Genomic DNA, 112,466 nt, shown 5'->3' with positions numbered 1-112,466 from the left:
CAAGCAGAGCATAGAACTGCATCGACACAAGGGCACGCCCTGGGCGCTGCGCGAAGTGTTCCGCATCCTCGGCGTGACGGTGGAACTGGAGGAGTGGTGGCAGCGCCAGCCGCCGGCCGCGCCCCATACCTTCGAATTGACCGCCTGGGCCAACGACAATCTGTTGCCCGGCCAGGCCTTGTTGAATCCCGAGCTTTACCGCCGGCTACGGCGCATGGTGGAGCTCGCCAAGCCGGCGCGCAGCACTTATCGCTTCAAGCTGGGCGCGCGCTTCAACGGCCGCTTGGGCCTGGCTTCGGCCGCTCAGGCGCGCGCGTTGATCCGCCGCAGCGCCGAGACGGCGCCGATGCGGCTGGCGCCGCAGCAGCCGCTGACCCTTTCATCCGCCGCGCAGATCTATGGCGTGGTCCACGTCACCATGGAGGCATCGTTGTGAGCACCCCCTTAGCACCTCTTATCACCGCCGCCGGCCTGGCCGCGATCTGGCGCGCCAGCAATGACGGCGTGTCCGCGCAGATCACTCACATCGCCTTGGGCGACGGCGCTTACGCGCCTGCGCAGAGCCAGACCAAATTGCGCGGCGAACAGGCGCGCTACCCTATCGCCGGCGGCGAACGGCTGGGCAATACCCAGATCCATCTGACCGCCATCGCCGACGACGACAAGGCGTTTTGGGTGCGCGAGATCGGCTTCATCCTGGCGGACGGCACTTTGCTGGCAGTCTGGTCGGACCCGAAGGCGGCGCTGGCCTATAAGGCCGCCGATGTGCAATTGCTGCTGGCCTATGACCTGGCCTTGAACGCGCTGCCGCCGAACAGCGTCACCATCCAGTCCAGCGGTGCCGGCCTCAACCTGAGTTTGGCCAGCGAGTTGGCGGCTTTGGCCGCCGCCCAGATCAGCGAGGCCACCCGCGGTTTGGAGCGCGACGATCGCATCCGCGCGCAGGCGGACAAGCAGCAGGTGCTGGAACCGCAGGTGGCCGCCCTGCAAAGCCAAAGCCGAGCATTGGAGCAGGAGCATGCCGCCGATAAACGCGCTGGCCTGGAACTGGCCACTGCCAACGCGGCGGCCATCGTCAGTCTCCAGCATTTGTTCGTGAAACAACATCTGGGCATTTGAGCCAACGGATCGTGGGGGGAGGCGGGCAGCCAAGCGTTGAGGATGAAACTATTTTGAGCCGTCTAGGCGAGCTGTGCTGATGTTGCTGGCACATCGCATGCGGTAAAGAGACAGCATCCAGCACTTGTCGCAGGGCTTCCCCGCCTATCTCATGAATACGCTGATCCGCTGTTTAGTTCGACATTTATTGAATTTATTAATTTAAATATTCATTAATTGCTGGACTTGTCATGAAAGAGTGTTGGTAAAGGCGGTTTTGATGTCAGCCGAAATGGCTGTGTGTTGTTGTTTGACTTTAAGGAGAAAGAGATGAGCTTGGAAAGCAATGTTGCAGATCTGGTCAAGTCAGCAAATGCATTGACTGGAGTTGTCAATGGCAAGATCGGCGCTATTGATAAAAGGGTGGATGTTCAAGTCGCTAAAATGGACAGCACGATGGCCAATTGGGGAACCACGGCCAGCCAGATTCTGGAAGTGGGACCGGGCAAGCCCTTCAAGACGATTTATGAGGCGTGGACATCCTTGAGTGGCAAGGTATTGCGACATGATGTGAAAATTAAAGTGAGTGACGGGGTGCACACCAGTACTTCAATTCATTTGAGAGGGCAGCCCTATGCGCATCGGATCAGGATTGAAGGCAATATCAAAAACCCGGAGGCATGTGTGCTTAAGTTTGTGCCGGATAACGCCAAGCTTTCTCATGGGGTGATTTTTAATGGGGTGCGGGGGGTCAATTTTAGTGGGTTTAAAATTATCGGAGAGAACGATGCCGATAAAAATTTCACTTGGCGTGGCGTGAATTTGCAAAGAGGAGCTTATGTGGTGTCCGACCCTAACTCTATACAAATAGAAGGTGTGCATAATGGTGTTGAATTGATTTATGGCAGTCTTTATTTTTGCCCTGGTTTAAAGGTAACAGATTTTGGCGGTCATGGAATGTTGGTGCATGATTTTTCTCGAGCGACTGTTGATGACGTGAAGTTAAAAGGAAGGGGGAAGCAGTTTGTAAGTGTCAGGCCTGATGGTGTCAAAGTCATAACCATTGGAATCAAGGCTGACTATCAATCTTTTGTAACAGCGCATCGTGCTGTGATTAGCCAGTGCAGTGATACGGGGTGCCTTGCCGGCAAGAATAGTGTTGTTTTTGCCTATGGAGTACAAATCCGAGATTGTGCCAATTATGGTATTTACAGCAGTTCCGGTTCTAAAGTGGAGGTTCACCCAAATGATGGGGAGCCTTCTGCAATCAAGGATTGTAAGGTAGGTGTTGGCGCACGGTATCAAGGCGCTGTATTTGGTAGTGATCTGGCTATTCAAAATGTTGAGAAGGGTTTCTATGTTGATCTGGCGGGTCTGGCTAGCGTGGTTGGTAGCTCAGCCAGTCATTGTTCGGTCATCGCTTATGAGGCAACCAACGGAGGATTCATCAATGCGACAGGTAGCTCTGCCAAATCAATAGAAAACAAAGTCAAGTACTCCCCGGTGAGTAGCGGTGTGGCAGGTAATGCCAACGCGACCATCGTTTTTAGTTAAGGAGAAACATCATGGACTATATTGAAAATATTAATGAATTTGATGAAGGAGCGGCCGGCCTGAATTTGGATGGCGGCTGGTTTGATTATACAGAAGGCACCGAGGTGCCGGAGGTGGGTGCTGATCATTATCTGCGGGCAGCGGCGGAGGGGAAAATCCTTAGCGCCTATAGCATCCAACAACAGTTGAACATCGTGCGTAGAGGAAAAAAGGAGGAGGTCGAAGCAATGGGTACATTCATCGATGCGGTTCTGGCTTGGAGAGGTGGTGCCAACCCAGACTTCGACGAGCTTGAGAAAATTCAACCCTGATTGGAAGGGATGAATAAGAAGCCACTTGGGGAGGTGGCTTCCTTTGCTTTTTTAAAATGTTTTAAGATACAGCGCATTTTGCCAGTGCCAGAATGCTTCCTTGTCAGTCTCGAGTTCGTTCATACCTTTCTTGCTGTGGACGAAAAGCATGGTCGGACCCTGGGTTCCGGCCGAACTCTGTGATGAACTATTGGAGAGCATGATGAGCTTGGAAAGCAATATCGCGGAATTGGTACAGGCGTCGAATGCGCTGACCGGCACGGTAAACGGCAAGATTGCCGATATCGATCGGCGCGTGGATGTCAAGATTCAGCAAATGGAGGATTGGCGCAAGGAGAATACGCCGGAACGCCGCATCGTCATTGATTTCACCATCGGTGGCAGCAAGGATTTCTTCTATCCGGTGTGGTGGCGTTTTCGCGCCGCGGGTGAGAGTGGTGCGCATCAAGTGTCTATCGTCCGTAATTTTGCATGGAATGGTGCCGAGACGGAGCGGCCATTGAATGCCAGCAGCGTGCACCAGGCCGGGTTGTTGCTGGAAATGGAGGGAAGCGACGTGGCTTGGGGCGGGGACGCCAAGTTTCTCGAAATTAAGCGCTTCAGCGAAACCTATAACCCGACGGTATCGCATGTTTCTCATGCGATGTATTGCAAGCAATATCGGATAGACATGAATAAGCCGGTGTACAACAGTATTCCGGAGGGGACGCTTGCTGCATGCAATATGGTGCTGAGTGGCGCATATCTGCGTGGGGGCGGTTTGAATTATCGCGTGATTTCCAATCTGCCGCTGGATTTTGGTTTTCATGATGGCAAGGGTGGCGCGCGCGAAATTGCGAATGGACCGCATGTGAATGTGCGCTGGGAGGTCGAGCCGATTGCATTGGCCAGCCGCGTTGCGCCGCCGCAAACCCTGAACGCTTTTGTCGACGCGCCGACCGCTTAACTCCAGGAGATTCCGATGCTGATGATTGCCAAACTGCCTAACGGCATGATCAATGTGCCCGCCGACCAACTGGCCGAACTAGACGTCGACGCGGCCACTGCGAGCCAGCTGATTCGCGCAGCCAAGTTGGAGCTGCTGCGTATTGAGCGTGACCGCCTGCTAGCCGCGTCCGACAAAACCCAGTTGCCGGACGCGCCGTACAGCGCCGAGCAGCGGACCGCCTGGCAGGCCTACCGCAAGCAACTGCGGGATATGCCCGAGTCCGTGCCGGACCTTGACCATGTAGTGTGGCCGGCTCTCCCGGCCTGATGCCGCGGTTAGCCAATAAAAAACCCCGCCAAGGCGGGGTTTGTCTTTGCACATAGCGGATCAGGACTTGGCCGGGGCTTCCCAGCCGCCGCCCAGCGCCTTGTACAGGCCCACCACGGCATTCAGTTGGTCCAGCTTGGCGCTGACCAGGCCCAGCTCCGCCTGGAAGCTGTTGCGTTGCGCGTCCAGCACGTCCAGATAGCTGGCGTAGCCGTTGTCGTAACGCAGATTGGCCAGGCGCAGCGATTTGTTCAAGGCCTGGAACTGCGTGGTCTGCGCTGCCTGGATCTCCCGCGCCGCGCCGTAGCCGGACAGCGCGTCCAGCGCGTCCTTGAACGCGCTTTGCACCGTCTTCTGATACTGCGCCAGCGCCTGCTTCTGCCGCGCGCTGGCCGCGTCCACCGAGTAGCCGGTCTGGCCGAAGTTGAACACCGGCGCCGCCAGATTGCCGACAAAGCTCCAGGTCCGCGTCGGGCCGGTGAACAGGGTGTCCAGCGACAGGCTTTGCGAACCCAGCGCCCCGCTCAGGCTGATGCTGGGGAAGTAGGCCGCGCGCGCCACGCCGATGCGGGCGTTGGCGGCAACCAGTTGCTGCTCGCTGGCGGCGATGTCCGGCCGACGCTCCAGCAGGCTGGAGGACAGCCCGGCCGGCACTTCCGGCGGGGCGGACAGCGCGTCCAGGCTTTGACCGCGCTGAATGCCGCCGGCCACCAGCTGCTTGGGCGAGTGGCCGAGCAGCACGCCCAGCGCGCTTTCGGTCTGCTCCAGCGCGCTGGCGATCTGCGGCACCTTGGCGCGGGCGGAGGCCGCCTCGGCCTCGGCCTGCTGCTGGTCCAGCTCCGAGATCAAGCCGCCCTTGAAGCGCTTGGTCTGCAGCTTCAGCGATTCCTCGCGGCTTTGCAGCGTGCGCTTGGCGATGTCCAACTGGGCGTCGTAGGCGCGCAGCTGGAAATAGGTCTGCGCGGTTTGCGCGGCGATCGCCAGCTTCGAGCTGTCGCGGGCGAAACGGCTGGCGGCGAAGTCGGCGCGGGCCGCTTCATTGCCGCGGCGCAGCTTGCCCCACAGGTCCAGTTCCCAAGACGCGGTGAGGTTGGCGTTGCGCACGTCGCTGACCAGCGGCGCGCCCGGCGTGCTTGTCGTGCTGGAAGCGCGGCCGCGCTGATAACCGGCGTTGGCGTTCAGCGCCGGCAGCAGCTGGGCGCGGGCGATGCCGGCCTGGGCCGCGGCTTCGTCGACGCGGGCGGAGGCGGCGGCCAGGTCCTGGTTGTGTTCCAGGGCTTGGGCGATCAACTGATCCAGCACCGGATCGTTGAACTGCTTCCACCAGTCCAGGGCGATGGCCGGGTTCTGGGCCTGGGCGCTGTCCGGCAGCTCCAGTTTGGGGCGGCTGTAGTCGGGGCCGACCGCGCAAGCGGTCAGCGCCAGCGCCACCAATGAGGGAATCAGGGCGCGTTTAAGCATCGGCCTTGTCTCCTGCCTCGGCCGCGGGCTGAGGCTGTTTCGGTTTGCTGAACTTCATGATGAGCATGAAGAACATCGGGATGAAGAAGGTGGCGATGAAGGTGGCGGCCAACATGCCGCCCACCACGCCGGTGCCGATCGAGTGGCGGCTGGCGGAGCCGGCGCCGCTGGAGATGGCCAAGGGCATGCAACCCAGCACGAAGGCCAGCGAAGTCATCACGATGGGGCGGAAGCGCAGTTTGGCGGCCTCGATGGCGGCTTCGACCACGCTTAGGCCTTCTTCTTCCATTTGTTGGACGGCGAACTCCACGATCAGGATCGCGTTCTTGGCCGATAGGCCGATCAGCGTCACCAAGGCCACCTGGAAGTAGACGTCGTTGGCGAGTCCGCGCAGCCAGTTGGCCATCAGCGCGCCGAACATGGCGAAAGGCACCGCCATCAGCACGCTGATAGGCAGGCTCCAGCGTTCGTACTGCGCCGCCAGGATCAGGAACACCATGATCATGCCGAAGCCGAAGACCACGGCGGAAGAACCGCTGGTGGATTTCTCCTGGAAGGCGGAACCGGTCCACGCCAGGGTGTAGCCGTCGGGCAAGGTGTCCTTGGCCACGGCTTCCAGCACGTTCAACGCCTCGCCGGAGCTGAAGCCGGGCGCGGGACCGCCCACCAGCTTGGCCGCCGGGAAGATGTTGAAGCGCTCCAGGCTTTCCGGACCGGTGGTGTGCTTGATGGTCACCAGCGCCGTCAGCGGGATCATATTGCCGTCCTGCGAACGCACATAGATGTTGCGCAGGTCTTCAACCCGGGTGCGGAAATCCGCCTCCGATTGCAGCTGCACGCGGAAGGTGCGGCCGAACTTGTTGAAGTCGTTGACGTACAGCGCGCCGAAGGTGCTCTGCATGGTGTCGAACACGGTGTTGACCGGCACGCCCAGGGACTTGGCCTTGGCCCGATCCAGCTTGACGTAGATCTGCGGCACGCTGGCGGAGAAGGTGGTTTGCACCCCTTTCAGTTCCGGGCGTTTGGCGGCCGCGGCCACCAGTTTCTTGGTGACTTCGCCCAGTTCCACGGAGCTGGCGCCGCCGCGGCTTTGCACATAGGCCTCGAAACCGCCGGTGTTGGACATGCCGGAGATCGGCGGCGGGTTGAAGGCCAGCACGATGCCGTCGGTGATGCCCATCATGCCCTTGGCGAAGGTGTCGCCCACCACGGCCTGAGACGACAGGTTGGGCGTTTTGCGCTCATCCCACGGTTTCAGGGTGATGAAGGACACGCCGGCGTTGGTCTTGTTGCCGCCGGTCAGGATGTCGAAGCCGGCGAAGCTCATCACGTCCTGGACCGCCGGGTTCTTGCTGGTCATCGCGTCCAGCTTGGTCATGGTGGCCGAGGTGCGCTGCATCGACGCGCCGTCCGGTAGGAAGGCGGCGGCGATGATGTAGCCCTGGTCCTCGTCCGGCGCCAGGCTGGACGGGATGATGCGGAACAGGCCAACGCAGATGGCGATCAGGCCGGCGAACAGCAGGATGCCCACCGCGCTGCGCTTGATCAGGAACACCACGCCGCGGGAATAACCCTGGGTCAGGCGATCGAACCAGTTGTTGAACCAGACGAAGAAGCGGGCCGGATGCTGATGGCCTTCCTTCAACAGCAGCGCGCACAGCGCCGGGGTCAGGGTCAGGGCCACCAGGCCGGAAATCGACACCGACACCGCGATGGTGATGGCGAACTGCTTGTACATCTGGCCGGCGATGCCGCCGAGGAAGGCCACCGGGATGAACACCGAGCACAGTACCAGCACGATGGCCACCAGCGCGCCGGACACTTCATCCATCGCCTTGAAGCTGGCTTGCAGCGGCGACAGCTTTTCCTGGGTCATCAGGCGTTCGACGTTTTCCAGCACCACGATGGCGTCGTCCACCACGATGCCGATGGCCAGCACCAGGCCGAACAGCGTCAGGGTGTTGATGGTGAAGCCGAAGGCGTACATGCCGGCGAAGGTGCCGATGATGGAGACGGGCACCGCCAGGCAGGGAATCAGGGTTGCGCGCCAGTTCTGCAGGAACAGGAACACCACCAGGAATACCAGCACCATGGCTTCGGCCAGCGTGGAGTACACCTCTTTGATCGACACTTCCACGAACTTGGTGGTGTCGTAAGGGATGGCGTAGTTCAGGCCTTTGGGGAAGCTCACCGCCAGTTTCTGCATCGTCTGTTCCACGGCTTGCGCGGTGGCCAGCTGGTTGGCGCCGGGCGCCAGGAAGATGCCGATCGGGATGGTGGGTCGGCCGTTGTGCGTGCCGGTGAAGTCATAGGACAAGGCGCCCAGTTCCACGCGCGCCACGTCCTTCAGCCGCACGGCGGAGCCGTCCGGGTTGGAGCGCACGATGATGTTCTCGAACTCTTCCGGTTCGGACAGGCGGCCCTGGGTGGTCACGGTGTAGGTGAAGTCCTGCTTGCCTTTGACCGGCTCCGCGCCCACCTTGCCGGCGGCGAACTGAGCGTTCTGCTCGCGGATGGCGGCGGCCACGTCGCTGGGCGTCAGCTTGAGCTGGGCCAGGCGATCGGGCTTCAGCCAGACGCGCATCGAGTAGTCCTGGCCGGCGAAGTTGATCACGTCGCCCACGCCCGGCACCCGCTTGAGCTCGTCCACCACGTTCAACAGCGCGTAGTTGCTGATGAACAGGGTGTCGTAGGTCTTGTCCGGCGAGAACAGCGAAATCACCTGCAGGAAGGCCGAGGATTTCTTGGTCACGTTGACGCCTTGCCGGCGGACTTCTTCCGGCAGCTGCGACAACACCGACTGCACGCGGTTGTTGACGTTGATGGTGGCCTGGTCGGCGTCGGTGCCGATCTTGAAGGTCACGCTCAACGACAGCTTGCCGCTGGAGGAGCTGGTGGACTGCACATAGAGCATGTCGTCCACGCCGTTGATCGCCTGTTCCAGTGGCGAAGCGACGGTGTTGGCGATCACCTCGGCGGAGGCGCCCGGGTAGCTCGCGCTCACCGAGATCATCGGCGGCACGATTTCCGGGTACTGCTCAATGGGCAATGCCTTGAGGGCGGCCAAGCCGGCCAGCGTGATCACGATGGAGATCACGCTGGCGAAGATGGGCCGCCTGATGAAAAAGGCGGAAAACATGAATGGTTACCCCTTTGCCTTATTGTTTGGGCGCGGCGGCGGGCGCGCTGGCGTCGGCCTTGAACGGATGCGGCTTCACATCGGCGCCCGGGCGCAGCTTGATGATGTTGTCCACCACCACTTTGTCGCCGGCTTTCAGGCCGCTTTCCACCAATACGTTCAGACCCACGTCCTGGGACACGGTGATGGGACGCGGCTGCACCTTGTTGTCGGCGCCGACGACCCAGACCATCTTGCCCTGCTGCGAGGTCAGCACCGCGCGCTGCGGCACGGCGATGGCGTTGCTGCGTTGGGCGCCTTGCAGGATCACGCGCACGAACTGGCCGGGCAGAATGCTGCCGTCCGGGTTGGCGAAGGTGGCCCGCGAACGGATGGTGCCGGTGCTGGCGTCCACCAGGCTGTCGGTGAAGTTCAAGCGGCCGCTCTTGCCGTAGGTGGAGCCGTCGGTCAGCTTCAGCTGCACGTTGAAGTGGCCGTTGGAGGCCAGCTTCAGTTGGCCGGAGTCCTGCATCTTGCGCAGATTCATCATGTCGCTGTCGGACATGCTGAAATTGACGTAGACCGGGTCCAGCTGGGACACCTTGGTCAGCAGGCTGCCGTCGGCGCTGGTGGACACCAGGCTGCCTTCGGAACGGGTTTCCTGGCTGGTCATGCCGGAAATCGGCGCGGTGACGCGGGCGTAGCCAAGATTGATCTTGGCCTGCTGCACCTGGGCCTGGGCGGCGGCGACGGAAGCCTTGGCGGCTTCATAAGCACTGACCGCGTCGTCGCGGTCTTTCTGGCTGACCGCGTTCTCTTTGAACAGCGGGCTGATGCGGTCGAAGTCCTGCTTGGTGCGCACCAGCTGAGCCTGTTGCACTTGCAGATTGCCCTGGGCCTGGTCCAGCGTCGCCTTCAACGGCTCCGGATCGATCTGGAACAACAAGTCGCCCTGTTTGACCGGCTTGCCTTCGGTATAAGCGCGCTTGAGCAGAATGCCGCCCACACGGGCGCGTACTTCCACTTCTCGCGAGCCTGCCGCCTGGCCGACGAATTCGAAGGAGACCGGCACATCGCTAGGGGTGATTTCAATCACGCCTACCGGCACCGGCGGCATGGCGCCGGCGTGCTGGTCGTTTTTTTGACCGCAGGCCATCAGGCTGGCGGCCAGAGCGGTGAGCAACAGCCAGTGCCCGCCTTTCTGGGCGAAGGTGTTTCCTTGCATCTTCATGGGATGTCCTCAGGAATGTGGGGGTATGAGTGTTATAAGTAAAAGGTACTGCAATTTTTCTTTGATAGTGGGAATTGATCGATCTTGAGTCGCGACATTTTACATACATGCGTGTACGTATGTAAAATGCTTCCAGCGACGCATTGTGTTATGGTGCGGGCTTCCGACAGACCCCTTTGATCAGCGATACGTTCAACATGGCACGCAAAACCCGGGAAGAAGCCGAACAAACGCGGCATCTGCTGCTGGATACGGCGGAGCAGCTTTTTAGCGAGAAGGGTGTCTCTAAAACGACACTGGCAGACATCGCCAGCGCGGCGGGATTGACGCGCGGCGCGGTGTATTGGCATTTCCAGAACAAGCTGGACTTGTACCGGGCGATGCTGGACAGGATGGGCGGGCAGTTTGATGACATCTGCGAGCAATTGTTGAGAACGGCACACTCGAGTCCGGCTCTGGCCTTGTGGAACCATAGCCACCGGCTGCTGACCATGATTGGGGAGAACCAACAGGTTCGTCGTATATTACTCATTCTGTTTATGCGTAGCGAGCATGTCGGCGAACTGGCTCCCATTCACGACGAGTGTGTTGCGCATATGCAAGAAACCCGCGAGCAATTGACCCTGGTGGTGCAGATGGCGGTGGATGCCGGCCAGACCTTGCCCTATGTGACACCGGAGACGGTGGCCGAGGTGTTGCAGTCCATGCATCACGGCCTGATCAACCGCTGGCTGGCGGACGGCAGCCAGACCAATCTGGGCGAGAATGCCACGCAACTGTTGCAATATGTCTACCGTGGAATATTCCTGCCGGAAGTGATGGAAGAACTCTCCCCCTCAAGCGTAGCCCAGCGCTATAATTGACCTTTTTTGTCAAACCATTAGCGCCGTTGGCGGCTTCAGCCGCGCGGCGTTGTCGGTGTTACCTCTCTCATGCCCCAGGCTATTGAAATTCAGGCGGTGAGCAAGCGCTATGGCCAGCTGCAGGCGCTGGACCAGGTCGGCTTTACCGTCGCACCGGGCGAATTCTTCGCCCTGCTCGGCCCCAACGGGGCCGGCAAGACCACGCTGATTTCCGCGATGGCAGGTTTGTCGCGGCCGGACAGCGGCAGCATCCGCATCATGGGCCACGACGTGGTCGGCGATTTCCGCGCCGCGCGCAAGGCGCTGGGCGTGGTGCCGCAGGAACTGGTGTTCGATCCCTTTCTGTCGGTGCGGGAAACGCTGCGCTTCCAGTCCGGCTACTTCGGCCTGGGCCGCAACGACGACTGGATCGACGAGTTGCTGTTCAAGCTGGGTTTGGCGGACAAGGCGCACAGCAATATGCGCGCCCTGTCCGGCGGCATGAAGCGCCGGGTGATGGTGGCCCAGGCGCTGGTGCACCGCCCGCCGGTCATCGTGTTGGACGAGCCCACCGCCGGCGTGGACGTGGAGCTGCGCCAGAGTCTGTGGGTGTTCGTGCAGGAACTGAACCGCGCCGGCCACACCATTGTGCTGACCACTCATTATCTGGAGGAGGCCGAGGCCTTGTGCTCGCGCATCGCCATGCTGAAGAAGGGCCGGCTGGTGGCGCTGGAGAACAAGGACAAGCTGCTGGCGCACAGCGCGCGCCGCGAAGTGGCCTTGCTGCTGTCCGGCGATTTGCCGGCGGCCTTGCTGCCTTTGAAGCTGCGCGACGAGGACCGCCGCGTGGTGTTGCAGCTGGAGCACCTGGGCCAGCTGGAAGCGGTGCTGACCGCGCTGCGCGAAGCGGCGGTGGAAGTGCGTGAACTGAACGTGGTGGAGACGGATCTGGAAAGCGTGTTCGTCAAGATGATGAATGGAGGGCCGCAGCCATGACCGGCTTCATGACCCTGTTCAAGAAAGAGCTGGTGCGCTTCTGGAAGGTGGCGTTCCAGACCGTGGCCGCGCCGGTGTTGACCGCGTTGATGTATCAACTGATCTTCGCCCATGTGTTGTCGCGCCATGTCGAGGCCTATCCGGGCATCAGCTACACCGCCTTCCTGATTCCGGGCCTGGCGATGATGTCGATGGCGCAGAACGCTTTTGCCAACAGCTCCAGCAGCCTGATCCAGTCCAAGATCACCGGCAACATCGTGTTCCTGCTGCTGCCGCCGCTGACCGCGCTGGAATTCTTCGGCGCCTATCTGCTGGCCTCCGTCGTGCGCGGCTTGGCCGTCGGCGCCGGGGTTTTGCTGATCACCGGCTGGTTCGGCCTGCCGCTGCCGGCTCAGCCGCTGTGGGCGTTGACCTTTGCCGTGCTGGGCTGCGGCGTGCTGGGCGCGCTGGGCATCCTGGCCGGCATCTGGGCGGAAAAGTTCGATCAACTGGCCGCCTTCCAGAACTTTCTGATCATGCCGCTGACTTTCCTGTCAGGCGTGTTCTATTCGATCAACAGCCTGCCGCCGTTCTGGTACGCCGCGTCTCATCTCAACCCGGTGTTCTACATGATAGACGGCTTCCGCTACGGCTTCTTCGGCCAGGCCGACGTCAGCCCCTGGCTGTCGGCCGGGGTGGTGGGCGGCAGCTTCGCCGTCTTGTCGGGCCTGACGCTCTGGCTGATCAAATCTGGCTATAAACTGCGCCATTGAGCGCATCCACGGGATTTCTCATGATTACTCCGCAACAAGTCAAACAGTACATCGAGGCCGGCCTGGCCTGTACCCATCTGGAAGTGGAAGGCGACGGCCACCACTTCTACGCCACCATCGTGTCGGCGGCTTTCGAGGGCAAGCGCCTGATCGACCGCCACCGCCTGGTCAAGGAGGTGATCGCCACCCGCCTGGCCAGCAATGAAATTCACGCTCTGTCCATCGTCAAGGCCGCTACGCCGGACGAATGGCAAAAACTGCAAGGCTGATCCGTCATGGATAAATTGAAAATCATCGGCAACGGTCCGATCAACGGCGAGATCCGCGTTTCCGGCGCCAAGAACGCCGCCCTGCCCATTCTGTGCGCCAGTCTGTTGACCGGCGACACCATGCGCTTCACCAATGTGCCGATGTTGCGCGACATCGCCACCACCCAGAAGCTGCTGCAAGGCATGGGGGTGCGGGTGATGACGGACAATGTGCACGAGATGGAAATCACCGCCGGCCATCTGGACAGCCTGGTGGCGCCGTACGATCTGGTGAAGACCATGCGCGCGTCCATCCTGGTGCTGGGCCCGACGCTGGCGCGCTTCGGCGAGGCCACGGTGTCCCTGCCGGGCGGCTGCGCCATCGGCAGCCGGCCGGTGGATCAGCACATCAAGGGCCTGGTGGCGATGGGCGCCGAGGTCAGCATCGAGCACGGCTACGTCAAGGCCAAGGCCCGCCGCCTGCGCGGCGCGCGCATCATCATGGACATGGTGACCGTGGGCGGCACCGAGAACCTGTTGATGGCGGCGACGCTGGCCGAGGGCACCACCGTGCTGGAAAACGCCGCGCGCGAACCGGAAGTGACCGATCTGGCCAACTGTCTGGTGGCCATGGGCGCCAAGATCAGCGGCATCGGCACGGACCGGCTGGTGATCGAGGGCGTGGAGCGTCTGCACGGCGCGGATTACGCGGTGATGCCGGACCGCATCGAGGCGGGCACCTTCCTGGTGGCCGGCGCGATGACGCGCGGCCACATCGTGCTGCGCAACGCCGCGCCCAAGAGCATGGAAGCGGTGCTGGACAAGCTGGCCGAAACCGGCGCGGTGGTGGAGTGCGGGGACGACTGGATCTCGCTGGACATGAAGCGCCGTCCGCAGGCGGTGAACTTCCGCACCTTGCCTTACCCGGCTTTCCCCACCGACATGCAGGCCCAGCTGATGACGCTGAACTGCGTGGCCGAGGGCGCCGGCGTGGTGACTGAAACCATTTTCGAAAACCGCTTCATGCACGTGCCCGAGCTGAACCGCATGGGCGCCAATATCGAAGTGGAAGGCAACACCGCCATCATCAAGGGCGTGGAGAAGCTGTCCGGCGCCACGGTGATGGCCACCGATCTGCGCGCGTCGGCCAGCCTGGTGATCGCCGGCCTGGTGGCCGAGGGCGAGACCATCGTCGATCGCATCTACCACCTGGACCGCGGCTACGAGCATATCGAGAAGAAGCTGGGCGCGGTAGGCGCGCTGATCGAACGGATCAGCTAAGAGTCTGTTTACGATCTGCTGCGCGTCGGCGATACGGCGTTGAAACCGTCTTCGAAATGCTCATGTACCGAATGTACATTCCGCTTTCTCAGCCGCTTTCGCCTTGTCTCGCTCTAGCTCGCGAGATCGTAAACAGGCTCTAAGCGATAAGCTTGCTTTTGCAATGAAAAACGCCACGGCTCAGGCCGTGGCGTTTTGTTTTGGTGCGCGGGATTTACGCTTTCTTGACGAATTCGGACTTCAGGCTCATCGAGCCGATGCCGTCGATCTTGCAATCGATGTCGTGGTCGCCGTCGACCAGGCGGATGTTCTTCACCTTGGTGCCCACTTTCACCACCAGGGAGGAGCCTTTGACTTTCAGATCCTTGATCACGGTGACGCTGTCGCCGTCCTGCAGCACATTGCCGTTGGCGTCCTTGATCACGCGGGCCTCTTCGGACGGCGCGGCCTGCTCGTTCCATTCGTGCGCGCACTCTGGGCAGACATACATCGCGCCATCCTGATAGGTGTATTCGGATTTGCATTGCGGACAGGCTGGCAGATTGCTCATGGCGTTTCCTGTTGATAAGTAAAAAGGAAGGCCGCCGGCCAGTGGCCGGCGGCGGAGAGAGTGGGTTTACTGCGCGGCGGAGGCCGCTGTCTTGTCGCCGGGCGCCGTCGCGGCGGGCGAGTCGACCAGTTCGTCCAGGCTGAAGGTGTCCGCCGGCTGGGTGGGGTTGGGCAGGCCCAGCTGCTGCGCGCGCAGCTGCATATAGGCGTCGCGGGTGTAGCTGTATGGATCCAGCGCCGCGGTGCTGAGCATGGCTTCCACGCCCAGGTAGCGGGCGCGGGTGTTCACGCCGTACAGGCCGTAGAAGCCCACCGCCTGCCAGGTGGTGTCGTAGAACATTTTTTCCGGGCCCGGGCCGGCCAGCGAGGCGGTCAGGCCGGCGCCGTCGCGCACGGTGGAGGGGCCGAAGAAGGGCAGCACCAGATAGTTGCTGTCGTGCCAGCCCCAGGCGGCGAAGGTGTCGCCCAGCGTGGTCTTGTTGTTCTTCAGGCCGGCCTGGCTGGCGATGTCGATCAGGCCGAACAGGCCGAAGCCGGTGTTCATCGCCACTCGCATCACGTCGTTCAGCGCTTTTTCCGGCTCGGCGCGCAAGGCGTTGGACAGCGCGCTGTAGACGTCTTTGAGATTGTCGAAGAAATTGCTGACGCCGGTGCGCACCGGCGACGGCGTGACGGCCTTGTAGCCCTCGGCCACCGGCTTGATCACGTAGCGGTCGGCGGTGTCGTTGACCTGGTACATGGCGCGATTATAGGGCTCGAAGCGGTCGTAAGGCACCGTCGGGTTGCTGGCGCAGCCGGCCAGCAGCAGCGAGAGCGCCAGGCCGGTCAGCGCGGGTTTCAGGGACGACATAAATCCTCTCCGCATATCAATCCGCCGCCGGGGCGGACAGCAGCTCCGCCAGCGAGTAAAGGTCCAGCAAGGCACTGAGCCCGCTCGGCCAGTTTTCCAGCGACAGGGCGTGGCCGGCGGCGTCGGCGGCGCGGCGCGCGCCAAGCAGCAGGGCCAGCGCGGCCGAGTCGGCGCCGGTCACGCCGGACAGATCCAGGCGCAAGGGCGCTTCGCCGGCGAGCTTGGCCAGCGGCGCGGCGAAGGGGCCGCAGCTGTCCATGTTCAGTTGGCCGCTGAGCCGGGCCTGGCCGGGGGCGGTGCGTTTCAGCATCAGGCGTTGCCCTTGGCGGGCGCAGCGGCGGCCGGCGCCGCGTTCTTGTTCTGCAGCAGCTTGATCAGGCCGTCCACGCCGCTTTTGCGCACTTCTTCGTTGAAGGAGTTGCGATAGACGGTGACCAGGCTGGCGCCTTCCACGCTGACGTTATAGATCTTCCAGCCTTGCGCGCCCTTGTTCAGCGAATAATCCACCGCCACCGGGTTGGCGTTGCCCGGCAGGGTCACCGTGGTTTTCACGGTGGCGTCGCGGTCGCCGTTGCTCATCAGCGGGTTGGGCTTGACGTCGACCTGGGCGGTCTTGAAGCGGGTCATGGTGGCGGAGTAAGTACGCACCAGCAGGGTTTGGAACTGCTGGGTCAGCTGGGTGCGCTGCTCGGCGCTGGCCTGGCGCCAGCCCAGGCCCACGGCCAGCGCGGTCATGCGTTGGAAGTCGAACATCGGCACCGCCACCGCTTCCGCCTGCAGGCGGATTTGCTTGGTGTTCTTGCCGTTGTCCTGTTTCAGCACTTCCAGCACCTGGCGGGAAGCGTCCTTGATCACGTCGGTGGGGGTGTCGCCGGCGGCTTGGGCCGCGGCAGACAGGCCGAACAACAGACAGCAGAATGCGAGCAGTTTTTTCATCTTTTTTCCAATCGATTGCGAGTGAGCCGGCGGCGCGGGCAGCGCGCCGGCCGGCAGTGTGTTGCGGGGTGCCCCGTCTTTGTGCCGCGCTATTTGTCAGCGCTCTTGTTGCTATCGGTAAAGCCCGTTATGAACTTGCCGATCAATTGTTCCAGCACCATGGCCGAGGAGGTGATGGTGATGGTGCCGCCCGGGGCCAGATTGGTTTCCGAGCCGCCTTGCAGCATGCCGATATATTGTTCGCCCAGCAGACCGGCGGTCAGGATGGACGCGCTGGCGTCGTCGCTGATCTGATAGGTCTTGTCAATATTCAGAGTCACGCGGGCGCGATAAGTTTTCGGGTTGAGCCGGATGTCGGCCACGCGTCCGATCACCACGCCGGCTTCCTTGACCGGCGCTTTGACCTTCAGTCCGCCGACGTTGTCGAAGTCGGCGTAGAGCACATAGGTCTGGTTGGCGCTTTGCGGGACCAGATTGGCCACTTTCAGCGACAGAAAGGTGACGGCGGCAATGCCCAGCGCCACGAAAATGCCTACCCACAAGTCAATAGTAGAGCGTTTCATTCGGGTTTTTCCTAGAACATGAAGGCGGTCAGGATGAAATCCAGCGCCAGGATGACCAATGCGGAGGTGACCACGGTCCGGGTGGTGGCGGCGGACACGCCGCTGGCCGTCGGAGTGGCGTCATAGCCTTCGAACACGGCGATCAGGGTGACGGCGACGCCGAAGCACAGGCTCTTGATCAGTCCGTTGACCACATCGAAATGCAGATCGACGTTGGCCTGCATCTGCGACCAGAAGGTGCCGACGTCCAGGCCTATCATCACCACGCCCACCAGGTAGCCGCCGAAGATGCCGACCACGTTGAACAGCGCGGCCAGGATGGGCATGGAGATCACGCCGGCCCAGAAGCGCGGCGCCACGACGCGGGCGATCGGATCGACCGCCATCACGCTCATCGCGTCCAGTTGCTCCGTGGTTTTCATCAGGCCGATTTCGGCCGTCATCGCGCTGCCGGCGCGGCTGGCGAACAAGAGCGCGGCCAGCACCGGGCCCAATTCGCGCAGCAGGGCCAGTGCCACCACCGCGCCCAGCGCGTCGGAGGAGCCGAATTTGGCGAGGGTGCTGTAGCCCTGCAGGCCCAGCACCATGCCGACGAAGAGGCCGGACACCAGGATGATGATCAAGGACATGACGCCGGCGAAGTAGACCTCGCGTATGGTCAGTTGCGGCCGCAGCAGGCTTTGGCCGCTGCCCCGCAGGATGGCCACCAGAAAGCGGCAGGCGAAGCCCAGCCGCCAGACGGCGTTGATGGCGAGATGGCCTAGTCTGCGCAAGGGCGCGGCGATCAGGTCAAGCATGGCGGCCTCCGTTGAGTCCCAGGTCGTCGGCGAGCGAGCGCTCCGCCGGATAGGCGTAATGCACCGGGCCGTCGGCCTCGCCCCAGATGAATTGGTGCACCCATGGCGAATCCGAATTGCGCACCTGGTCCGGCGTGCCCTGGGCGACGATTTCGCCGCCTGCGACGAAGAGCACGTGGTCCACGATCTCCAGCGATTTGTGCACGTCGTGGGTGACCATCACCGCGGTGGTGCCCAGCGCGTGGTTGAGCTTCTTGATCAGGTGGGCGATCACGCCCAGCGAGATCGGGTCCAGGCCGGTGAAGGGTTCGTCGTACAGCATTAGCTGTGGGTCCAGCGCGATGGCGCGCGCCAGCGCCACCCGGCGCGCCATGCCGCCGGACAGTTCGGCCGGCATCAGCTGCTGGGTGCCGCGCAGGCCGACCGCTTCCAGCTTCATGGTCACCAGGTCGCGGATCATGCTGTCCGGCAACTTGGTGTGCTCGCGAATGGGGAAGGCGACGTTGTCGAACACCGACAGATCGGTGAACAGCGCGCCGAACTGGAACAACATGCCCATGCGGCGGCGGTGTTGATAAAGTTCGGCGGCGCTCATTTTGGCGACGCTCTTGCCGTCCACCAGCACCTCGCCGCTTTGCGGCCGGTTCTGGCCCGAGATCAGCCGCAGCAGCGTGGTCTTGCCGCTGCCGCTGCCGCCCATGACGGCCACCAGCTTGCCGCGCGGAATCGCGAGGTTGAGGTTTTTCAGAATGGGCCGTTCGCCATAGGCGAAGCTGACGTTTCTGAACTCGATGAAATTGTCAGAAGACACAAGTTTTCCAGATAGCATGCGTGAAGCCGCGGACGGCTTCGGTTGAAACGGCGGACCCGGAGCGGTGCGATGGCGGGCCGTTCAGGCAAAGCGGCTCTTGAAGCCCGTCGCCCAAGCTTTGGCGTTGCGCTGCGCCTTGGCTGGCGGCGCTTCGCGGCCTGGGCTGAGCGGTGCTTGGAGAGCGGCCGCTTTTTTGCCGATTCTTTTCGAACTGGAGATTTTATAGACTTGTCGTGGACTAGCCAAATTTCAACAGCATTCGCGATGCAAATATGCTGCATTGCAATGCGGCCGGAGACGCCGAGAGGCGACGACGGAGGGGAGAAAAGGCGAACGGCGGGCGAGCCGACCGTCCGCCCGAGCCGGCGGACGGCGGGGCCTTACACGCCGCGCAGCAGCTCGTTGATGCTGGTCTTGCTGCGAGTCTGAGCGTCCACTTTCTTGACGATCACCGCGCAGTACAGGCTGTGGCTGCCGTCCTTGCTGGGCAGGTTGCCGGACACCACCACCGAGCCCGGCGGCACGCGACCGTAGCTGACTTCGCCGGTTTCGCGGTCGTAGATCTTGGTGGATTGGCCGATGTAGACGCCCATGGAGATCACCGAGCCTTCGCCTACGATCACGCCTTCGACGATTTCCGAACGTGCGCCGATGAAGCAGTTGTCTTCGATGATGGTGGGGTTGGCCTGCAGCGGTTCCAGCACGCCGCCGATGCCGACGCCGCCGGACAGGTGAACGTTCTTGCCGATCTGGGCGCAGGAGCCGACGGTGGCCCAGGTGTCCACCATCGCGCCTTCGTCGACGTAGGCGCCGATATTGACGTAGGACGGCATCAGCACGGTGTTCTTGGCGATGAAGCTGCCCTTGCGCGCCACCGCGCCCGGCACCACGCGGAAACCGGCTTCCTGGAAGCGGGCCGGGTTCCAGTCGGCGAACTTGGTGTCGACCTTGTCGAAGTAGCGGTTGACGCCGTCATCGGAGATTTCATTGTCGCGGATGCGGAAAGACAGCAGCACCGCCTTCTTCACCCACTGGTTCACCACCCAGTCGGCGCCCTGTTTTTCCGCCACGCGCAGGCGGCCGGCGTCCAGCTCGGCGATCACCTGGCCGATGGCGGCCTTCAGTTCGGCGGAGACGGTGGCGGGCGTGATCTCGGCGCGCTTCTCAAACGCTTCTTCGATCAGGGTCTGGATCGGATGCATGGTGTTCAGTCCTTTGGCAATGTGGATGGAAGTCGTCATTCAATTCGCTTTCAAGCGGCCGCGCCGGAGGCGGGCCGCGTGGATTCAGGGGGTCTGGCGCTGCCGGCGCTCGGCGAAGGCGACGATGCGCTCGACGCCGGCCACGCATTCCTCCAGCGTGGCCACCAGCGCGACGCGGACATAGCCGGCGCCGGGATTGACGCCGTGGGCCTCGCGCGCCAGGTAGCTGCCGGGCAGCACGGTGACGTGTTCTTCGGCGAACAGCGCCTTGGCGAAGTCTACATCATTCCCGTCCGGCACCTTGGCCCACAGGTAGAAACCGGCGTCCGGGCGGCGCACTTCCAGCCCCATCGCCAGCCGCGGGGTGACCGCGTCGAACTTGGCGATGTATTGCGCCCGGTTGGACTCGACGTGATCCTCGTCGTTCCAGGCCGCCACGCTGGCCGCCTGTATCGTCAGGCTCATCGCGCTGCCGTGGTAGGTGCGGTAGAGCAGGAATTTCGCCAGGAGCGCCGCGTCGCCGGCGACGAAGCCCGAGCGCATGCCGGGCACGTTGGAGCGCTTGGACAGGCTGGTGAACATCAGCAGCCGCTCAAAGCCGCGTCCCAGCTTGCTCGCCGCCTCCAGCCCGCCCAGAGGCGGCCGGCCGAAGTGGATTTCGGAATAGCACTCGTCGCTGGCGATGACGAAGCCGTAGCGGTCGGACAGCTGAAACAGGGTTTCCCAATCGGCCAGCGACATCACCGCGCCGGTGGGGTTGCCGGGGCTGCACACGATCACCAACTGGGTGCGTGCCCACACCGACTCCGGCACCTGGCTCCAGTCCGGCTGGAAGCGCTGTTCGGCCAGGCAGTTGACATAGTGGGGCTCGGCGCCGGCCAACAGTGCCGCGCCTTCGTAAATCTGGTAAAAAGGATTCGGGGATATCACTACCGGCGCCGGCTCCGCGCTTGCGTCGATCACCGTCTGCACAAAAGCAAACAAGGCTTCACGGCTGCCGTTGACCGGCAGTATCTCGCTTTGCGCATCCAGGTTCAGGTCATAACGCCGCCGCATCCAGGCGGCGCAGGCCTGGCGCAGCGCTTCGCTGCCCAGCGTGGCCGGGTATTGCGACAAGCCGCCCAGATTGGCTATCAGCGCCTGTTCCACCAGCGCCGGCGTCGGGTGCTTGGGTTCGCCTATCGACAGGTTGATGTGCGCCTTGTCCGCGGGTGGCGTCGTGCCGGCGAGCAGGGCGCGCAGGCGTTGAAACGGATAGGGCTGCAATTGGGCCAGGCGAGGGTTCACGGGTATCTCCAGGAAAGCGGGCGCAAGCAAACGAACAGCGAACATCTTAAGAACAGCAATGACACCTGTAAAACAAAAGTTTCTGGCCACCACCGGCATTCTGACCACCGCGCTGGTGTGGGGGCTGATGTGGTATCCCTTCCGCAGCCTCAATCAAAGCGGAGTCAGCGTGGCGATGACCTCGCTGGTGGTCTATCTGGTGGCCATCACCCTGGGCGTGATCACCTTTTTCGACGTCTACCGCCGCCAATTCCGGCTGCAGCCGGTGTTGCTGGTGCTGACCGCGGTGTTCGGCTGGTGCAACTACAGCTATACCTGGGCCGTGTCCGAGGGACAAGTGATGCGGGTCTTGCTGCTGTTCTACCTGTCGCCGCTGTGGACGGTGTTCCTGTCGCGGCTGATCCTGAAGGAGCGCCTGACCCGCAGCGGCTGGCTGGTGGTGGCCCTGTCGCTGCTCGGCTGCTTCATCTTCATCTATCGTCCCGGCCTGTTCGCCGGGGAGCTGCCGCTCAGCCATCGCTACGAATGGCTGGCCTTGTCCGGCGGCATGGCCTTCGCGCTGGGCAATGTGATCAGCCGCGGCGCCCAGTCCATTCCGGTGCCGGTCAAATCGGCGTCGATCTGGTTCGGCGTGGCGTCCATCGGCGCGATCAAGCTGGCGCTGGCCGGGCAGTTGGGCGGCATTTTGCAGATACCGCCGCAAAGCTGGCTGGTGCTGGGCATCCTGGGCGTCACCTTGCTGTGCACCAGCGTGATATCGCAGCACGGGGTTTCCATTCTGCCGGCGACGCAGACGATGACGTTGATGCTGATGGAGTTGTTGTTCGCGGCGGCGTCGGCCTATTTGCTGGCCGGCGAGGCGATGACGCCGCGCGAATGGGCGGGCGGCGCCTTGATCGCCAGCGCCAGCCTGTTGTCCGGACGCATGACCAGAAAGCCGGGGACGGCGCAATTGAAACAGGAGGCAGCATGATTACGATCAGACCGATGAACGACGACGATTTCGAGCGTTTCTGGCCGGTGTTCCACGCGGTGGTGGCGGCCAGGGAAACCTACGCCTTCGATCCGGAGATGACGCGGGAGCAGGCGCGCGAGCTGTGGTTGCGGCTGCCTTTGCACACGCTGGTGGCGGAGGAGGATGGCGCGCTGCTGGGCTCGTATTTTCTCAAGCCCAACGCCGCCGGCCCGGGCGGCCATGTCTGCAACTGCGGCTATATGGTGGCCGAGGCGGCGCGCGGCAAGGGCGTGGCGCGGCTGATGTGCGAGCATTCGCAGCAATTGGCGCGCGACAGCGGTTTCCTGGCGATGCAGTTCAATTCCGTGGTGGCCAGCAACGAGGTGGCGGTGGCCTTGTGGCGCAAGCTGGGCTACGAGCAGGTGGGGCGTTTGCCGCGCGCCTATCGTCACGCGGGGCTGGGTCTGGTGGACTGTCTGGTGATGTACAAATGGCTGGGCGACACCGCGCCGGACATGCCGGAACCGGCGCCGCTGATCGGCCGCAAGAATATCGAGGCGACGGTGTCGCGTCGCAAGGGCCACCGCTAGCGCCTGTTCCAAGCCTGCTGCGCATCGGCGGGATAATGAGATACAGGGTGTTGAAACCGCTTCGAAATACTTATGCGCCACGTGCGCATTCCGCTTTCTCAGCGGTTTTCGCCTGGTCTCGCCTTAGCTCGCGAGACGTTGAACCGCTTCTAAGCCGCCGCCAGCTCAATAATGCGGCGGAACCTCGTCGCGCAGGCTGAGGCCGGACGCGGCGTCGTCCGGCTGGGCCTGACGGAATTGCTGGTAGAGCAGACGCATCTGCTGTTGCAGCAACTCCATGTCTTTTTGCTGGCGCGCCACGGTGGCGTTCAGCGCGTCCAATAGTTCGTCCTGGAAGGCGAGCTTCACTTCCATTTCGGCCAGGCGGGCATCGATTTGATCATCCATGCCGGCCATTCTACAACACCATGGCCGCGATCCAGCCGGCCGCCAGCACAGGCAGGTTGTAGTGCAGGAAGGTGGGCAGCACGGTGTCGCGGATATGGTCGTGCTGGCCGTCCACGTTCAGGCCCGAAGTCGGGCCCAGCGTGGAGTCAGAAGCCGGCGAGCCGGCGTCGCCCAGCGCGCCGGCGGTGCCGATGATGGCCACGGTGGCCAGCGGCGAGAAGCCGAGGTGCATGCACAGGGGCACGTAGATGGCGGTGAGAATGGGCACGGTGGAGAAGGACGAGCCTATGCCCAGAGTCACCACCAGGCCCACCAGCAGCATGGCGAAGGCGGCCACGCCCTGATTGCCGGCGAACAGGCCGGCGCTGGCGGTCACCAGCGCGCCCACCTGGCCGGTGGCCTTCAGCACTTCCGCGAAGCCCTGGGCGGTGATCATGGTGAAGCCTATCATCGCCATCATCTTCATGCCTTCGTTGAACAGACCGTCCGCGTCCTTCCATTTCACCACGCCGGTGGCGAGGAAGAGCAGAAAGCCCGCCAGCGCGCCCATGATCATCGAATCGGTATACAGCTGCACCGCGAAGGCCAGCGTGATCGCCAGCAGCGCGGTGGCCAGCGATTTGCGGCTGACCTTGGCGCGGGTGCGTTCGGCGTTTTCTATCTTGCCCAGCGCGTACTGGCGCGGTTTGCGGTAGCTGACCAGCACCGCCCACAGCAGGCCGGCCAGCATGCCCAGCGCCGGTATCGCCATCGCGTGCATCACATTGACGCCGCGCACGTCCATGCCGGATTTGGCGATGTTGCCGAGCAGGATCTGCTTCAGAAAGATATCGCCGAAGCCCACCGGGAACACCATATAGGGCGTGACCAGGCCGAAGGTGATCACGCAGGCGACCAGGCGGCGGTCCAGGTGCAGCCGCGCCATCACATAGAGCAGCGGCGGCACCAGCAGCGGGATGAAGGCGATGTGGATGGGAACCAGGTTCTGACTGGCGACGCTGACCAGGGCCAGCAACAGGATCAAGGCCCATTTCAGTTTGCCTTGCGCGCCGCCTCGTTCCAGCCGCTTGATCGCCAGATCCGCCATCGCGTGGGGCAGGCCGGATTTGGCGATGGCAAGAGCGAAGGCGCCCAGCAGGGCGTAGGACAAGGCCACCGCGGCGCCGCCGGTGATGCCGTTGTTGAAGGCTTCCAGCGTGCGGGACAGAGACAGGCCGCCGCTAAGACCGCCGATCAAGGCGCCGAGCAGCAGGCTGATGACGACATGGGTGCGCAAGAGCGCCAGCCCGAGCATGACGATGACGGCCAGAAGAACTGCGTTCATTTGTATATACAGATCAATAGGTTGGGCGGATAGGCCGAGGGCGCGCAGCGTAGCGGGTTTCGGTTTTTCTGTCGATAGTTTTGCTGGCAAGGACGGGGGGAGGGGCGCGAGATGAGGCCAGCCGCGGCGGCGGAGGCGGCGTCTTGTTTTACCTAGGGATTTCAAAGGTTTGCCGATTCATCGTCGCGGAGGATGACGCGATGGGACCGCTGCGGCATTCATATATTTATTGGAAATAAAAAACTAATTTTATATATCTTTACTGCGCCATTACATCGGCTTAGAGTGAGGACATGTCAAGGCGGCGTGCCGCGCCGCGCGAGAAGGAGGTGGCTGATGAACGCTCTGCTGATAGGCGCGGACAGCTTGGGGAATATTCCGGCGGTTCTGCAAAGCTACGATATCCGGATTTCCCGCCACATCTGCGGGCGCAACGTCGCGCATCAGCGCAAGGCGCCGCTGCCGGGCAAGCCGGATCTGTTGATCCTGCTCACCGATTTCCTGGGACACAATGTGATGCGCAATTACCGGGACAGCGCCCACGCGCTGGGCATTCCGGTGGTGGCCTGCCGCCGATCCGCCACCGCGGTGGAGCGGCGTTTGCAATATGAGGGCTGGAGGAAGCTGCCATGATTTTTTCAGGCAATGAAAATTGGTTGGACAGCCTGGCGCGCGCCGAGGGCTCGGCGCTGCCGCTGCGCGAGGATTCCGTCACGGTGGAATGGGCCGGATTGGCGCCGCCGCCCTTGCCGCCGCCCTTGGCGGCCCAGGCCTCGCCGCCGGCTTGATCCGCCAGCGTCCGTCTATTCGCGATGGTAGGGGTGGTTGTTGAGAATGGAATAGGCGCGGTAGATCTGCTCGGCCAGCATCACCCGGACCATGCCGTGCGGCAGCGTCATCGCGGACAGTTGCAGCAGCACGTCGGCGCGTTGTTTCAATTCCGCGGCCAAGCCGTCGGCGCCGCCGATGATGAAGGCCACATCGTCGCCGCCGGCCATCCATTCCTTCAGGCCTTCGGCCAGCCGCACCGAGGTCCAGTTCTTGCCGCGCTCGTCCATCACCACCAGCCGTGCGCGCGGCGGAAGGGCGGCGAGCAGCCGCTCGTGTTCGGCGGCAATGCCTTTTTCGGCGGTGACGCCGCCGCCGCGTTTCTCCGGCTTGATTTCCTTCAGTTCCAGCGTGATGTCGCGGCCAAAGCGCTTGGCGTAATCGCCGTAGGCTTCGTCGACCCAGCGCGGCATCTTGGTGCCGACGGCGAGAATAGTGATTTTCATCGTGTGTGAGCCAGGGAGTAAAACGCAAACGGGGACTTGCGTCCCCGTTCTTGATGGCGGCTTAGCGCAGCCGGATCAGGTCGCCGACCACGGACGGCCGCCGGCCGGCAGGAAGCTGGGCTTCTGACCGCCCCACAGCGCTTCGATGTCGTAGTAGTCGCGCACCGCGGGCAGCATCACGTGCACCACCACGTCGCCGGCGTCCACCAGCACCCATTCTCCGCTTTCGTGGCCTTCGCTGCCGACGATGTCCACGCCGGCTTCCTTCAGCTTCACGTGCACGCTGTTGGCCAGCGCCTTGACCTGGCGGTTGGAGTCGCCGGTGGCCACGATCATGCACTGGAACAGCGAGGTCAGCTTGCTGGTGTCCAGTTCGATGATGTCCTTGCCCTTGACGTCTTCCAGGGCTTCGATCGCCAGCTTGGCAATGTCTTGCACTTCCATAATGTCCTTTTCCTATGCGGGGTCCGCGTCGGCCAGAGCCGGCGCAAAGCGGCCGCAAAATGGCGGGCGGGCCGGCGCGCGCAAGCGGCCGGCAGACCCGCCGTATTGCTTTTAAAGTGAATCGCTGCCGGCCGTCTGCTGACGGCCTGGCGGAAAGTGGCCGGACACGGCGGCTACACTGTCTGGTATAGCCGGTGTTGGCGGATATAGGCCAGCACCGCGGGCGGTAGCACATCGTCCACCGCGTCGCCGCGCGCCAGGCGCTGGCGGATGTCGGTGGCCGCGATGTCCACCGGCGGCAAGGCCAAGGGGCGGATTGTACCGGATGCGGTTCGATTTGAAAAATCAGAGACTTGCCGGGCGCGCCACAAGGGCTGCACCGGCGCGGGCAGCGAGGCGGGATCGAAGCCGGGGCGCAAGGCTACGGCCAGGTTGGCGAAACGCAACAGTTCGTCCCAGCGCTTCCAGGTGTGCAGCGTGGCCAGCGAGTCGCCGCCGATCAAAAACCACAATTCGGCGGCGGGGCCCAGCTCGGCGCGCAGTTCTTCCAGGGTGTCTATGGTGTAGGCCGCGCCGGGGCGGCGCACTTCGCGCTCGTCCACCGTCAGCCGCGGATGATCCGCCGCCGCCAGCTCCGCCATGGCGAGGCGCTGGGCCGGCGCGGCGTACGGGCCGTGGCTGCGATGATAGGGCCGGCCGGCCGGAATCAGCCTGACCTCGTCCAGCGCCAGCTCCGCGGCGAAGGCGTCGGCCATGCGCAGGTGGGCGTTGTGGATGGGGTCGAAGGTGCCGCCGAACAGGCCCAGACGCACCGGCTTACTCCGGAGCGTCGTCGTTATGGTAGCCGTCGACGATGACTTCCAGCCGGCCGGTGGACGGATGGATCACCATGCCGTGCACCGGAACGTCCTTGGGCATCAGCGGATGGTTGCGGATGGTGTGCACGGTGTGGCGCACGCTGTCGGACACGTTGTCGAAGCCCTTCAGCCAGCCGTCCAGATCGATGCCGGCCGCGCGCAGCGTGGCGATGGTGTCTTCCGACACGCCGCGTTCCATCGCATGGTCCAGCACGCGCTGCGGATCGACCGCGCGCATGCCGCAGTCGCGGTGAGCGACCACGCAGATCTCGTCGGCGCGCAGTTCGTACACGGCCATGATCAGGCTGCGCATCACCGAACCCCACGGGTGGGTGATCAGCGCGCCGGCGTTCTTGATCAGCTTGGCGTCGCCGTTCTTCAGGCCCATGGCCTTGGGCAGCAGTTCCACCAGCCGGGCGTCCATACAGGCCAGGACGGCCAGGCCTTTGCCGGGGAATTTGTCGGTCTTGAACTGCTCGTATTCGCGGTTTTCCACGAAGTGGCGGTTGTGTTCGAGCAGAGCGCTTAATCTATCCATGATGGCAATCTCCTACTGAGAGTCTGTTCATGAGCGTTCTGGCGCGGAGACGCAAAAGGATCATGGACAGGCTCTGACGCTGCATTGGGTCGTTTAGAGAAAATACTCGGTTGCGGGCGCATCCTACCACTGTTGTTCCGGCCGGTCTTGTGTTTTCGCAAACCAGGGATTTCCCTGACTACAGCAGGGAATTTCGATGAACTCCAGACAATGGCGGCGAATGGGCGCTGGCGCGCCGCATCGAGCGGGCTACGCTCACCAACGCGACAGATGGTCCTCGGTCACGCCGAGCAAGTCGTCGACCACATGGACGGCGCCGTTGTCCGGATCGCGGATCTGGCCGTTGAAGCGGCCGATAGGCTGCACATAGCGGCTGGCGGCGATCAGCAGATTCTTGTCTTCGCGGCGCGCCCCCTCCGGGGCGAAGCTCAGGTCCAGCAAGCCGTTGTCGCTCTGCATGCGCCAGCCCAGCAGCGGATCCTCCGGCTGGTAGTCGAAGCGCACCGGCCCCAGCCGGATCAGTTTGCCGCGCAGCCAGGCGGCGTTCTCGGTGTCGCCCATATAGCCTTGCTGCAGATTGAAGCCCAGTTCCAGCGAATGCGCGCTGGCCCAGCGCCAGCGGGTTTCCCGCGCCAGCAGGCCGTTGGAATAGTCGAGCGCCGCCACCGCGCCGTCCAGCGAGTAGCGCCGGTCCTGGCAGTCGGCGAAGCCGCTGATCTTGAGGCCGCCGCTTTTGTGGGTGGAGTGGGCCAGCCAGTTGGCCGGCGCGATCACCGCCAGTACCGGCGGCATGTCCGTCAATTGAATGTGCGCGGCCAGCTTCAACTGCGGCGAGTCCACCGCCAGTTCCAGCCGCTCGCCGTCGCGGCGGAAGCTCAGCCGGCAGCGGCCGGCCTGGAAGGCGGCGTCGCCGAAGGCGCGGTCTTCGATTCGCGTGGACAGGCCGGGCAGGCCGTTGGCGCTGGCGGCGGCGATGACTTCGCCGCTCTTGCGGTCGAACAGATAGGCGAAGGCGGTGCCGGTCCAGCCGACGTCGACGATGGCGACGCCGATGAAAAAGGCCGGGTGGGCGATGGCCGCGTACTGCCAGCGCTTGTGATGCAGCCGGCGCGTCAGCCTTTGGTAAGGCGTGGTTTTCAGCGCGCGCCAGTCCAGCCGCTCGATGATGCCCTGGTACACGCCGAAGGCGGGAATGCCGCGCTCGTGCACCAGTTGCCTGGGGGCGGGCGGGAGGAGGGTGGAGGCCATGGCGGTGCTGGGCCGGGCCGGCGCCGCGGCTGGAAATAGGTTCATGGCCTTGAGTCTACAACAGTTTTTCCCGGCGCGATGGTGACTGATAGGCCATGTGGCGACGGGCGGACAGTGTGGCGCGGCGGTAACAGTTAGTTGATTTACATTATATTATAAAACATAATGTTTGCGACGCCGGATCGCGGCGGCGGGAGAACAAATATGGATTTGAACATGCTGCGCGCCAATGCCGGCCGCGCCGCCTTATTGTTGAAGGGCCTGGCCAACGAGGACAGGCTGCTGCTGCTGTGCCAGCTGGTGGACGGCGAGAAATCGGTGTCGGAGCTGGAGCGTCTGACCGGCATCCGTCAGCCCTCCTTGTCGCAGCAGTTGGGCGTATTGCGCAATGAGGGCCTGGTGGCGACGCGGCGCGAAGGCAAATGGGTGTATTACAGCGTGGCCAGCGCCGACGCCCTGGCCTTGCTGAACGCCTTGCACGCGCTGTTCTGCGCCGACCAGCCGGCAGGGGCGGCGTGATGGCCGTGGATTGGGCGGCGTTCACGCCGTGGTCCGCCCTGTCGGGCGGGGTGCTGATAGGCGCGGCGGCGGGCTGGCTGGCTCTGTCGCACGGCCGCGTCGCCGGCATCAGCGGCATGGTGGCCGGCCTGCTGGGACGGCGGGCGGACTGGCGCGCGCGCTTGGCCTTTCTTCTGGGCCTGACGGCCGCGCCGGCGCTGTGGTGGCTGGCGGCGGGCGAATTGCCCATCGTCAAGATCGAGGCCGGCGGCATGCGCTTGCTGGCCGCCGGCTTGCTGGTGGGCCTCGGCGCGGGCCTGGGCTCCGGCTGCACCAGCGGCCACGGCGTTTGCGGGCTGGCGCGCATGTCGCCGCGCTCCTTGGCGGCGACGGCGGCCTTTATGTTCGCCGGCTTCGTGGTGGTGGCCGTGTTTAGACATTGGGGGTCGTGAAGATGGCGGCGGAGTGGAAGCGCTTATTGTCGATGGCGGGCGCGGGTCTGCTGTTCGGCCTGGGGCTGTTGTTGTCCGGCATGGCCAATCCGGCCAAGGTGCTGGCCTTTCTGGATCTGGGCGGCGCTTGGGACCCCAGCCTGGCGTTGGTGATGGCCGGCGCCGTCGTCGCGGCCTGGCCGGCCTTCCGTCTGGCCGAGCGCCGCCCGCGCGCGTTCTTGGGCGAGCCGGCGTCTTGGCCGGCCAAGACGCCGCTGACGCGCCGGCTGATAGGCGGCAGCCTGTTGTTCGGCATTGGCTGGGGCCTGGCCGGCATCTGTCCGGGGCCTGCCTTGTTGCTGGGCGGCATGTTGTCGCCGCAGAGCGCGTCCTTCCTGCCGGCGATGGCGGCCGGCCTGTGGCTGGCGGGACGACTGGAGCGGCGCGGGTGAGGCTCTGGCTGCCTGCCTGGCTGCGCGGCTACCGGCGCGCCTACTTGCCGGGCGATCTGGGCGCGGGCCTGGTGGTGACCCTGCTGTTGGCGCCGCAAGGGCTGGCTTACGCGCTGGTGGCCGGCTTGCCGGCGCAGGCGGGTTTGTACGCCAGCATCGCGCCCTTGCTGATTTACGCGCTGGCCGGCCGCAGCCACGCGCAGTCGGTGGGGCCGATGGCGATGACTTCCTTATTGGTGGCGGCCACGCTGTCGCGGCTGGCCGAGCCGGGTTCAGGAGATTATCTGGCGCTGGCCATCGGCCTGGCGCTGTTGTCCGGCGCGATGCTGGCGGCGCTGGGCCTGCTGAGGCTGGGCTTCGTCGCCGACCTCTTGTCGGAGCCGGTGCTGGCGGCCTTCACTTCGGCGTCGGCCTTGCTGATCGTGTTGTCGCAGCTGGGGCCCTTGCTGGGCGTGCAGGCCGGCGGCGCGTCCTTGCCGCAGCTGCTGGCCGGGCTGTGGCGAGCGGCCGAAGGGTTCAATTCCGCCGCGCTCTTGCTCGGCGCTCCGGCCTTGGCCTTGCTGCTGCTGGCGCGTTGGCTGGGCGAACCGCTGCTGCGCCGCTGCGGCCTGAGCGCGCCGGCGCGGCAATTATGGCTGCGGCTGGCGCCGCTATTGGCGGTGCTGCTGGGCATGGGGCTGGTGGCCGGCCTGGATTTGCGCTCCGCCTTGCCGGTGGTGGGCGAGATCCCGCCGGGCCTGCCGGCGCCGACCTGGCCGGGGCTGAGCCTGGAGCAGTGGTCGCAGCTGGCGCTGCCGGCTTTTTTCATCGCGCTGATCAATTACGTGCAGAGCCTGGCGGTGGCTCAGGCGCTGGCGCAGCGCCGCGGCGACGAGGTGGATCCGGACCGGGAGCTGTTGGCGCTGGGCCTGTGCAATATCGGCGCCGGCCTGTCCGGCGGCTTCCCGGTCACCGGCGGGCTGACCCGCTCCATGGTCAACGCCGAGGCCGGGGCCCAGACTCAACTGGCCTCGGTGATCGCCGCCCTGGGCCTCATGCTGCTGGCCGGCTTCGCCGCCGCGGCGCTGGCCTTGCTGCCGCTATCGGTATTGGCGGCGATGATCATCGCCTCGGTCAGCGCCATGATACGTTTCGACAGCCTGCGCCTGGCCTGGCGCGTCGATCGCGCCGATGCGGCGGCGTTCGGGCTGACCTTTGTTCTGGTGCTGTGGCTGGGGGTGGACTCCGGCATCGTCGCCGGCGTGCTGATGTCGTTGGCGGCCATGTTGTGGCGCAGCAGCCGGCCGCATATCGCCGAACTGGGCCGGCTGCCGGGCAGTCATCATTTCCGCAATCGGCTGCGTTTCGCGGTGGAGCGCCTGCCCGGCGCGCTGTTTCTGCGCGTGGACGAAAGCCTGTTCTTCGGCAACGCCCGCCAGGTGCGCGGCGAGACGCTGCGCCGGCTGGCCGCCCAGGCCGGAAGCATGCGATTGGTGCTGATCATGAGCGCGGTCAATCGCGTGGATACCAGCGCCTTGCTGATGCTGGCGCGGCTGGACGCGGAGCTGGCGGCGCGCGGCGTGACGCTGCACCTGGCCGAGATCAAGGGGCCGGTGGCGCAGCGGATGGAGGGCGGCGGCCTGCTGGCCGGTTTCAACGGTCGCGTGCACTTGAGCGCGCAAGCGGCGTGGGAGGCGCTGACCGCGCCGCGGCGGGACGGCGGGGAAGCTCATACTCTTTGACAGTTGATGTTGCGCCGCCTCATGCAACTTGTGGGCGAACCTGGCTATCATAGCCGGATGACCAAACAGACCCTGCTGGCCGGCGTGCTGGCGCTGAGCTTGTTGCACCCGTCCGTCAGCTATGCCGATTTGCCCGATCTGGGCGAGGTGTCGGACGCCTCGCTGACGCTGGCGGATGAAAACCGCATCGGCCGCCAGGCCTGGCGCGCCATGCTGGAGGCGGGAGACATCGTCGACGATCAGGAGGTCAACGATTACCTCAACGATATCGGCGGCCGGCTCTCCAGCGGCGTCAAGCTGCCCGGCGTCGGTTTCACCTATTTCTGCGTCAACGACAGCGGCATCAACGCCTTCGCCATGCCCGGCGGCTATATCGGCATCAATATCGGACTGCTGCTGGCAACCCAGAGCGAAGGCGAGCTCGCCTCGGTGCTGGGGCATGAAACCGCCCACGTCGCCCAGCGCCACATCGCGCGGATGAAGGCGGCCAGCAGCGCCACTAGCCCCTTGCTGTTGTTGGGCACCATCATCGCCGCCGCGCTGGCGGCCAAGGCCGGCAGCGGCCAAGGCGCGATGGGCGTGGTGTCCGCCGGCATGGGGCTGTCGATTTCCAACCAACTGGCGTTTTCGCGCGATTTTGAACGCGAAGCCGACCGCGTCGGCATGCAATACATGAGCCAGGCCGGCTTCGACGTGCGCAGCATGCCGGCTTTCTTTCAGCGGCTGCAGCTGAACGAGCGTTACAGCGACAACGCGGCGCTGGCCTTCCTGCGCACCCACCCGGTGACGCTGGAGCGCATCAGCGAAGCGGAAAACCGCGCGCTGGACTACCCGGTGAAGATGCGCGCCGACAGCGTCGATTACCTGCTGGTGCGCGAGAAACTGCGCGCCGCGACGCTGACGCCGGACGAAGGGGAGCGCTATTACGAGGCGGCGCTGGACCGCGGCCTGTACCTGAACGAGGGCGCGCAGTGGTATGGTCTGGCCCAGGTCAAGCTGCGTCAGCGCGATATCGCCGGCGCGCGCCAGGCGCTGGCCAAGGCGCGGACCAAGCTGCCGGATCACCCGATGCTGCGGGGCCTGGACGTGGCGATAGAGCGCGAACGCAAGGACTGGCCGGCCGCCCGCAACGCGGCGCGCGCCGGGCTGGCCCGTTTTCCGCAGAGCCTGTCGCTGCAGTTGCTGGACATCGACGTCGCCATCGCCAGCGGCGACAGCCAGGGCGCGCTGGTCCTAATCAAGACCCAGCTGAGCCGCCATCCGGACAATCCGGGGCTGTATCGGCGCCAGGCCAGCTTGTACGCCGACCGCGACCCGCTGCGTTACCACGCGGCCTTGGGCAACGCCTTCTATCATGAACAGCGCTACCAGCCGGCGATGGAGCAGTTTCAACTGGCCGGCAAGGCCAAGGGCGACGATTTCTACCTGCGCTCCTCAATCGAAGCGCGCATCCGCGAACTGGACCGGCTCGTCCGGGACGAGAGAAAGAAGTAAGCGCGCAACTGAAACGAATGTTTCAATTTGCGACAGTAAATCGCAAAAAAACAACATGGTGCGGCGCAATAACCGCTGTTTTCCGCCCCGAAACAAGCGTTAGTACGCTTGACCTATTCCTTTGTGAAAGCCGGAAGACGTACACTTGCTCAAGATACGGCGCTCTTTTCGCAAATGAACATTTTTATTTGCGATTGCGTTCGTTTATAATCTGAAGCTAATAAATAGGTTCGAATTCGAGCCGATTGCAATAACGCGGGGCCGCGCAGTGCTACATACGGCCCCCGATCCACCTTGCTGTGAGGACCAGAGATGGCTGCAACTTTCCCTGACGATATCGATCCGTTGGAAACCCAGGAATGGACTGAAGCGCTGGAGTCGGTGCTGGATGCCGAAGGCCCGGAACGCGCGCATTACCTGTTGGAGAAACTGGTCGAGCGCACCCGCCGCCGCGGCGCCCATCTGCCGTTTGACGCCACCACCGCATACCAGAACAGCATTCCGCTCGGCAAAGAAATGAAGTCGCCGGGCAACCACGAGATGGAGCATCGCATCCGCTCGATCAACCGCTGGAACGCCGCCGCTTTGGTGCTGCGCGCCGGCAAGAAGGATCTGGAGCTGGGCGGCCACATCGCCTCCTTCCAATCCTCCGCCACCCTGTACGACGTGGGCTTCAACCACTTCTGGCGCGCCCAGAACGATGAGCAAGACGGCGATCTGATCTACTTCCAAGGCCACATTTCCCCGGGCGTGTACGCACGCGCCTTCATGGAAGGCCGCCTGTCCGCCGAGCAGCTGGACAGCTTCCGCCAGGAAGTGGACGGCAACGGCCTGTCCTCCTACCCGCACCCGTGGCTGATGAAGGACTTCTGGCAGTTCCCGACCGTGTCGATGGGCCTGGGCCCCTTGATGGCCATCTACCAAGCCCGCTTCCTCAAGTACCTGGAAAGCCGCGGTCTGGCCAAGACCCACGGCCGCAAAGTCTGGTGTTTCTGCGGCGACGGCGAGATGGACGAGCCGGAATCCCTGGGCGCCATCTCCATGGCCGCCCGCGAAGGCCTGGACAACCTGATCTTCGTGGTCAACTGCAACCTGCAGCGTCTGGACGGCCCGGTGCGCGGCAACGGCAAGATCATTCAGGAACTGGAAGGCGACTTCCGCGGTTCCGGCTGGAACGTGCTGAAAGTGATCTGGGGCTCGCGTTGGGACCCGCTGCTGGCGATGGACAGCAAGGGCCTGCTGAAGAAGCGCATGGACGAGTGCGTGGACGGCGACTATCAGACCTTCAAATCCAAGGACGGTGCTTACGTTCGCGAACACTTCTTCGGCAAGTACCCGGAGCTGCGCGAAATGGTCGCCAATATGTCCGACGACGAGATCTGGGCGCTGAACCGCGGCGGCCATGACCCGCACAAGGTGTACGCCGCCTACCACGAGGCGTCCAACAGCGCCAACGGCCGTCCGACCGTGATCCTGGCCAAGACCATCAAGGGTTACGGCATGGGCGCGTCCGGCGAAGCCAAGAACATCGCGCACCAGGCCAAGAAAATGGATCTGGATTCGCTGCGCAAATTCCGCGACCGCTTCGGCATTCCGGTGTCCGACGAGGACCTGGCGAACGTGCCGTACTACCTGCCGGCCGAAGACAGCCCGGAAATGAAGTACATGCGCGAACGCCGCGCCGCGCTGGGCGGCTATCTGCCGGCCCGCAAGCCGGTGACCACCGCGCTGCAAACGCCGGAACTGTCCGTGTTCGACGCGCAGCTGCAAGCGTCCGGCGACCGCGAGTTCTCCACCACCATGGCCTTCGTCCGCATGCTGGGCACCATCATGAAGGACAAGAACATCGGTCAGCGCGTAGTGCCCATCGTGCCGGACGAGTCCCGCACCTTCGGCATGGAAGGCATGTTCCGCCAGTACGGCATCTGGTCCACCCAGGGTCAGAACTACGTGCCGCAGGATCATGACCAGCTGATGTTCTACAAGGAATCCAAGGACGGCCAGATCCTGCAGGAAGGCATCAACGAGCCGGGCGCGATGGCCGACTGGATCGCCGCGGCGACCAGCTACGCCAACAGCAGCCAGCAGATGATTCCGTTCTACATCTACTACTCGATGTTCGGCTTCCAGCGCATCGGCGACCTGGCCTGGGCCGCCGGCGACATGCGCGCCCGCGGCTTCCTGCTGGGCGGCACCGCCGGCCGCACCACGCTGAACGGCGAAGGCCTGCAGCACGAAGACGGCCACAGCCACATCCAGGCCGGCCTGATCCCGAACTGCATCAGCTACGACCCGACCTTCGCTTACGAACTGGCGGTGATCGTGCAGGACGGTCTGCGCCGCATGTACGCGGAGCAGGAAGACGTCTTCTACTACCTGACCCTGATGAACGAAAACTACGTTCACCCGGCCATGCCGGCGGGCGCGGAAGAGGGCATCCTGAAAGGCATGTATCTGCTGCAGGACGGCGGCGACGCCCAGGTGAAAGTGCAGCTGATGGGCTCCGGCACCATTCTGCGCGAAGTGATGGCCGCGGCCGATCTGCTGAAGGCCGACTTCGGCATCGGCGCCGATATCTGGAGCGTGACCTCCTTCAACCAGCTGCGCCGCGACGGCATGGAAGCCGAGCGTCACAACCTGCTGAACCCGACCGCCGAAGCGCGGGCCTCCTACGTGGCCCAGCAGTTGTCCGGCCGTCAGGGTCCGGTGGTGGCCGCGACCGACTACATCCGCAACTACGCCGACCAGATCCGCGAATACGTTCCGGGCCGTTACGTGGTGCTGGGCACCGACGGCTTCGGCCGTTCCGACAGCCGCGCCAACCTGCGTTCCTTCTTCGAGGTGGATCGCTACCACGTGGCGCTGGCGGCCTTGTCCGCACTGGCGCGCGACGGCAAGATCGAAGCGTCCAAGGTGGCCGAGGCGATCGCCAAGTACGGCATCAAGACCGACAAGCTGCCTAGCTGGAAGGTGTAATCGCAGAGCGGAAGCCCCGGTTCAGGCCGGGGTCTTCCGCCTTTGCATGGCAAGCGAATCTGTAGCGGATATCCGGCGGCAAGCCCCGACAGGGGCTTCCGCCTTACGAATGGAAAGCTCATGAGCAATCTGATCGAATTGAAAGTGCCCGACATCGGCGGTCACAGCAATGTAGACATCATCGAAGTATTCATCGTCCCGGGCCAGACCGTGTCCGTGGACGATTCCCTGATCACGCTGGAAACCGACAAGGCCACCATGGAAGTGCCGGCGGAAACCGCGGGCGTGATCAAGGAAGTCAAAGCCGTCGTCGGCGGCAAGATCTCCGAAGGCGACGTGATCGCCATCCTGGAAGTGGGCGCCGCAGCGTCCGCGCCGGCCCCGGCAGCCGCCGCACCGGCTCCCGCAGCTGCTCCGGCCGCGGCTCCGGCTCCGGTTGCAGCCGCTCCCGCCGCCGCGCCTGCCGCGCCGGCGGCTTCCGGCCGCAGCGAAATCCGCGTGCCGGACATCGGCGGCCACAACGGCGTCGACGTGATCGAAGTGACCGTCAAGGTCGGCGATGAGATCGCCGTCGACGACAGCCTGATCACGCTGGAAACCGACAAGGCCACCATGGAAGTGCCGGCCTCCGCCGCCGGCCGCGTGGTGGAAGTCAAAGTGAAAGTGGGCGACAAGGTCAGCGAAGGCGATCTGATCGTGGTGGTCGAAGGCGCCGTTGCCGCCGCCGCCGCTCCGGCAGCCGCAGCTGTCGCCGCCCCGGCTCCTGCCGCCGCCTCGGCTGCCCCGGCCCCGGTGGCCGCCGCGCCCGCCGCCGCTCCTGCCAAGGCCGCCGCCGCCATCGACGAAGCCTCCTTCTCCAAAGCCCACGCCGGTCCGTCCGTGCGCCGTCTGGCGCGCGAACTGGGCGTGGACCTGGGCAAGGTCAAGGGCAAGGGCCGCAAGGGCCGCATTACCGAAGAAGACGTCAAAGCCTTCGTCAAGGGCGTGATGCAGAACCCGGCGGCGCTGGCCCCGGCCGCCGCGGCCTCCTCCGGCGGCGGTCTGGATCTGCTGCCGTGGCCGAAAGTCGATTTCGCCAAGTTCGGCCCGATCGAAACCAAGCCGCTGTCCCGCATCCAGAAGATTTCCGGCGCCAATCTGTCGCGCAACTGGGTGATGATCCCGCACGTAACCTTCAACGACGAGTGCGACATCACCGAGCTGGAAGACTTCCGCAAGACCGTGGGCAAGGAATGGGAAAAGTCCGGCCTGAAGATCAGCCCGCTGGCCTTCATCATCAAGGCCGCCGCCGAGGCGCTGAAAGCTTTCCCGAACTTCAACAGCTCGCTGGACGGCGACAATCTGGTGCTGAAGCAGTACTACCACATCGGCTTCGCCGCCGACACGCCTAACGGCCTGGTGGTGCCGGTGATCAAGGACGCGGACAAGAAGGGCCTGCGCCAGATCGCCCAGGAACTGACCGATCTGTCCAAGCTGGCGCGCGAAGGCAAGCTCAAGCCCACTGACATGCAGGGAGCCACCTTCACCATCTCCAGCCTGGGCGGCATTGGCGGCACCAGCTTCACGCCCATCGTCAACGCGCCGGAAGTGGCCATCCTCGGCGTCTGCAAATCGCAGATCAAGCCGGTGTGGAACGGCAAGGAATTCGCGCCGCGCCTGATGTGCCCGCTGTCGCTGTCCTTCGATCACCGCGTGATCGACGGCGCCGCCGCCGCGCGCTTCACCGTGCATCTGGGCAAACTGCTGTCCGATGTGCGCCGCCTGATTCTGTAATCGCCAGCCGGGCGGACGCCCCGGCCTGGCCGGAGCGCGCCGCCCAAGCGAACGACTCTGCTGAATAGCGGCGGGGGCCCCCGGGCTTCCGCCTTACGTTGCGGATGGAAAACCATGAGCAATCTGATTGAACTGAAAGTCCCGGACATCGGCGGCCACAACAACGTGGACGTGATCGAAGTCTTCGTCAAGCCGGGCGACGTGATCGAGAAAGAAGCCAGCCTGATCACGCTGGAAACCGACAAGGCCACGATGGAAGTGCCGGCGGAAACCGCCGGCGTGGTAAAAGAAGTCAAGATCGCAGTCGGCGGCAAAGTGTCCGAAGGCGATGTGATCGTGATCGTTGAAGCCGCCGGCGCCGCCGCGGCTCCGGCCGCGCCCAGGCCGGTGGAAACTACCGGCGTCGCTTCCGCCACCACCCAGGCCGGTTTCGCGCCGCAAGCCGCTCCGGTGGCCGCCAGCCATAGCGGCGGCGCCGACATCGAGTGCGACGTGATGGTGTTGGGCGGCGGTCCCGGCGGTTATTCCGCCGCCTTCCGCGCGGCCGACCTGGGCCTGAAAGTGGTCATCGTCGAGCGCTACGCCACCCTGGGCGGCGTCTGCCTGAACGTGGGCTGCATCCCGTCCAAGGCGCTGCTGCACAATGCGGCGGTGATCGACGAAGTCAGCCATCTGGCCGCCAACGGCATCAAGTTCGGCAAGCCGGAAGTGGACATCGACATGCTGCGCGGTTACAAGGAAAAAGTAATCGCCAAGCTGACCGGCGGCCTCGCCGGCATGGCCAAGGCGCGCAAGGTGGAAGTCGTGCGCGGCAACGGCCATTTCATCGATCCGCATCATATCGAAGTGTCCGCCACCACCGGCAAGGGACGCGAAGAGAGCGGCGAGAAGAAGATCGTCAAATTCAAGAACGCCATCATCGCCGCCGGTTCCCGCGTGGTGAAGCTGCCCTTCATCCCGGACGATCCGCGCGTGGTGGATTCCACCGGCGCGCTGGAGCTGAAGGGCGTGGCCAACCGCATGCTGATCATCGGCGGCGGCATCATCGGCCTGGAAATGGGCACCGTCTACTCCACGCTGGGCGCGCGCCTGGACGTGGTGGAAATGATGGACGGCCTGATGCAGGGCGCGGACCGCGACCTGGTCAAAGTGTGGCAGAAGTGGAACGCCCACCGTTTCGACAACATCATGCTCAACACCAAGACCGTGGCCGTGGAGCCCAAGGACGACGGCGTGTGGGTGACTTTCGAGGGCGATCAAGCGCCGAAAGAGCCGCAGCGCTACGACTTGGTGCTGTACGCCACCGGCCGCGCGCCCAACGGCAAGCTGCTGGGCGCCGAGAACGCCGGCATCGCGGTGACCGACCGCGGCTTCATCCCGGTGGACAAGCAGCAGCGCACCAATGTGCCGCACATCTTCGCCATCGGCGACATCGTCGGCCAGCCGATGCTGGCGCACAAGGGCGTGCATGAAGGCCATGTGGCGGCGGAAAACTGCGCCGGCCAGAAGTCCTACTTCGACGCGCGCGTGATTCCGGGCGTGGCTTACACCGATCCGGAAGTGGCTTGGGTTGGCGTCACCGAGGACGAGGCCAAGAAGCAGGGCCTGAAGATCGAGAAGGGCGTGTTCCCGTGGGCCGCCTCCGGCCGCGCCATCGCCAACGGCCGCGACGAAGGCTTCACCAAGCTGATCTTCGACGCCGAAAGCCACCAGATCATCGGCGGCGGCATTGTCGGCCCGCACGCGGGCGACATGATAGGCGAAGTCTGCCTGGCCATCGAAATGGGCTGCGACGCCACCGACATCGGCAAGACCATCCACCCGCACCCGACCATGGGCGAGTCCATCGGCATGGCGGCGGAAGTGGCGCACGGCACTTGCACCGATTTGCCGCCGCAGCGCAAGAAGTAAGCGCGGCGCGGCAAGGATGAGGGGCGGACTTTCGGGTCCGCCCTTTTTTATGCGCATCGTCTTAAATGACGGGGCGGCAAAACTATTGCCGATTTCGCCTGTCACACCGCCCTGCGCCCGTAATCGGCGCGCGTGCGCGGCCGCCATGAGAAAAATGTATGGCTGTTGCGTGTGAATCTGAATTACGGTTGAATATAAATTAAGCTTTTGGTTTAAGAAAACGCCGGTCTGTTCCCGCGATTTTGAAGCCGCCCCGCCGCTTCTCGCCAGCCGCCGCAAGTTTCGTTACCATGGCCTCGACACCAAACGAATCGGACCATGCCAAGCTCCCGCCTGCTTATTTCATTGATCTTATTGCTGTCGGCGACGCCCGTCTGGGCCAAGCTCGATTACAGCGTGCGCGTCGACGCGCCTTCCGGCCTGGCCGGCTTGCTGCAAGACAATCTGGAATTGGTCACCAGCCGTCTGGAAGAAGAAATGGACGAGACGCTGTTGACCGAGTTGGTGCGAAGCACCCCGGAGGACGCGCGCAAGCTGTTGGAGACCGAGGGTTATTTTGACGCGCGCGTCAATGTGCGCGAAGAAAGCGCCCGGCAGTACGTGGTCGAGGTCAAGCCCGGCGAGCCCACGCTGATAGACGACGTGGTCATCCGCCTCAACGGGCCGATACGCGACGAAGGCGACTTCCAGCAACGCTTCGCCGCGGTGCTGGAGGCCTGGTCGCTGCCCATGGGCGCGCCTTACCGGCAGTCCGATTGGGACGGCAGCAAGCGCGCGGTGATGCGGCTCATCACCGCCGATCGCTTCCCCAAGGCGCAGATCAGCAAGAGCGCGGCGGAAATCGATCCGGCCACCCGGCGCGCGCAATTGCTGGTGGATATCGACAGCGGGCCGGTGATCCTGTTCGGCGAGATCACCGTCAAAGGCATGAAGCGTTATCCGGAGAAGATCGCCACCGGTCTGGCCGATTTCTCCCCCGGCACCGCCTACCGGCTGCAGAAGATCTTCGATTACCAGTCGGCGCTGGAGCAGGCGCCGCATTTCTCCAATGTGGTGGTCAGCCCCGACATGGCCCATATCGACCCGGACACCCATCGGGTGCCGGTGGAGGTGGACGTCACCGAGATGCCGCGCCAGAAGCTGGAGCTGGGTTTGATCTACGACTCCGGCGACGGCCCCGGCCTGCGCGTCGGCTACGACCATTACAATATTTTCCGCCGCGGCTACACCGGTTCGCTAGTGACCAACTGGAAGAAAAACCAGCAATCGCTGTCGCTGGGCCTGGGCTTTCCGCGCCAGTCCGACGGCTATTCCCATTCCATCACCAGCGCTTTCAAGACCGACGACGTGCAGGGCCTGAAAACCCGCAGTAGCGACGTGGGCGGCTGGCGCACCCGCACCCGCGGCAATATCGAGGCCCGTCTCGGCCTGCAATACCTGCTGGAAAGCGAAGAGGCCGGCGGCGTGTCCAATAAGGACACCCGCGCCTTGCAGCTGGTCTACGGCTGGACCCAGCGCGCGGTGGACGATTTGATGCGGCCGCGCTCCGGCGTTTTGCTGGACTTCCAGCTTTCCGGCACCGTCGGCAGCGCCCTGTCCTCCACCTCCTATGTGCGCGGCTACGCCCGCACCGTCGGATACTGGTCGCCGTTTCCCAAGTACGGCACCTTCGTCGGCCGGCTGGAACTGGGCCAGGTGTGGGCCAACGACAAGGACGCGGTGCCGTCCTCCATCCTGTTCCGCGCCGGCGGCGCCAACAGCGTGCGCGGCTACGATTACCAGAGCCTGGGCCTGCCGGGCCCCAACGGCTCGGTGCTGGGCGGCCGCGTGGTGGCCACCGGCAGCCTGGAGTACCAAATCCCGATCAAGCCGGACTGGTATCTGGCGCTGTTCACCGACGCCGGCAACGCCAGCCAGAGCTGGAAAGGCTTCCAAGTGGAGCGCGCCAACGGCGTCGGCGTGCGCTGGATGAGCCCGGTGGCTCCGCTGGCCTTCGACTTCGCCAAAGCGGAGCGCGACGGCAAGATCCGCTGGAACCTCAGCCTGGGCCTGGCTTTCTGACCCGAATGCATTCATGAGCGAAACCGACACTCCCCAAACTCCCGACACCGCGCCGCCGCCGCCGGCCAAGCCCAAGCGCCGCCGCTGGCGCTGGCTGCTGTGGCTGCCTTTGCTGCTGATCGCGCTCTTGCTGGCCGCCAGCGCCTGGCTGACCGGCAGCCGCGCCGGCTTCGCCTGGCTGATGCAGTCGCTGGGCGGCCTCAGCGGCAACGCCGTCAGCGTCAAGCAAGCCGAAGGCACGCTGTGGGACGGCTTCAAACTGAGCGAGGTGCGCGTGCGCAGCGCCGGCAGCGACGTGGACATCGAGTCCGTGCAGCTGGACTGGCGGCCGAGCGCCTTGTGGCAGCGCCAATTGTGGGTGAGGCAATTGGCGGTGGGCCACGTCAAGGTGGCGGTCAAGCCGACGCCGGCCGCCCCATCCAGCGGCGCGCCGGAATCGCTGGCCTTGCCCCTGGGCGTCCGCCTGGACCGGCTGAGCGTGGCCAGCGTGACGCTGGAACCGGCCAAGCTGCGGCTCTACGGCCTGGAAGCCGGTTACGTCTACGACGGCCGGCGCCACGATCTCAAGCTCAAGCGCCTGGGCTCGCCCTGGGGCGAGGCCGCGGCGGCGCTGCAATTGGCCGACGCCAAGCCCTTCGCGCTGCAGGGCAAGCTCAGCGCCGACGGCGAGCTGGATAAGATTCCCTATCAGGCGCGGCTGGCGCTGGGCGGCGATCTGCTGCACCTGAGCTTTGACGGCGAGCTGTCCGGCAAAGACCTGGTGGCCGACGTCAAGGGCGGCCTGCTGCCCTTCGCCAGCAATCCCTTCAACAGTTTCACCCGGCTGGACGCGCGCATGGCCGGCATCAATCCGCAGGCCATCCTGCCGGAATGGCCGCGCGCCAAGCTCAGCCTGGCGGTGTTCGCCGAGCCGGACGCCGGCCAGCGCGTCAAGGGCGGCCTGACTCTGCTCAATGAGCTGGCCGGCCCCTTGTCCGAGCAGCGGCTGCCGCTGTCCTTGCTGGCCGGCGAGTTCCGCGCCGACGACAAGGCGCTGGAGCTGTTCAATACCCGCGCCCGGATCGCCGGCGGCGAAATCGGCCTGGCCGGCCAGCTGCGGCCGGATAGGCTCAAGCTGGCGCTGGATGTCTCCAAGCTGGGCCTGAGGCAATTGCACGCGGACGCGCCGGACGACAGCCTGGACGGCCGGGTGACGCTGGACGGCCCCTTGAGCGGGCCGAACATCCTCGCCCAACTCAAGGGCAAAACCCTGCAAGCCAAGGCCGATGTCGGTTTCGCGCCGGCGCCGCATCCGGCGCTGCTGATCCGGCAGGCGGAGTTGACCGCCGGCGTCGGCACCCTGGCGCTGGCCGGTCAACTGGGCCTGGACGGCAAGCAGCTGTTTGATTTCAACGGCAAGCTCAATCGCGCCGACCCGTCCAAACTCAAGCCCGGCCTGCCCAGCGGCGACCTCAACGCCAGCTTGCAGGCCAAGGGTCAGCTGGCCAGCCCGCTGAGCGTGGCGGCCAAGCTGCAATTCGCGCCCAGCAAGCTGTCCGGCGCGCCGCTCAGCGGCGGAGCCGATCTGCAGCTGCAGGGCGAACGCTTGAAGTCGCTCAGCGCCGATCTGAAGCTGGCGCAGAACCGGCTGCAGGCCAACGGTGCTTACGGCGCCGCCGGCGACAAGCTCAAACTCTTGATCGACGCGCCCAATCTCGGCCTGATCGGCCCCGGTTTCTCCGGCGTGGTCAAGGGCCAGGGCGAGTTGGCGGGCACGCCCAAGGCGCCGTTGATCAGCGCCAATCTGCAAGCCGACCGTCTGAAGTTGCCGGGCAATATCGCCGTGCAGAGCATGCAATTCAGCGGCAACGTCAAGGCCGACCAGAACAGCCCGTTCCAACTCAAGCTGGACGTGGCCGCGCTGCAAGCCGGCGGTTTCCGCGCCGAGCAGCTGCGCGCCAGCGCCAACGGCACGCGCGCGCGCCACGGCCTGCAACTGGACGGCCGTTTCCGCCTGGCCGACCACCCTTACGCGCTGCAATTGGCGGCCAGCGGCGGTCTGCGCGGCGAGGCCGGGCCCTGGGCCGGCACCCTGAGCAAGCTGGAGTTGAGCGGCCGTCCCGGCCTTAGCCTGCTGGCGCCGGTGGCGCTGGAACTGGGCGAGCAGATCAAGGTGGGCAACGCCCGGCTGTCGGCCTTGGGCGGCAGCATCACCCTGGCCGAACTCAACCGCGGCGCCAACGGCGCGCTCAGCACCCGCGGCTCCGCGCGCGGCCTGCGGCTGGCGGAGCTGGGGCCCTTGCTCAGCCTGCCGGTGAAGCAGGATCTGAGCTTCGATTCCGACTGGAACCTGAATCTGGCGGCCAACGCCAAGGGCCAGTTCACGCTGCGCCGCGCCGGCGGCGACGTGCAGCTGCCGGGCGACAAGGGCAAGGACGTGGCCTTGGGTCTGAAGACCGCCGCCGTCACCCTGACGCTGGACGGCGGGCGCGCGCTGTTCGACCTGAATCTGGACAGCCGCTACGCCCAAGCGCAAGGCAAGGGCTCGGTGCCGTGGAACGGCGGCGCCATCGACGCCAAGACCCCGCTCAACGCCACGGTCAGCGCCAGCGTGCCTTCGCTGGCGACGCTGGCCAGCTTCGCCGGTCCTTCGCTGGAGCTGGGCGGCCAGATCAGCGCCAATCTGGCTTTGACCGGCGCCTTGAGCCAGCCTATGGCCCAAGGGACGATACGCGGCGACAAATTATTGCTGGCGGACCGCCGCACCGGCATCCGCCTGGGCGACGGCAGCCTGCTGGCGCGGCTGGACGGCCGCAAGCTGGTGCTGGACCGTTTGCGCTTCGCCGGCGGCGAAGGCGAGGTGGCGGCCAGCGGCGCGCTGGATCTCAGCGGCGACACCCCGGACGCGCGGGTGGCGGTGGAATTGCGCAAGTTCGGCGTGTTCGACCGGCCCAACCGCCGCCTGGTGGTGTCCGGCCGCACGGAGCTGGCGATGGTGGCCGGCAAATTGTCGCTGACCGGCCATATCCGCGCAGACCAGGGCCGCATCGGCCTGCCCAAGTTCGGCGCGCCCAGCCTGGGCGACGATGTGATGGTCAAGGGCCGGCCGGGGCCGGAGCCGTCGGCCTTCGCCAGCATGCCGCTGACGGTGGCGCTGGATCTGGACCTGGGCGACCACTTCCGCTTCTCCGGCCAGGGCCTGAACGTGGATCTGACCGGCTCGGTGCGCGTCAGCGCCAATCCGGGCGAAGCGCCGGGCGCCAAGGGCCAGGTGCGGGTGGTCAAGGGGCGTTACAAGGCCTATGGCCAGGATCTGGACATCGAGTACGGCGCCATCACCTTCAACGGTCCCTTGGACAACCCCCTGCTCAATGTGCGCGCCAAGCGCCGGCTGTCGCCGGTGGGCGCCGGGGTGGAAGTCAGCGGTTCGGTGTCGGTGCCCAAGGTGCGGTTGATCGCCGACGAGCCGATGTCGGAAAAGGACAAGCTGGCCTGGCTGGTCTTGGGCCGGGCGGCCAGCGGCGAGCGCGACGACAACGATCTGGCGGCCTCCGCCGGCATGATGCTGGCCGGCTCGCTCAACGATCAGATCGGCCTGTTCGACGATCTGGGCGTGTCCAGCCGCAAGGAAAAGACCTTGGCCAACGGCACGGTGAGCCCGGCGGAGCAGGTGGTGACGGTGGGCCGCCAGCTGACCCGCGAACTGTATCTGGGCTACGAGTACGGCGTGACCAGCGCGAACCAGGCGGTGAAGCTGGCGTATCAGCTGAGCAGGGGCTGGTCGGTGGTGTTGCGGGCCGGCACCGACGCCTCGGTGGAGTCGCGCTACACCTTGCGCTTCGATTGAGCGCGATGCGGCGTCGCCGAAGCGCGCAGGCTTTGAACGGCCTCTAAAACCGCAGCGTCAGCATCCGCGCCAAGGCCCGGTCCTCCGGCCGGGCCGAGCGCATGCGCTGGCGCAGCGTCTGCCGCAGGCAGTCGATGAAGCAGCGGGCGGCGTAGCCGTGGGCCTGCCCCTGCAGGCTGATCACGCCGATGACGATATCCTCCATGTCTTCCCGCAGCGACAAGGCCTGGGCCTTGCCGGCGAATTCCGGGCACAGCAGCAAGGGCTCCGGCCCGTAGCTGAGCATGCCGGCCTGGACCAGGCCGGCCAGCAGCGCCATCGACTGCGCGCAGATCAGCCGTTCCGGCGCGATAAGCAGGCCGTGGCGGGTGAACAGCCGGTCCAGCACGTGGCGATAGCTGGAGGGGCTGTAATTGACCACCCAATCCTGTTCCAGCAGCTCGGACAAGGACTGCGCGCGCAGCGCTGGATGGCCGTTGCGGGCGAACACCCGGCCGCCGTGGCTGAACAGCGGCTGGCAATGGAATTCCTGAGCCAGCGGGTCGAACAGCGGGCTGATGGCGAAATCCATCTGGCCGTCGCGCAGCCGCGGCAGCGCCACCGCCAGCAGGCCTTCGAACAATTCCAGCCGGATCGCCGGCAGCCGTTGGCGAAAGCGCAACACCACCTCGGGCAATAGCGTGGGCACCAGCCAAGGCGTGACGCCTATGCACAGCCTGGCGTCGCGCTGGCCGCGCAGCGCCTCTAATTCGTCATGAGCGCGCTCCAGCTGCATCGCCACCTGGCGCGCGTGGATCAGCAAGGCCCGGCCCGCCTCGGTCAGCCGCGCGCCGCTGGCGTGCCTTTGCAGCAGGGGCAGCCGCTGTTCTTCCTCCAGTTCGCGCAGTGTTTTGCTGACCGCCGCCTGCGACAGCTCCAACATGCGGGCGGCGGCGCGAATGCCGCCGCCGTCGGCCAGCGCGATCAGCGCTTGCAGTTGCTGCAGTTTCATCTCGTCTCCAAACCGACAACCAGAAGTGTTCTCGATCACCGTTCTGCGGCTATTCACCTATTAACTATTGCCGCTAGTCTGGGATCGCAGTCGCGGCGCCGCGTCCGTCGTCGCCACGACAGTGTGCGACAAGAGCGTGATAGATACCAAGGAGACGACGCCATGAACGCCCCCATTCTGCCCGGCATCCGCGATATCGCCCCGGCGATGATCGCGCTGCGCCACGATATCCACGCCCACCCCGAACTGGGCTTCGAAGAGGTGGAGACCCGCCGCCATGTGATCCGCTGCCTGCGCGACTGGGGCTACGAGATCCACGAAGGACTGGGAGAGACCGGCGTGGTCGGCACCCTGCGCCGCGGCGCGGGGCCGAGCATAGGCCTGCGCGCCGATATGGACGCGCTGCCCATCCAGGAAACCACCGGCCTGCCCTGGGCCAGCCGCGTGGAGGGAAAAATGCACGCCTGCGGCCACGACGGCCATACCGCGATGCTGTTGGCGGCGGCTTGCGAGCTGGCGCGGCGCGACAGCTTCAGCGGCACCGTGCATCTGATTTTCCAGCCGGCGGAAGAGGGCAAGGGCGGTGCCAAGCGCATGCTGGACGACGGCCTGTTCCGGCTCTTCCCCTGCGACGCCATCTTCGCCATGCACAATATGCCGGGTTTCCCGGTGGGCCAGTTGGGCTTCCGGCCCGGCCCCTTCATGGCTTCCGCCGACACCGCGGTGATCCGCATCCGCGCCACCGGCGGCCACGGCGCGGTACCGGACAAGGCGGTGGACCCGGTGGTGGTGGCCGCGTCCCTGGTGATGGCGCTGCAAAGCGTGGTGGCGCGCAATGTGTCGCCGCTGGACATGGCGGTGGTGACGGTGGGGGCCATCCTGGCCGGGGAGGCCCCCAATGTGATTCCGGAGAGCGCGGAAATGCGGCTGAGCATACGCGCCTTGCGGCCGCAGGTGCGCGCCTTGCTGCGCCAACGCATCGAGACGCTGGCCGCGGCCCAGGCCGCCGGCTTCGGCGCGCGTGCCGAAGTGGATTACCAGGACGGCTATCCGGTGCTGGTCAACGACGCGGCGGCCACCGCGCTGGCGCGGCAGGTGGCCGTGGACTGGCTGGGCGAGGGCGGGGTGGTGGCGGAGATGCCGCCGCTGACCGGCAGCGAGGATTTCGCCTTCTGGCTGGAGCGGGTGCCGGGCTGTTATCTGATCATAGGCAATGGCGACGGCGAGGGCGGCTGCATGGTGCACAACCCCGGCTACGACTTCAACGACCAGGCCTTGCCGGTGGGCGCCAGCTACTGGGTCAAGCTGGTGGAGCGCTATCTGGGCGGCGCGGCCGGGGGCGGGCAATGACGGCCGCCCAGTTGTCGGCGGCGCGGCCGGCCGCGCCCAGCCGGCGCGCGATCACCGCCATCACCGTGGGCAATGCGCTGGAGTTCTACGACTTCATCGTCTACAGCGCGCTGGCCACCTTGATGGGGCGTTTGTTCTTTCCGTTCAGCGACGAGCCGCTGCTGCAGCTGATGCTGTCCTTCGCGGTGTTCGGCACCGGCTTCATCAGCCGGCCGATAGGCGGCATCGTCATCGGCCTGTACGCGGACCGCAAGGGACGCAAGCCGGCGCTGCGGCTGAGCCTGTGGCTGATGGCGATAGGCTCCATGCTGTTCGTGGTGGCGCCCACCTACGCCCAGGCCGGCCTGCTCGGTCCGGCGCTGGTGGTGCTGGGACGGCTGGTGCAGGGCTTCGCCGTCGGCGGCCAGGTGGGGGCGGCCACCTCGATGTTGATGGAGTACGCCGACGACAAGTCGCGCGGCTACTACTGCAGCTGGCAGCTGTTCAGCCAGGGCCTGGGGGTGTTGGCCGGCACGCTGACGGTGAGTTTGCTGAGCGCGCTGTTGCCGGCGGCGGCGATGGAGGCCTGGGGCTGGCGGCTGGTGTTCGCCATCGGGGTGCTGGCGATTCCGGTGGGCGAGTATATCCGCAGCCAGCTGGACGAGACCGCGGCCTCGGCGGTGGCGCCGCAGGCGACGACGGAACCGGCCGGGCCCTTGCTGCGCCGGCACGGGCGGCAGATATTGGCCGGGGTATTGCTGACCATAGGCGGCACCGGGCCCAACTTCATCATCGCCCACTATCTGGCCAATCACGCGGTGACGGTGCTGGGCATGCCGCTGGCGGTGGCGATCTGGGCGGCGTCGACCGCGGCTCTGTTGCAAGTGCTGCTGTCGGTGGCGGCCGGACGCTGGAGCGACCGCGTCGGCCGTCGCCGTTCCATTCTGTGGCCGCGCTTGGTCTTGCTGCTCTTGCTGTATCCGGGCTTCATGCTGTTGAACGCCGCGCCCGGTCTGCCGACGCTGCTCTTGGTCGTGGTGCTGCTGACGGTGCCGCTGGTGTTGACCGCGGTGCCCAGCATCGCGGTGCTGCCGGAGTTGTTTCCGCGCCGCATCCGTGCCAGCGGCATGTCCATCGTCTACTGCGTGGGCGTGATGATTTTCGGCGGCTTCGCCCAGTTCTTCGCCGCCGGCCTGATCCGGCTGACCGGCGATCCCAACGCGCCGGCGCTGTACGCGGTGTTGTGCATCCTGGTGTCGATGATAGGGCTGGCGATGGTGCCTGAGACGGCGAACCGGCCGCTGGACTGAGCTTGCCGGCCCGGCATCGCCGGGCCGGATTCAGACGGACAGCCGTTGCCGCAGCGCGTCCATTCTTTGCTCCATCGCCTCCGCGGACAGCGGCGCGCCCAGCAGATAACCCTGCATCGCCGAGCAGCCGAGCTTGCCCAGATAGTCCTGCTGCTGCGGATGCTCGACGCCCTCGGCCAGAGTGTCCATGCCCAGCGCGTTGGCCAGGTGGACGATGGCGGAGACGATGGCGGCGTTTTCCTCGTCCTGCGGCAGGTCGATGATGAAGGAGCGGTCTATCTTGATGGTGTCCGGCGCGAAGCGCTTCAGATAGGCCAGGCTGGAATAACCGGTGCCGAAGTCGTCGATGGACAGCCGCACCCCCATTGCCTTGATCACCGCCAACTGGCGAGCGGCGAAGTCCGCGTCCTCCATCAGCGTGCTTTCGGTGACTTCGATCTCCAGGCAGTAGCCTGGCAGGCCGCTGCTTTGCAGCGCGTCGCGCACATCGTCGACGAAGTCCGGCCGCGTCAGCTGCCGCGCCGAGACATTGACCGCCATGCGCACCGGGCGCAGGCCGCTGTCGTACCATTGCGCCGCCTGGCGGCAGGCTTCGCCCAGCACCCAGCGCCCCAGCGGCACCACCAGGCCGGTGTCCTCGGCGATGGGGATGAAGCGCGAAGGCATGATCAGGCCGTGTTCCGGATCGCGCCAGCGCACCAGCGCCTCGCAGCCCAGCAGGCGTTCGCCGCTCATATTGAATTGCGGCTGATAAACCAGGTAGAGCTCGCCGTGTTCGATGGCGCGGCGCAGCCGGGTTTCCAGATGCAGCCTTTCGGCTACTTCCACGTTCATTTCCCGGGTGTAGAAGCGGAAGGTGCTGCGGCCGTGCGCCTTGGCGTGGTACATGGCGAGATCGGCGTTCATCAGCAGGTTCTGCAGATCGCGGCCGTCGTCCGGCATCAGGCTGATGCCTATGCTGCAACTGACGTTGAGCTGATGGGCGCCGATGTCGAAGGGCCGCTGCATCGCGGCCAGCACGCGTTCGGCCACTTGCGCGGCCTCGCCGGGCTGGTCGATGGACGGCAGGATCAGCACGAACTCGTCGCCGCCGGTGCGGCCGACGGTGTCCAGCGCGCCCACGGCGGCGCTTAGGCGGCCGGCCGCCTGTTTCAGCAATTCGTCGCCCAGGCCGTGTCCCAGGGTGTCGTTGATGTTCTTGAAGTGGTCCAGATCGACGAAGAGCACCGCCAGCTGGCCCTGGCGCAACTCGGCCTGACGGATGGCCTGCTGCAGCCGGTCGTTGATCAGCACGCGGTTGGGCAGATCGGTCAGCGCGTCGTATTCGGCCAGGTGCTGCACCCGCGCTTCCTGCTCCTTGCGTTCGGAGATGTCGGTAAACAGCGCCACATAGTGGCTGATCTCGCCCTGTTCGTTCTGCAGCACGCTGATGTTCAGCCATTCCGGGAAGATGTCGCCGTTCTTGCGACGGTTCCAGATCTCGCCGGACCACTGGCCGCGCTGGGTCAGCTGCTGCCACATGTTTTCGAAGAAGGCCGGTTCGTGACGGCCGGAGGCGAGCAGGGCGGGAGTCTGGCCCAGCGCCTCGGCCTCCTCGTAGCCGGTGATCGCGCAGAAGGCGCGGTTGACCGCCAGGATGCGGTTGTCCGGGTCGGTGACCAGGATGGCCTCGTTGCTGGATTCGAACACCTTGGCGGCCAGGCGCAGCTGGCGGTCGGTCTGGCGGCGCGCGGTGATGTCCCGGCCGGTGGCGCACAGATAGTCTTCGCCCTGGTAGTTGAGCGGACTGACGGTGACTTCCAGCCATTGCTCCTCGCCGCAGCACTGCAGCCGGGCGTCGAAGGTGTGGGGCAGGGCGTCCGCGGCCGGGCGGAACAGCGCGCGGGTCAGCGTCGCGGCGTCGCAACCGCAATCCAGCCGTTGGCGCGCCGCCTGGTTGCAGTAGACGATGTCGCCGGCGGCGTTGCGCAGCGCGATCAGATCGGTGGCGTTGTCCACCATGAAATGGCTGAGGCGCAGATCGCGCGAGCGCTGTTCCAGCGAGAGGTGGCTTTGCTGCAAGTCCTGGCGGTAGCGCTGCACCAGCGCGTTGAGCCAGCGCAGGAAGAACCAGCAGAAAGCGGCGGCGACCAAGAGGGCGGCCAGGGTCAGCAGCAGGGTGGCGACGATGCGTTCGCGCAGGCTGCGCTCCAGTTCCTGGCGCGCGCGCTGGCTGCTGTCCTCTATCGATTGCACGCGCAGGCTGGTGACCAGGGTCCAGTCCCAGCCGGGCAGCTGGCGCGCGTAGGACAGATAGCGTTCGCCTTGCGGCGCGTCCAGGCTGCTGATCAGGTATTCCATGAAGCCGCCTTGCTTGCCGCGGCGGATCAGTTCGGCGATGCGGCCGCGGTCGGCGCCGGGCAGGGCGGAGTAGTGCTTGCCGTTCATCGCCGGATTGGACGGGTCCAGCAGGATCACGCCGTGGCGGTCTATGATCATGAAGTCGCCGCTGTCGTGGCCGAAGCGCATGCGCGCCAGCATCTCCAGGCCTTGCTTCTGCATGTCGGTTTCGACATTGTTCAGGTATTCGCCGCTGCCTATCAGCCAGTTGTAGGGGCCGAAGCGGCGGGCGTAGGCGACTTTCTCGCTCATCTCGCCGCGGCCCGGCTGGTACCAGCGGTAGGAGCTGAAGCCGCGCTGTTGCGGGTTGTCCACCGACTCGATCAGCGCGCGCATGATGTAGCGGCCCTGATCGTCGCGGTTGGCCAGCAGCGAGCCGCCCTCCAGCTGCGGCGCGGTGGGCAGCAGCACGCAGCGTCCGTCCAGGCCGTCGATGAAGAAATAGCCGCGGCCGTCGAAGTAGCGCAGCGGCCGCAGCGCCTCCGCGATCAGCCGCTGCACCTGATGCGGCGGGCGGCGCAGGCGTTCCTGGCGCCAGATGGCGTCGGCCAGGTTCCAGGCCTGGTCCACCTGTTCGCGCAGCCTTTGCTTCAGGGTGTCGTTGGTGCGTTCGCGCAGCGCGGACAGGGTTTGCGCGGCGTGGTCGGCGTAGGAGCGCAGGTAGTCGCGCGCGCGCGCGTAAGCGTCCTGGCGTATGGTGTGCTGGCGGGCCTGGAAATCGTTCCAGCTGCTCAGCAGGAAGTAGCTGGACAAGGTCAGCGCCAGCATGAACACAATGGCGAGCGTGCCAAACAATTGCAGACGGGACAGCTTGGCCTGATTCAACTCCATGTTTTTGTCGTTATCGCTCGATGGACCCGCCAGTATAAGGGATTATCGCGTTTGTCATGGCAAAATGTCGGGCCGGCCGGGGCGGAATCGGGTAGAATGGCGGCCGGAAGTTGGCCAGGCAGTCGCTGCGTTCGTTCGCAAGAACGGACGGGGAGGAAAGTCCGGGCTCCGCAGAGCAGGATGCCGGTTAATGGCCGGACGTCGTGAGGCGATGGAAAGTGGCGCAGAGAGCTGAACCGCCGATGGCCGGAGGAAGCGTCCGCAAGGACGTGGACTCTTGATTTCGCCGCGCAAGCGGCGAGACGGATCAGGCAAGGGTGAAAAGGTGTACTGGCCGGGCGAGAGCCCGGTCGGACAGATAGGGTGTGGTGCCCTATTCTGCGGTAAGAGCGCACCGCGGACGTGGTAACACGGACGGCAGGCAAAACCCCATCCGGAGCAAGACCAAATAGGGGGAATTGACGTTGCTCGCGTATATCCCCGGGTAGGTCGCTTGAGCCTGTCGGTAACGGCAGGCCTAGAGGAATGACTGTCCAACGACAAGACCCGGCTTATCGGCCAACTTCCACCTCATCCCCGCGACCCCATGGCTTGACGCTATGGGGTTTGCTCAAAAAATAAGCAAAAAAAATCCACGTTCCTGGGAAAAAGCTTTACAATACCGGCCCTTCAGTCAGCTATCCCAGAGTTTCGCAAGCATGCGCATTGGTTCGTACACATTGAAAAACCGGCTGATCGTGGCGCCCATGGCCGGGGTGACGGATAGACCGTTCCGCATGCTGTGCAAGCAATTGGGCGCCGGCATGGCGGTATCGGAAATGATCACCTCCAACAAGGCGCTGTGGACCACGGCCAAGACCTTGCGCCGCGCCGACCACGCCGGCGAGGTGGAGCCGATCTCGGTGCAGATCGCCGGCTCCGATCCGGCGCAGATGGCCGAGGCGGCGCGGCTCAACGTGGAGCGCGGCGCGCAGATCATCGACATCAATATGGGCTGTCCGGCCAAGAAGGTGTGCAATGTGGCCGCCGGCTCGGCCTTGCTGCGCGACGAGGCGCTGGTGGGACGCATCCTGGAAGCGGTGGTCAAGGCGGTGGACGTGCCGGTGACGCTGAAGACGCGCACCGGCTGGAGCCCGGAACACCGCAACGCGCTGCGGGTGGCCAAGCTGGCCGAGGATTGCGGCATCGCCGCGCTGGCCTTGCACGGCCGCACCCGCGAGGATATGTATCGCGGCGCGGCCGAGTACGACACGATACGCGAGGTGAAGCGGCAGATCCGGATTCCGCTGATCGCCAACGGCGACATCGATACCCCGCAGAAAGCACAGTGGGTGCTGGAACATACCGGCGCCGATGCCATCATGATAGGACGGGCGGCCCAGGGCAGGCCGTGGATTTTCCGCGAAATCCAGCATTTTCTGGAGAGCGGCGAATGCCTGCCGCCGCCGGAAGTGAGCGAGATCCGCCAGCTCTTGCTGGGGCATCTGGATGAGCTATACCAGTTTTACGGCGAATATTCGGGCTGCCGCATCGCCCGCAAGCACATCGCCTGGTACACCAAGGGACTGCAGGGCGGCAACGCGTTCCGCCAGCAGATGTACCAACTCGAGTCCACGGCGGAGCAGCGCTTGGCCGTGGCGGCCTATTTCGACCGTTTGGCCGGGGACTCTGAACGGCTGGTGTATTTGGATGGCGCTGGGGAAGCGTTGGACCACGACTCGGAGACGGTGGTGGATGGCTAATTCCAATCAGACTTGGACAGAATAATAACCATGCAGAACAATGACCATATCTCGCAGTCGGTGCGGCTGGCGATGGAACAGTATTTCAGGGACCTGGATGGCGAGAACCCCTCCGCCATCTACGACATGGTGTTGGCTTGCGTGGAAAAGCCATTGCTCGAGGTGGTGCTGATACACACCCAGGGCAATCAGACCCGGGCGGCGGAGTTGCTGGGATTGAACCGCAACACCCTGCGTAAAAAGATGAAGTCTTATGATTTGATATGAAGACAAACCGGCCATACCGAATAGGGTGGCCGGTTTTTTTTGTGTTCCTTTTTAGTTAACGCGGTAGAGAACCATGAGCAAAATCGAACGCGCGCTGATCAGCGTCTCCGACAAGAGCGGCATTCTGGAATTCGCCCAGGCCCTGGCTTCCCAAGGGGTGCACATCCTGTCCACAGGCGGCACCGCCAAGCTGCTGGCCGACGCCGGCGTGCCGGTGACCGAGGTGTCCGACTACACCGGCTTCCCGGAAATGCTGGACGGCCGGGTCAAGACCCTGCATCCGAAAGTGCACGGCGGCATCCTGGGCCGCCGCGATCTGCCGGAGCATGTGGCCAAGATGGCCGAGCATGAGATCGGCAACATCGATCTGGTTTGCGTCAACCTCTACCCGTTCGAAGCCACCATCGCCAATCCGGACTGCGAACTGGAAGACGCGATCGAGAACATCGACATCGGCGGTCCGACCATGGTGCGTTCCGCCGCCAAGAACTGGGCGCACGTGGCCATCGTCACCGACGCGGCCGATTACGCGGCGCTGGCGGAGGAGATGCGCGCCAACGGCGGCGCGCTGTCCAAGGCCACCCGCTTCGAATTGGCCAAGAAGGCCTTCACCCACACCGCGGCCTACGACGGCGCGATTTCCAACTACCTGACCAGCCTGGCCGACGGCGCGCTGGCGGGCAAGCCGGAACGCGTGGCCTTCCCCAAGCGCCTCAACGCCCAGTTCGTCAAAGTGCAGGACATGCGTTACGGCGAGAACCCGCATCAGGCGGCCGCCTTCTATCGCGATCTGGACCCGGCCGCCGGCTCCATCGCCAATTACCGTCAGCTGCAGGGCAAGGAACTGTCCTATAACAACATCGCCGACGCCGACGCCGCCTGGGAGGCGGTGAAGACCTTCGACGACACCGCCTGCGTCATCGTCAAGCACGCCAACCCCTGCGGCGTGGCGGTGGCGGGCGACACCTTGAGCGCCTACCGGCTGGCTTTCGCCACCGACACCACCAGCGCTTTCGGCGGCATCATCGCCTTCAACCGCCCGGTGGACGCCGCCACGGTGGAAGCGGTGACCGGCCAGTTCCTGGAAGTGTTGATCGCGCCGGCTTTCACCGAGGAAGCCAAGGCCGTCATCGCCGCCAAGAAGAATGTGCGCGTGCTGGAAATCCCGCTGGAGATCGGCGCCAACCGCTTCGAACTGAAGCGCGTCGGCGGCGGCGTGCTGGTGCAGACGCCGGACATCCGCAATGTGGGCCTGGACGAATTGCGCGTGGTGACCCAGCGTCAACCGACGCCGCAGGAGCTGTCCGATCTGCTGTTCGCCTGGCGCGTGGCCAAATATGTGAAGTCGAATGCAATTGTTTTCTGTAAAAATGGTCAGACTGCCGGTATCGGCGCAGGCCAGATGAGCCGCGTCGATTCCACCCGCATCGCCGCGCGCAAGGCGGCCGACGCCGGCTTGAGCCTGCAGGGCGCGGTGGCGTCGTCCGACGCCTTCTTCCCCTTCCGCGACGGCATCGACGTGATCGCCGAGCAGGGGATCAAGGCCATCATTCAGCCGGGCGGTTCGATGCGCGACGAAGAAGTGTTCGCCGCCGCCGACGAGCACGGCATCGCGATGGTGCTGACCGGAGTGCGTCACTTCCGCCACTGAGCGGTTCCGATTAACCGGAGGAGGCCGGCATGCCGGCTTCTTTACATGGATTTGTTGTTTTTCCGATGAGAGCAATTGTTTGTTGGCTGGGCGCCGGCTTGTTGGCGTCCGCCAGCCTGGCGGCGCAGGCCGAAGAGACGGCCGCCGAGCCGCAAGGTTTCTGGCAACGCGGTCGCGCCAATATCGAGGCGACCTGGCGTTCCGACCAGTACGAGTTGTACGTGCCGGCGGTGACGTGGCACAACCGCGCCTTCTACGATAGAGAGAAGATCCGGCAATTCAACGAACGGCCGTGGGGCTTGGGCGCGGGACGTTATCGCTACGACGCCGACGGCGACTGGCACGCGGTGTACGCGATGGCCTTCCTGGATTCGCACAAGGATGTCGAGCCCTTCGTCGGCTACGCCTTCCAGAAAATATGGCGCCCATTGGACGGCTGGCGTTTGGGCGCGGGCTTCACCGCCGGCGTCACCGCGCGCTCGGACTACAGCTACGCGCCCTTGCCGGCGGTGCTGCCGCTGGTGTCGGTGGAATACCGCCGCCTGGCCTTGCAGGCCACTTATATCCCGGGCGGGCACAACAACGGCAATGTCTTGTTCGCCTGGCTGCGTTGGCAGTTGGGCTGAGTGAAGAATCCGGCGCGTTGCGACGCGCCGTAAAAACGAGTGGAGCATCGAACATGAAAGTACTGGTTATCGGCTCCGGCGGACGCGAGCACGCGCTGGCCTGGCGCATCGCCAAGTCGCGCCGGGTATCCAAGGTCTTCGTCGCGCCCGGCAACGCCGGCACCGCGCTGGACCCCAATCTGACCAACGTCGAGCTCGGCAGCGTGGCGGAGTGGGTGGCTTTCGCCAAGCAGGAGAAGATCGAACTGACGGTGGTGGGCCCGGAAGCGCCGCTGGCGGCCGGCGTGGTCGACGCCTTCCGCGCCGAAGGGCTGCGAATCTTCGGCCCCACCCAGTATTGCGCGCAGCTGGAAAGCTCCAAGGATTTCGCCAAGGCCTTCATGAAGCGCCACGGCATTCCCACCGCCGCGTACGAAACCTTTAGCGACGCCGCCGCCGCCCATGCCTATGTCGACGCCAAGGGCGCGCCCATCGTGATCAAGGCCGACGGCCTGGCCGCCGGCAAGGGCGTGGTGGTGGCGCTGACGCTGGACGAGGCGCACGCCGCCATCGACGATATGCTGGTGGGCAACAAGATGGGCAGCGCCGGCGCGCGCGTGGTGATCGAGGACTTCCTGCAGGGCGAGGAGGCCAGTTTCATCGTGATGGTGGACGGCGACCACGTGTTGCCGATGGCCACCAGCCAGGATCACAAGCGCTTGCTGGATCAGGATCAGGGCCCGAACACCGGCGGCATGGGCGCCTACAGCCCGGCGCCGGTGGTGACGCCGGCGGTGCACAACCGGGTGATGCGCGAAATCATCCTGCCCACGGTGCTGGGCATGAAGAAGGACGGCCACAGCTATACCGGTTTCCTCTACGCCGGGCTGATGATAGACGCGCAGGGCAATCCTTACACCATCGAGTTCAACTGCCGCTTCGGCGATCCGGAAACCCAGCCCATCATGGCGCGTCTGAAGTCGGACTTCACCGTGTTGTTGGAAGCCGGCGTCAACGGCCGCCTGAACCAGGTGGAGGCGGAATGGGACCGGCGCGTGGCCTTGGGCGTGGTGCTGGCGGCCGAAGGCTATCCGGAAGCGCCGCGCAAGGGCGATCTGATCAGCGGCCTGCCGCCGGAGAGCGAGGACGGCATGGTGTTCCACGCCGGCGTCAGCCTGGACGCGGACAAGCAGCTGCGCAGCAATGGCGGCCGCGTGTTGTGCGCGGTGGGCCTGGGCGACAGCGTCAAGATGGCGCAGGGCAAGGCTTACGTGCTGGCCGACCAGATTCAGTTCGCCGGCAAGCAGATGCGCCGCGACATCGGCGCGCGCGCTATCGGCCGCAAACATTAGCGTCTTGCCGCTTGATAGAGAAACAGCGCCGCAAGCGGCGCTGTTTTCATTTTCGGGCTTGGTTCCGGCTCAGCCCAGTTCGGCCTGGCGCAGGCCGGGCGCGGCGCCGTCCTTGGCCGACAATTGCGGCTCGCCGTCCAGCGGCCAGGCAATGGCCAGCTCCGGATCGTTCCAGGCGATGGAACGCTCCAGCTCCTTGAACCAATAGTCGGTGGTTTTGTACAGGAACTCGGCGCTGTCCGACAGGGTGAGGAAGCCGTGAGCGAAACCGGGCGGCACCCAGAGCTGACGTTTATTGGCGGCGGACAGGTGTACGCCCACCCATTGGCCGAAACTGGCTGAGCCGGGGCGGATGTCGACGGCGACGTCGAAGACTTCGCCGGCGATCACCCGCACCAGCTTGCCCTGGGCGTGCGGCGCCAGCTGATAGTGCAGGCCGCGCAGCACGCCCTTGGCCGAGCGGCTGTGATTGTCCTGGACGAAGGGCGCGGCGCGGCCGACGGCGGCTTCGAAACGCTGTTGATTGAAGCTTTCGAAAAAGAAGCCGCGTTCGTCGCCGAATACGGCGGGTTCGATGATTTTGACGTCGGGAATGCGGGTGTCGATGATATTCATGTGTCGCTCGTCAAGATCAATAGACCGGCTGATCCAGCATCGCCAGCAGGTAGCGGCCGTAGCCGGTCTTCTGCAGCGGTTTGGCCAGTAGGCGCACCTGCTCGTCGCCTATCCAGCCGGAACGGTAGGCCACTTCCTCCGGGCAGGCCACTTTCAGGCCCTGACGGCTTTCTATGGTGGCGATGAACTGGCTGGCTTCCAGCATGGATTCATGGGTGCCGGTGTCCAGCCAGGCGTAGCCGCGGCCCATGGTCTGCACCGAGAGCTGGCCCTGTTGCAAATAGACGTTGTTGACGTCGGTGATCTCCAGCTCGCCGCGCGGCGAGGGTTTGATCGCCTTGGCGATGTCCACCACCTGCTCGTCGTAGAAGTACAGCCCGGTCACCGCGTAATTGGACTTGGGCTGCGCTGGTTTTTCCTCGATGGACAGCGCTTTGCCGTCGGCGTCGAAGGCCACCACGCCGTAGCGTTCCGGGTCGTTGACGCGGTAGGCGAACACGCTGGCGCCGCTGCGCTTGGCGTTGGCGTCTTGCAGCAAGGCGGAAAAGTCGTGGCCGTAATAAATGTTGTCGCCCAGCACCAGCGCCGACGGCGCGCCGGCCAGGAAGTCCTCGCCGATGATGAAGGCCTGGGCCAGGCCGTCCGGACTGGGCTGCACCGCGTATTGCAGCCGCAGCCCCCATTGGCTGCCGTCGCCCAGCAGTTGTTCGAAACGGGGCGTGTCCTGCGGGGTGGAGATGATCAGGATCTCGCGGATGCCGGCCAGCATCAGCGTGGTCAGCGGATAGTAGATCATCGGTTTGTCGTAGATGGGCAGCAATTGTTTGCTGACGGAAATGGTGGCCGGGTACAGCCGGGTGCCGGAGCCGCCGGCCAGGATGATGCCTTTGCGTGCCTGAGTCATTGAGTGTCTTTCTGTTGCGGCTGGGCGCCGAGTTCGGCCAGCACTTGTTTGACGCCGCTTTCCCAGTGCGGCAGCGCAAGGCCGAAGGTCTGCCGCAGCTTGGCGCAGTCCAGCCGGGAGTTGGCGGGGCGGGGCGCCGGCAATGGATAGTCGGCGGTGGTGATCGGCTCGATGTCGGCCGGAGACAGCCGCAGCGCATAGCCCAGTCTGCCGGCCTCGGCCACCAGGAAGCGGGCGTAGCCGTGCCAACTGGTTTCGCCCTGCGCCGCCAGGTGGTAGCTGCCGTAGGCGAAGCCGGCCGGGTCGCGCAGATAGTCGCGCAGCAGGGCCACGGTGACGTCGGCGATCAGGGCGGTGGAGGTGGGCGAGCCGATCTGATCCGCCACCACCTTCAGGCTGTCGCGTTCCTGCGCCAGGCGCAGAATGGTCTTCAAAAAGTTGCCGCCATGGTCGCCGAACACCCAGCTGGTGCGCAGAATCAAGTGCCGCGGCGCGGCGGCGCGCACCGCCTCCTCGCCCGCCCATTTGCTTTGGCCGTAGACCGAGCGCGGCCGGGCCGGGTCGTTCTCGCGCCAGGGCTGTTCGCCGGCGCCGTCGAATACGTAGTCGGTGGAGTAGTGCAGTAAGAGCGCCTGGTGCTGAGCCGCCCATTGCGCCAGCAGCGCCGGCGCGGCGGCGTTGACCGCATGCGCCTGTTCCGCCTCGCTCTCGGCGCGGTCCACCGCGGTGTAGGCGGCGGGATTGACGATGATGTCGGGCTGGTGGCGTTCCAGCGCCTGGCGGACGCTGTCTGCCCGGCTCAGGTCCAGTTCGGCCCGGCTGAGCGCGACGACCTCGCCCAGCGGCGTCAGCGCGGTCCGCAACCGATGGCCGAGTTGGCCGTTGACCCCAGTCAGCAGAATGGTGGGTGAGCGCTCAGCCATAGTGCTGGTTCACCCAGTCGCGATAAGCGCCGCTGCTGACGTTGGCGACCCAATCCTGATGTTGCAGATACCAGGCCACGGTTTTGCGGATGCCGCTGTCGAAGGTTTCCTGCGGCTTCCAGCCCAATTCGCGCTCCAGCTTGCGCGCGTCTATCGCGTAGCGGCGGTCGTGGCCGGGGCGGTCGGCGACGAAGGCGATCTGTTCGGCGTAGCGGCGCGCCGGGTCGGCTTGAGGCGCCAACTCGTCCAGCAGCGCGCAGATCGTCTTGACCACGTCCAGATTGGTTTTCTCGTTCCAGCCGCCGACATTATAGGTTTCGCCGGGCACGCCGGCTTCCAGCACGCGGCGGATGGCGCTGCAATGGTCTTTGACGTAGAGCCAGTCGCGCACCTGGCTGCCGTCGCCGTAGATGGGCAGCGGCTTGCCGGCCAGGGCGTTGAGGATCACCAGCGGAATCAGCTTCTCCGGGAAGTGATAGGGGCCGTAGTTGTTGCTGCAATTGGTGGTCAGCACCGGCAGGCCGTAAGTGTGGTGCCAGGCGCGCACCAGGTGGTCGGACGCGGCCTTGGACGCCGAGTAGGGACTGTTGGGCTCATAGCGGTGGCGCTCGGAGAAGGGCGCGTCGTCGGGTCCCAGCGTGCCGTAGACTTCGTCGGTGGAGACGTGCAGCAGGCGGAAGGCGGCGCGGTCCGCGTCCGCCAGCCCTGTCCAGTAGCCGCGCACGCTCTCCAGCAGATTGAAGGTGCCCACCACATTGGTCTGGATGAAGTCGCCTGGTCCGTGGATGGAGCGGTCGACATGGCTTTCCGCGGCGAAATTGAGCACCGCGCGCGGCTGGTGTTCGGCCAGCAGGGCGTCGAGCAGCGCGCGGTCGCCGATGTCGCCGCGCACGAAGACATGGCGCGGGTCCTGTCCCAGGGTTTTCAGGGTGTCGAGATTGCCGGCGTAGGTCAGCGCGTCGAGATTGATGATGCGCTCATCGCTCTGCGCCAGCCAGTCCAGCACGAAATTGCCGCCGATAAAGCCGGCGCCGCCAGTGACCAAAATGCTCATATTGTTCTTTCAGTGTTGCTGCAGCTCAAAAATAAATATAGAGAGGGCGGTTGTTTGTCATGTGTGGAAAATCCTAGGCTTTGCTTCCCCTCGATCGCCAATTCTGAGTTTAAAGCTTCTGGAGTTCAATACGTTTTCTGTGATGGCGTGGGTGAGCAAAACCAGCCGACGAAGAGTGCAAGCCGCGGTTGGTGGGTAGGCGATGATTTTTATCGCTATACGAGATCACAGGGTGGGGGAAGCGGGAGGCTTGGCTAGCGGACCGGGTGAGTCGCAGTTGGGCGCGGATCAAGAGGAAAAGATCGCTCCAGCCAAGGCGAATAGCCAAAGTAAGCACCATTCAGTTGGGTATGTTTGACGAGATAGGAGCGCAGTTTCCGGTACAGCCAGGCCTGAGGCGGCGGTGGCCGGCTCCAGAATTGATGCAGCCCGGTTTGGCAAGTCAGGCCGGGAATATCGTATAGCGCCCGCCCCAAGGTGATCAGGGGCTTGTCGTGATGCAAGGCGGACAAGCCTACGGTGCTATTGATGGTGACGACGCCCAGGCTATGTTTCAGCAAGCTGGGCAAATGACCGTCGTGCATATAGTACACGCGGGACGCGATACGGTTTTGTCTGGCCAGCCTGGCTATATAGGCCGAATAGTTTCTATGGCCCCGATCCAGCGGATGGTGTTTCAACACCAGAGCCGTATGTTGCGGGGCGTGTTGGGCAAAAGAAAAGATCACCTCCGCGATGAATTCGCGCATATCCGAGTAAGGGCTATGGTGCAATACCTGGCTGTCGTTGAAGACCTGCAAGGGAACCAGAAAATAGCGTTGGTCCCATTCGCGCAGGATATGGCGACGCAGTCTGTGCTCCAGGGCCTGATACAGCGCTTTGCGCCAGCCGGCGCGCAGCCAGAAGAAGCATTCGCGAAAAGGGGAGAAGTCCTTGTGATGCTGATAATGCGGGTAGCGCGCGCGCCAACACCAGCCCGCGACATAGTAGCGGGCGGCGTCGAAGGCCATCCGGCGAAAAGACGCTCTGGTGGGCGTGGGGGCCGGCGGCTGGCTGGCTTCGTATCGCAGCATCGCGGCCGGATTGGCGGCCAAGTGGGAGTGGGCGTTGACCCCGTCCTGTTCCAGCGTGATGTAGTCGGGGCGCAGATAACCTTCCTCGAAGGCGTAGAAGGCTATGGCCTGTTCCTTGCAGACCCGGGCCGCTAGGCTGTGGTAGCGGCGGCAATCGCCGAAGCAGACGACGGCGTCGATACGCTGGGCCCGTAAAAACGCCTGTAGCCAGGGGGGGAAATCCTCCGGCCGCCCACGGTAGTCGGTGGCGTCCAGATGCCGGTGATATAGCCGGTCCCCGCCGTTGAAATTGATCTTGGCCACGTGCGCGCCGTGGCGATTCAACCAACTGGCCAGTTGATTGAAGAAGTGGCCCATCGGCCCTTGCAAGAGCAGCAGGCGTTGATGGGAGAGCAGGGCTTGAGCGGCGAGCATGACGGGCGCGAGCTCAAAGCAGTGTGCGCAGCAGGCCCAGGCCCTTGCGCCACTGTCTCGCCAGCCAGTGCGAGCGGGTTTGAGCGGGTCCGAGCGACTGCTTGCGTCGCCACAGGTGTTCTACCACGGCTTCGGCTCTGGCAAAGCCCGGCTGACCCGGAATCACATAACGCGGGTAGGCAATCAGCGTCCCATAGACCAACTGCTCGAGAGTGAGCCGGCGTTGCCTATGGGGCAAGGGTCTTAGGTCTTGAGTCAGGCCCCATCCGGCATAGAAAGGCATGCCGTAGCAATGCACCGGCTTGCCGCGCAGCAGGGCTTCGAAGCCTGTCAGGGAGGTCATGGTGTGGACTTCGTCCGCGACGGCCAGGCAGGCCAGGATGTCGGCCTTGGCCGCCACTTGGTCCGCCAAGCGGGCCGTTTCCTGATCGGGGATGGCTCCGCGCCGGTTGCCGGAGGCGACATCGGGGTGGGGCTTGTAGATCAGCCAGGCGCGCGGACGCCGCCGGCGCACTTCGCGCAACAGCGATAGATTGTCTGTGAGCCAGGGGGAAGCTTCGCGGAGGGAGGCGTCGTCTTCCACTTGGCCGGGAACCAGGACGATGGTTTTTCCTGCTGCCTCGGCGGAGAGCTCAAACGCGGCGCCCACATTGTATTTGCTGATTCGCAGTTCCAGCAGCCGCAGCCTGAGGCGCTGGGCGCGGAGAATCTGCTGAGGCTCCGGTTCGAGTTCGCCGAGCAGCTGTTCCAGGCGAGAGGAGGGTGTCGGCGCGTAATAGAGGCCGGCGTCGTCCACCACCACGGATAAGGGCGGCTGCAAATCGGAGCCCAACCCGAGAGAACGGATGAATCCGTCTTCCATTCTGAGCAAGGGCAGGCCGCGCCGTGCCGCCAGAGCGGCGGCGTCCCGCGCCATGCCCCAGGCTACCAGCTTGCTGTTTGGAGGCAGCCGCGGCGGCAATCGGTCTGGTCTGGAGATGAAACGGATCTGGTTGCCGGGCTGTTTCAGAAAGGGCCACACCACCGCGCGTTTCCACCAACTCATGCCGACACACCACAGAGTGCCGCTAGTTTGTTCCCGTAGGGTCCGGTTCAGATGAATCCATTCCGCCACGTCGAAGAAGGTACTGGGTTCGCCGGTTTCCGGATGAATGTAGCGGGCGTATCGCAGGTAGGCGGCGTGAAACAACTCTTCTAAAGTCCGGTGGCAGTGCCGGCGCAACTTTAGTGTGGGCATTTCTGGATGACGGTCATCGGTCAGCCCCCAGCCCGCATACCAGGGCATGCCGAAACAGACGACCCGGCAGCCGGCAATCAAGGCTTCGAAGCCCATGTGAGAGGTGGCGGTGTACACCACGTCAACCTGGGCCAGCAGTGATTGGGGGCAGGCGTCTTCTGCGATCAAGCGGGTGCCGGGAGGCGGGTGCGGCAGATAGCCCCGTTTCTTGCCGGCCACCACGTCGGGATGCGTCTTTACCCAGATTTCCGCTGTAGGGTGTTCGCGGCAGGCGGCTTCCAGCATGGCTTGGAAAGTGAGCGCGTCCGCGCCGCCCAATTGGACGGATACATCGCCTGTCGTTTGATCCAGCACTAATACGCGTGGGCGGCCGTTTTTGGGGGGCAAGGCAAGGGCTGGGGCGTGGTTGTATTTGGAGAGCCGGTCACGGCGCATCCGTTTCAGGCCGCATTGAGCGTCCAGTTGCTCGGATGGGGATAGCGATGTCGAAGCAATCAGCCGTTCCAACTGTGATGAATGGCCAGCGTCATAGTAGATGCCTATCTCGTCTATCAGCAGAGACAGAGGCGGCTCGCCGTTGACGCCTAGGCCGAGCGAGCGCAGAAAGCCATCCTCCAGTGCGATATAAGGCAGGCCGCGCTGTAGCGCAAAGGCGCGGGCGCGACGAGCGGATGGGCGCAAGCCCCAACCGACCACGGCTGTCAGAGGGCTAGTTGGGAGTAGCAGCGGCCAGCGGCGATGGCAGACCGGCAGACCGGTCAACTCCTGCAGATGAGGAATACGGGCAATGCCATGTGAAAGAACGGCAATTGTCACCGCAGGTTTTCCGCCAAAAAAGCGGAGAATGCTTGATGCGTTTCAGGGTGTTTTAAGCCAAATTTTACAGTCGCTTGCAGATAACCCAGTTTGGAGCCGCAGTCATAGCGAATGCCTTGTAGTGGAAGTGCCAGTACTGGTTCATCCTTAATGAGGGCCGCAATGCCATCGGTCAGTTGAATTTCACCGCCTACTCCGGGTTTCAAATGCCTAAGTCTGTCAAAAACACCTGGTGTCAGGATATAGCGCCCCACTACGGCCAGCGTGGAAGGCGCTACGGAGGGGTGAGGCTTCTCCACAATGCTGGTGATACGTTGCACGTTCTCATCCTGCATGGATGTTTCCACAATACCGTAAGAGCGGGTGGCTTCGCGCGGCACGTTTTCCACTCCTAGGATAGAAGTGGGCTGCTGTTCATATAGCTTTACCATTTGTGCCAAGGCACCAGGCTCACTGTCTATCAGATCATCAGCCAGAATCACGGCAAATGGTTCATTGCCTACCGCTGGCTGGGCACACAATACGGCATGCCCTAGTCCCAGCGCTTCGGCTTGACGGATATATAGACAGGAGACATGCGGTGGCAGGATGCCTTGCGCCAGTGGCAAAAGTTTGTGTTTGTTGCGCAGCTCCAGTTCGGTTTCCAGCTCGTAAGCTTTGTCGAAATGGTCTTCGATGCTCCGCTTGTTGCGGCCGGTGATGAAAATGAGCTCAGTCATGCCGGCTGCAATCGCCTCCTCCACCGCGTATTGAATCAGAGGCTTGTCGACAATTGGCAGCATTTCCTTGGGGCTGGCCTTGGTGGCCGGTAAAAACCGCGTACCCATGCCGGCTACGGGGAAAACAGCCTTTTTAATTCTGCGTGTCATGAGAGTATCCGGATGTTATCAAAAATTAAGTTACTGTGAGCGCAGGGTTGACAAGCTTTGTAGCGCGTCGTTTGGTTCTACAAGAATTTTGCTTGGCGCGGAAAAGGGCCTCTGCTGTAATGCAGTGATAATGTCTGCATTGATTCTGGGCACTTGTTTGCGTGAGAGCATTTCGAGATGCCAGTTGGACCAAGCCTCCCAGTAAGCGAGCCGCTGTGGAGATATGGCGGTATCTGAATACCCGGTATCGCTTGCGGTCATCAGTGAATTTGGGCGGTGGCAGCCTAACGTCAATGGTTGGCGGATTTTCTTGATCGCTTTGGTACCGAACACCACACGTAGTCGAGCCAGAAACTCGCTGTCCGCTCCTGTTCGGACACAGTCCCATGGTCCCGTTGCATACAAAACTCGCTCACGCCGAAACAGTGGGGAAGCCGGATTGAGGCGCATGAGTGGATGCACAGGGCGGGCATAAAATACGCCATCGTCCTGAATGCGTACCCAGTTGGAGGTTGTGCAGATAAGCCGGCTATCCGCCAATAATGGAGTCACCTGTCGGGCAATTCTTTCCGGATGCATCCAGTCATCCGAGTCGTGGCAAGTGACAAACTCGCCTTTGGCGCGTTCCAAGCCGATGCGCTTGGCAATATAGGTACCGACATTCTTCGGTAAGCGAATCACTTGTACTCGTGTATCGCGCTTGGCAATAGCAGTAAGCAGGTCTGGCGTTTGATCGTCGCTGGCATCATCCACCACGATTAATTCCAAATTCCGATAACTTTGCGCTAATACGGATTCGATAGCTGCCAGTGCGCGGGTACCCGTCCGGAATGTTGTCATAAGCACAGAGACCAATGGACCGATGACCGAAGTACTAGCATGGAGAACCGTCACGTTCAGTATAGAAGGTGGCTGTGACGTATCGAGTAGCCACAATCGGGGTACCTCATACGCGGCTAGAAAGGCATTGAGCCGATGCAGTTGGTCTAGGGGTGTTCCTCCGTCTGCATTAGTGAGCAATAGATATAGTTCAGGTTCTTGTTGCAGGGAGTGTTGCGACTGGTTCCGAAGCAGGTGTTGAGCCTCCATAGTTTTGCCGTTCCGTAACAGGGCTGCGGCTAATAAAGTGGAGGGGGGGGCCGGGCTGTTTTTTAACAAGGATAGTGCTTCTTCTGGCAAGAATGGTAAAAGCGCATCGGCCAGAGCAATGTCGTGTTGTCGCCAGCAAGCTTGCTGGCGGAATCGTTTCAACATCTGCCGTGCCATTGCCATTTGGCCGCAGGCAGCTAACGACACTGTTTTAGCAAACACCCCACGCCAACCCAGTTTGTGGGATACGGCTTGAGAAACTGTCAGGTAGGCCCCCAATTGATAAAATGCCCATAGCTTACAATTTGTCAGTGCCCAATTTTGAGTGGATGGAAGAGAGGACAGGGCTTTTACGAAGTGATTTTTATTGAAGTGCCAAATAAAGTGAAGCATATATTCTTATCTAGAATAATTCATTGGAAAATTGGGAGCGAAAATTTTCCAGTAAAAAATTATCTTTGCATATGTGCTGATCTACAAACAATTCAATTTCTTTTGTTCCAACTCTTTCCGCAGAGTCATTTGATCCGTGATTGACAATGTAACAAGTGATGGGGGCTTTCAACGCTACAAAGCTCCGGCCGTAAGCTATTGATGAGGTTGGGAATTTTGTATGGTCTTTCAATGATGAGAAAAATGAATTATCGCTATCGAATTCAATTATATCTAGCTCAGATATTTTAGAAATAAAACAACTTCCACAGTTTTTATAAAATATTTTCGACTTACCGTCTAAATGGGATATTTTTTTTCTGTTGTAATCAAAAACATACCCAGAGTATAAGGCGATGTCATCAATGGCGGGGTTTTCATTGAATGTTTTTGATATGTCCGTATAGAAAGATTTTGCAACTAAATCATCAGCATCAAAAAACATAAAAAGATCACCAGGTTTGGCTGTCGATAATATTTTATTCTTGGCTAATATTTTCTTTGACATTTTGTCCAGCATATATCCTTGTTGATTTTTTGGAATAGGGATGGTGGCTTGTATGAATGATATGTTTTCTGCTATGTCTTCTAGGAAGTCAGGCTTTTCATGCCCAGCAATAATTATGGAGTACTCTCCACCTGATATATGAATAGACTCTATGGTAGACTTTAGTTGGCTACATACATTATTCCAATTGTTGGATGTGTGTTTTGATCTAAGAGGTATGGCATAGTAAATCATATGGCCTCACTGCTGATTGGTGATTGATAAGTAATTTTTACATTTAGAATAAATAATAACTTACGCTGAATAATGACTCTCTCACGAGTGATAATTTAAATCATACTTGGAATCTATTTTACAGAAATGCAACTGGTTTTTTTGATGTGTTAATAGGTTGCATGAATTTTGTTCATATAAATGAAGCATCTGTATTGAGGTGGTTGAATATAGGCGTGCAATTTTTTAGATATTCTTCATCAGAAATTGACCATGTATGCGTGGTTGGCTTGTGACGCATTTGGATGAAATTGTATTTGTCAGAAGAATAAATAAGAAAACCATTCTCTTTGCACTCTCTAAGGAAATTAGTGTCCTCGCCGCGGTTCTTGGCATGGAAGCGTACAGTATTGAAGATGTGTCTTCTAATGATCAGAGTGCCTCCAGAAATAAAGTCAGTATATATGTTGTCATGACCTTTATTTTTTATTCCCATGCTACGGGCTGCTTCAACAAAACACCAATAAGTGTGTTTTCCAACTATATCGGCGCCACTGTAATTAAGTGCAATCAAACTATCTGTAAGGTAATGTGGGCCATACAAATCATCATCATCCATTTTAGCAATATAATCCCCAGAGGCTTTGTAAATGCCAAAGTTCAAACATTCGCCAAGAGTTTTTTCTTGTGGTAATTGAAATACCTGAGTGTTTTTAAGATGGGAAACCTGGTTTTTTACTTGGCCAATATTGAACTGATCATTATTCAGAATAATGATCAGTTCTTTGTTTTTATGAAGCTGCCTGCAGTAATTCGCTATCATTATTTTTATATTTTGTAGACGGTTAGTGCACATGATAGTGCTGACTTTGTCGACTTCGGCCTGCTCAACGGGGAGTTTTAATCTATAAGCAATATCTGCGAATCTCTTCGCATAAGTATGTTTTTGTAGACAGTGCCTAGTTGCTTGATGATTCATTGCCTCACGCTCAAGGTCTGAACTTAGTAAAAATTTCACGGTCTCGGCGGTTTGTTCTTGTGAGTTGACAATTTTTACATGACCAGCGAGCATCTCATCAATACCCTTAGATGGAGTAGAGATAATTGATGTGCCACAAGCCAAGATTTCAAATACCCGCCGTGAAAACATGGTTGGAGAATCTTGTATCGTATTAATATTCAGAAAGACCTTATACTGGCGATAGGCTGTTATCATTTGCGCATAGTCTAATGACCCCACAATAAAAGGCTGGTACTTTATCGGGAAGATGCGAGACTCTCGATGTTTTGTCGCATATAGCATGCGATCATAGATGTGAAGCTGGCGGTCCAAAATGCCATCGAGAATTATTTCTGTCTGTATTCTACGAGTGTCATGGCCATTGTTATACCAACTACCAGCAAAACAAATATCGTATATTGGAAGTTTCTTATTTCGGATTGGATTATGAAGGGCTGGTTGAGCAGCAAAAGCGAGTGGATAAACACGATTGTGACCCACTCGTAATTTATAAGTTTCAATTAAATTTGAGTCGGTAGTAAAAATGTAGTCACATTCGGCAGCAACATCAATAAATATATTGTAGTTAGTAGGGTCTTCTTTATTCCAAAAAACCACGGGAATATTTTTTATTTTGCAATATTGAATAACGGCTCGTAGTGGGTCTCCATGCTTTCCCTGAAAGCTCGACATAGAGTATATCCACTCACCATCGTTTCCATTCCAGGCTGATTCAATAAAAAACATTGTCGGAGAGTTATTGTCAATTTCATCTCTCCAATGATTTTTGGTCAAAGGAATAAAGTTGGCCTCGTAATGGAAGCAGTCAAAAGTAAATTTATCGGTAATACATACAACGTTGAGGTGCTGATTGCGTTTATGGCCTTTGGCTTCAAACTCTGGCCAAGTGATATTGTCGCGTCGCCTGCCTGAATAAATAATTCCAACACTTTCAAGAAGCTTGGCCTTTAATTCGTCGTTGAATGGTTTTGCTTGGAGCTTTCCTTTTTTCTTTGCCGCCCTAATTTTTATCAAACGTTTGGGTGTGAGGAAAAAATCGTGCCACGAGCCGCTTACCATTTGCGCAACTGTCTTTCCAAGGTGGTATTGAAATGAGGAGGCTAGTTTTTCTTTTTCATATAGTGCTTTTGCAAGTTTGTTAGTAAGCAGTTCTTCTTGCTTGTCTTTCTCTTCGACTCCTTGCGGGACATCTGCGAGTAATTCTTGAATAGTTTGTAGTTTCCACTCGACCTGTTTACTAATTTGATTTATTGGATCAGTGTCATCAAAGGTTGTTTCAGGCAATGCAGGTTCTTGAGATATCCACATGGAAGGTTTTCTGATCGTTACGCATCCTTCTCCTGAGAGTTTGATTGCGAGACGGAAGCTTTTAGCCTCTTCGGGGGGCTGAAACTCAACCTTGTTAAGGTTGTTGTAAATGAGTTGGTATTTGTGCCCAATTCTCATTTTTTCATCATAAAAAATTATAAACACTGCACAGGATGGACGCTTGGAGCCGTACTTACAGTGTATATGTACTTGATAGGTTTTCTTAGTTTCAACCGCCCATTTCTTCTCTTTAGGTGGTAAGTCGAGGAATCCCGCATCAGTATAGATGTAGATGCTCTTTCCCGACTCTGTCTTGACCTCTACAATTATTTCATCATTACCGCTAGCAATATTTTTAATTAGGTGTGCTTGAGTCGTGTCTGAGACAGACCATTGAGTAAGCTGAGTGTTCTTATTAAATGAAAAAAATGAGCTATTTATCTCGGAAAAAATATTACTTCCGACTTTTTTTGTGATGGTGGCGAAAATGGTCGTAAGTATTTCGTCGTACTTTCTTACGACACTCTTTAGGTTTTTATCCTGCAGCGTTTTTTTAATGTTCATGACTTAAAGTTTCGGGCAGCGTGATTTTTGGAAGGGGGAGGTTGTGTTGCGTCTTCGATTTATTTGTCGATACCAATCGACATGGTTGACGATTGTATGCACCAACAGTATCAATAATTAGTTGATTTATTGGTCTTTCAGACTGGATGTTTGTTGACTGATTAAAATCTTTATGAGCCACAAGAAAAACTAGTATGTGAGATTTTGCAATAGCTGTTTCTAATGTGACGAGTGGAATCGCTGAGGCGTGAATTTGTGTGGGTACGTGTTCAATATTGGGCTCGACGGCAAGAATCTGGCCAGGGTAAAGCTGGGCTAAACCAAGAGTGATGTCGAGTGCAGGACTGCCGCGTAGATCATCAATATCAGGCTTGAAAGCTAGACCTAAACACGTAATTTTGATGTCTTTCTTGGACATGCCTTGTTGGTTTAAATTTTCTATAGCTTGATTTACTTGTTGGATCACCCAGAATGGCTTGCTGTCATTGATTTCTCGTGCAGAGCGGATCAGGCGGGTTTGTTCAAATGCGCTGTGAACGATAAACCAAGGGTCGACAGCGATACAGTGTCCACCGACACCAGGGCCGGGTTGTAGAATATTGACTCGCGGATGGTGGTTGGCAACTCTAATCAACTCCCAGACATTGATGTCCAGTTTGTCGCAAATTAAAGATAATTCATTGGCGAATGCAATATTAACATCGCGATATGCGTTCTCTGTTAGTTTTGCCATTTCTGCAGTACGCACATTGGTGGGTATTAACTCTCCTTTGACAAATATTTTGTAGATATCTTTGGCTTTCTGTGTTGAGATATTATTGATGCCGCCTATAAGTCTATCGTTTTCAACTAGTTCGCGAATAACTTGACCTGGCAATATTCGCTCTGGGCAATAGGCAATATAAACATCGCAATCTTCTGATTTCGCATTAGCGAATTTTAAATCTTCCCGCCATTGCTTTAACCATTCCACCATCTTCTCTGTTGTACCTACGGGAGATGTAGACTCCAAAATAATCAAATCGCCTCGTTTCAACACATTGGCAATGCTTTTTGCTGCGGCCTGAATGTAAGAAAGATCTGGCTTGTAATCTTCTTTAAATGGAGTTGGCACCGCGATTAAAAATGCATCAGCGGGTTCTGGCTGCGTGGATGCCCGCAAGTAGCCTGCGGTGACGGCCGTATGGACAATGCTGTCCAGACCGGGTTCTACAATATGAATTCGGCCTTGATTGATAGTGTCGACAGTATGTTGATTGATGTCGATGCCAATGACTTTAGTTTTTTGGACGGCAAAAATAGCAGCGGTAGGTAGCCCGATATAACCTAAGCCTATAACTGAAATGGTTTTATTGATCATGTGTGGTCTCAAAGGTTGTGTTGATGGTTTTTTAAGAGGAAATCGATAATGCGAGAACTGGATTGACCGTCGCCATAGGGGTTATGGGCTTGAGCCATTTTTTGGTACTGCAATGGCTGATCAAGTAGTTCGCTACAAGCATGCAGAATTTGTTGAGGATCAGTGCCGACTAAACGTGCAGTACCTGCGGCAACCGCTTCCGGGCGTTCAGTCGTATCCCGCATGACGAGTACAGGTTTACCCAGCGATGGTGCTTCTTCTTGAATGCCGCCTGAATCTGTCAGGATTAGCGTGGAGCGGGACATCAGATAGACAAAGGGCAGATAGTCTAATGGAGGAATAAGCTGCACATTGTTTAGATCAGAGAGGTTTTGTTCTACCGGTTGTTTGATATTTGGATTGGGGTGCACCGGGTAAGCAAAATCGATTTCTGGATATTTTTTAGACAATTGCTTTATGGCCTCGCAGATATTGAGAATGCCATCGCCAAAGTTCTCACGTCGGTGCGCTGTCACTAGTACTGTGCGTTTACCTTTATCCAAGAAGGGAAATTGCTTGTGCACGCTGTTACGTAAGTTACTATTATTTTCAAGCTTATCTATGGCTATCAGCAGTGCATCAATGACTGTGTTGCCGGTAATAAGAATTTTGTCAGAGGGGATGTTCTCACTGCGCAAATTGTCATAGGCGTTCAGCGTCGGGGCAAAATGATAAGCGGCCAGCGCTCCGGTGATGCGGCGGTTGCCTTCTTCCGGCCATGGCGAGAGGATATTGCCAGTGCGCAACCCCGCCTCTACATGGCAGACGCGGATTTGTTTGTAGAAGGAGGCCTGAGCTGCAGCCAGCGTAGTGGTGGTATCGCCATGCACCAGCACATAGTCGGGTTGGAGTGAGTCAAGTACTGGTGAGAGTCTAGTGATGATATCCGTGGTGATGCTTTGTAGATTTTGTCCTGGACGCATGATGTCCAGATCATAATCCGGTGTAATATCGAATAGCTCAAGTACCTGATCCAGCATCTGTCTATGTTGAGCGGTGACACAGACTTTTGCCTCGATTTGGGTGCTGCGTGCCAGTGCTTGAACGAGAGGAGCCATTTTGATAGCTTCGGGTCGAGTGCCGAATATAGTTAAAACACGCATGATGTTCTCCAGCGATCACAGATTGAGAATGACTTTTGCGGCAACGGCAATTTGGTAAATGATTTGGGATATTCCGCGTACTACTTCAATGTTTTTGCTGCTAATTTTCGGCAGCACCATGACTTCGTCACCGGCAACCACCTGGTCGCGAGAGGCCGCGGCTTGAACTTCGCCGTTTTGTTTTATCAAGATCAGGCGGGAGTGGTCGGCCCCTTGGGAATAGCCGCCAACACGGTTGATGTAGTCACCGACATTAAAGTTTTTCTGCCAGCTAACGGCATTGGGAAACAGCACCTCGCCATGTACCATCACGACGCTGGTTTTTTCAGGGATGCGGATAATGTCGCCATCCTCCAGCAAGGTGGTTTGCAGGTTGTCCTGATTCAGTACCACTTGTCCCCGTGGTTCAATCTTGCTGGCTTGGGCCACGAAGCGTTCAATCAACTCGGCTTCTTTAACCCGTAAATCCGCTTCTTCCTTGGTGGCGGAGCGGGCGGAGAGCGCAGCCTCCTGCAATTTCTGCAATGATTGTTCCAGCATGGTTTTTTGCCGCTCGGCCACTGATTTGCGGAACAGCTGTAGCGCGTCCACCCGAGACATGCTGTTGGCCTGAACCTTGGCCAGCACGTCGGCCATGCTGGCTCCGTAGGGCAGTACGATGGCGTGTTCGCCTGAATGAGCGCCTTCCACTCGCACCTGGATCGTGCCGGCGTAACGGTCGGCGCTGATCAACAGCTGATCGCCATCCTGCAACATCACATTTCCAGCCTGTTCCAGCGGGTAGTATTCGCTGCGCTTCTGCGTGCCCTGGCGACGAATGATGCTGGCGTGAGTGGCTCCGGGCTTGGGGCGGGAGACTTGCAAGGCTTGCTGTAGGCTGATGCTGTTCTGTCCAAATTCGAAGTCATAGGCATTGAACACCTCGCCGCTGACCGTGAAGGTATGCTGGCGCGGACCGACCACAATGACGTCGCCGTCGGAGAACTGCGTCATGTCCATCCGGCCCTGAAGCAGAAAGTCGTAGAGGTTGACGCGTTGGCGCACGATGTCGCCGCGCTTGATCTGAATGTCGACATAGCTGCCGCGCTCGGCGTCGACGCCGCCGGCCTTGTCCAGATAGCTGAGCACGCTGTCGGCGGCGATGCCGCCGTAGAGGCCGGGTTGTTTGACAAAACCGGTGACGAAGACCTTGACCGGCTGAGCGATGTCCAGCGCCGCGTAGACGTTGACGTTGGCCTTGTAGACGCGACGCACTCGGTTTGACACCGCCGTGTTCAATTCGCCGTTGCGTATGCCGGCGACCGACACCGGGCCGATGTTCGGAATGAAAATATTGCCCTGGGGGTCGATGAGCAGCTGCGCGTCAAAGTTGAAGGCGCCCCATAGGCGCAGCGCGATGCGATCGCCGATGCTCAGCTGGTAGTTGGGGTTGAAGCCCAGGCCTGCGCTATTGCGGAAGGCGCCGCCAAAAAGTTGCGAGCCGAACATGCGGCCGGGCGCTTGTGGCGGGACGATGATCGGGGCCTCCTGTGGCGGAGGCGGTATTGCCCGCTCGGCGGCCTGCTGCCGCAGGGGCTGCTCCGACTCTGCTTGCGAGCTGGGCAGAAGCGACACTGCGTGAGCCTGGCTCAGGACCAGGCAAAGAAACGGGAGAATCTTGGCGTGTTGCATCATGGGGCTAAATCTTGTGATCTTCGATGATGGACAGGGCCAGGCGTACGCAGCCGTAGAGCAGGCTGCAGGCGATCAGCAGCGTGGCCAGGGTATAAAGCTTGCGTGGGTATTCCGCGTCTTCCGCCAGTTGTGGCGAGCTCACGACGGCAAGGCTTTTGCGTTTATGGCTGGCCTCTACCCGGCTTTTCTCCAAGGCGGTCAGCGCCAACTTGTACAGGTCGGCTTGAAAGTCGACTTTTGACTTCAGTTCCTGATATTGGGCGGCTTGACGATTCAGCTTTCCGTCCTCGGGGGCGGCCAGCTTGCTCTTTTCATGGAGAAGCTGGGCTTTCAGCGCCTCGAGCGCACCCGTCAGAGCGGTGACTTGTGGGGCATCGCTTTGCAGATAGCTTTGTAAATTGCGTAGCTCCGCCTCCAACTGCGTTTGCTTGGCCTGCAGTTCCGCTAGGAGTTGGCCGGCGGCCTGAGCTTGGGCGACAGGGTCGAGCTGACCATGGCTGTTCTGATATTTCAGCAAGGCTTCCTTGGCGGCGTTCAGGCCCAGATAGGCGCGTTCCGCCTCCTGCTGGGCGAAGGCCAGTTCATTGCGGCTGATGGCCTGCGACAGCCCGTTGATGAAGCGCTCGCATTCTTGCAGGATGGCGAGATTCAGTTGTTGGGCGAACTGGGGGGTGAAGCCTTGGCTGCGTATCGTCAGCAAGGAGGTTTTATCGTCGAATTGGACGCCGACCTTGTTACGGTAGAAAGCCAGCGTGTCTTCCTTGCTGGCCGATTCGGCCAACTGATGCGGCCAGTCCAGACCGGCGGCGAGATAAGCCTGCTTGAGCGCCAGCCGCCGCTCCAGCCGCTGCAGCATGTCCGGTGAATGTATGTATTGCTGCAACAGCATGGCGTCTTCCCGGATGGTGGAGGCCCCGGCCCCCAGCAGCGTGCTCAGGTTCAGATCGCCGCCGCCATCGCCGGAGCGCTTGACGATGACTTTGGATTCGCTGACATAACGGTCCTGGGCGATCAGGGCAAAATATCCGCCGCACAAGGCTAGCGGCAGGCCGATGCAGACCCATGGAGAGACAAGGTGGGCGAGCAGGGCCTGGGGCCGGAAACGGTCAAACCACGTCGACATTTTCTTCTTCCCGATAGGCTTGGACTGCATCGTCAATGTTTTGGAAATAGCGGACCTGAGAGCGGCCGATCAATAGTCCGGCGTCGCAGAATTTCTTCAGTTCGGACATGGAGTGCGACACCATCAGGAACTGGCTGTGTTGGCGGCGCTCCTGCATCAGTGCCGCGCTTTTCCGTTTGAAGGCGGCGTCGCCCACCGCGGTGACCTCATCGACCAGGTAGTAGTCGAAAGGGAAGGCCATCGACAGGCCAAAGCCGAGTCTCGATCGCATGCCGGAGGAATAGGTTTTGATCGGCATATCGAAGTAGTTGCCCAGTTCCGCAAAGTCTTCGACGAAGGCGACCTTGTCGTTCAGTGCGTTTTTGGGGGCATAGAGCCGGGCGACGAATTTGACGTTTTCCCGCCCGGTCATACTGCCTTGAAAGCCGCTGGCCAAACCCACCGGCCAGGAGATGCTGTGCCGGGTGGCGATGCTGCCGCCATCCGGCCGATCCATGCCGCCGATGATGCGCAGCAAGGTTGATTTGCCCGCGCCGTTGCGGCCGATCAGGCCGACGCTGACATTGGATGGAATCTCAAGGTTGAGGTCTTTGAAGACATAGAAGCGTCCGCTTGGCGTCTTATAGGATTTGCTGAGTTTGTGTATCTGGATCATGAGCGCAACATGGCCGGTTCCCGGCCCTTATAGAGAGATAAGCCGGCAAACAGTAGGACCAGAGTCCAGGCGAAGAGGTAGGACAGGCTGTCGTCGTTCAGCGGGTAGCCGGGCAAGATCGCGTGCCGCATCAATTCGAAGGCGTGCAGCAGAGGGTTCCAATCCACCAGCCAGCGATAATCGCCGGGGATCAGGCTGGGGGGGAACATGATCCCGCTGAGGAAGTAAAGTGGCTTCATCAAGATGGGTAACAGCTTTTCGGCCGTTTTGAACGCATGGCCCAGGACCATGAAGACCAGGCCACAGCCCAAGGCCAGCAGACTCAGCAGCAGCCATGCCGTGGCCAGCAGCGGCAATTGGCTGAGCTGTATGGTTTCTCCTGCCAGCCACAGGCCGCTCATCAGCATGAGGTAAACCAGCACATAGATCAGGCTCTCGAGCAGTGCACGGGCCAGTACCGCGTCCAGCGGGTGTACCGGGCGGTAGCTGAACAGGCCGCGATTAGCCTCAATGGCGTTCAAGGAGCGCAGGGAGATATTGCTGAACAGCATGTAAGGCACAATGCCGCTGAGCAGAAAGACCGGGAATGAAACGCCGGGCATCGCGCGTCGCATGATGAAGCCAAGCACCAGCAACAGGATGGCCATATGCGCCACTGGTTCCAACAACGCCCATAGATAACCCAGCCGATACTTGCCAAAGCGGGTTTTCAGCTCTCTGAGCAGTAGCGCGTGCACGGTGGTGCGCATGATGTCGAAGCCGCTGCGCATATCAGATATCGAACGATTTGATGACGCCGACGGTTCGCCGTTCTTCATCGGTGACCAGCAAGGCCGTGATCTTGTGCTGCTGCATCAGCGTTTCCGCTTCCGACAGCATGGCTTCCGCGGCAATGTGAAATGGCGATGGGCTCATGATGTCGCGAGCGCGCAGCGATTTGAGGTCTTCGTGCTGTTCAATGGCGCGGCGCAAATCGCCGTCGGTGATGATGCCTATGGCGGGGGCGTCGGGAGCGCCCACCACGGTTAAGCCCAGGCAGCCTTCGGTAATGGAGCTGACGATGGTTTTGAAGCTATCGTCCGGAAGATTGAAGGGAACGCGCACCTGCATTGCGTCTCTCGTCTTGGTCAGCAGCTTTCGGCCGAGCGCGCCGCCGGGATGGAAACGGGCGAAATCTTCGGCCTGGAACTGGCGCCTTTCCATCAGCGCCATGGCCAGTGCGTCGCCCATGGCCAGAGCGAGCGTGGTGGAGGTGGTGGGCGCCAGATTGTTGGGGCAGCTTTCGCGCTCCACTGGGATGGGGAGCGACAAATCGGCTTGCGTCGCCAGGGTGGAGCCCGATTTGCCTGTGATGGCGATAACCTTGGCCTGGATGTGTTTGAGGTAGGGCAGCAGACGCAGCACCTCCTCGGTTTCCCCGCTATTGGAGATCAGCAGCAGGCAGTCATTGGACATGATCATTCCAAGATCGCCATGAAAGGCTTCGCCGGGATGGACAAAGAAGCTGGGGGTGCCGGTGGAGGCCAGGGTCGCGGCGATTTTGCGGCCGATGATGCCGGATTTGCCCATGCCGGAAACGATGACTTTTCCGGTGGTGGCGTACATGAAGTCAATGGCGCGAGAGAAGGACGCCGACAGCGTGTCGGCTTGTCGGATCAAGGCCTGTCCTTGCGTACGCAGGACATTTATTCCGGTTTGAATGGCATTCATGATTTTTATATCCAGATAGGGCTTTCGTTGCCGAATCCTTTGATGAATTTTTGAGGGTTTTAAGCTGTATAAGATTTTGTTTGTTGTGGGTTATAGGTTTGCCCATGATGCTAGCATCGGCATGAAATATCATCATTAGGAAAAGTCTTAAAAAAACTAGGTTTTGCCTGTCTGTGCTGAGCATGAGGTTGTTCATGATTTTTAATTAATATATTAATATTGAAAGGATTGTTTTCTATTTCTTAATAAAATATATATTTATCTATATTTTATATTTATATGTGTTTTTGTAGAGTATCCCTGTCAGGCCTGATCGCTGGCTTGGGCCGCGGCTCTTGCAGGACTCGCGGCGCGTATACGCTAAGGAGGAGTCATGATCCGAGTGGACGAGGGAGAGGCTGCTGAGCCAGGGAGCTGGCGTCGCCAACTAACACATTTCCTGCGTCATGAGCGCCGCTGCTGGCGCCGGCTGGCGTATTGGTTGAAGCAATTCCGCAGCGACAGACCGCCGCTTCGCTGCTACGCCTGGCGGCCGGCGCCGGAGGATGTTGACGACGCGGCGTCGAAGCGCTAGGTCGCCGCCGCGGACAGCGGTACAATGCGGCTTTACTTTCGCATCGCCGTCCATCATGAAGTTCACGCCAGGCCAGGTGCGGCCCGTGCCCCGTCTGCCCGGCCGCGCCCTGCAACAGCAGGCCCGCGCCGCCTTGAAGCAAGGCGAGGTCATCGCCTATTCCACCGAGTCCTGCTACGGCCTGGGCTGCAATCCGCTGGATGTGCGCGCCATCCGCAAAATTCTGGCGATCAAGGCCAGGCCCAATCACAAGGGGCTGATCGTGATCGCGGCCGACGTCTCCCAGATCCGTCATCTGATCCGTCCGTTGAGCGCCGCCCAATACGCGGAACTGGCGCGCTACTGGCCCGGTCCATATACTTTTTTGCTGCCGGCCTCGAGCCGGGTGCCGCCGGCCTTGCGCGGCAAACACGACAAGATCGCCGTGCGCGTGACAGCGCATGGCGAGGCGGCGGCCTTGTGCCGCAGCCTGGGCACGGCGCTGGTGTCCACCTCGGCCAACCGCGCCGGCCAGCAATCGCTGAAAACCGCGCGGGCCTGCCGCGAGGCTTTCCGCCAGCGGGTGCTAACCCTGCCGGGCCGCATCGGCAAGCGGCGCAAACCATCCACCATCATTGATTTGGAAACAGGCCGCGTGTTGCGCTGAGCCTGGCGATTACAAGAGGAGTTGCCGTGCAACAGATTTCCTTCCTGAGCCTGATCCTGGACGCCAGCCTGATGGTGCAATTGGTGATGGCCGGCCTGGCCTTGATGTCGGTGCTGTCCTGGGCCCTGATCTTCAACAAGATCGCTGTGCTGCGCGCGGCGCGGCGCAATAGCGATGAGTTCGAGCGTAATTTCTGGAGCGGCGCGGACCTGAACCGCTTGTACGAGGACGCCAGCCGCCGTAGTGACACCGTGGGCATGGAGCGCATTTTCCAGTCCGGTTTCGCCGAGTTCCTGAAGCTGCGCGGCCGCAACGGCACCGAGCTGTCCGATATCATGGCCGGCTCGCGCCGGGCGATGAAGGCGGCGGCGCAGCGCGAGCTGGATGCCCTGGACAGCCATACCTCCTTCCTCGCCACCGTCGGTTCGGTCAGTCCTTACATCGGCCTGTTCGGCACGGTGTGGGGCATCATGCATGCCTTCATCGGCCTGGGCAACGCCGGCCAGGCCACCTTGTCCACGGTGGCGCCGGGCATCGCCGAGGCGCTGGTGGCCACCGCCATCGGCCTGTTCGCCGCGATTCCGGCGGTGGTGGCCTACAACCGCTTCGCCACCGATGTCGACCGCTTGGCCACCCGCTTCGACAGTTATATGGAAGAGTTCTCCAACATCTTGCAGCGCTTGGCCACGCGTTAAGCCTGGCCCGTCCGCGGCAAAATTGGACTTGCCACGGACATTCCCATACGGCATGGTATCCGGTTCCACTTTCCCGAGCCGCACCATGCCGTTTTCGCGCATCCCCCCGCTGACCTTAGCCGCTTTCTTCGCCCTGTACGTGATCTGGGGCTCCACCTATATGGGCATACGCATAGGCATCGAGTCCTGGCCGCCGATGATGATGGCCGGCCTGCGCTTTTCCCTGGCCGGCTGGCTGATGCTGGCCTATCTATGCTTGCGCAAATACCCGATGCCGAACGCGCGCGAGCTGGGCGGCGCCGCCTTGCTCGGCGTGCTGATGCCGGCGGTGGGCAACGGCTTGGTCACGGTGGCGGAGAAAGACGTGTCCTCAGGCGTGGCCGCCTTGGTGATCGCCACCGTGCCGCTGTTCACCCTGTTGTTCGCGCGCATGTTCGGTCAAAAGGCGCGCAAGGTGGAATGGGCCGGCATCGGTCTGGGCGTTTGCGGCATGGTGTTGTTGAATATGGGGGCCAATCTGAAGGCCAGCCCCAGCGGCGCCGCGCTGCTGCTGCTGGCCTCCGCCGGTTGGGCGCTGGGCTCGGCCTGGAGCCGCCATCTGGCTCAGCCCAAGGGACCGATGGGCAGCGCCTGGATGATGATCTTCGGCGGCGCAGCCTTGTTGCTGGCCAGCCAGGCCTATGGCGAGAAGCTGCAGGCGATGCCGACGCTGTCCAGCTGGCTGGCCTTGTTTTACCTGGCGGTGTTCGGCTCCATCATCGCTTATAGCGCCTATCTGCACTTGCTGAAGACGGTGTCTCCGGCCGCCGCCACCAGCTACGCCTACGTCAACCCGGTGATCGCGGTTTTGCTGGGCGTGGTCTTCCTCGGCGAGCACATCGGCCTGCACGAGATGCTGGCGATGAGCGTGATCGTGGCGGCGGTGGTCTTGATCAGCTGGCGGCGTTAGCCCGTCAGCAGCGACATGCGCCGCAGCAGGCGCCGGCCTTGGCGCTGGTGTTGAATCACCGCGCCGATGTGGGCGGTCAATAGCAGAGCCAGCAGCACATTGCTGGCGAAGTGCAGCTTGGCCAGCGCGCGCGTGGCCGCGCCGGCTTCCAGGCTGGGCGGCAGCGTGATCAGGCCGAACAGATCGACCGGCCGCTCCATCATCAGCCAGCCGCTGGCCAGCGATAGACAGCTCAGCAGATAGAGCAGCGCGTGGGCGCGGCGCGCCAGCCGGTGCTTGGCGGGCGGAACGCCGGCCGGCGGCGGCATGCGGAAGCTGGCGCGGTAAACGACGCGCAGCAGGAAGACCGGCATCAACAAGGTGGTCAGCGCAACGTTGAACGGCGGAATCGCCGCGGCGACGGCGGGCGGCAGCGCGCCGGAGGCGAGCGCGAAGCCGCTGATCATCGCCCACAGGATCACGGCTGCGCAAATCCAGTGCAGCCAGGCGGCGATGGGCGGATAGGTCTGGGTTGAGGTTTCCATCGGAATCGGCTTTCTTGCGAATCCCGGCAGGCGACGCGCGGCCGCCGTCCTGCCTGCGTCGCGGGCATGGCGCGGTGGCCATCCAAGGAATGGGCCTGCGGCAGGAGGAGTGTGGGAGAGACCGGCCTTCCGGGACGGGGAAGGCCGGCGAGTCAGCGCGTCAGGCGTTCAGCCCGCGCGCTGACAAGGGGACGGTCAGGCCGGAGCCCACAAGGCGGGTTGGGTGGACGGAGTCCAGCCCGCGCCGGCCCAGGCGGTGTGCGGCTGCAGGCAGCGGTACTTCTTGCCCTGATAGCTGACGATCTGGCCGGCGGTGTAGGACAGGCCTTCCTTCCAGGTGTCGCCCACCGGCGGCGGTGTGATGCCGCCGTCGCCCTTTTTCAGGTCGATCTGGTAGGTGTAGCCCTTGTAGCTGTCGTTCAGGTACACGCGGTTGGCGGTGGCGCTGCGTTCCGGGGTGATGCTCACCGTGCGTTGCTTCTGATTCATCACGCCGATGCGGATCGCTTTGGAGGTCGCGTTCACTTTCACGCCCAGCTCGTACGGCCAGTTCGCCATCTGGCCGCTGACGGCGTCCAGCTTGACCGGGATGGTTTCGGCGTCGCGGCCGCTGGCGTCGAACACGCGCAGGGTGGCGGTGCTGTTGTTCGGCAGGTTTTCATAAGCGGTCACCTTGCCGATTTCCTTCCACGGATTGGTCACCGGCGGCGGTTCCGGCGGATTGGTGCCGTCGCCGAATACCACGTCGGAGCACGAGTAGAACGCTTCCTCGCTATCCGCGCGCTTCCAGACGTTGAAGATGATGTGCGGGCCGCTCTTGCCGGCCGGCAGCTTGGCCACCATGTGGTAGCGCTTGTTGGCGTCCAGCGGCGGGTTGCCGGTCACGGTGTGGAAGGGCTGCGGATCCAGGTCGGACCACTTCAGCGGCTTGGTCTGATCCCAGCCGTTCTTGGTGACGTAGAACTTGAAGTACTTGGTCGAGTGCGGCGCGGTGGCGTGGTAGACGAACTCGTAGTTGCCGTTGGCGTCCGGCACCAGCTTGGTTTTCGGCCAGTCGGTGCGTCCCAGATTGAAGCCCTTGAATTTGTCCTGGCCGCCGGCGCAGAGCTTGCCGTCCGGCACCACCGCCGCGTGGTTGTCGCCTTGCGGGTTCTGGTTGATGCCGTTCCAGTCGTACATGGCCTGGGTGCCGCCCACGCGGCGGGCTTCCTGGCATGCGGCGGATTTCGGCGATTCCGCGCCCTCTTTGAAGCAGTTGTAGGTGCGGTTGATCGGCACTTCCATGGTGCCGTGGGCCCAGAGCGGCGCGCTGAGGCAGGCCAGGGCGAGGGCGGCGGGAAGGCGCAGTTGTGGTTTCATTCTGACTCCTTTGAGCTACGAGTGGTATGCAAGCGCCCAGCAGTTTGCCGAGCAGTCCAATCATCATATGAATGCCATATGATTTAAAATGAGACGACTATTTTTAATGTAAGTTTGGCGAAAGGTACTATTGCCATACTTACTGTGTGGTCTTGTATCTGCTTGATTCTTGCAAAAAACGCTCATTCCCTGACCTGTCCCGCAGGTTAATACGCATTGCTCCCGCAATTTCCCCTGCCAAATCATCTGTTTGTCGTTTTGCTGCCATGCAGCAAGCGGACAATGATGTGCGCAAATAAAATGGTATTGACGTGGTATTAATGTGGTATTAACGTTCGCGGTAAGCCGGAAGGCCGGAATCGACTCGCGTCAGCGCGGAAGATGCCAGCTGGGGAGCCAGGTTATACACTGGGGTTTTCAGACCACTTGCAGACAACCCATGGAAAATCGCTGGCTTGCATTGAAACCGGATGAAACCCTGACCACGCCGCTGTATCTGCAGTTGTCGCGGAAATTGGCCGACGCCATCAACGCCGGCTGGTGGCAGGCGGACGAGGCGCTGCCGTCGGAGCGCACGTTTTCCGAAGAACTGGGCATTTCGCGCGTGACGGCGCGCAAGGCGATGGATGTGCTGTTGGAGCAGGGCCTGATTCGCCGGCGCCAGGGCTCGGGCACCTTCATCACGCCGAGGCTGGAGCAGCCCTTGTCGCGGCTGACCGGCTTTACCGAACAATTGCGCCAGCGCGGCTTCGTGCCGTCGTCGGTGTGGCTGGAGCGCGGCGTGTTCGCGCCCAGCAATGAAGAAGTGATCAAGCTGGGGCTGTCGCCCACTTCGCAGGTGTCGCGGCTGAAGCGCCAGCGGCTGGCCGACGGAGTGGTGATGGCGATCGAGATGACGACGCTGCCGGTGGCGTATCTGCCGGAGCCGCAGCAAGTGGGCACCTCGCTGTACGCCCATCTGGACGCCAGCGGCCATTCGGTGGTGCGCGCGCTGCAGCACATCCGCGCGGTGAACGCCTCCGGCGACATCGCCACGCTGGCCGGCATCCGCCCCGGCGAAGCGATGTTGCTGATCACCCGCATCGGCTTCAACGCCGAGAACATCGCGATTGAATTGACCGATACCTATTGCCGTAACGACTACTACGATTTTGTTGCCGAACTGAGACGATGACCCAAAACCGAGTGCTGCAAGGACGCATCCTGACCGAGGCCGGCTGGATGGACGGCGAATTGAAACTGGCTGCCGACGGCCGCATCGAGGCCATAGACGCGCGCTTGGCCTCCGGCCGAGCGGTGGAGCGTTATTTGCTGCCGGGCTTCATCGACCTGCACGTCCACGGCGGCGGCGGCGTCGACATCATGGAGGGCGGCCGCGCCGCCGAGAGCGTGGCCAGGCTGCACGCCCGCTTCGGCACCACATCCTTGCTGGCCACCACGATGACCGCGCCCCCGATCGACATCGAGCAGGTGTTGCGCGCGCTCGGTTCCTCCTGTCGCGAACGCCAGCCCGGCGGCGCCCGCATCCTGGGCGTGCATCTGGAAGGCCCCTACATCAATCCCGGCAAGCTGGGCGCCCAGCCCGACGACGCCTGCCGCGCGGTGATGGAGCAGGTGGACTGGTACCGCTCGCTGGCGCCGGTGTCGCTGATCACGCTGGCGCCGGAAATCGCCGGTCATATGGACATCATCCGCCAGTTGGCGGAGCAGGGCGTCAAGGTGCAGCTGGGCCACACCCTGGGCAGTTACGAGGACGGGGTGCGGGCGCTGGAGCAAGGCGCGTCCGGCTTCACCCATCTGTTCAACGCGATGAGCGGCCTGCACCACCGCGAGCCCGGCATGGTGGGCGCGGCGCTGGCGCACGCCGAATACGCCGAATTGATTCCGGATCTGCTCCACGTCCATCCGGGCGCGATCCGGGCCGCCCTGCGCTCGATTCCGCGCCTCTACTGCGTGACCGATTCCACCGCCGCCGCCGGCATGCCGGACGGCGAATACAAGCTGGGTTCGCACTCGGTGACCAAGTGCATGGGCGGCGTGCGTCTGGCCGACGGCACCCTGGCCGGCAGCACGCTGACCATGGACCAGGCGCTGCGCAACCTGGTGTCCATCGGCTTGCCGCTGGCGGACGCCTCGCACCGGCTGTCGCTCTATCCCGCAGACTACCTGGGCCTGGCCGATCGCGGCCGGCTCGCCGTCGGCGCCTGGGCCGACATCGTGACGATGGACGCGGATTTGAATTTGCAGCAAGTCTATGTAGAGGGAGAACAGATTGGCCTCGTTGATGCTTGAAGAAGCGCTGTACGCCGCCGAGGCGGTGGCCGCGCAACACATGTACGCCGATGAAGCGCTGGCCGCGCTGGGACGCGCGCTGGCGGTGGAACGCCCCAGCCTGGCGCTGACCGTGGCCCGCGGCAGTTCCGATCACGCCGCCAACTACTTCGCCTATCTGGCGATGCAGCGGCTGGGCGTGCCGGTGGTGTCCTTGCCGATGTCGCTGGTGACCCTGCACCGCGCGCCGCTGGCGGTGAAGGGCCAGTTGGCGGTGGCCCTGTCCCAGTCCGGCCAAAGCCCGGACCTGATCGACACCATGAAGGCGCTGGGCGCCGCCGGCGCGCGCACCGCGGCGCTGGTCAACAAGCATCAATCGCCGCTGGCCGCCGCCTGCGAATGGGTGGTGCCTCTGTGCGCCGGCGACGAAAAAAGCGTGGCCGCCACCAAGAGCTACATCACCTCGCTGTCCGCGGTGGCGCGTCTGGTCGCTCACTGGCAGGCGGACGACGCGTTGCTGGCCGCGCTGGCCAATCTGCCGCAGCGCCTGACCGAAGCCACACGCCAGGACTGGACGGCGGCGGTGGACGTCTTGCGCGACGCCGAACGCATCATGGTGGTGGGCCGCGGTCTGGGCTTCGCCGTGGCGCTGGAAGCCGCGCTCAAATTCAAGGAAACCTGCGCGATCCAGGCCGAGGCCTTCTCCGGCGCCGAGATCAAGCACGGGCCGATGGCTTTGATTGACGACGGCTATCCGCTGCTGATCTTCGCGCCGCGCGGGCCGGAGCAACAGGGCCTGATCGATCTGGCCGAGGAGATGCGCGGCCGCGGCGCCAAGGTGCTGCTGGCGGCGCCGGAAAATATCGCCAGCCGCGACCTGACCCTGGCGCTGGCCGACGACGAGGCGCTGGATCCGCTGCTGGCGATCCAGAGCTTCTACCTGATGGCGGCGCGCTTGTCCGAGGCGCGCGGCCTGAACCCGGATCTGCCGCGCCACTTGTCCAAAGTGACTTGCACGCGCTGAGTCCGGTCCTGCTTGAAACCGCGCCCCGACCGTCTGCACGAACGGGGCGCGCCGCGAACGGCGTCCAGCGGAAGCCGCGTCGGCCGCGGAGACACATCAGTCAGTAAGAATGGAGACGCCCCCCATGTCCGCTACGCTCGAACTCCTGGCCCCGTTTGACGGGCCGTCCGTGCCGCTGAGCCGCGCGCCCGATCCGGTCTTCGCCGGCTTGATGATGGGCGACGGCCTGGCGATCGAGCCGCTGTCCGGCACCCTGCTGGCGCCCTGTGACGGCGAGGTGGCGCAATTGGCGCGCACCGGCCACGCCTTGACGCTGCGAGCCGCCAACGGCGCGGAAGTGCTGATCCACATCGGCATCGACACCGTCAAGCTGGAGGGCGAGGGCTTTAAGCCGCTGGTCAAGGCCGGCGACGCGGTGCGTCAGGGCCAGCCCCTGATCGAGGTGGACCTGGACGCGGTGGCGCGGCGCGCGCCATCGCTGCTGACTATGGTGGTGATCGCCAATGGCGAGGCTTATGCGCTGGAAAGTCGGGGCGAGGGCTGGCAGCAGGCGGGCCGCAGCGTGTTTCTGACGCTGTCCGGCGGCGCGGCGGCCGAGGAGGCCCCCAGCGCCGAGGGCGCGGAAAGCCGCGGTCAGGCCACGGTGCGTCACGCCGGCGGCCTGCACGCGCGGCCGGCGGCGCTGGTGCAGAACGCGGCGCGTCAATATCGCGCCAGCGTGCGGGTGGAGTTCAAAGGCCAGGCGGCCAACGCCCGCAGCGTGGTGGCCCTGATGGGCTTGGGCGTGGCCGAGGACGACGATGTGGCGGTGCTGGCGCAGGGCGAGGACGCGGCCGCCGCGGCCGAGGCGGTGATCGCCGCGCTGCAGACCCGCACCGAATCCGGCCACGGCGGGCCCGCGCCCTTGGCGAGCGCGCCGGCGCGCTCGTTGCCGGCCGGCTGGATAGGCGGCGTGTGCGCGGCGCCGGGCCTGGCCATCGGCCAGGTGGTGCGTCTCGACGCCTTCGAGCCGCAGGTGGCGGAGTTCGCGGTCAACGCCGACAGCGAGCGCGAGCAATTGCGCCGGGCGCTGGCCGAGGTGAGCGCCGGCATCGCCGCCGCCATCGACACAGCCTTGCGCCGCGGCCAGACCTCGCAAAGCGACATCTTCGCCGCCCATCTGGCGCTGGTGGACGACCCGGAATTGCGGGACGCGGCGGAACGGGACATCGCCGCCGGCCACAGCGCCGGCCACGCCTTCCGCCAGGCGGTGCGCGCGCAATGCCGCGTGCTGTCCGGCCTGGGCAGCCCCTTGCTGGCCGAACGGGTGGCGGATCTCAAAGACATTGAACGCCAAGTGCTGAAAGCCCTGTTGGGCGACGCCCAAAGCGAGCCCGCACTGTATCCGGCCTCCATTCTGGTGGCCGAAGACCTGGCGCCTTCCGAACTGACCCGGCTGCCGCGTGAGCGGGTGGCCGGCATCCTGTCCGCCGCCGGCGGCGCCACCGGCCACGTGGCCATCCTGGCGCGTGCGTTGGGCATCCCGGCCCTGGTGGCTTGCGGGCCTCAGGTGTTGCGGCTGGACGCCGGCAGCGAAGTCTTGCTGGATGCGAGCCAAGGCGGCTGTCATCCGGCGCCGGACGCGGCCCTGCTGGCCGCCGCCCGGCAGGCGATGGCGGAACGCGAGAGCCGCCGCGCCGATATGCGCGCGGACGCCGACGGCGCCGCGGTGACGCTGGACGGCGTGCGCGTCGAGGTGGCCGCCAATATCGCCAATGAAGAGGACGCGCGCGAAGCGGTGCGCCACGGCGCCGACAGCGTCGGCCTGCTGCGCACCGAGTTTCTGTTCATCGACCGTCAGGACGCGCCGGATCGCTACGAACAGGCCAACGCCTATCAGGCGGTGCTGGACGAATTGCAGGGCCGCGTCGCCATCATCCGCACGCTGGACGTGGGCGGCGACAAGGAAGTGCCCTATCTGACCCTGCCGCCGGAGCCGAATCCGGCGCTGGGCCTGCGCGGCATCCGCACCGGCTTCGCCCATCCGGAGATGCTGGACGAGCAACTGCGCGCGCTGCTGATGCTGCGGCCCTTGTCCCTGCTGCGCATCCTGGTGCCGATGATCGCCGATGTCGGCGAACTGCGGCGCTTGCGCCAGCGCATCGACGCGCTGGCCGAGGAAGCGGGGCTGAGCGAGCGGCCGCAGCTGGGCGTGATGGTGGAAGTGCCCTCCGCCGCGCTGTTGGCCGACCAACTGGCCGCCGAGGCCGACTTCCTGTCCATCGGCACCAACGACCTGACGCAATACACGCTGGCGATGGATCGTTGCAACGCCTCGCTGGCCGCCAGCCTGGACGCGATGCACCCGGCGCTGCTGAGGCTGATCGAACGCACGGTGGCCGGCGCCAGCCAGCACGGCAAATGGGTGGGCGTATGCGGCGCCCTGGCCTCGGACCCGCTGGCCGCGCCGGTGCTGGTCGGCCTCGGCGTCGCCGAACTATCGGTCAGCCCCGGCCTGGTGCCGGAGATCAAGGCCAAGGTGAGGACGCTGGACCAGCAGGCTTGCCGCAAGCGCGCCGAGCAATTGCTGACGCTGGACTCCGCCGCCGCGGTGCGCGCGCAGGCCGCCGAATGGTGGCCGGAAGATTGAATCGGCCCGGCGCGCAGGCGCGCGGGGCTTTTATGAAGTGGTTTTGAGGTCATCGCATGCCGCGGGGACACGCGGCAGCGAGCGGTACAGACACACAAGAAGGTAGCAGCCTGGAGCGCCATGCCCCCATCGGCGTCCATACACTGGGAGACGAGACGTGAGTACCTCTGACAATAAATTCGCTGGCATTCAGCAGCTGGGCCGCGCCCTGATGCTGCCGATCGCCGTTCTGCCCGTGGCGGGCTTGCTGCTGCGCCTGGGCCAGCCGGACCTGCTCAACATCAAGATGATGGCCCAGGCCGGCGACGCCATCTTCGGCAACCTGGCCCTGATCTTCGCCATCGGCGTGGCGGTGGGCTTCGCTAAGGACAACAACGGCACCTCCGGCCTGGCCGGCGCCATCGGCTATCTGGTGATCACCGCGGTGCTCAAGGTGATAGACGAGAAAATCAATATGGGGGTGCTGTCCGGCATCCTGTCCGGCCTGGTGGCCGGCGCGCTGTACAACCGCTACAAGGACATCAAGCTGCCCAGCTACCTGGCCTTCTTCGGCGGCAAGCGCTTCGTGCCCATCGTCACCGGCTTCTCCATGCTCTTGTTGGGCGCGGTGCTGGGCTATGTCTGGATGCCGGTGCAGACCGGTATCGACAGCGTCGGCCGCTGGTTGATCGGCGCCGGCGAGATCGGCGTCTTCGCTTACGGTGTGCTCAACCGCGTGCTCATCGTCACCGGCCTGCACCACATCCTCAACACCATTGTCTGGTTCCAGGTGGGCGATTTCGCCTCCGCCGCCGGCAAGGTGGTGCATGGCGACCTGACCCGCTTCTTCGCCGGCGACAAGACGGCCGGCATGTTCATGTCCGGCTTCTTCCCGGTGATGATGTTCGGCCTGCCGGCCGCCTGCCTGGCGATGTACCGCACCGCCAAGCCTGAGAACAAGCAAGCCGTCGGCGGCCTGCTGTTCTCGATGGCGCTGACCGCGATGCTGACCGGCGTCACCGAACCGGTGGAATTCGCCTTCATGTTCCTGGCTCCGGCGCTGTACGCCATCCACGCGGTGCTGACCGGCCTGGCCATGGCCCTGATGCACGCGCTCAACATCAAGTTGGGCTTCGGCTTCTCCGCCGGCCTGTTCGACTACTTGCTGAACTTCGGCCTGTCCACCAAGCCGCTGTTGCTGATCCCGGTGGGCATCGGCTACTTCGCGCTCTACTACGTGCTGTTCGTGTTCTTCATCAAGAAATTCGACCTGAAAACCCCGGGCCGCGAAGACGCGATGGTGGCTGTGGCGGCGGTGGCCGCCGGCAGCGACCGCGCGCGCGCCTTCATCGCCGCGCTGGGCGGCGCCGCCAACCTGAAGTCCGTGGACGCCTGCACTACCCGTCTGCGTCTGCAAGTGGCCAGCAACGACAAGGTGAGCGAAGCCGCGCTCAAGGCGCTGGGTTCGCGCGGCCTGATCAAGCCGGCCGCCGGCAGCGTGCAAGTGGTGCTGGGACCTGAGGCGGACCTGATCGCCGACGAAATCCGCGTCGCGCTGGGCAATCCGGACGCCGAGGCGGCCGTCCAAGCGGGCGCGGCCGCGCCGGCGCAGGCCCTGGGCGAGGTGGTCGGCATAGACCGCGAACGCTGGCTGGCGGCGCTGGGCGGCGCGGCCAATGTGCTCAAAGTGGAAGCCGTGGCCGGCAGCCGGCTGCGGGTGGAAGTGGCCAACGCGGAGCTGGTGGACCAGGCCGCCCTGCAACAACTGGGGGCCAGCGGCGTCACCGCCTTCTCCGGCACGCTATTGCATATAGTATTGAATAGCGACGCGGGCGATTACGCCGCCGCATTGCAAGGCTGAGCGTCGCTTCCATGCGCCGCGCGTCGCGGGGCCTCGGATAGGCCCTAAGAACCGGGCGTCGCCCGGCGGAATTTGACGCACGGCAAGCTTGGGCGCAATTTCCGCACTGCCGATGTTGGTAATTCGCCCACTACTTATGTAGCGAGTTGATTACAAGCGGAATCAGGCGGACAGTGGTGGCGCAGGGCACGGGAAGATGACCTTGCGCCATTTCAACTTGGAGGATGCATCATGACGTTGCGAGTTGCTATCAATGGTTACGGCCGCATCGGCCGCATGATTGTGCGTGCATGGCAAGAGCGCTATGCCGATCAGGACATCGAGATTGTCGCCATCAACGATCTGGCCTCGCCGGAGCTGCATGAACACCTGACCCGTTACGACAGCGTGCACGGTCCGTTCGCCGCTTCCGTGGCGCTGGACGGCGATCACCTGGTGGTCAACGGCAAGAAGATCAAACTGCTGGCCATCCGCAACCCGGCCGAGCTGCCGTGGAAAGAATTGAACGTGGACGTGGTGATGGAATGCACCGGCTTGTTCACCACTCGCGAAAAAGCCGGCGCTCATCTGCAGGCCGGCGCCAAGAAAGTGCTGATCTCCGCTCCGGGCGGCGAAGGCGTGGACGCCACCGTGGTTTACGGCGTCAACCACCAGCAGCTGAGCAGCGCGATGACCATTGTCTCCAACGCCTCCTGCACCACCAACTGTCTGGCCCCCATGGTGCAGCCGCTGATCGACACCATCGGCATCGAGCGCGGCCTGATGACCACGGTGCACGCTTACACCAACGACCAAGTGCTGCTGGACACCGATCACAAAGACCTGCGCCGCGCCCGTTCCGCCGCCGTGTCCATGATCCCGACCAAGACCGGCGCCGCCGCCGCGGTGGGCCTGGTGCTGCCGCAATTGAAGGGCAAGCTGGACGGCTTCGCCGTGCGCGTGCCGGTGAGCAATGTCTCGCTGGTGGACCTGACCTTCACCGCCGGCCGCGATACCAGCAAGGAAGAAGTGAACCAGCTGATCAGCGATGCCGCCAAAGGCCCGCTCAAGGGCGTGCTGGGCGTCAACACCCTGCCGCTGGTGTCCTGCGACTTCCTGCACAACCCGGCGTCCAGCACCTTCGACGCTACGCTGACCCGCGTCATCGGCGGCCGCGAAGTCAAAGTGCTGGCCTGGTACGACAATGAATGGGGCTTCTCCAACCGCATGATCGATACCGCGGTGGCCTGGCAGGCCGCCAAGTAAGCGCCCAGCGGGTTTTCGCTCAAGAAACGGACAGGCTTGCCTGTCCGTTTTTCATGGCGCGGCGCCAGGAGCGGGCGCTTGGGACGGCGCCGGTTTATTCATCCTGCTGCAGATCCGGCAGCCGCGGCGGCACCGGCACCTCGATCACGATCGAGGTCTTGGTGTCGCCGAACTGCATCAGCCGCGCGATCAAGGCCTGCAGCGTGGGCATATTGTCCACCACCACTTTCATCATCAGTCCGCTGGTGCCGGTCACCGACATGCATTCGATGATCTCCGGCATAGTGCGGATTTCCTCTATCACCGCGAAGTACTCCAGATGCTTGACCGTCAGCTCTATCATGCAGCAGATGGGCATGCCCACCTTGTTGGGATCGATGGTGGCGCGGTAGCCGGTGATCACGCCTCCGCGCTCCAATTTGCTCACCCGGTCCGCCACCGCCGGCGGCGACAGATTCACCCGCCGGGCCAGTTCCGCGAAGCTGATTCGGGCGTTTTCGTGCAGTGCGGCGATGATTTTTCTATCAAATTTATCCATTCTTCGATTATAAGGAAATATGACGAAACAAACTTATAAAAAAAGGCGAAATGGCTGAAAATCCAATCAACCATCTGATCAAAACGCCTGTTTGCTACGTAAAATGCTGGCCGTATCAGGGTTGGCCGCACTGTCCCGCGGCCCGCCTGTCCAGATCCGTTGCGGATGAGAATTGTCCCAAAACGCTCTCATTTGAAACTGTCCTGGTGATCTCTTTGTCCCTGGTCTCTAGTCAGATCAAATCTGTATTGACGACGACCATTCCGGGCCTGTTCATAGCAACAGGCCCGTTTTTTTTTGGCTTGCTGAGGCGTCTATGGCTGGCGCGTTAAAATAATCTGCGCCAAAGTGGGAAAGTTTGACGAAATGTCATATTTTTGTAATCACCCGTTTTTATCCTTGCCACACACTCAAACGGGAATGGATCAACCATGCCAGCCAATATCTTGCTTGTTGAAGACGAACCGGCAATCCAGGAGCTGATTGCCTTCAACCTGGCGCAGGCCGGCCACCATGTGCTGCGGGCCAGTACCGCCGAAGCGGCGCTGACGCTGGTGCGCAACGCGCTGCCTGACCTGGTGCTGCTGGACTGGATGCTGCCGGGCGCCAGCGGCGTGGACATCGCCAAGCGCTTGCGGGCCGACGAGCGCACCCGCCACGTGCCCATCATCATGCTGACCGCGCGCTCGGACGAGCAGGACAAGATCACCGGCCTGGAAACCGGCGCCGACGACTACATCACCAAGCCCTTCTCGCCGCGCGAGCTGCTGGCGCGCATCAAGGCGGTGTTGCGCCGCCGCGCGCCGCAGATGACCGACGACGCGGTGGATGTGCAAGGCCTGCGGCTGGACCCGGTCACCCACCGCGTCACCGGCAACGGCGGCGTCATCGATCTGGGCCCCACCGAATTCCGCCTGCTGCACTTCTTCATGACCCACCCCGAGCGCGTGCATTCGCGCTCCCAACTGCTGGACCAAGTGTGGGGCGACCATGTGTTCGTGGAAGAACGCACCGTGGACGTGCATATCCGCCGGCTGCGCAGCGCGCTGGAGGGCACCGGGCACGACACGCTGATCCAGACCGTGCGCGGCACCGGTTATCGCTTTTCCACCCAGCAGTGAGGCCTGATGCCTGAATTTCTGAAACGCACGCTGGCCTCGCTGCTGGCGACCGCCGTCATCGGCCTCGGCTTCTGGCTGGGCTCGTCGGCGGAAGACGGACTGATCGCGGTGGCCATCTGCCTGGGCGGCTGGCTGGCCTTCAATCTCTACCATGTGGCGCTGCTGCTGCGTTGGCTGCAACGGCCCACGCCGGAGCGGGTGCCTGACGGTTTCGGCGTCTGGCACACCATCTTCATGACGCTGTACCGCACCACCCGCACCCAGAGCCAGAGCCAGAAAAAGCTTACCTACGCGCTGGAGCGCTTCATCAACGCCGGGGAGGCGATGCCGGACGGGGTGGTGGTGCTGGACGAGCACGACCGCATCGAATGGATCAACCCGATGGCGGTGGAGCATCTGGGGTTGGACCGCAAACGCGATGTCGGCAACCAGATTCTCAATCTGATCCGCCAACCGGCCTTTCACGCCTATATGAACGAGGCGCGCTTCAGCCAGCCGCTGGTGCTCAACTTCGTGCAGCCGCGCGAACTGGTGATCTCCTTGCAGATGGTGCCCTTCGATTCCACCCGCAAGTTGCTGCTGACCCGCGACATCACCCAGTTGGAGCGGGTGCAGACCGTGCACAAGGATTTCGTCGCCAACGTCTCGCACGAGCTGCGCACGCCGCTGACCGTGGTGGGCGGCTTTCTGGAGACGCTGGGAGACATGCCGCAGGTGGACGACGCCACCTTCCGCCAGTTTCTGCCGATGATGATGGAGCAGTCGCGGCGCATGCAAAGCCTGGTCGAGGACCTGTTGACCCTGTCCAAGCTGGAGAACAGCCCCAAGGCGACGGTGTCGGAGCGGGTGGACATGCAGGACATGCTGGACACGCTGATGGTGGAGGCCGAGGGCCTGTCCCACGGCCGTCATCAGGTCAAGCTGGACCGGCACAGCGACGCCTGGCTGTGGGGCAGCCAGCAGGAGCTGCACTCGGCCTTCGGCAACCTGGTGTCCAACGCGGTGCGCTACACGCCGGAGGGCGGCTGCATCACGCTGAGCTGGAAGGAGGAGGGCGAGCAGCTGCGTTTCTCGGTGGCGGATACCGGCATCGGCATCCCGCGCGAGCATATCCCGCGCCTGACCGAGCGTTTCTACCGGGTGGACCGCGGCCGTTCGCGCGGCAGCGGCGGCACCGGCCTGGGGCTCGCCATCGTCAAGCACGTGCTGGCGCGTCATCATGCCCGGCTGGAGATCAGAAGCGAGCCGGACAAGGGCAGCGTGTTCTCCGCGGTGTTCCCGCGCGACCGCCGCAGCGGCTCGCAAGCGGCCTGAGCGCCGCGCCGCGGGGCCGCATGCGGCGTATTCTTGCAAGCTTGGGTCGGCGCTCTTGGCGCGCCGCTCCAAGCGGGTTAGGATGTCCGTTTTAGCCCGCCGATTTTAGAACCTGTTCAAAGTCTGCTGCGCTTCGGCGATACGGCGTTAGAAACCCGCTTCGAAATGCTCATATACCGTATGTGCATTCCGCTTCCTCGGCTGTTTTCGTCTTGTCTCGCCCTTGTGCGCGAGACTCTGAACAGGCTCTATGGCGTGGTAGCCACTGGCCGGCTCGGCGACGCCGGGTCCGCCCTGACTTTATTCTGGATCGTTCCACCATGAATCGACTGCAATCCATCCGCCCCTTCGGCCAGCGCATCTGGCTGGACAATCTGTCCCGCGAACTGATCGCCTCCGGCGAACTGGCGCGCCTGCTGGCCGACGACGGCATCGCCGGCGTGACCTCCAATCCGGCGATCTTCTACAAGGCGATCAGCGGCGACGCCAGCTACCAGGCCGACCTGGCCCGCCTGAAAGCGGACGCCGGCCTCTCGGCCGAGGCGCGTTACGAAGCGCTGGTGGTGCCGGACATCCAGGCCGCCTGCGATCTGCTGCGCGGCCAGTACGACGCCAGCCAGGGCAATGACGGCTATGTCAGCCTGGAAGTGTCGCCGGAGCTGTCCAACGACGAGGCCGGCACCTTGGCCGCGGCGCGCCGCCTGTGGGCGGAAATCGCCCGCCCCAACGCCATGATCAAGATCCCGGCCACCGCCGCCGGCATCCGCGCGTTTCAGGCGCTGACCCGCGAAGGTGTCAACGTCAACATCACCCTGCTGTTCTCGCTGCCGCAAGTGGAAGCGGTGTGGGACGCCTACATCGCCGGCCTGTCCGCCCGTCGCGCCGACGGCAAGGATGTGTCCGGGATCAAGGCGGTGGCCAGCTTCTTCCTGTCCCGCGTCGACAGCCTGCTGGATCCGCAAGTGGGCGCGGCCCATCAGGGCAAGGTGGCCATCGCGTTGTCCAAGGCCGCTTACGCCCGCTACCGCGAACGTTTCCACGGCGCCGAGTTCGCCGCGTTGAAAGCCGCCGGCGCGCGCCCGCAATATCTGCTGTGGGCGTCGACCGGCACCAAGAACGCCGCTTACTCCGACGTGCTCTACGTGGAAAGCCTGATCGGCGACGAAACCGTCAACACCGTGCCGGACGGCACGCTGGCGGCCTTCCGCGATCACGGCCAGGCCGCGTTGACGCTGCCGGAAGGCATGGACGACGCGCAAACCCTGTTGCACGCGGTGGGGGCGTCCGGCGTGGATCTGGCCGCCGCCGGCGAGAAGCTGCAGCAGGACGGCTTGAAGCTGTTCGAAGACGCGTTCGAGCAGCTGCTGAAGCTGACCGCCTGAGAGTGTAAACCAGCTCTGAGAACGTGTTTACGATCTCGCGAGCTAAGGTGAGACAAGGCGAAAACAGCTGAGAAAGCGGAGTGTACACACGGTACATGAGCATTTCGAAGGGGTTTTCAACGCTGTATCGCCGACGCGCAGCAGATCGTAAACAGGTTTTGAGTGCGGAAAGATAAAAAGGCTGACCAGCGCGGTCAGCCTTTTTTGCGCGTGCGGCCTGGAGCGGGCGTCGTTCAGGCGGCCTGCTGAGTCCGGCGCGCCGCCATGCGCTGCCCGGCGGCGCTCATTTCCTCGGCGCTGATGGCGGAGGCGGCGGTGGGGAACAGCCAGCTTTCCTCGGCGGCGGCGTGTTCGCGGTACTGGCGGGCGAACTCCTCCAGCTCGTTGCGGCTGATGCGGTGGATCTTGCCGTCGCGCAGCGCCAGCAGATCGTCGCGGATCGCGTTCCAGCAGGAATGCAGATAGCCGTGTTCGGCGCTCAGTTGCTCCAGCCGGGAGGCGGCGGTGGGCACCCGCGCCAGAATCAGCGGGAACAGCTCGTCCTCCTCGTCGCTGTGATGGGCGGGGCCGGCCAGGTCGAAGTAGCGGACCACGCCGTCTATCGTATTGCGGGCGGCCTCGTTGACGCCGTGTTGCTCGATGTAGGCGGGCAGCTGATCCAATTGCTCGCAGAAGCGGCGAATCTTGTCGTGACAGGCTTGCAGCATTTCCAGCGGCTGTTCGAAGCTGGGCGCGGCGGCGTTGCTCAGAGAGTCCAGCGTCAGCATGGGCGTTCTCCTGTGATGGGTGACGGCCTGCATTCTGCGGCATGGAACGGGCCGCGGCCATGATTCGGCTCAAGCAAGGCGAGCCTTCCGCCGGGCTGGAGCGGTAGAATGCAGGATGAAGGCTTGTCCGCCCCGGTTGTTCTTGATACCGCGTAGGGTCTCAGAAAACAAGTGTGATATTGGACTGTTCCAGTTACCGGATTGTTGCATCGGTTACGCGCGCAGGGAGAGTGAATGCAAGCCCCGTTTGAAGTGAAAAGCCTGGATTTGAGGGACGCCGCGCTGGCCGCGCGCGCCTTGGATCTGCAACTGGCCGCCCACCGCCTGGAGGCGGAGTGGCTGTCCTATCCGCACCTGCCCGTGCTGTGGGCCGATCTGGCCGCGGCGCGGGCCTGCGCCGACGCGGTCTGGGGCGCGTTCGAGGGCGAGAGCCTGCGCGGCCTGCTGGTGGCCTCGCGCCGCGAGGACGGCGGTCTGCATATCGAAAGAGTGGTGGTGGATCCGCAACAGCTGCGCGCCGGCTGGGGCTATCGCCTGCTGAACCGGGCGCTGGTGGGCGAGGGCGAGGTCAGCGTGGACACCGCCGAGGTCAATATTGCCGCGTTGTCCTTGTACCGCAAGGCCGGTTTCGTCGCCGAGCAGCGCTGGTCCACGCCGGACGGCTTGATGTTGTGGCGTTTGAATTATCAGCCGGCCCCGCCGCCTGCTTTGCAATTATTGGAAGACGGCTGGCTGGACGGCGCGCGCCGGTTGCCCTCGCCCAATCACGATGAACGCGGCGAGGGCATGGCGCCGGAACTGCTGGTGATCCACAACATCAGCCTGCCGCCGTATCGCTACGGCGGCTTGGGCGTGGAACAGCTGTTCCAGAACCGGCTGAATCCTGACGAGCATCCGTTCTACGCCGAAATCCAGCATCTGCGGGTGTCGTCCCATTTCTTCATTCGTCGGTCCGGCGAGCTGCAGCAGTTCGTGCCGGTGACGCGGCGCGCCTGGCATGCCGGCGTGTCCAGCTGGCGGGGGCGTGAGCGCTGCAACGATTTTTCCATCGGCGTGGAGTTGGAAGGCTGCGATTTCGAGCCGTTCAGCGAGGCGCAATACCGCACGCTGCAAGCGCTGGCGCGGGTATTGCGGAGCAAGCTGCCGCTTAGCGCCGTCATCGGCCACGAGCACATCGCGCCGGGGCGCAAGACCGATCCCGGCCCGTTCTTCGATTGGGCGCGGGCGGAGGCGGACAGCGGCCTGCAACGCTAGAGTCAGGCGCGAAAAAGCCGGACAGGCAGGGCCGGTCCGGCTTGGGAGCGGGGCGGGAGGGCTTACAGCTCGACTTGCGCGCCCAGCTCCACCACCCGGTTGGTCGGCACCTGGAAGAAGTCGGTGGCGCGCATCGCGTTTTTGCTCATCCACACGAACAGCTTTTCGCGCAGGCGCGACATGCCCGGACGCTCGGTGGACACGATGGTTTCCCGCGACAGGAAGAAGGACGTGTCCATCAGCTCGAAGGCCAGGCCCTGGGCGGTGCAGTCTTCCAGCACCTGCAGCACGTTCGGGTCTTCCTTGAAGCCGTAGCGGGCCACCACGCGCCAGAACGAAGCCGACATCTGCACAATCTCCAGTCTGTCCTCTTCCGCCACATAGGGGACGTCTTCGGTGCGCACCGTCATCAACACCACCCGCTCGTGCAGCACCTTGTTGTGCTTGAGATTGTGCAGCAGCGCGTGCGGCACGCCGTGCAAGGTGCTGGTCAGGAACACCGCGGTGCCTTGCACCCGCGTCGGCGGATAGGCTTCCAGGTTCTCGATGAAGCTGTCCAGCGGCAGCGCCTGGTCGCGCAGGCGCGTGAACAGCAGCTCGCGGCCCTGCTTCCAGGTGCTCATCAGGGTGAAGATCACCATGCCCAGCACCAGCGGCAGCCAGCCGCCGTCGGCCACTTTATGGATGTTGGCGCTGAAGAAGCCCAGGTCTATGGTGGCGAACATCAGGGTGACGCCCAGCGCTAGCGGCAGCGGCCAGCGCCAGTTGACCCGGGCCACCACGAAGAACAGGCAGGTGGTGATCAGCATGGTGCCGGTGACGGCGATGCCGTAGGCGGCGGCCAGGCTGGACGAAGTCTTGAAGGTCAGCACCACCACCATCACCGCGATCAGCAGCGCCCAGTTGATGAAGGGCATATAGATCTGGCCGATCTCTTTTTCCGAGGTGTGCTGCACTTCCAGCCGCGGGCAGTAACCCAGCTGGATGGCCTGGCGGGTCAGCGAGTAGGCGCCGGAAATCACCGCCTGCGACGCGATCACCGTGGCCAGCGTCGCCATCACGATCAGCGGCAGCAGCGCCCAGTCCGGCGCCAGCAGGAAGAAGGGATTCTTGATCGCCGCCGGGTTTTGCATCAGCAGCGCGCCCTGGCCGAAATAATTCAGCGCCAGGCCGGGCAGCACCAGGCTGAACCAGGCGCGGCGGATCGGCGAGCTGCCGAAATGGCCCATGTCGGCGTACAGCGCCTCGGCGCCGGTCAGCGCCAGCACCACCGAGCCCAGGGTCAGGAAGGAGCCCCAGCCGTTGTGGCCGATGAAGTGCAGCGCGTGGTAGGGATTGAGCGCCTGCAGCACTTGCGGCGCTTGCACGATCTGGTGCAAGCCGAGCAGACCCAGCACGGAGAACCAGACCAGCATGATGGGGCCGAACAGCAGGCCGACGCTGGCGGTGCCGAAGCGTTGCAGCAGGAACAGGCCGGTCAGCACGCCGATGGCCATCGGCAGCACATAGCTTTCCATCGCCGGCGAAATCAGCTCCATGCCCTCGGCGGCGGACAAGACCGACACTGCCGGGGTGATGATGGCGTCGCCGTAGAACAGCGCCGCGCCGAACAAGCCCAGCAGCACGATCTTCCAGCGCGCGGCGTGAGTGGTGTAATGACGGGCCAGCGCCATCAGCGCCATGATGCCGCCTTCGCCGCGGTTGTCGGCGCGCAGCACGAAGGCCACGTACTTGATGGAAACCACGAAAATCAGCGACCAGAAGATCAGCGACAAGATGCCGAAGATGTTTTCCGGGGTGGTGGGGATGCCCTGGCCGGTGAAGCATTCGCGCAGGGTATACAGCGGGCTGGTGCCGATGTCGCCGTATACCACGCCCAAGGCGGCCAGGGTCAGGCCAGCCATGGCCTGTTTGTTGTGATCCTGCATAAGCATCCAATGGAATTGTTCGTCACCGTATATTGCTGCACAGCAATATCGGTGGTTCTTGAGCGCGCAGATTACTCCAGAGGTCTGGGTAAGCCAAGCAAAGGCCGCGCAAGAGCCGAGATGTGTTCTCGTAAAACGACAGAGTCCGGGCTGTCTGCTTGCGCGGCGGCCGCATCTGGGGTAGCCGGCGGGGGGCGGGACACGCATCTTTATAGCGCAAATCGGCGATGCCGGCGCAAGGCTTGGCCGCGAGGCGCGGCAAACGCTACAATCAAGCCCTCAATTACACCGTATTGCCAAGGACGCATCATGCGCGCATCGCAGTTTTTCATTTCCACCCTGAAGGAAGCCCCCGCCGACGCCGACATCGCCAGCCAGAAACTGATGATGCGCGCCGGCTTCATCCGCAAAGTGGCCGCCGGCATTTACTCCTGGATGCCGATGGGCCTGCGCAGCGTGCGCAAGGTGGAAAACATCGTGCGCGAAGAGATGAATCGCGCCGGCGCAATCGAAGTCAGCCTGCCGGTGGTGCAACCGGCCGGCCTGTGGCAGGAAACCGGCCGCTGGGACAAGATGGGCGAGGAGTTGCTGCGCTTCAAGGACCGCCATGAGCGCGATTTCGCCTTGCAGCCCACCGCCGAGGAGCTGATCACCGACATCGCCCGCAACGAGCTGCGCAGCTACCGCGCGCTGCCGAAGAACTTCTTCCAGATCCAGACCAAGTTCCGCGACGAGCGCCGTCCGCGCTTCGGCGTGATGCGCGGCCGCGAGTTCACGATGAAGGACGCCTACTCCTTCGACCGCAGCGCCGACGCCGCCGGCGTCAGCTACGACAATATGTACGCCGCCTACTGCCGCATCTTCGACCGCCTGGGCCTGAGCTACCGCGCCGTCGCCGCAGACACCGGCGCGATCGGCGGCGACCGCTCGCATGAATTCCAGGTGATCGCCGACACCGGCGAGGACGCCATCGTCTACTGCCCGGACTCCGACTACGCCGCCAACATCGAACTGGCCGAAGCCGTGGCCCCGGCCGGCGAACGCGCGGCCGCCGGCGCGGCCATGGCCAAGGTGCACACGCCCAAGGTCAAGACCATCGCCGATCTGGTGGGTTTCCTGAACGTGGACGTCAAGCAGACCGTCAAGGCGGTGGTGGTGGACGGCGACGAAGATCAGCCGGTGCTGTTGCTGGTGCGCGGCGACCACGAGCTGAACGAAGTCAAGGCGGAGAAGATCGCCGGCATCAAGAAGCCGCTGACTTTCGCCTCGCCGGCCGCGATCAAGGCCGCCTTCGGCGCCAATCCCGGCTCGCTGGGCCCGGTGGGCTTCAAGGGCCGCGTCATCGCCGACCGCACCGTCGCCAAGATGGCCGACATGATTACCGGCGCCAACGAGGACGATCAGCACTACACCGGCGTCAACTTCGGCCGCGATTGCGCGGAGCCGGAAGTGATGGACATCCGCAATGTGGTGGCCGGCGACGCCTCGCCGGACGGCAAGGGCGAGCTGGCGATCCAGCGCGGCATCGAAGTGGGCCATGTGTTCTATCTGGGCACCAAGTACTCGGAAGCGATGAACGCCACCTTCCTGGACGAGGACGGCAAGCCCAAGCCGTTCGAGATGGGCTGCTACGGCATCGGCGTCACCCGCATTCTGGGCGCGGCGATCGAGCAGAACTTCGACGACAAGGGCATGATCTGGCCGGACGCCATCGCGCCGTTCGCCCTGGTGATCTGCCCGGTGGGCTATGACCGTTCCGCCGAGGTGAAGGCCGCCGCCGACGCCTTGTACCAAGGCCTGCTGGCCAAGGGCGTGGACGTGATCCTGGACGACCGCGGCGAGCGCCCGGGCGCGATGTTCGCTGATTGGGAACTGATCGGCGCGCCGCATCGCGTCACCATCGGCGACCGCGGCCTGAAGGAAGGCAAGGTCGAGTACCAGCACCGTCGCGACGCGGAGGCCAGCGCGCTGGCCGCCGATGCTATGCTGGAACAAGTGCTAGCCAAACTGGGGCTGTGACCGTCTTATGATCCGATCCGGCATCGTCGTATTGTTGGCCGCGCTGGCAGCGATGCCGGCGTGGGCCGGCGCGCAGAAGGAAGAGGCGCTGGCTGCCAACGTCGCTTCCACCATGCGCCGTTCGGTGTCGGACGCCAATGCGCCGCGGCTGGTGTTCGACGACCAGCGCGAGGCCGACGCCTGGCTGGGAGAGATGTCCAGCCGGCTGGCCAAGCGGATTCCGGATAAATGGACGCGCGAGCGTCTGCTCACCGCCATCCATTACGAGGCCACCCGCGCCGGCCTGGACCCGCAGCTGGTGCTGGGCCTGATCCAGGTGGAAAGCGGCTTCAACAAGTACGCGATCTCCGGCGCCGGCGCGCGCGGGTTGATGCAGGTGATGCCGTTCTGGGTGCGCAGCATAGGCAATGCGCAGCACAATCTGTTCGATCTCACCACCAATCTGCGCTACGGCTGCACCATTCTGCGTTACTACCTGGATATCGAGCGCGGCAATCTGTTCCGCGCGCTGGGCCGCTACAACGGCAGCCTGGGCCGCGCCGAGTATCCCAATCTGGTGATGGGGGCCTGGAAAGGCCGCTGGCACTGGGTGGCGCCGCTGCCGGTGAAAACGGCGGCGGCGGGCGCCGCGCCGCCGCTGCTGCGCTGAAGCGCGGATGCAAAAAAAAACCGGCTCTGGAATCCAGGCCGGTTTTTTTTGTCCGCTCAGCGCGGCAGGCTACAGGAGGGCGCGCGCATTTCAATCCTCCTGGGTTTGCAGCATCTTTTTCAGCAAGCGCGCCAGCGTGGCGCGTTCTTCCGCGTCCAGCATCTCGATCAACTCGGCCTCGGCCGACAGATGGTTGCCGACGGCGTCCTCGATCACCTCGAAGCCCTTGGGCGTCAGCGTCACGATCACGCCGCGGCGGTCGCCCGGGTCCGGCGAGCGGGTCACCAGGCCGGCTTCTTCCAGACGATTGATGCGGTTGGTCAGCGCGCCGGAGGAAATCAGCACCATGCCTTGCAGTTGATTGGGGGACAGCTGGAACGGCTCGCCGCCGCGGCGCAGCGCGGCCAACACGTCGAATTCGCCGACATTCAGATTGTGGCGCGCCAAATCGTGCAGTACGCGGCGGGTGACGAAGTACTCCATTCGCACAATGCGGCCGACCACTTCGGTGGAGGATGGGTCCAAGTCCGGGCGAACCTCGCGCCACAGGGCCACGATACGGTCAATCTGGTCTGGTGCTTGTTGCATCACTGACGGTTCCTGATGTGTGGGTGACAACTGGATGACTACCGGGCGCAGAGATTAGCACGGCTTGAAGTTAGTTTATCTTCACGTGAAATAATAGTCTTCAGTCATCACCCGCACCAGCGGGAAGCGCGCTTACTGACGCATGCTGACCGCCAGCCGGTTGAAGGCGTTCATCAGGGCGATGGCGAAGCTCAGGTCCGCCACTTCTTCCGGGCTGAAGTGTTCCTGCAAGGGCAGATAGTGCTGGTCCGGCGCCTGGGTGACGGCGATGTCGGTCAGCGATTCCGCCCATTCCAGCGCCGCGCGTTCGCGGGCGCTGTACAACTCGCTGACGCGCCAGCCGGCCAGAGAATCGATGCGTTCATTGCTTTCCCCCCTGGCGCGCAGGGCCGACGCGTGCATTTTCAGGCAGAAGGCGCAGCCGTTGATCTGGGATACGCGCAGGTAAACCAGCTCGATCAAGGGCAGGCCCAGGCTGCTGTGCTGCAGGCTGGCTTTGACGCTGGCCAGCCCTTGGTAGGCGGCGGGGGACAGTTGGGTGTAGGGCAGGCGCAGAGACATGGCAATTCCTTTCAAGAGAGAGTCGCAGCGGCGAGCTGCAAGGCCAGTCTAGGCAAAAATCATTTATGTAAATAGACTTAAAATATCGAATTCAAATTCCAAAAATGAAATCATGCTGGATGATCTGCAGTTATTCGTGAGCATTGTCGACGCCGGCAGCCTGAATGCCGCCGCTCGGCGGCTGGGCGTGCCCACCGCCACCCTGTCGCGGCGCTTGCAGGCGCTGGAGCGGGAGTTGGGCTGTCGCCTGCTGCACCGCAGCGCGCGGCGGATGGAGCTGACGGCGGAAGGCGGGCAGTACTACGAGCAATGCCGGCCCTTGCTGCAATCGCTGAGCCAGACCGCCGCGTCGCTGGCCGATTCGCTGCACCAGGTCAAGGGCGTGCTGCGGGTGCTGTCGCCGCTGAGTCTGGGCAACGACGTCCTGGTGCCGGTGTGGCGGCGGATGCTCAGAGACTATCCAGACTTGCGCTTGGAGCTGCATCTGAACAACGCCATCGACGACCTGCTCAGCGGCATGGCGGACCTGGCCTTGCGGGTAGGGGAGCAGCCGGACTCCAGCTTGAACCAAAGGCGGCTGGGCTGGGTGCGCACTTTGCTGGTGGCCGCGCCGGCCTATCTGGCGGCGCAAGGCGAGCCGCGGACGCCGGAGGCGCTAGCGCGCCACGCCTTGCTGGTGGCGGAGCCGTTCGAGCGCTGGCATTTGCGACGCCGGGACGACGGCGCGGAATGGGAGTTGCCGCCGCCGCGGCTGCGGGTCAACGATATGCTGCTGCCGCGCCGCTTGGCCGAGGCCGGCGTCGGCATTGCCGTCTGTCCCCATAGCCTGTGCCACCGTCAGTTGGCGGAAGGCGGCTTGCGGCAGGTCTTGGCCGGCTGGGAAATGCCGGCGCAGCCGGTGTACGCGGTATGGCCGCAACGGCGTTATCCGCCGGCGCGGGTGCGGGTCTTGCTGGACGTTCTGGCGGAGTTCGCCGAGACGGAGCCTTTGCTGGCGCGGGCTTAGTCAGCTCGGCGTGGGCTCGCCGCGCCGCTTCTTGCCCGGATGCGGCGGCTTGGGCAGCACGATCTGCCGGGTGCCGGCCAGTCTGTCGTGCAGGAAGAGTTTGTCGCGGTCGTAGAACTTGGCCAGGAAGGGCACCAGGCACCAGCTCAGCGCCAGCCACAGCGCCTGCGGCTGGTGGCCGTAGGCATTGGCCCAGCCGAGGTAGGACACCGCCGGCATGCCGACGAACAAGGTCAGGCCGATCAGGTAGCGCGCCGCCGCCTGCTTCCAGACAATGCCGCCGCCGCGGGCGTTGACCAGCTTGATGCGCCAGGTCTTCATCGCCACGGTCTGGCCGCTGCGCACCCAGCAATAGCCGAAGTAGCCGAACAGCGCGACGGCGAGCACGCCTTTCAGCAGGGCCTTGAACAGCGGCCCCTGGCCGATCAGCGTTTGCAACGGCGTCAGCGCCGCGGTGACGGTGAGCAAGAGCGCGGCGACCAGCAGCAATTCGTAGAACAGGCTGGCCAGGCTGCGTTTCAGTGTCGGAGGAGTCAGGGCGGGGGCGTCAGCGGGAGGCATCTTGGGCTTTATGTTGTTGTTGCAGGCGCTGGATGGCCTGCCGGCGTTGTTCGGGCGGCATCTGCTGCAAGGCTTTCCAGTTGGCGCGGATTTCGTCGCGCTGCTGCTGGCTCAGTTCGGACCAGGCTTTCAGCTTCTGTTGCACGCGCTGGCGCTGGGCCTCCGGCAGCTGTTGGAAGGACGGCACGATGGCCAGCAGATTCTGCTTTTTATACGGCGCGTAGCGGTCCCATTCCGTGGCCAGCGGCGCCAGCACCTGCTGCTGTTCCGCGCTCAACTGCGCCCAGCTGGGGTTGGCCGGCGGGCTGGCCTTGGCCGCCGGCGCCAGCAGCCCGCTCAGGCACAGGGCAAGCAGCAGGCGGCGGCCGCTATTCATGCAGGCCTCGGCTGAAATGCGGCTCCAGCAAGGCTTCGAAGGGCAGATCCTGCGCCAGCAGCGCGGCGTCCACCGCTTCTTCCTCCAGCAGCAGGTCTTCGGCCAGCATCATGCCGGCGCCGGTCAACAGCGCGAAGCCCAAGGCCAGGCCGCCGCGGCGGAGCGACAACACATGGCGTTGAGCCCACAGGCCCAGCCGCTCGCGCGGGGGCGCGGCGCCGGGGGAATGGGCGTCGAAGCGGCTCAGCGCGCATTCGCGCGCCTGGCGCAGCTTGCGTTCCAGCGCGGGGTCGAGATCGTCGCTGGCGTGGTCCAGCACGCGGGACACATGGCCGGGCAGGGGATTGGAAGGTTTCATAGCGTCACTCCCTTTTGCGCGAGGATGGCGGCCAGCGTGTGATTGGCGCGCGAGCAATGCGTTTTCACGCTGCCTTCCGAGCAGCCCATCACGCGCGCGGTGGCGGCGACATCCAGACCCTCCCAATAACGCAGCAAAAAGGCCTCGCGTTGACGGGCGGGCAGCAACTGCAGCGAGGCCTCGATCAACACGGCGGTTTCCTTGCGCGCACACCACAGCTCGGGGTTGCTGTGCGCCTCGTCAGCGGCCACGTCCAGCACTTCCAGCGGGTCCGGGCCGTCCTCCTCCTCGCGGGCGGGGATCAGCGAGGACAGCAGCGTGCTGACGAAACGGCGCGCCTTGCTGCGGCGGTAGAAATCGCGGATGGTGTTTTGCAGGATGCGCTGGAAGATCAGCGGCAGTTCCGCCGCCGGGGCGTGCGGATAGCGATCCGCCAGTTTCATCATCGAGTCCTGCACGATATCCAATGCGCTGTCTTCGTTCTGGACCGCATACCACGCCTGCTTGAAAGCGCGTTTCTCCGCCGACTCCAGGAAGTCGGCCATTTCCTCGCGGCTAGCCATCGGATGAGAGTTTGAGTTGATGCCAACAGAAGATGGTAGCAGAGCGCCGCCGATTCGGCCAAGCCTGATTTTTTTCCTGAATTTACCGAGGCTTAGACGCATATTGCACCTGCACAAAAGCACTTGACCGGTTTCAAAGCAATACGCTAAGGTCGTCCGATACGGGATGAAACTAACGCAAAGACAAGAGGCGATATGCAGATATCGGGCGCGGAAGCGGTTGTCCGCTGCCTGCAGGAAGAAGGTGTCGAATTTGTTTTCGGCTACCCCGGCGGCGCGGTGCTGGAAATCTACGATGCCATTTTCCGGCAGGACAAATTCAAACATGTGCTGGTCAGGCATGAGCAGGCGGCGGTGCATGCCGCCGATGCCTACTCCCGTTCCAGCGACAAGGTGGGCGTGGCCCTGGTCACCTCCGGCCCCGGCGCGACCAATGCCGTGACCGGCATTGCCACCGCCTATATGGACTCCATCCCCATGGTGGTGCTGTCCGGCCAGGTGCCGTCTCCGGCCATCGGCCTGGACGCCTTCCAGGAAGTGGACATGGTGGGCATCACCCGCCCGTGCGTGAAGCACAACTTCCTGGTCAAGGACGTCAATGAAATAGCCGCCACCATCAAAAAGGCGTTCTACATCGCCAAGACCGGTCGTCCCGGTCCGGTGGTGGTTGACATCCCCAAGGACATCACCCAGCAGCGCACGGAATTCCAATACCCGGAAAGCGTGCATATCCGCTCCTACGTGCCGGCTACCCGCGGCCACCCGGGGCAGATCAAGAAAGCGGTGAACCTGCTGTTGGAAGCCAAGCGCCCCTTTATTTACGTGGGCGGCGGCGCGGTGCAGGGCAATGCCGCCGGCGAAGTGACCGAGCTGGTCAAATCGCTGGGCTTGCCGTGTACCAACACCCTGATGGGCCTGGGCGCCTATCCGGGTTCCGATCCGCAGTTCCTCGGCATGCTGGGCATGCACGGCACTTATGAAGCCAATATGGCGATGCAGTACTGCGATGTGCTGGTGGCCATAGGCGCGCGTTTCGACGACCGCGTGATCAGCGTGCCCTCGCACTTCCTCAGCCAGCCGAAGAAGATCATCCACATCGACGTGGATCCGTCCTCCATCTCCAAGCGGGTGAAGGCGGACATCCCCATCGTCGGCGACGTCAAGCATGTGCTGAAAGACATGCTGGACCTGCTGAAGCAATCCGGCCAGAAGCCGGACGCTCAAGCCCTGGCCGGCTGGTGGAAGCAGATTGAGGAATGGCGCGGCCACAACTGTTTGCTGTACACCCCGTCCACGGAGCTGATCAAGCCTCAGTACGTGGTGGAGAAGCTGTACGAAATCACCGGCGGCAAGGCCATCGTCACATCCGACGTGGGCCAGCACCAGATGTGGGCGGCGCAGTACTACAAGTTCGACAATCCCAAGCAGTGGCTGAACTCCGGCGGACTCGGCACCATGGGCTTCGGCCTGCCTGCGGCGATGGGCGCGCAACTGGCCAATCCGGACGCCACCGTCGCCTGCATCACCGGCGAGGGCTCGATCCAGATGAACATCCAGGAACTGTCCACCTGCAAGCAGTACCACACCCCGGTGAAGGTGCTGGCCTTGAACAACCGCTACCTGGGCATGGTGCGCCAGTGGCAGCAGTTCTTCTACGGCACGCGCTATTCCGAATCCTATATGGACGCCTTGCCGGACTTCGTCAAAATCGCCGAGGCTTATGGTCATATCGGCTTCAAGGTGGAAGACCCCGCCGATGTGGAGCCGGTATTGAAGGAGGCGTTCAGCCAGAAGCTGAAGGAGCGGCTGGTGTTCCTGGATTTCCGTACCGACCAGTCCGAGAACGTGTTCCCGATGGTGCAAAACGGCAAGGGCCTGGACCAGATGGACCTGCCCGAGCACATGAGCGAGGTGCAGAACGTGCCCTTCGAGAACAACCGTGACTACGGCAATATGTGTTGAGGCCAGCCGGTATGCGACATATCCTATCCATTCTTCTGGAAAACGAAGCGGGCGCATTGTCCCGCGTGGTGGGCCTGTTTTCGGCCCGTGCCTACAACATCGATTCGCTGACAGTGTCCACGACCGAGGACCCGACGCTGTCGCGCATGACTATCGTCACTCACGGTTCCGACGAAGTCATCGAGCAGATCACCAAGCAGCTCAACAAGCTGATCGAGGTGGTCAAGGTGATAGACCTCAATGAATCCGAGCACATCGAGCGCGAGCTGATGCTGATCAAGGTCCGCGCCACCGGCAAGGACCGCGAGGAGATGAAGCGCATGGCCGACATCTTCCGCGGACGCATCATCGACGTGACGGAAAAGACTTACACCATCGAGCTGACCGGTACGAGCGAAAAGCTCGGCGCCTTCATCGAGGCGGTGGACCGCACAGTGATCCTGGAAACGGTCCGTACCGGCGCATCCGGCATTGGTCGGGGTGAGCGGGTTCTGAAAATCTGAAGCAGGCGGGCGCCGGCCAAGGGCCGGGCCGCCTAAACAAACGAAATCAAGGATTGCAAATGAAAGTTTTCTACGACAAAGACGCTGACCTCTCCATCATCAAGGGCAAGAAAGTCGCCATCATCGGCTACGGTTCCCAGGGCCACGCCCATGCGCAGAACCTGAAAGACTCCGGCGTGGACGTCGTGGTGGGCCTGCGCAAGGACGGCGCTTCCTGGAAGAAGGCGGAAGCGGCCGGCCACAAGGTCAAGGAAGTGGCCGAGGCGGTGAAGAAGGCCGACGTGGTGATGATTCTGCTGCCGGATGAATCGCAGCCGGACGTCTACGGCAAGGACATCGCGCCCAATCTGAAGAAGGGCGCGGCGCTGGCCTTCGCCCACGGCTTCAACATCCATTACAACCAGATCGTGCCGCCGGCCGACGTCGACGTGATCATGGTGGCGCCGAAAGGCCCGGGCCACACCGTGCGCTCCGAATACCTGAAGGGCGGCGGCGTGCCGACCCTGATCGCGGTCTATCAGGACAAGTCCGGCAAGGCGCGCGACGTGGCGTTGTCCTACGCGGCGGCCAACGGCGGCACCAAGGGCGGCGTGATCGAGACCAATTTCCGCGAGGAAACCGAGACCGATCTGTTCGGCGAGCAGGCCGTGCTGTGCGGCGGCGCGGTGGAGCTGGTCAAGGCCGGCTTCGAAACCCTGGTGGAAGCCGGCTACGCGCCGGAAATGGCTTACTTCGAGTGTCTGCACGAGCTGAAGCTGATCGTCGACCTGATGTACGAAGGCGGCATCGCCAATATGAACTACTCGATCTCCAACAACGCGGAGTACGGCGAGTACGTGACCGGCCCGGAAGTGGTGACCTCCGCCACCAAGGACGCGATGAAGAAGGCGCTGTACCGCATCCAGTCCGGCGAATACGCGAAGATGTTCATCCTGGAAGGCAAGACCAACTATCCGAGCATGACCGCGCGTCGTCGTCTGACCGCTGATCACCCGATCGAGAAAGTGGGCGCCGAGCTGCGCGCGATGATGCCGTGGATCGCCAAGAACAAGCTGGTGGACCAGTCCAAGAACTGAGTCCGCGGGCTGCTGCATTAAGCAAAGCCGGGAGATTTCCCGGCTTTTTTGCGTTTGGACGGCGCGGACGCAAGGCCGGCCCATGAAAAACGGCGCCCTGGGCGCCGTTGCGTTTGGAGCGAGAGCCTTCAGTCGGCCATCGCCTCGCCCATGCGCACCGCGCCGGCGGCTTGCCAGGCGGGGTTGAAGCTCAGCGGGCCTTGCGGGAACAGCAAGACCACGGTGGAGCCCAGCAAGAAGCGGCCCATCTCCTCGCCCTTGGCCAGACGGATGTCCTGGTCGCGGTAGTCCCAGTGCCGGATCTGGCCCGGCCGCGGCGGATTGACCACGCCGTGCCAGACGGTGGCCATGCTGCCGACGATGGTGGCGCCCACCAGCACCAGCGCGAAGGGCCGGCCGTCCTGCCCCTCGAACAGGCAGACCACGCGTTCATTGCGCGCGAACAAGCGGTCCACGCCGCGGGCGGTGGCCGGGTTCACCGAATACAGCTCGCCCGGAACATAGCTCATCCGCAGCAGGCGGCCGTCGCAAGGCATGTGGATGCGATGGTAGTCGCGCGGGCTCAGGTAGATGGTGGCGAAATGGCCGTCGTCGAAACGGCGCGCCGATTCGGCGTCGCCGGCCAGCAGGGCCTGGGCGGAGTAGCTGCGGCCCTTGGCCTGGAAAATCTGCCCCTGTTCGATACGGCCGAACTGGCTGATGGCGCCGTCCACCGGGCAAGCCAGCCGTTCGCTCGAGAGCGGGCGCGCGTCGGCGCGCAGGGCGCGGGTGAAGAAGGCGTTGAAGCTGGCGTAGGCGGAGGGATCGCTGGCGGCGGCTTCATTCATGTCCACCTGATAGCGGGCGATGAAGCGGCGGATGATCCATTGCGTCAGGCTGCCGCCTTCCCAGTTGGCGATGCGGCCCGCCAATCGGGTCATGGCCAGCTTGGGCATCAGATGTTGCAACAGCACGAACAGGCGTTCGGACACTGGTTTGTCCTCGATCAATCTGACTAAACCCAAGAGTATAACCGATCTGCCGGCGTCTGATCGCTTGCGCTTTGCTTAAAGCTTAGGCAATTGCCAAGCAAAAATAGACATAATGTCCGATATTTTTGGCTTGGACATCCGGTGTAACGT

101 protein-coding genes, 1 other RNA gene and 1 pseudogene (1 of these 103 only partly in view) are annotated in these 112,466 nt (G+C 62.8%); 53 read left to right on the top strand and 50 right to left on the bottom strand.

Going from position 1 to position 112,466, the window contains the following annotated elements; genetic code table 11:
• From JC616_RS23055 to JC616_RS23030, 6 genes are all read left to right on the top strand, one after another.
• A protein-coding gene (locus tag JC616_RS23055; RefSeq protein WP_227105670.1) for a phage tail protein I crosses the window boundary here: on the top strand, window positions 1-436 show its 3' portion. 221 nt of this gene lie to the left of the window's left edge; only the last 436 of its 657 coding nucleotides appear in the window; its start codon lies off the left edge, out of view; it ends in the stop codon at window positions 434-436.
• Window positions 433-1,119: a phage tail-collar fiber domain-containing protein gene (locus JC616_RS23050; protein WP_227105669.1), complete on the top strand. Its 687-nt coding sequence runs from the start codon at window positions 433-435 to the stop codon at window positions 1,117-1,119. The genes JC616_RS23055 and JC616_RS23050 overlap by 4 nt, the downstream gene beginning before the upstream one ends.
• Before the next feature lie 309 nt (window positions 1,120-1,428).
• Complete coding sequence (locus JC616_RS23045; RefSeq protein WP_227105668.1) at window positions 1,429-2,652, top strand: hypothetical protein; 1,224 nt, start codon at window positions 1,429-1,431, stop codon at window positions 2,650-2,652.
• An 11-nt stretch (window positions 2,653-2,663) separates the two neighbouring features.
• Window positions 2,664-2,963, top strand: a complete 300-nt coding sequence (locus JC616_RS23040; RefSeq protein WP_227105667.1) for a hypothetical protein — start codon at window positions 2,664-2,666, stop codon at window positions 2,961-2,963.
• A 202-nt stretch (window positions 2,964-3,165) separates the two neighbouring features.
• A complete protein-coding gene (locus tag JC616_RS23035; protein ID WP_227105666.1) occupies window positions 3,166-3,909 on the top strand; it encodes a hypothetical protein in 744 nt (247 codons plus the stop codon).
• Window positions 3,910-3,924: 15 nt separating this feature from the next.
• Window positions 3,925-4,218: a tail fiber assembly protein gene (locus JC616_RS23030; protein WP_227105664.1), complete on the top strand. Its 294-nt coding sequence runs from the start codon at window positions 3,925-3,927 to the stop codon at window positions 4,216-4,218.
• Between the two features lie 60 nt (window positions 4,219-4,278).
• Here JC616_RS23030 and JC616_RS23025 read toward each other — a convergent pair whose 3' ends face one another.
• Genes JC616_RS23025 through JC616_RS23015 form a run of 3 tightly spaced genes read right to left on the bottom strand, consistent with a single transcriptional unit; the run spans window position 4,279 to window position 10,028 of the window.
• Window positions 4,279-5,679: an efflux transporter outer membrane subunit gene (locus JC616_RS23025; RefSeq protein WP_227105662.1), complete on the bottom strand. Its 1,401-nt coding sequence runs from the start codon at window positions 5,677-5,679 to the stop codon at window positions 4,279-4,281.
• Entirely contained in the window at window positions 5,672-8,818 is a 3,147-nt protein-coding gene (locus tag JC616_RS23020; protein WP_227105660.1) for an efflux RND transporter permease subunit, read from the bottom strand. Before JC616_RS23020 ends, JC616_RS23025 begins: the two co-directional genes overlap by 8 nt.
• Window positions 8,819-8,837: 19 nt before the next feature.
• A complete protein-coding gene (locus JC616_RS23015) occupies window positions 8,838-10,028 on the bottom strand; it encodes an efflux RND transporter periplasmic adaptor subunit (protein ID WP_227105658.1) in 1,191 nt (396 codons plus the stop codon).
• 197 nt (window positions 10,029-10,225) lie between these two features.
• Between JC616_RS23015 and JC616_RS23010 the strand changes: the two genes are divergently transcribed.
• The 5 genes from JC616_RS23010 to murA all read left to right on the top strand — a co-directional run bounded on the left by JC616_RS23010 (window position 10,226) and on the right by murA (window position 14,147).
• On the top strand, window positions 10,226-10,891 hold the full coding sequence (locus tag JC616_RS23010; RefSeq protein ID WP_107801062.1) for a TetR family transcriptional regulator: 666 nt from the start codon (window positions 10,226-10,228) through the stop codon (window positions 10,889-10,891).
• Window positions 10,892-10,960: 69 nt separating this feature from the next.
• A complete protein-coding gene (locus tag JC616_RS23005) occupies window positions 10,961-11,866 on the top strand; it encodes an ABC transporter ATP-binding protein (RefSeq protein WP_107801061.1) in 906 nt (301 codons plus the stop codon).
• Window positions 11,863-12,618, top strand: coding sequence for an ABC transporter permease (locus tag JC616_RS23000; RefSeq protein ID WP_107801060.1), 756 nt, complete (start codon window positions 11,863-11,865; stop codon window positions 12,616-12,618). Before JC616_RS23005 ends, JC616_RS23000 begins: the two co-directional genes overlap by 4 nt.
• A gap of 20 nt (window positions 12,619-12,638) precedes the next feature.
• A complete protein-coding gene (locus tag JC616_RS22995; RefSeq protein ID WP_048407933.1) occupies window positions 12,639-12,887 on the top strand; it encodes a BolA family protein in 249 nt (82 codons plus the stop codon).
• 6 nt (window positions 12,888-12,893) lie between these two features.
• Window positions 12,894-14,147: a UDP-N-acetylglucosamine 1-carboxyvinyltransferase gene (murA, locus tag JC616_RS22990; protein WP_107801059.1), complete on the top strand. Its 1,254-nt coding sequence runs from the start codon at window positions 12,894-12,896 to the stop codon at window positions 14,145-14,147.
• A 214-nt stretch (window positions 14,148-14,361) separates the two neighbouring features.
• Here murA and JC616_RS22985 read toward each other — a convergent pair whose 3' ends face one another.
• The 9 genes from JC616_RS22985 to dapC form a co-directional block, all read right to left on the bottom strand.
• On the bottom strand, window positions 14,362-14,697 hold the full coding sequence (locus JC616_RS22985; RefSeq protein WP_227105656.1) for a zinc ribbon domain-containing protein YjdM: 336 nt from the start codon (window positions 14,695-14,697) through the stop codon (window positions 14,362-14,364).
• A 66-nt stretch (window positions 14,698-14,763) separates the two neighbouring features.
• Window positions 14,764-15,546 (bottom strand): MlaA family lipoprotein, encoded by a 783-nt coding sequence (locus tag JC616_RS22980; protein ID WP_107801057.1) that lies wholly within the window; start codon window positions 15,544-15,546, stop codon window positions 14,764-14,766.
• 16 nt (window positions 15,547-15,562) lie between these two features.
• The gene (locus tag JC616_RS22975; protein WP_227105654.1) at window positions 15,563-15,856 is read right to left on the bottom strand and encodes an STAS domain-containing protein; all 294 of its coding nucleotides are present in this window, start codon (window positions 15,854-15,856) and stop codon (window positions 15,563-15,565) included.
• Window positions 15,856-16,482: an MlaC/ttg2D family ABC transporter substrate-binding protein gene (locus tag JC616_RS22970; RefSeq protein ID WP_227105652.1), complete on the bottom strand. Its 627-nt coding sequence runs from the start codon at window positions 16,480-16,482 to the stop codon at window positions 15,856-15,858. The genes JC616_RS22975 and JC616_RS22970 overlap by 1 nt, the downstream gene beginning before the upstream one ends.
• An 89-nt stretch (window positions 16,483-16,571) precedes the next feature.
• Window positions 16,572-17,045: an outer membrane lipid asymmetry maintenance protein MlaD gene (mlaD, locus tag JC616_RS22965; protein WP_107801054.1), complete on the bottom strand. Its 474-nt coding sequence runs from the start codon at window positions 17,043-17,045 to the stop codon at window positions 16,572-16,574.
• Between the two features lie 11 nt (window positions 17,046-17,056).
• The gene (gene mlaE / locus JC616_RS22960) at window positions 17,057-17,842 is read right to left on the bottom strand and encodes a lipid asymmetry maintenance ABC transporter permease subunit MlaE (protein ID WP_107801053.1); all 786 of its coding nucleotides are present in this window, start codon (window positions 17,840-17,842) and stop codon (window positions 17,057-17,059) included.
• On the bottom strand, window positions 17,835-18,653 hold the full coding sequence (locus JC616_RS22955) for an ABC transporter ATP-binding protein (protein ID WP_199225948.1): 819 nt from the start codon (window positions 18,651-18,653) through the stop codon (window positions 17,835-17,837). Before JC616_RS22955 ends, mlaE begins: the two co-directional genes overlap by 8 nt.
• 380 nt (window positions 18,654-19,033) lie before the next feature.
• Window positions 19,034-19,855, bottom strand: a complete 822-nt coding sequence (dapD, locus tag JC616_RS22950; protein ID WP_227108622.1) for a 2,3,4,5-tetrahydropyridine-2,6-dicarboxylate N-succinyltransferase — start codon at window positions 19,853-19,855, stop codon at window positions 19,034-19,036.
• A gap of 84 nt (window positions 19,856-19,939) precedes the next feature.
• The gene (gene dapC, locus JC616_RS22945) at window positions 19,940-21,142 is read right to left on the bottom strand and encodes a succinyldiaminopimelate transaminase (RefSeq protein WP_107801051.1); all 1,203 of its coding nucleotides are present in this window, start codon (window positions 21,140-21,142) and stop codon (window positions 19,940-19,942) included.
• 58 nt (window positions 21,143-21,200) lie between these two features.
• Between dapC and JC616_RS22940 the strand changes: the two genes are divergently transcribed.
• Window positions 21,201-22,115 carry a DMT family transporter gene (locus JC616_RS22940; protein ID WP_019101310.1) on the top strand — a complete coding sequence of 305 codons (915 nt, stop codon included), beginning with the start codon at window positions 21,201-21,203 and terminating at the stop codon, window positions 22,113-22,115.
• Window positions 22,112-22,687, top strand: a complete 576-nt coding sequence (locus JC616_RS22935) for a GNAT family N-acetyltransferase (RefSeq protein ID WP_227105650.1) — start codon at window positions 22,112-22,114, stop codon at window positions 22,685-22,687. Before JC616_RS22940 ends, JC616_RS22935 begins: the two co-directional genes overlap by 4 nt.
• A gap of 165 nt (window positions 22,688-22,852) precedes the next feature.
• On the opposite strand, the gene JC616_RS22930 is transcribed toward JC616_RS22935, so the two are convergent.
• Together JC616_RS22930 and JC616_RS22925 are read right to left on the bottom strand one after the other, a co-directional pair.
• Window positions 22,853-23,074: a SlyX family protein gene (locus JC616_RS22930; RefSeq protein WP_107802046.1), complete on the bottom strand. Its 222-nt coding sequence runs from the start codon at window positions 23,072-23,074 to the stop codon at window positions 22,853-22,855.
• 10 nt (window positions 23,075-23,084) lie between these two features.
• Entirely contained in the window at window positions 23,085-24,398 is a 1,314-nt protein-coding gene (locus JC616_RS22925; protein ID WP_107801048.1) for a Na+/H+ antiporter family protein, read from the bottom strand.
• Window positions 24,399-24,734: 336 nt separating this feature from the next.
• Here JC616_RS22925 and JC616_RS22920 point away from each other — a divergent pair, with 336 nt between their 5' ends.
• Window positions 24,735-25,031, top strand: coding sequence for a DUF2325 domain-containing protein (locus tag JC616_RS22920; RefSeq protein ID WP_107801047.1), 297 nt, complete (start codon window positions 24,735-24,737; stop codon window positions 25,029-25,031).
• The gene (locus tag JC616_RS22915) at window positions 25,028-25,186 is read left to right on the top strand and encodes a hypothetical protein (protein ID WP_158274379.1); all 159 of its coding nucleotides are present in this window, start codon (window positions 25,028-25,030) and stop codon (window positions 25,184-25,186) included. The genes JC616_RS22920 and JC616_RS22915 overlap by 4 nt, the downstream gene beginning before the upstream one ends.
• Before the next feature lie 15 nt (window positions 25,187-25,201).
• Here JC616_RS22915 and rlmH read toward each other — a convergent pair whose 3' ends face one another.
• The 5 genes from rlmH to JC616_RS22890 all read right to left on the bottom strand — a co-directional run bounded on the left by rlmH (window position 25,202) and on the right by JC616_RS22890 (window position 28,804).
• Window positions 25,202-25,672, bottom strand: coding sequence for a 23S rRNA (pseudouridine(1915)-N(3))-methyltransferase RlmH (gene rlmH / locus JC616_RS22910; RefSeq protein WP_227105648.1), 471 nt, complete (start codon window positions 25,670-25,672; stop codon window positions 25,202-25,204).
• A gap of 75 nt (window positions 25,673-25,747) precedes the next feature.
• Window positions 25,748-26,116 (bottom strand): ribosome silencing factor, encoded by a 369-nt coding sequence (gene rsfS, locus JC616_RS22905; protein WP_019101317.1) that lies wholly within the window; start codon window positions 26,114-26,116, stop codon window positions 25,748-25,750.
• A 173-nt stretch (window positions 26,117-26,289) separates the two neighbouring features.
• Window positions 26,290-26,928, bottom strand: a complete 639-nt coding sequence (gene nadD / locus JC616_RS22900; RefSeq protein WP_227105646.1) for a nicotinate-nucleotide adenylyltransferase — start codon at window positions 26,926-26,928, stop codon at window positions 26,290-26,292.
• 4 nt (window positions 26,929-26,932) lie between these two features.
• Window positions 26,933-27,511, bottom strand: coding sequence for a beta-class carbonic anhydrase (locus tag JC616_RS22895; RefSeq protein WP_227105645.1), 579 nt, complete (start codon window positions 27,509-27,511; stop codon window positions 26,933-26,935).
• Between the two features lie 255 nt (window positions 27,512-27,766).
• Complete coding sequence (locus JC616_RS22890; RefSeq protein ID WP_227105644.1) at window positions 27,767-28,804, bottom strand: DUF2804 domain-containing protein; 1,038 nt, start codon at window positions 28,802-28,804, stop codon at window positions 27,767-27,769.
• A gap of 159 nt (window positions 28,805-28,963) precedes the next feature.
• Between JC616_RS22890 and JC616_RS22885 the strand changes: the two genes are divergently transcribed.
• The 10 genes from JC616_RS22885 to JC616_RS22840 all read left to right on the top strand — a co-directional run bounded on the left by JC616_RS22885 (window position 28,964) and on the right by JC616_RS22840 (window position 45,902).
• A complete protein-coding gene (locus JC616_RS22885) occupies window positions 28,964-29,278 on the top strand; it encodes an ArsR/SmtB family transcription factor (protein WP_043589439.1) in 315 nt (104 codons plus the stop codon).
• Window positions 29,278-29,709 carry a YeeE/YedE family protein gene (locus tag JC616_RS22880; RefSeq protein ID WP_227105643.1) on the top strand — a complete coding sequence of 144 codons (432 nt, stop codon included), beginning with the start codon at window positions 29,278-29,280 and terminating at the stop codon, window positions 29,707-29,709. Before JC616_RS22885 ends, JC616_RS22880 begins: the two co-directional genes overlap by 1 nt.
• Before the next feature lie 2 nt (window positions 29,710-29,711).
• Window positions 29,712-30,140, top strand: a complete 429-nt coding sequence (locus tag JC616_RS22875) for a DUF6691 family protein (RefSeq protein ID WP_227105642.1) — start codon at window positions 29,712-29,714, stop codon at window positions 30,138-30,140.
• Complete coding sequence (locus tag JC616_RS22870; protein WP_227105641.1) at window positions 30,137-31,861, top strand: SulP family inorganic anion transporter; 1,725 nt, start codon at window positions 30,137-30,139, stop codon at window positions 31,859-31,861. The genes JC616_RS22875 and JC616_RS22870 overlap by 4 nt, the downstream gene beginning before the upstream one ends.
• 57 nt (window positions 31,862-31,918) lie before the next feature.
• The gene (locus JC616_RS22865; protein ID WP_227105640.1) at window positions 31,919-33,355 is read left to right on the top strand and encodes a M48 family metalloprotease; all 1,437 of its coding nucleotides are present in this window, start codon (window positions 31,919-31,921) and stop codon (window positions 33,353-33,355) included.
• A gap of 312 nt (window positions 33,356-33,667) precedes the next feature.
• Window positions 33,668-36,331, top strand: coding sequence for a pyruvate dehydrogenase (acetyl-transferring), homodimeric type (aceE, locus tag JC616_RS22860; protein WP_107801039.1), 2,664 nt, complete (start codon window positions 33,668-33,670; stop codon window positions 36,329-36,331).
• 120 nt (window positions 36,332-36,451) lie between these two features.
• Window positions 36,452-38,104 (top strand): dihydrolipoyllysine-residue acetyltransferase, encoded by a 1,653-nt coding sequence (gene aceF / locus JC616_RS22855; RefSeq protein WP_227105639.1) that lies wholly within the window; start codon window positions 36,452-36,454, stop codon window positions 38,102-38,104.
• A 114-nt stretch (window positions 38,105-38,218) separates the two neighbouring features.
• Window positions 38,219-40,015 carry a dihydrolipoyl dehydrogenase gene (lpdA, locus tag JC616_RS22850; protein WP_227105637.1) on the top strand — a complete coding sequence of 599 codons (1,797 nt, stop codon included), beginning with the start codon at window positions 38,219-38,221 and terminating at the stop codon, window positions 40,013-40,015.
• 318 nt (window positions 40,016-40,333) lie between these two features.
• Complete coding sequence (locus JC616_RS22845) at window positions 40,334-42,076, top strand: autotransporter assembly complex protein TamA (protein WP_227105635.1); 1,743 nt, start codon at window positions 40,334-40,336, stop codon at window positions 42,074-42,076.
• Between the two features lie 13 nt (window positions 42,077-42,089).
• Complete coding sequence (locus tag JC616_RS22840) at window positions 42,090-45,902, top strand: translocation/assembly module TamB domain-containing protein (protein WP_227105633.1); 3,813 nt, start codon at window positions 42,090-42,092, stop codon at window positions 45,900-45,902.
• 43 nt (window positions 45,903-45,945) lie between these two features.
• Here JC616_RS22840 and JC616_RS22835 read toward each other — a convergent pair whose 3' ends face one another.
• A complete protein-coding gene (locus JC616_RS22835) occupies window positions 45,946-46,893 on the bottom strand; it encodes a LysR substrate-binding domain-containing protein (protein ID WP_227105631.1) in 948 nt (315 codons plus the stop codon).
• A gap of 162 nt (window positions 46,894-47,055) precedes the next feature.
• Here JC616_RS22835 and JC616_RS22830 point away from each other — a divergent pair, with 162 nt between their 5' ends.
• The gene (locus JC616_RS22830; protein WP_227105629.1) at window positions 47,056-48,243 is read left to right on the top strand and encodes a M20 aminoacylase family protein; all 1,188 of its coding nucleotides are present in this window, start codon (window positions 47,056-47,058) and stop codon (window positions 48,241-48,243) included.
• Window positions 48,240-49,532 (top strand): MFS transporter, encoded by a 1,293-nt coding sequence (locus JC616_RS22825; protein ID WP_227105628.1) that lies wholly within the window; start codon window positions 48,240-48,242, stop codon window positions 49,530-49,532. The genes JC616_RS22830 and JC616_RS22825 overlap by 4 nt, the downstream gene beginning before the upstream one ends.
• Window positions 49,533-49,562: 30 nt before the next feature.
• Here JC616_RS22825 and JC616_RS22820 read toward each other — a convergent pair whose 3' ends face one another.
• Window positions 49,563-52,742 (bottom strand): bifunctional diguanylate cyclase/phosphodiesterase, encoded by a 3,180-nt coding sequence (locus JC616_RS22820; protein ID WP_227105627.1) that lies wholly within the window; start codon window positions 52,740-52,742, stop codon window positions 49,563-49,565.
• Window positions 52,743-52,848: 106 nt separating this feature from the next.
• Between JC616_RS22820 and rnpB the strand changes: the two genes are divergently transcribed.
• The 6 genes from rnpB (at window position 52,849) to purD (ending at window position 58,359) form a co-directional block, all read left to right on the top strand.
• An RNA gene (gene rnpB, locus JC616_RS22815) (RNase P RNA component class A) lies at window positions 52,849-53,312 on the top strand.
• A 128-nt stretch (window positions 53,313-53,440) separates the two neighbouring features.
• A complete protein-coding gene (gene dusB / locus JC616_RS22810) occupies window positions 53,441-54,484 on the top strand; it encodes a tRNA dihydrouridine synthase DusB (protein WP_107801030.1) in 1,044 nt (347 codons plus the stop codon).
• A gap of 30 nt (window positions 54,485-54,514) precedes the next feature.
• Window positions 54,515-54,751, top strand: coding sequence for a DNA-binding transcriptional regulator Fis (gene fis / locus JC616_RS22805; RefSeq protein WP_019100932.1), 237 nt, complete (start codon window positions 54,515-54,517; stop codon window positions 54,749-54,751).
• Between the two features lie 73 nt (window positions 54,752-54,824).
• Window positions 54,825-56,402, top strand: coding sequence for a bifunctional phosphoribosylaminoimidazolecarboxamide formyltransferase/IMP cyclohydrolase (purH, locus tag JC616_RS22800; RefSeq protein ID WP_107801029.1), 1,578 nt, complete (start codon window positions 54,825-54,827; stop codon window positions 56,400-56,402).
• A 65-nt stretch (window positions 56,403-56,467) separates the two neighbouring features.
• Window positions 56,468-57,028 (top strand): lipid IV(A) palmitoyltransferase PagP, encoded by a 561-nt coding sequence (gene pagP, locus JC616_RS22795; protein ID WP_227105626.1) that lies wholly within the window; start codon window positions 56,468-56,470, stop codon window positions 57,026-57,028.
• 53 nt (window positions 57,029-57,081) lie between these two features.
• Window positions 57,082-58,359 carry a phosphoribosylamine--glycine ligase gene (gene purD / locus JC616_RS22790; RefSeq protein WP_107801027.1) on the top strand — a complete coding sequence of 426 codons (1,278 nt, stop codon included), beginning with the start codon at window positions 57,082-57,084 and terminating at the stop codon, window positions 58,357-58,359.
• A 69-nt stretch (window positions 58,360-58,428) separates the two neighbouring features.
• Here the strand turns inward: purD and rfbC are convergent, their stop codons facing one another.
• The 17 genes from rfbC to JC616_RS22705 all read right to left on the bottom strand — a co-directional run bounded on the left by rfbC (window position 58,429) and on the right by JC616_RS22705 (window position 79,063).
• Window positions 58,429-58,974 carry a dTDP-4-dehydrorhamnose 3,5-epimerase gene (gene rfbC, locus JC616_RS22785; protein ID WP_227105624.1) on the bottom strand — a complete coding sequence of 182 codons (546 nt, stop codon included), beginning with the start codon at window positions 58,972-58,974 and terminating at the stop codon, window positions 58,429-58,431.
• A gap of 16 nt (window positions 58,975-58,990) precedes the next feature.
• On the bottom strand, window positions 58,991-59,878 hold the full coding sequence (rfbA, locus tag JC616_RS22780; RefSeq protein WP_205464805.1) for a glucose-1-phosphate thymidylyltransferase RfbA: 888 nt from the start codon (window positions 59,876-59,878) through the stop codon (window positions 58,991-58,993).
• Entirely contained in the window at window positions 59,875-60,801 is a 927-nt protein-coding gene (gene rfbD, locus JC616_RS22775) for a dTDP-4-dehydrorhamnose reductase (RefSeq protein WP_227105621.1), read from the bottom strand. The genes rfbA and rfbD overlap by 4 nt, the downstream gene beginning before the upstream one ends.
• On the bottom strand, window positions 60,794-61,855 hold the full coding sequence (gene rfbB, locus JC616_RS22770) for a dTDP-glucose 4,6-dehydratase (protein ID WP_227105619.1): 1,062 nt from the start codon (window positions 61,853-61,855) through the stop codon (window positions 60,794-60,796). Before rfbB ends, rfbD begins: the two co-directional genes overlap by 8 nt.
• 254 nt (window positions 61,856-62,109) lie before the next feature.
• The gene (locus tag JC616_RS22765) at window positions 62,110-63,342 is read right to left on the bottom strand and encodes a capsule biosynthesis protein (protein WP_227105617.1); all 1,233 of its coding nucleotides are present in this window, start codon (window positions 63,340-63,342) and stop codon (window positions 62,110-62,112) included.
• A 13-nt stretch (window positions 63,343-63,355) separates the two neighbouring features.
• A complete protein-coding gene (locus JC616_RS22760; protein WP_227105615.1) occupies window positions 63,356-65,395 on the bottom strand; it encodes a capsular polysaccharide biosynthesis protein in 2,040 nt (679 codons plus the stop codon).
• Window positions 65,392-66,264, bottom strand: coding sequence for a UTP--glucose-1-phosphate uridylyltransferase GalU (gene galU / locus JC616_RS22755; protein ID WP_227105613.1), 873 nt, complete (start codon window positions 66,262-66,264; stop codon window positions 65,392-65,394). The genes JC616_RS22760 and galU overlap by 4 nt, the downstream gene beginning before the upstream one ends.
• Window positions 66,265-66,294: 30 nt before the next feature.
• Window positions 66,295-67,746: a glycosyltransferase family 2 protein gene (locus tag JC616_RS22750; RefSeq protein WP_227105612.1), complete on the bottom strand. Its 1,452-nt coding sequence runs from the start codon at window positions 67,744-67,746 to the stop codon at window positions 66,295-66,297.
• Between the two features lie 10 nt (window positions 67,747-67,756).
• Window positions 67,757-68,527, bottom strand: a complete 771-nt coding sequence (locus JC616_RS22745; protein WP_227105610.1) for a hypothetical protein — start codon at window positions 68,525-68,527, stop codon at window positions 67,757-67,759.
• A gap of 172 nt (window positions 68,528-68,699) precedes the next feature.
• Complete coding sequence (locus JC616_RS22740) at window positions 68,700-71,399, bottom strand: glycosyltransferase family protein (RefSeq protein ID WP_227105608.1); 2,700 nt, start codon at window positions 71,397-71,399, stop codon at window positions 68,700-68,702.
• Window positions 71,389-72,759 carry a UDP-N-acetyl-D-mannosamine dehydrogenase gene (gene wecC / locus JC616_RS22735; protein WP_227105607.1) on the bottom strand — a complete coding sequence of 457 codons (1,371 nt, stop codon included), beginning with the start codon at window positions 72,757-72,759 and terminating at the stop codon, window positions 71,389-71,391. The genes JC616_RS22740 and wecC overlap by 11 nt, the downstream gene beginning before the upstream one ends.
• Before the next feature lie 8 nt (window positions 72,760-72,767).
• Window positions 72,768-73,901, bottom strand: coding sequence for a non-hydrolyzing UDP-N-acetylglucosamine 2-epimerase (gene wecB, locus JC616_RS22730; protein WP_227105606.1), 1,134 nt, complete (start codon window positions 73,899-73,901; stop codon window positions 72,768-72,770).
• A 15-nt stretch (window positions 73,902-73,916) separates the two neighbouring features.
• Window positions 73,917-75,575, bottom strand: coding sequence for a polysaccharide biosynthesis/export family protein (locus JC616_RS22725; protein ID WP_227105605.1), 1,659 nt, complete (start codon window positions 75,573-75,575; stop codon window positions 73,917-73,919).
• A 4-nt stretch (window positions 75,576-75,579) separates the two neighbouring features.
• Window positions 75,580-76,698: a hypothetical protein gene (locus JC616_RS22720; RefSeq protein ID WP_227105604.1), complete on the bottom strand. Its 1,119-nt coding sequence runs from the start codon at window positions 76,696-76,698 to the stop codon at window positions 75,580-75,582.
• Window positions 76,682-77,353, bottom strand: coding sequence for an ABC transporter ATP-binding protein (locus JC616_RS22715; protein ID WP_227105603.1), 672 nt, complete (start codon window positions 77,351-77,353; stop codon window positions 76,682-76,684). The genes JC616_RS22720 and JC616_RS22715 overlap by 17 nt, the downstream gene beginning before the upstream one ends.
• Window positions 77,350-78,123, bottom strand: a complete 774-nt coding sequence (locus JC616_RS22710; protein WP_227105602.1) for an ABC transporter permease — start codon at window positions 78,121-78,123, stop codon at window positions 77,350-77,352. The genes JC616_RS22715 and JC616_RS22710 overlap by 4 nt, the downstream gene beginning before the upstream one ends.
• 1 nt (window position 78,124) lies before the next feature.
• Window positions 78,125-79,063, bottom strand: a complete 939-nt coding sequence (locus tag JC616_RS22705; protein ID WP_227105601.1) for a KpsF/GutQ family sugar-phosphate isomerase — start codon at window positions 79,061-79,063, stop codon at window positions 78,125-78,127.
• A gap of 659 nt (window positions 79,064-79,722) precedes the next feature.
• On the opposite strand from JC616_RS22705, the gene JC616_RS22700 reads away from it, so the two are divergent.
• From JC616_RS22700 to yedA, 3 genes are all read left to right on the top strand, one after another.
• Window positions 79,723-80,283: an L-threonylcarbamoyladenylate synthase gene (locus JC616_RS22700; RefSeq protein WP_227105591.1), complete on the top strand. Its 561-nt coding sequence runs from the start codon at window positions 79,723-79,725 to the stop codon at window positions 80,281-80,283.
• A gap of 26 nt (window positions 80,284-80,309) precedes the next feature.
• Window positions 80,310-80,978 (top strand): protein TolQ, encoded by a 669-nt coding sequence (gene tolQ, locus JC616_RS22695; protein WP_019101077.1) that lies wholly within the window; start codon window positions 80,310-80,312, stop codon window positions 80,976-80,978.
• An 85-nt stretch (window positions 80,979-81,063) separates the two neighbouring features.
• A complete protein-coding gene (gene yedA, locus JC616_RS22690; RefSeq protein ID WP_227105589.1) occupies window positions 81,064-81,927 on the top strand; it encodes a drug/metabolite exporter YedA in 864 nt (287 codons plus the stop codon).
• On the opposite strand, the gene JC616_RS22685 is transcribed toward yedA, so the two are convergent.
• Both JC616_RS22685 and JC616_RS22680 read right to left on the bottom strand, forming a co-directional pair.
• A complete protein-coding gene (locus tag JC616_RS22685) occupies window positions 81,924-82,451 on the bottom strand; it encodes a cytochrome b (RefSeq protein ID WP_227105587.1) in 528 nt (175 codons plus the stop codon). The genes yedA and JC616_RS22685 overlap by 4 nt on opposite strands.
• 195 nt (window positions 82,452-82,646) lie before the next feature.
• On the bottom strand, window positions 82,647-83,810 hold the full coding sequence (locus tag JC616_RS22680) for a lytic polysaccharide monooxygenase (protein WP_107801020.1): 1,164 nt from the start codon (window positions 83,808-83,810) through the stop codon (window positions 82,647-82,649).
• A gap of 439 nt (window positions 83,811-84,249) precedes the next feature.
• On the opposite strand from JC616_RS22680, the gene JC616_RS22675 reads away from it, so the two are divergent.
• The 6 genes from JC616_RS22675 (at window position 84,250) to gap (ending at window position 92,819) form a co-directional block, all read left to right on the top strand.
• Entirely contained in the window at window positions 84,250-84,984 is a 735-nt protein-coding gene (locus tag JC616_RS22675) for a GntR family transcriptional regulator (RefSeq protein WP_019101073.1), read from the top strand.
• Window positions 84,981-86,102 (top strand): N-acetylglucosamine-6-phosphate deacetylase, encoded by a 1,122-nt coding sequence (gene nagA / locus JC616_RS22670; RefSeq protein WP_227105585.1) that lies wholly within the window; start codon window positions 84,981-84,983, stop codon window positions 86,100-86,102. Before JC616_RS22675 ends, nagA begins: the two co-directional genes overlap by 4 nt.
• The gene (locus JC616_RS22665; RefSeq protein WP_227105583.1) at window positions 86,095-87,105 is read left to right on the top strand and encodes an SIS domain-containing protein; all 1,011 of its coding nucleotides are present in this window, start codon (window positions 86,095-86,097) and stop codon (window positions 87,103-87,105) included. The genes nagA and JC616_RS22665 overlap by 8 nt, the downstream gene beginning before the upstream one ends.
• A gap of 124 nt (window positions 87,106-87,229) precedes the next feature.
• Window positions 87,230-89,734, top strand: coding sequence for a phosphoenolpyruvate--protein phosphotransferase (ptsP, locus tag JC616_RS22660; protein ID WP_227105581.1), 2,505 nt, complete (start codon window positions 87,230-87,232; stop codon window positions 89,732-89,734).
• Window positions 89,735-89,891: 157 nt separating this feature from the next.
• Window positions 89,892-91,574: an N-acetylglucosamine-specific PTS transporter subunit IIBC gene (gene nagE / locus JC616_RS22655; RefSeq protein WP_227105579.1), complete on the top strand. Its 1,683-nt coding sequence runs from the start codon at window positions 89,892-89,894 to the stop codon at window positions 91,572-91,574.
• 231 nt (window positions 91,575-91,805) lie between these two features.
• Window positions 91,806-92,819 carry a type I glyceraldehyde-3-phosphate dehydrogenase gene (gap, locus tag JC616_RS22650; protein WP_107801015.1) on the top strand — a complete coding sequence of 338 codons (1,014 nt, stop codon included), beginning with the start codon at window positions 91,806-91,808 and terminating at the stop codon, window positions 92,817-92,819.
• Window positions 92,820-92,913: 94 nt separating this feature from the next.
• On the opposite strand, the gene JC616_RS22645 is transcribed toward gap, so the two are convergent.
• The gene (locus JC616_RS22645; RefSeq protein ID WP_019100282.1) at window positions 92,914-93,357 is read right to left on the bottom strand and encodes an Lrp/AsnC family transcriptional regulator; all 444 of its coding nucleotides are present in this window, start codon (window positions 93,355-93,357) and stop codon (window positions 92,914-92,916) included.
• 431 nt (window positions 93,358-93,788) lie between these two features.
• Here JC616_RS22645 and phoB point away from each other — a divergent pair, with 431 nt between their 5' ends.
• The 3 genes from phoB (at window position 93,789) to tal (ending at window position 97,174) form a co-directional block, all read left to right on the top strand.
• Complete coding sequence (gene phoB / locus JC616_RS22640; protein ID WP_048412957.1) at window positions 93,789-94,478, top strand: phosphate regulon transcriptional regulator PhoB; 690 nt, start codon at window positions 93,789-93,791, stop codon at window positions 94,476-94,478.
• A gap of 6 nt (window positions 94,479-94,484) precedes the next feature.
• Complete coding sequence (gene phoR, locus JC616_RS22635) at window positions 94,485-95,792, top strand: phosphate regulon sensor histidine kinase PhoR (protein ID WP_227105577.1); 1,308 nt, start codon at window positions 94,485-94,487, stop codon at window positions 95,790-95,792.
• A 320-nt stretch (window positions 95,793-96,112) separates the two neighbouring features.
• Window positions 96,113-97,174, top strand: coding sequence for a transaldolase (tal, locus tag JC616_RS22630; RefSeq protein WP_107801013.1), 1,062 nt, complete (start codon window positions 96,113-96,115; stop codon window positions 97,172-97,174).
• A 233-nt stretch (window positions 97,175-97,407) separates the two neighbouring features.
• Here the strand turns inward: tal and JC616_RS22625 are convergent, their stop codons facing one another.
• Window positions 97,408-97,941, bottom strand: coding sequence for a hemerythrin domain-containing protein (locus JC616_RS22625; RefSeq protein WP_107801012.1), 534 nt, complete (start codon window positions 97,939-97,941; stop codon window positions 97,408-97,410).
• A 234-nt stretch (window positions 97,942-98,175) separates the two neighbouring features.
• Between JC616_RS22625 and JC616_RS22620 the strand changes: the two are divergent.
• Both JC616_RS22620 and ampD read left to right on the top strand, forming a co-directional pair.
• Window positions 98,176-98,559: pseudogene (locus JC616_RS22620) on the top strand (GNAT family N-acetyltransferase); the annotation flags it as partial.
• Window positions 98,560-98,607: 48 nt separating this feature from the next.
• A complete protein-coding gene (ampD, locus tag JC616_RS22615; protein ID WP_227108621.1) occupies window positions 98,608-99,195 on the top strand; it encodes a 1,6-anhydro-N-acetylmuramyl-L-alanine amidase AmpD in 588 nt (195 codons plus the stop codon).
• A gap of 62 nt (window positions 99,196-99,257) precedes the next feature.
• On the opposite strand, the gene kup is transcribed toward ampD, so the two are convergent.
• Window positions 99,258-101,123, bottom strand: coding sequence for a low affinity potassium transporter Kup (kup, locus tag JC616_RS22610; RefSeq protein ID WP_107801010.1), 1,866 nt, complete (start codon window positions 101,121-101,123; stop codon window positions 99,258-99,260).
• A 309-nt stretch (window positions 101,124-101,432) separates the two neighbouring features.
• On the opposite strand from kup, the gene JC616_RS22605 reads away from it, so the two are divergent.
• Together JC616_RS22605 and JC616_RS22600 are read left to right on the top strand one after the other, a co-directional pair.
• Complete coding sequence (locus JC616_RS22605; RefSeq protein WP_227105574.1) at window positions 101,433-103,142, top strand: proline--tRNA ligase; 1,710 nt, start codon at window positions 101,433-101,435, stop codon at window positions 103,140-103,142.
• Between the two features lie 7 nt (window positions 103,143-103,149).
• Complete coding sequence (locus JC616_RS22600) at window positions 103,150-103,791, top strand: lytic transglycosylase domain-containing protein (RefSeq protein ID WP_107801008.1); 642 nt, start codon at window positions 103,150-103,152, stop codon at window positions 103,789-103,791.
• 90 nt (window positions 103,792-103,881) lie between these two features.
• On the opposite strand, the gene JC616_RS22595 is transcribed toward JC616_RS22600, so the two are convergent.
• Both JC616_RS22595 and JC616_RS22590 read right to left on the bottom strand, forming a co-directional pair.
• On the bottom strand, window positions 103,882-104,379 hold the full coding sequence (locus JC616_RS22595) for a MarR family winged helix-turn-helix transcriptional regulator (protein WP_107801007.1): 498 nt from the start codon (window positions 104,377-104,379) through the stop codon (window positions 103,882-103,884).
• Window positions 104,380-104,511: 132 nt separating this feature from the next.
• Window positions 104,512-104,940, bottom strand: coding sequence for a carboxymuconolactone decarboxylase family protein (locus tag JC616_RS22590; RefSeq protein WP_107801006.1), 429 nt, complete (start codon window positions 104,938-104,940; stop codon window positions 104,512-104,514).
• A 112-nt stretch (window positions 104,941-105,052) separates the two neighbouring features.
• Here JC616_RS22590 and JC616_RS22585 point away from each other — a divergent pair, with 112 nt between their 5' ends.
• Window positions 105,053-105,946 (top strand): LysR family transcriptional regulator, encoded by an 894-nt coding sequence (locus JC616_RS22585; RefSeq protein WP_107801005.1) that lies wholly within the window; start codon window positions 105,053-105,055, stop codon window positions 105,944-105,946.
• Here the strand turns inward: JC616_RS22585 and JC616_RS22580 are convergent, their stop codons facing one another.
• From JC616_RS22580 to JC616_RS22565, 4 genes are read right to left on the bottom strand one after another with little or no spacing between them, the layout of a single operon-like run.
• Window positions 105,947-106,507 carry an RDD family protein gene (locus JC616_RS22580; protein WP_227105572.1) on the bottom strand — a complete coding sequence of 187 codons (561 nt, stop codon included), beginning with the start codon at window positions 106,505-106,507 and terminating at the stop codon, window positions 105,947-105,949.
• The gene (locus tag JC616_RS22575; RefSeq protein WP_227105570.1) at window positions 106,494-106,883 is read right to left on the bottom strand and encodes a DUF3106 domain-containing protein; all 390 of its coding nucleotides are present in this window, start codon (window positions 106,881-106,883) and stop codon (window positions 106,494-106,496) included. The genes JC616_RS22580 and JC616_RS22575 overlap by 14 nt, the downstream gene beginning before the upstream one ends.
• On the bottom strand, window positions 106,876-107,241 hold the full coding sequence (locus JC616_RS22570; protein WP_227105568.1) for a DUF3619 family protein: 366 nt from the start codon (window positions 107,239-107,241) through the stop codon (window positions 106,876-106,878). The genes JC616_RS22575 and JC616_RS22570 overlap by 8 nt, the downstream gene beginning before the upstream one ends.
• Window positions 107,238-107,804 (bottom strand): RNA polymerase sigma factor, encoded by a 567-nt coding sequence (locus JC616_RS22565; RefSeq protein ID WP_107801001.1) that lies wholly within the window; start codon window positions 107,802-107,804, stop codon window positions 107,238-107,240. The genes JC616_RS22570 and JC616_RS22565 overlap by 4 nt, the downstream gene beginning before the upstream one ends.
• A gap of 195 nt (window positions 107,805-107,999) precedes the next feature.
• On the opposite strand from JC616_RS22565, the gene ilvB reads away from it, so the two are divergent.
• The 3 genes from ilvB to ilvC are packed head-to-tail and all read left to right on the top strand — an operon-like array spanning window position 108,000 to window position 111,345.
• Window positions 108,000-109,766 (top strand): biosynthetic-type acetolactate synthase large subunit, encoded by a 1,767-nt coding sequence (gene ilvB, locus JC616_RS22560; protein ID WP_107801000.1) that lies wholly within the window; start codon window positions 108,000-108,002, stop codon window positions 109,764-109,766.
• 11 nt (window positions 109,767-109,777) lie between these two features.
• Complete coding sequence (ilvN, locus tag JC616_RS22555; protein ID WP_019101853.1) at window positions 109,778-110,269, top strand: acetolactate synthase small subunit; 492 nt, start codon at window positions 109,778-109,780, stop codon at window positions 110,267-110,269.
• 59 nt (window positions 110,270-110,328) lie between these two features.
• A complete protein-coding gene (gene ilvC / locus JC616_RS22550; protein WP_048407995.1) occupies window positions 110,329-111,345 on the top strand; it encodes a ketol-acid reductoisomerase in 1,017 nt (338 codons plus the stop codon).
• Window positions 111,346-111,473: 128 nt separating this feature from the next.
• On the opposite strand, the gene asd is transcribed toward ilvC, so the two are convergent.
• Window positions 111,474-112,316 (bottom strand): archaetidylserine decarboxylase, encoded by an 843-nt coding sequence (gene asd / locus JC616_RS22545; protein WP_227105566.1) that lies wholly within the window; start codon window positions 112,314-112,316, stop codon window positions 111,474-111,476.
• Between the last annotated feature and the right edge of the window lie 150 nt (window positions 112,317-112,466).

Source organism: Chromobacterium rhizoryzae (genome assembly GCF_020544465.1).
In the GTDB taxonomy this organism is placed as follows: domain Bacteria; phylum Pseudomonadota; class Gammaproteobacteria; order Burkholderiales; family Chromobacteriaceae; genus Chromobacterium.
This window is presented reverse-complemented; position numbering and strand designations above follow the sequence as displayed.

What these genes read in the sequence shown, in the direction of transcription:
- JC616_RS22750 (WP_227105612.1), bottom strand. Translation starts at nt 67,746, where the DNA reads ATGCTTCACTTTATTTGGCACTTCAATAAAAATCACTTCGTAAAAGCC.
- JC616_RS22590 (WP_107801006.1), bottom strand. Translation starts at nt 104,940, where the DNA reads ATGTCTCTGCGCCTGCCCTACACCCAACTGTCCCCCGCCGCCTACCAA.
- purD (WP_107801027.1), top strand. Translation starts at nt 57,082, where the DNA reads ATGAAAGTACTGGTTATCGGCTCCGGCGGACGCGAGCACGCGCTGGCC.
- phoR (WP_227105577.1), top strand. Translation starts at nt 94,485, where the DNA reads ATGCCTGAATTTCTGAAACGCACGCTGGCCTCGCTGCTGGCGACCGCC.
- fis (WP_019100932.1), top strand. Translation starts at nt 54,515, where the DNA reads ATGCAGAACAATGACCATATCTCGCAGTCGGTGCGGCTGGCGATGGAA.
- wecB (WP_227105606.1), bottom strand. Translation starts at nt 73,901, where the DNA reads ATGCGTGTTTTAACTATATTCGGCACTCGACCCGAAGCTATCAAAATG.
- ampD (WP_227108621.1), top strand. Translation starts at nt 98,608, where the DNA reads ATGTTGTGGCGTTTGAATTATCAGCCGGCCCCGCCGCCTGCTTTGCAA.
- JC616_RS22675 (WP_019101073.1), top strand. Translation starts at nt 84,250, where the DNA reads ATGGAAAATCGCTGGCTTGCATTGAAACCGGATGAAACCCTGACCACG.
- JC616_RS22935 (WP_227105650.1), top strand. Translation starts at nt 22,112, where the DNA reads ATGATTACGATCAGACCGATGAACGACGACGATTTCGAGCGTTTCTGG.
- JC616_RS22975 (WP_227105654.1), bottom strand. Translation starts at nt 15,856, where the DNA reads ATGCTGAAACGCACCGCCCCCGGCCAGGCCCGGCTCAGCGGCCAACTG.
- JC616_RS22940 (WP_019101310.1), top strand. Translation starts at nt 21,201, where the DNA reads ATGACACCTGTAAAACAAAAGTTTCTGGCCACCACCGGCATTCTGACC.
- wecC (WP_227105607.1), bottom strand. Translation starts at nt 72,759, where the DNA reads ATGATCAATAAAACCATTTCAGTTATAGGCTTAGGTTATATCGGGCTA.
- dapD (WP_227108622.1), bottom strand. Translation starts at nt 19,855, where the DNA reads ATGCATCCGATCCAGACCCTGATCGAAGAAGCGTTTGAGAAGCGCGCC.
- yedA (WP_227105589.1), top strand. Translation starts at nt 81,064, where the DNA reads ATGCCGTTTTCGCGCATCCCCCCGCTGACCTTAGCCGCTTTCTTCGCC.
- JC616_RS22685 (WP_227105587.1), bottom strand. Translation starts at nt 82,451, where the DNA reads ATGGAAACCTCAACCCAGACCTATCCGCCCATCGCCGCCTGGCTGCAC.
- JC616_RS23020 (WP_227105660.1), bottom strand. Translation starts at nt 8,818, where the DNA reads ATGTTTTCCGCCTTTTTCATCAGGCGGCCCATCTTCGCCAGCGTGATC.
- JC616_RS22725 (WP_227105605.1), bottom strand. Translation starts at nt 75,575, where the DNA reads ATGATGCAACACGCCAAGATTCTCCCGTTTCTTTGCCTGGTCCTGAGC.
- rlmH (WP_227105648.1), bottom strand. Translation starts at nt 25,672, where the DNA reads ATGAAAATCACTATTCTCGCCGTCGGCACCAAGATGCCGCGCTGGGTC.
- JC616_RS23015 (WP_227105658.1), bottom strand. Translation starts at nt 10,028, where the DNA reads ATGAAGATGCAAGGAAACACCTTCGCCCAGAAAGGCGGGCACTGGCTG.
- JC616_RS22970 (WP_227105652.1), bottom strand. Translation starts at nt 16,482, where the DNA reads ATGAAAAAACTGCTCGCATTCTGCTGTCTGTTGTTCGGCCTGTCTGCC.
- JC616_RS23030 (WP_227105664.1), top strand. Translation starts at nt 3,925, where the DNA reads ATGCTGATGATTGCCAAACTGCCTAACGGCATGATCAATGTGCCCGCC.
- JC616_RS22885 (WP_043589439.1), top strand. Translation starts at nt 28,964, where the DNA reads ATGGATTTGAACATGCTGCGCGCCAATGCCGGCCGCGCCGCCTTATTG.
- JC616_RS22835 (WP_227105631.1), bottom strand. Translation starts at nt 46,893, where the DNA reads ATGAAACTGCAGCAACTGCAAGCGCTGATCGCGCTGGCCGACGGCGGC.
- kup (WP_107801010.1), bottom strand. Translation starts at nt 101,123, where the DNA reads ATGCAGGATCACAACAAACAGGCCATGGCTGGCCTGACCCTGGCCGCC.
- JC616_RS22830 (WP_227105629.1), top strand. Translation starts at nt 47,056, where the DNA reads ATGAACGCCCCCATTCTGCCCGGCATCCGCGATATCGCCCCGGCGATG.
- JC616_RS23045 (WP_227105668.1), top strand. Translation starts at nt 1,429, where the DNA reads ATGAGCTTGGAAAGCAATGTTGCAGATCTGGTCAAGTCAGCAAATGCA.
- JC616_RS22600 (WP_107801008.1), top strand. Translation starts at nt 103,150, where the DNA reads ATGATCCGATCCGGCATCGTCGTATTGTTGGCCGCGCTGGCAGCGATG.
- pagP (WP_227105626.1), top strand. Translation starts at nt 56,468, where the DNA reads ATGAGAGCAATTGTTTGTTGGCTGGGCGCCGGCTTGTTGGCGTCCGCC.
- JC616_RS22875 (WP_227105642.1), top strand. Translation starts at nt 29,712, where the DNA reads ATGGCGGCGGAGTGGAAGCGCTTATTGTCGATGGCGGGCGCGGGTCTG.
- aceE (WP_107801039.1), top strand. Translation starts at nt 33,668, where the DNA reads ATGGCTGCAACTTTCCCTGACGATATCGATCCGTTGGAAACCCAGGAA.
- ilvB (WP_107801000.1), top strand. Translation starts at nt 108,000, where the DNA reads ATGCAGATATCGGGCGCGGAAGCGGTTGTCCGCTGCCTGCAGGAAGAA.
- JC616_RS22625 (WP_107801012.1), bottom strand. Translation starts at nt 97,941, where the DNA reads ATGCTGACGCTGGACTCTCTGAGCAACGCCGCCGCGCCCAGCTTCGAA.
- JC616_RS23040 (WP_227105667.1), top strand. Translation starts at nt 2,664, where the DNA reads ATGGACTATATTGAAAATATTAATGAATTTGATGAAGGAGCGGCCGGC.
- JC616_RS22705 (WP_227105601.1), bottom strand. Translation starts at nt 79,063, where the DNA reads ATGAATGCCATTCAAACCGGAATAAATGTCCTGCGTACGCAAGGACAG.
- JC616_RS22880 (WP_227105643.1), top strand. Translation starts at nt 29,278, where the DNA reads ATGGCCGTGGATTGGGCGGCGTTCACGCCGTGGTCCGCCCTGTCGGGC.
- JC616_RS22570 (WP_227105568.1), bottom strand. Translation starts at nt 107,241, where the DNA reads ATGAAACCTTCCAATCCCCTGCCCGGCCATGTGTCCCGCGTGCTGGAC.
- JC616_RS22895 (WP_227105645.1), bottom strand. Translation starts at nt 27,511, where the DNA reads ATGGATAGATTAAGCGCTCTGCTCGAACACAACCGCCACTTCGTGGAA.
- dusB (WP_107801030.1), top strand. Translation starts at nt 53,441, where the DNA reads ATGCGCATTGGTTCGTACACATTGAAAAACCGGCTGATCGTGGCGCCC.
- ilvC (WP_048407995.1), top strand. Translation starts at nt 110,329, where the DNA reads ATGAAAGTTTTCTACGACAAAGACGCTGACCTCTCCATCATCAAGGGC.
- JC616_RS22715 (WP_227105603.1), bottom strand. Translation starts at nt 77,353, where the DNA reads ATGATCCAGATACACAAACTCAGCAAATCCTATAAGACGCCAAGCGGA.
- rfbC (WP_227105624.1), bottom strand. Translation starts at nt 58,974, where the DNA reads ATGAATATCATCGACACCCGCATTCCCGACGTCAAAATCATCGAACCC.
- JC616_RS22585 (WP_107801005.1), top strand. Translation starts at nt 105,053, where the DNA reads ATGCTGGATGATCTGCAGTTATTCGTGAGCATTGTCGACGCCGGCAGC.
- tal (WP_107801013.1), top strand. Translation starts at nt 96,113, where the DNA reads ATGAATCGACTGCAATCCATCCGCCCCTTCGGCCAGCGCATCTGGCTG.
- JC616_RS23010 (WP_107801062.1), top strand. Translation starts at nt 10,226, where the DNA reads ATGGCACGCAAAACCCGGGAAGAAGCCGAACAAACGCGGCATCTGCTG.
- galU (WP_227105613.1), bottom strand. Translation starts at nt 66,264, where the DNA reads ATGACACGCAGAATTAAAAAGGCTGTTTTCCCCGTAGCCGGCATGGGT.
- JC616_RS22645 (WP_019100282.1), bottom strand. Translation starts at nt 93,357, where the DNA reads ATGGATAAATTTGATAGAAAAATCATCGCCGCACTGCACGAAAACGCC.
- murA (WP_107801059.1), top strand. Translation starts at nt 12,894, where the DNA reads ATGGATAAATTGAAAATCATCGGCAACGGTCCGATCAACGGCGAGATC.
- aceF (WP_227105639.1), top strand. Translation starts at nt 36,452, where the DNA reads ATGAGCAATCTGATCGAATTGAAAGTGCCCGACATCGGCGGTCACAGC.
- JC616_RS22985 (WP_227105656.1), bottom strand. Translation starts at nt 14,697, where the DNA reads ATGAGCAATCTGCCAGCCTGTCCGCAATGCAAATCCGAATACACCTAT.
- rfbD (WP_227105621.1), bottom strand. Translation starts at nt 60,801, where the DNA reads ATGGCTGAGCGCTCACCCACCATTCTGCTGACTGGGGTCAACGGCCAA.
- JC616_RS23000 (WP_107801060.1), top strand. Translation starts at nt 11,863, where the DNA reads ATGACCGGCTTCATGACCCTGTTCAAGAAAGAGCTGGTGCGCTTCTGG.
- phoB (WP_048412957.1), top strand. Translation starts at nt 93,789, where the DNA reads ATGCCAGCCAATATCTTGCTTGTTGAAGACGAACCGGCAATCCAGGAG.
- purH (WP_107801029.1), top strand. Translation starts at nt 54,825, where the DNA reads ATGAGCAAAATCGAACGCGCGCTGATCAGCGTCTCCGACAAGAGCGGC.
- JC616_RS22765 (WP_227105617.1), bottom strand. Translation starts at nt 63,342, where the DNA reads ATGCTCGCCGCTCAAGCCCTGCTCTCCCATCAACGCCTGCTGCTCTTG.
- JC616_RS22920 (WP_107801047.1), top strand. Translation starts at nt 24,735, where the DNA reads ATGAACGCTCTGCTGATAGGCGCGGACAGCTTGGGGAATATTCCGGCG.
- JC616_RS22595 (WP_107801007.1), bottom strand. Translation starts at nt 104,379, where the DNA reads ATGCAACAAGCACCAGACCAGATTGACCGTATCGTGGCCCTGTGGCGC.
- rsfS (WP_019101317.1), bottom strand. Translation starts at nt 26,116, where the DNA reads ATGGAAGTGCAAGACATTGCCAAGCTGGCGATCGAAGCCCTGGAAGAC.
- JC616_RS22845 (WP_227105635.1), top strand. Translation starts at nt 40,334, where the DNA reads ATGCCAAGCTCCCGCCTGCTTATTTCATTGATCTTATTGCTGTCGGCG.
- JC616_RS22580 (WP_227105572.1), bottom strand. Translation starts at nt 106,507, where the DNA reads ATGCCTCCCGCTGACGCCCCCGCCCTGACTCCTCCGACACTGAAACGC.
- JC616_RS22605 (WP_227105574.1), top strand. Translation starts at nt 101,433, where the DNA reads ATGCGCGCATCGCAGTTTTTCATTTCCACCCTGAAGGAAGCCCCCGCC.
- JC616_RS22740 (WP_227105608.1), bottom strand. Translation starts at nt 71,399, where the DNA reads ATGAACATTAAAAAAACGCTGCAGGATAAAAACCTAAAGAGTGTCGTA.
- JC616_RS23035 (WP_227105666.1), top strand. Translation starts at nt 3,166, where the DNA reads ATGAGCTTGGAAAGCAATATCGCGGAATTGGTACAGGCGTCGAATGCG.
- mlaD (WP_107801054.1), bottom strand. Translation starts at nt 17,045, where the DNA reads ATGAAACGCTCTACTATTGACTTGTGGGTAGGCATTTTCGTGGCGCTG.
- JC616_RS22925 (WP_107801048.1), bottom strand. Translation starts at nt 24,398, where the DNA reads ATGAACGCAGTTCTTCTGGCCGTCATCGTCATGCTCGGGCTGGCGCTC.
- JC616_RS22820 (WP_227105627.1), bottom strand. Translation starts at nt 52,742, where the DNA reads ATGGAGTTGAATCAGGCCAAGCTGTCCCGTCTGCAATTGTTTGGCACG.
- JC616_RS22665 (WP_227105583.1), top strand. Translation starts at nt 86,095, where the DNA reads ATGCTTGAAGAAGCGCTGTACGCCGCCGAGGCGGTGGCCGCGCAACAC.
- nagA (WP_227105585.1), top strand. Translation starts at nt 84,981, where the DNA reads ATGACCCAAAACCGAGTGCTGCAAGGACGCATCCTGACCGAGGCCGGC.
- JC616_RS22575 (WP_227105570.1), bottom strand. Translation starts at nt 106,883, where the DNA reads ATGAATAGCGGCCGCCGCCTGCTGCTTGCCCTGTGCCTGAGCGGGCTG.
- JC616_RS22710 (WP_227105602.1), bottom strand. Translation starts at nt 78,123, where the DNA reads ATGCGCAGCGGCTTCGACATCATGCGCACCACCGTGCACGCGCTACTG.
- ptsP (WP_227105581.1), top strand. Translation starts at nt 87,230, where the DNA reads ATGTCCGCTACGCTCGAACTCCTGGCCCCGTTTGACGGGCCGTCCGTG.
- JC616_RS23005 (WP_107801061.1), top strand. Translation starts at nt 10,961, where the DNA reads ATGCCCCAGGCTATTGAAATTCAGGCGGTGAGCAAGCGCTATGGCCAG.
- JC616_RS22980 (WP_107801057.1), bottom strand. Translation starts at nt 15,546, where the DNA reads ATGTCGTCCCTGAAACCCGCGCTGACCGGCCTGGCGCTCTCGCTGCTG.
- mlaE (WP_107801053.1), bottom strand. Translation starts at nt 17,842, where the DNA reads ATGCTTGACCTGATCGCCGCGCCCTTGCGCAGACTAGGCCATCTCGCC.
- JC616_RS22995 (WP_048407933.1), top strand. Translation starts at nt 12,639, where the DNA reads ATGATTACTCCGCAACAAGTCAAACAGTACATCGAGGCCGGCCTGGCC.
- JC616_RS22890 (WP_227105644.1), bottom strand. Translation starts at nt 28,804, where the DNA reads ATGAACCTATTTCCAGCCGCGGCGCCGGCCCGGCCCAGCACCGCCATG.
- gap (WP_107801015.1), top strand. Translation starts at nt 91,806, where the DNA reads ATGACGTTGCGAGTTGCTATCAATGGTTACGGCCGCATCGGCCGCATG.
- JC616_RS22915 (WP_158274379.1), top strand. Translation starts at nt 25,028, where the DNA reads ATGATTTTTTCAGGCAATGAAAATTGGTTGGACAGCCTGGCGCGCGCC.
- JC616_RS22840 (WP_227105633.1), top strand. Translation starts at nt 42,090, where the DNA reads ATGAGCGAAACCGACACTCCCCAAACTCCCGACACCGCGCCGCCGCCG.
- JC616_RS22565 (WP_107801001.1), bottom strand. Translation starts at nt 107,804, where the DNA reads ATGGCTAGCCGCGAGGAAATGGCCGACTTCCTGGAGTCGGCGGAGAAA.
- JC616_RS23025 (WP_227105662.1), bottom strand. Translation starts at nt 5,679, where the DNA reads ATGCTTAAACGCGCCCTGATTCCCTCATTGGTGGCGCTGGCGCTGACC.
- JC616_RS22930 (WP_107802046.1), bottom strand. Translation starts at nt 23,074, where the DNA reads ATGGATGATCAAATCGATGCCCGCCTGGCCGAAATGGAAGTGAAGCTC.
- rfbA (WP_205464805.1), bottom strand. Translation starts at nt 59,878, where the DNA reads ATGACTCAGGCACGCAAAGGCATCATCCTGGCCGGCGGCTCCGGCACC.
- ilvN (WP_019101853.1), top strand. Translation starts at nt 109,778, where the DNA reads ATGCGACATATCCTATCCATTCTTCTGGAAAACGAAGCGGGCGCATTG.
- JC616_RS22865 (WP_227105640.1), top strand. Translation starts at nt 31,919, where the DNA reads ATGACCAAACAGACCCTGCTGGCCGGCGTGCTGGCGCTGAGCTTGTTG.
- JC616_RS22680 (WP_107801020.1), bottom strand. Translation starts at nt 83,810, where the DNA reads ATGAAACCACAACTGCGCCTTCCCGCCGCCCTCGCCCTGGCCTGCCTC.
- JC616_RS22825 (WP_227105628.1), top strand. Translation starts at nt 48,240, where the DNA reads ATGACGGCCGCCCAGTTGTCGGCGGCGCGGCCGGCCGCGCCCAGCCGG.
- JC616_RS22745 (WP_227105610.1), bottom strand. Translation starts at nt 68,527, where the DNA reads ATGATTTACTATGCCATACCTCTTAGATCAAAACACACATCCAACAAT.
- rfbB (WP_227105619.1), bottom strand. Translation starts at nt 61,855, where the DNA reads ATGAGCATTTTGGTCACTGGCGGCGCCGGCTTTATCGGCGGCAATTTC.
- JC616_RS22720 (WP_227105604.1), bottom strand. Translation starts at nt 76,698, where the DNA reads ATGTCGACGTGGTTTGACCGTTTCCGGCCCCAGGCCCTGCTCGCCCAC.
- lpdA (WP_227105637.1), top strand. Translation starts at nt 38,219, where the DNA reads ATGAGCAATCTGATTGAACTGAAAGTCCCGGACATCGGCGGCCACAAC.